Origin of the sequence: Tepidamorphus gemmatus, assembly GCF_004346195.1 — a bacterium.
In the GTDB taxonomy this organism is placed as follows: Bacteria; Pseudomonadota; Alphaproteobacteria; order Rhizobiales; family Tepidamorphaceae; genus Tepidamorphus; species Tepidamorphus gemmatus.
This window is the reverse complement of sequence record NZ_SMAK01000004.1, coordinates 247,760-361,241: the sequence shown is the minus strand read 5'-3', so window position 1 is coordinate 361,241 and position 113,482 is coordinate 247,760. Positions and strand designations below refer to the sequence as shown.

Genomic DNA, 113,482 nt, shown 5'->3' with positions numbered 1-113,482 from the left:
CGATCATTCCGCCCTCGATCCTGTTCATCCTGCTCGCCTCGATCGCCAACCTGTCGGTCGGCGACCTGTTCATCGCAGGCATCCTGCCCGGGCTTCTGATGTATGTCGGCCTGATCGCGATGAGCGGCTATCTCGCCCGCCGCAATGGTATCCCGATGGAACCGAAGGCCAGCCCCGACGCCCGGCGGATGGCGATACGCGCCGGCATCCTGCCGCTCGGAGCGCCCTTGATCATCATCGCAAGCAAGGTGTTCGGGATCGCCACGCCGACGGAGTCGGCGGCGATCGTCGTGCTTTACACGATCGTCATCGGCACGCTCGTCTACCGCGACCTGACCCTCAGGGGCTTCCTGGACGCCGCCATTGCCGCCGCGATGACGACCGCTGTCATCATGATGACGGTCGCGTTCAGCCAGATCTTCGGTCAGATCGCCGTCCTCGCCGGGCTGGGCCGGATGGTGCAGGCGACGCTGCTCGGCATCAGCGACAATCCGTATGTCCTGTTCTTCGTCATCAACCTGATGCTGCTGGTGCTCGGCACGTTTCTCGACGCGCTGCCGCTGATGCTGATCCTGTCGCCGATCCTCTTCCCGTTGATGACCGGCTTGGGTGTCGACCCCATCCATTTCGGGCTGGTGATGGTCTTCAATCTTGTTCTTGGCATGATCACGCCACCTGTTGGCCTGAATCTGTTTGTGATGTCGCGAATATCAGGTGTTGGAATATTGAGTGTGTTTCGGGGTGGATTGCCATTTTACATGGTGCTGTGGGTTACCCTGATCATATTGACGTACGTTCCTTGGTTTTCGACGTTCCTTCCTCACCTGCTCAGGAAATAACGACCAGACTGGACAACCGGAGGACTTGAGATGACGACTAGCATGACGCGACGCGGTGTTCTCGGTTCGGCTGCGGCCGTTGCGGCCCTGATGGCCGTTCCCGGCCCGGTGCGAGCCGCCACGGTGCTGCGCTACGGCAATGCCGGCGGTCCGCAGACCGTCTCGAACACCTTCAACAAGGCCCTGTCCGACAGGATCTCCGAACTGACCGGCGGTGAACTGTCCTTCGAGATATTCGCAGGCACGCTCGGCGGCGAGAAGGATCTGATCGAGTCGATGGCGCTCGGCAGCCTTGATGTCTACAACGGCGCCTATACCGGCACCGTCGAGTTCGACGTGATGTACTCGCCCTATTTCTTCCGGGACGGCGCCCATGCGAAGGCGGTGCTGGCGACCGAGATCGGGCAGAAGGCATCCGCTGCGCTGGAGAGCCGCTACAATGCACGTCTGCTCGGCGTCGGTCGGCTCGGCAGCTACAATCTGATGCTGAAGGAGCCGATCGGCTCGCTCGCCGACCTGAAGGGCCGCAAGATCCGCGCACCGCAGATCAAGGGATGCATCGAGGCGCTCCAGCATTTCGGCGCCGCGCCAACCCCGATCCCGTTCAACGAGGTCTACCTCGCCCTCCAGTCCGGCATCGTCGACGGCGTGCTGACTGCTCTCAATCCGGGGGTGCAGTTCAAGTTCTACGAGGTCTGCAAGCATGTGGTGGTCCCCGATTTCGGGCTTGCCCTCGACAAGGAGGTGATCTCGCTTGCCGCCTGGAACGCGTTGAGCCCGGAGCACAAGGAAATCCTGCAGAAGTCCTTCGACGAACTCGAGGAGACCAACTACTACCTCGTCGGCCTCGCCTCGAAGCCGAAGGATCTGGAGGCATGGGCTGCGGCGAACGGACCGGATGCCCTGCTCGAGCTGGATGCGTCCGACCTCGCCGCGCAGATGGCGCCGGTCAACGAGCGGCTGGCTAACGAGGCGTTCGGCGATGGGGCCTGGAAGCTGATCCAGGACACGCAGGCCTGAACCGGATCGAGCGGAGCCGTTGACCGATGGTGATGACCTCGCATCCGACGGGTCTGCCGATGAAGGCCGAGCAGGTCTTCTTTGCCGACCCGGCGATCGACCGGCTGCTGGCGATGATCATGACGCTGGCCGCGGAAGTCCACGTCACGCGCGACCGGCTTGCCTGCCTCGAATTCCTGCTCGAGAGCGGTCAGCCGGTGACCCGCGAGGCTCTCGACCGCTTCCAGCCGACGCCGGAGCAGGCGGAACGGCTCGACGCGGCCCGCAGGGCACTGTCCTCGGAGCTGATGTTCTGCACGCTCGGGATAGAGGCATCGCTCGGCGCGCCTGAAGAGGGCGTCGACAGGTTCGACAAGAGCTGACCCCGATCGACCCGGATCGACGATCCGGGTCGCACCTCATCTGCGGAGTGCCACGATGTTGGAAGATATCCCTCCGGACCGGGCCTTCACCGCCTATCAGGCCTTCGTTCTCGACTGCAAGCTGTACTGGACCCGCTCGATGTTCCCCGAGCTGCGCAAGCGATACCACGCTGCGGTCGCGGCGGCCGGTTCTCCGCCGCGCACCAGCGCCGAGGTCGCCGAGCTGATGAAGGACGACACGACCGCGCAGTTCTTCGGCTGGTACGAGCGGCATCTGCAGAGGATGAAGTATTCCGGGCTGCGGGGCCTGGCCGTCCACTACGACCAGTATCGCGACCTGATTGGCCGGGCGCTGGCTGCCGAGGTGCCCGACCGTCTGCTCGAGCTCGATCCGGACTTCAAGCAGCCCGAATACTACACCTCGATCGACATCCATCAGCATCCCGGCGGCGTCTGGTCTGACGAGATCGCCGGCTACGTGTACGAGCGCGGCGCCCAGTCCACCGCGCCGATGCTCGACAAGGCGGCCAGCCTCTGGCATCGCATGAAGGAACAGGCGCTGTCGCGCGCCGGCGGCGAGGTGAAGCGTGTCGTCGATCTGGGCTGCGGATTCGGCGGCTCGACGCAGCCCTACTATGCCGACCATCCGGATATCGACGTGATCGGGATCGAGCTGTCGGAGCCCTGTCTGCGGCTTGCCGCGCAGCGCGCCGCCGAACTGCAGGCGCGAAACGTCAGGTTCAGGCAGGCCGATGCGATCGCCACCGGGCTGGACGAGGGATCGAGCGACATCGTCACCAGCACCATGATGCTGCACGAGATGCCGCCCTCGCATGTCAAGGGCGTGTTCAAGGAATCCTACCGGCTGCTGAAGCCGGGCGGCCTGTCGATCCACCTCGACTTCCTGGTGCGCGACGACCCGTTCAAGGAATACGTCCACTACGGCCATTCGCGGCGCAACAACGAGCCGTTCATGGTACCGCTGAACAAGATGGACATCGTTGCCGCGCACAGGGAGGCCGGCTTCGACGAGGTCGAGATCGTTCCCTTCGAGGAATTCGACGGATCGCTTTCGCCGGAGATGACCGCCTGGCGGTTCCCCTGGACGATGATCATCGCCCGCAAGGCCGCATGAGCGGCCTTGTCGACATTACCGGGCTGAAGCTCCTGGTCATGGGCGGCGGCGCCGGAATCGGCCTGTCGGCGGTTCGGATGGCGACCGCCGCAGGCGCCGAGGTCGCCGTCACCACCATGCCAGACGAGACCGCGGCAGAGCAGGTGGCATTCCACACCCCGTGCGATGTGACCGACGCGTCGGCCGTTTCCGCCGCCGTCGAGGCTGCCGTGGCGGCACTCGGCGGTATCGACGCGGCGATCGTGACGGCAGGAATCTTCGAGCATCGCGGCGTTGCGGAGACGAGCGATGCGGACTGGGCGCGCGTCATCGCCGTGAACCTGACCGGCCCGTTCCATGTCGCCCGCGCGCTCGAACCGCATTTTCGAGCCGCCGGAGCCGGTTCGCTGGTGCTGTTCTCGAGCCAGGTCGGGCTTGTCGGCCATCGCCGCGCCACTGCCTATGCGGCCTCGAAGGGCGGCATCAACGGTCTGACGCGCACCCTCGCGATCGAGTTCGCCGCCTTTGGCGCAAGGGTCAACGCGGTCGCGCCCGGCCCCGTCGAGACCGGCATGACCGCCGTCGCCCGCGCCGATCCGGTGCGTCGTCGTGCCCTGCTCGAAGCGGTGCCGCTCGGGCGGTTCGGCCAGCCGGACGAGGTCGCCTGCGCCGCCCTCTACCTTGCTGCGCCGGCCTCGGCCTTCGTGACGGGCCATGTGCTGGTCATCGACGGCGGTGTGACGGCGATCTGACAAGGCATCGTCGATGCCGGCCGCAACCGGAGGAGAAGGAGGGATAACCCTGATGCGCGATCCCTATTACGTGCAGGAGGACGACAATCTCGACGACATGGCCGCGGTGCTGAAGCCGGCGCTGGGATTCACCGACGAGGACCTCAAGCGGCTCTCGCCGGAAGCCAAGACCCTGTTCTCGGCCAGGCGGCGTCTCGGGATCGACTGGCTCGACCGGTACGAGGTGGTGGTCACGGTGACGAAGAGTCCCGGCGGATGCCGTTGCGGAATCCGCGAAGGGCAGAAGATCGTCTTCGACATGCGCCACAAGGTGAAGCCGGACCTGTCCGATGCCCCGCTCTGCGTGCATCTGATGGCTCCGGTGCTGTCGATCTTCTACATGACCTTCGATCGCGCCGCCGAAGGCCTGAACCCGCTGACCTGCATCTGGCGATTCATCGAATGTCCGATGACGGGCGCCAACCACGGTGCCGACAAGGCGCTCGCCGAGGTGACGCTGCGCCGTGTCGATACGCACGAGCCGGTGACCAAGCGCATGCTGGCGGAGGATTTCGCGTGACCATCCCCAATCGACCACCGATTTCCGACTGCGAGATCCACGCCGTCGTGACCCGGTCATTCCACTGCGCCAATCACATCCGCGTCGGCGAGACCTTCGTCTTCGACATCGAGGGACGACTGCTGCCGCACAGGTCGTCGGCCAATCTCTGCCTCGGTATCGTGGCGAAGCTGCAGCCGGCGCTGCTGCTGGCGCAGGACAGGATCGCCGAAGGTCTGCACCCGATCAGCGCGAACTTCCATACGTTCGACTGCTTCGACACCGGCATCGACCATGGCGGCACCGGCAAGGTCTATGTCGAGATGGTGCTGGTCGATCCGCGTACCGGCGAACGCGTGGAGCCGTGGCCGCAATCGGAATGACCGAGACGCGCTATCCGCTGGCGATGCGTCCCTTCGACCTCGCGGGCGTCGAGGTCAGGAACCGGATCTTCCTGCCGGCGCACACGACCAATTTCGGGCGCGATTTCCTGCCGACTGACGCGCATGTCCACTATCTGGCCGAGCGTGCGCGGGCGGGCATCGGTCTCGTGATCGTCGAACCGCTGCGCGTCCACCGCACCTCGCTCGGCCGATCCGGTGGGCTGACGGGGTCCGACCGGCGGGCATTGCCGGGCCTCAGGCGGATCGTCGAGGCGGTAAGGGCCGCGGGCGCTCGCATCTTTGTTCAGATCACCCATGCCGGCCGCCATGGCCCCAACGAGACCGATCGGCTGCCGGCCTGGGGACCGTCGCCGGTGCCGTGGATCCCGGGCGCCGATGTGCCCCACGCGATGACGCGGTCCGAGATGGATGCCGTGCGCGAGGCCTATGTCGAGACGGCCGAACTGGCGATCGAGGCGGGCTTCGAAGGCATCGAGGTGCATGTCGGCCATGGCCACCTGTTGCACCAGTTCCTGTCGCCTGCGGCCAATCTACGTGACGACGATTGGGGCGGCAGTCCCGAGAAGCGGCTGCGCTATCCGCTCGAGGTGGTGGAGACGCTGGCGGCAGCCATCGGCGGCCGTGTGCCGCTCGGCATCCGCGCCAGCGTCACCGATCTGATGCCGGACGGGCTCGGCCCGGAGGAGCAGCGCGAGATCATCGCCCGCTTCGCCGCCATTCCGGGGATCTCGTTCGTCAATGCCTCGGTTGCCGCCTATCAGTGGCCCAGCATCGGGCATCATGTCGCCGACATGGCGCATCCCCCGCACCCGTTCCGCGATCTGACCGAGGCATTGCGGCCGGTGATCGGGAACCTGCCGCTGCTGACCGCCAATCGCTACCGCACGCTCGCCGAGGTCGAGGACACTCTGGCGCGCGGTGTCATCGACATGATCGGCATGAACCGCGCCCACATGGCCGACCCGGAACTCCTGCCCAAGAGTCTCGCCGGGCGCGAGGCCGAGGTCAGGCCCTGCATCGCGCACAATTTCTGCATCGGTCAGGTCGGTGCCCACCGGCCGATCTCCTGCATGATGAATCCGCGGGTCGGGCGTGAAGGCGACTGGGGGGAGATACCGGTCATTGCGCGTCGCAGGCGCGTGCTTGTACTCGGTGGTGGCCCGGCCGGGCTCGAGGCGGCCCGGATTGCCGCGCTGGCCGGCCATCAGGTGACGCTCTGGGAGAGGACCGAGGCGCTCGGCGGACGGCTCGTGCTGGCCGGCACCGGCGCCGGACGGGGCGACCTGCACCGGATGCGCGACTGGCTCACCGCCGCAGTCGGGCGCGCCGGCATTGCTGTCGCAACCGGTGTCACGGCGACGGCTGACGCTGTCGCCGATCACGGCGCCGATGTCGTGATCCTTGCCGTTGGCGCGACCCATGCGGCGCAACCGCTGCCCGTCGCCGGCGGCGACCCTGTTCCCTCGATGGATGTCCCTGCGGCTCTTGCCGCACCGCGTGAGGCTTGGCGTGGGCTGCGGATCGCCATTCTCGACGAGGCCGGCTCCTGGGCAACATTGTCGGCAGCCGAAACACTGGCCGCTGCCGGAGCCGCTGTCGAGATCGTGGCGACACCGGTGACCGCCCTCTGGAACGTGACGCTCTACAGCCGGATGACCGCGCTCGAGCGACTGGCGAAGGCGGGCGTCAGGCTTCGCACCGGTCTTGCCGACCCCTGCCTCGACGACCGTCGCCGTCTCGTCTGTCGCGTTGTGGCGACGGGGGAGATCGTTGACCTCGGCACCTTCGATGCATTCGTCCATTCCGATCCGGGCATCGCCGCCACCACCCTGCAGGAGGACCTCGAAAGACTTGGTCTGCACGTGCGTCCGATCGGGGATGCCGTCGTGCCGCGGACCCTGTTCGAAGCGATGCACGATGCCCATGCCGCAGTGCGCAGCCTTGGAGAGGCGTCATGAGCACACGTCACGAGGCCGACGTCGTCGTCATCGGGTCCGGCTCGGCGGGATCGGTTGTCGCGGGACGACTGGCATCGCGGTCCGACCTGAAGGTTCTGGTGCTCGAAGCGGGCGGGCGCGATACGAACCCGATGTTCCGGATTCCCCTGATGACCGGAATCCTGTTGCGCGGACGTTACGCCAACTGGTTCTACCACACCGAGCCGGAGCCTGGTCTGAACGACCGGCGCCTGTTCTGGCCGCGCGGGAAGGTGATCGGCGGATCGTCGTCGATCAATGGCATGGTCTGGACCCGTGGTTTTGCCGAGGACTACGACGCCTGGGCGCAAGCCGGCCTGCCCGACTGGACCTGGGACAGGGTGCTTGATGCCTATCGCTCGATCGAGGGGCACTGGGCTGGCACGACACCCTATCATGGCGGCGAGGGGGCGCAGCGACTGTCGCGAATCGCAACGCTCAACCCGCTGTCGGAAGCCTTCCTCGAGGCCGCGCAGCAGGCGGGCCTGCCACTCACCGACGACTTCAACGGACCGTCGCCATTCGGAGCCGGACGCTATGACTACACGATCTGGAAGGGCCGCCGGCTGAGTGCGGCGCGCGCATTCCTGACGCCGCAGGAGCATCGCCCCAACCTGACCGTCCTCACCGGCGCCCATGCGACGCGGATCCTTGTCGAGAACGACCGCGCCACCGGCGTCGAGATCCTGCGCGGCGGGCGACGCGAGGTGGTTCGCGCCGAAAGGGAGATCGTGCTGTCCTGCGGAACCGTGAACTCACCGCAGTTGCTGATGCTGTCGGGGATCGGGCCCGCCGACCATCTGACTCGGCACGGCATTCCGGTCGTCGCGGATCTGCCCGGTGTCGGGGCGAACCTGCAGGATCATCTGCTGGTGCGCGTCGAGTATGACTGCACCGAGCCGGTGACGCTGCACAGACTGCTGCGCGCCGACCGCGCCGCCCTGGCGCTGCTTCGGGCATGGGCGATGGGCACCGGGCCGGCTGCGCGCTTTCCGCTCGAGGTCGGTGCCTTCCTGAAGTCCGATCCCGCACTCGACCTGCCCGACCTGCAGGCGCATTTCCTTCCAGGGCGCTCGACGGCGGCCGTTCGGATGCCGTTCCGCGCCCGTCACGGCGATCCCGGGCACGGCTTCTTCGCCAACGTCTACCAGATGCGGCCCGACAGTCGCGGCGAGATCCGCCTCAAATCCGCCGACCCGCTGGCCGCACCGGCGATCCTCGGACGCTATCTGACGGCGCCGCGCGACATCGAGGTGCTGCGTGCGGGCGTGCGCGCGCTGCGCACGATCTTCTCGCAGCCCGCCTTCGATCGCTGGCGCGGCGCCGAGACGGCACCGCGTCGATCCCGGCAGAGCGACGCAGAACTCGATGCCTGGATTCGCGCGACGGCTGACACCGTGTTCCATCCGGTCGGCACCTGCCGCATGGGGCTGGACGCGTGGGCCGTCGTGGACGGCGCGCTCAGGGTGCACGGCATAGACGGGCTGCGCGTCGCGGACGCCTCGGTGATCCCGACCATGGCTAGCTGCAACACGCATGCGCCGACGATGATGATCGGCGCTCGGGCGGCCGACTTCATTCTCGGCGGCGCGGCATCGGACAGGCGGGAGGCGGCATGACGGATCACTCCTCCCGTCCCTGGCGTCATCCCGGAGGCTGCTACGCCAGCGATGCGGGATCGGGATTCGCCGGCGCCGATGGCGACGTTCCGATACCGACTTGTGCCGTGCTCGGCCGGGATGAAGGGCGATGGCGGGGGTGTCGGTCGGCTGGCAACAGGAGCAACGTCAAATGAACGGCGAGGATCTGGCGACGCGGCTCGCGGGCCTGAAGGCCAAGCGCGGCTATCTGCTCCCGCATCACGGGCTGCTGGCGATCACGGCTCCGGACCTGCTGGCGGCCTATGATGCGGCCTATACCGCGCTGGCGCTGGACGATCGGGTGCTCAGCCATCACGACCGCGAGTTCGTGTGGCTTGGAATCCTGATTGCGACCCGGGAAGAGATCGCGACGCACCACATCGAGAAGTTCCGCAATGCCGGCGGATCCGCCGACGAAGTGCGTGCCTGCCTGCGGCTTGCGGCAGCGGTGTGCGGCTTCCGCGCCTACGCCTTCGTGGCGGATCACTGGCGGGCGCATCTGCCGGGGATCGCCGTCGAGGCCGAATGGGCCGACACCGTGCTACGGGCAGGCGAGGGGGCTGCGCCGCGGCTCATCCACATGACCGCCTGCGCGATGCAGGCCGCGAATGGTGCCTGGGACGGCTTCCGCTGGCAGCTCCGTCAGGCCTATGCCGCGGCAATCGACGAACGGGAACTGGCCGAGGCCGTGTCGCTGACGATGTTTCCGGCAAGCGTGCCCAACTTCGTCACCGCCGCCCGACTCTGGATGGAAATGATCCGCGCTGGCGAACTCGATGCCTCGCCAGACTTCCGCGACTGGGCCACGTTCTCGGGGCAGGGCGGGCATGGACGCGGCAATGACTGAGCTTCCGACACCTGAGGAGCTTCGCGCGCGGCTGGAGGCGCTGGCCGCCCGCCGCGGCTTTCTGCTGCCCCATCATGGCGCGCTGGCGGCCGGCGCCCCAGATCTCCACGTCGCCTATCTTGCCATGTACGAGGCATTGACCGTGATGCCTCGGCAGCTTTCGCCTCTCGAGCGCGAATGCGTCTGGCTCTGCCTGCTCGTCGCCGCCGAGGAGGCAATCGGCACGCATCACCTCGAGCTGTTTCGCGCCGCCGGTGGAACCGACTCGATCGCCCAGAGCCTGATCGCGCTGGCGGGAGCTGCGCCGGCCTGCGATGCATTCGCATTCGCGCATCGCCATTGGGAGGGCCAGCTCCCCGCGCTCGATCCGGCATCCGCATGGGCCAGCACGGTCGCTGCCCTGCGCGGTGCGCTCGCCCCGGACCTCGCCGATCTCGCCCTGCTGGCTGTCCAGGCGGCACGCGGCAGTCGTGTCGGCATCGCTCGGCAGATCGAGCGGCTCTATGCGCAGAAGGTCGACGAGGCGAGGATCGTCGAGGCCCTGAGCTACATCATCTGGCCGAAGGGTGTGAATGCCTTCGTCGAGGCGTGCGATGTCTGGCACCGGCTGATGGTGACAGGAGCCATCACGCCATCGGCGCGTTTCGCCGCCTGGCGGGATATGCCGGGACTCGGTGCCTTCGACCCGGCAAGCGGACGTGTTGTCTCGGGGTTTGGAGGGGAGGGAAACGATGGATCAGCTCGCGACCGAGCCGCCGACTGACGGGGCCGCCGGGACACTCGTTCGGTTTCTGCGGCTGATCGAGGCGCGCGACCTCGTCGCGGCCTCGAAGCTGCTTGCCGAAGATTTCCGGATGGTGTTTCCGGGCGGCGTCGAAATGCGTCGGCTGGAGGAGCTCGTGGAATGGTCGCGCGGACGATACCGCTTCGTGTGCAAGCGGTTCGAGCGCATCGAATCGACCGGAACGGCCGTCTGGGTGTCGGGTACGCTTTCCGGCGAATGGCTCGACGGCCGCCCCTTCGAGCGTATCCGCTTCGTCGACCGGTTCGAGCTTGCGAACGGCCTGATCGTCCGCCAGGACGTGTGGAACGATATCGCCGAAACCCTGCTGGCCGAGATCCGATCTGCAGACCTGGGCGCTCGCTCAGCGTGAGGCGCGACGCAACGACTCTGCCCAGCCGAGAGGCCCGCCACCGAGCCAGCCGGTCAGAGTCTCCGCCGACGGTGGGCGGCCCCTTGCGCTCTCGGACATCCGCCAGGCGAGACAAAGGTTGCTCGACATCACGGGCGCCGCGCCGCGGGCGCCGACTGTCCGGAGCGCGCGCAGCGTCGGCAGCCCCGTCCCGAGCAGCACAACCGCGTCCGCGTCCGTGGTGCGGAGCGAGTCCAGTGCGTGAACGGCGGCATCGCTCTCCAGGCTGTAGATCGGATGGAACGCGCGGGTCTCCCGCCCTACGCTCGTGACGCCAGCGACGGCGAATCCGCGGTCCGCCCAGTAGCCCATGCAGCTTGCGGTGAGCCTTTCATCATAAGGCGAAATGAGCGCGATGCGCCGGGCACCTAGGGCGCCGAGCGCGTCGGCGATGGCCGTCGCCGCGGTATGCACCGGATGTCGTCGTGCGGCGGCGAGGTCGGCCAGCAGCTCGTCCTCGCGCTGGCAGCCGAGCAGATAGCTTGCGCCGGTGCAGGCAAAGCCGGCCGCCGACACGGGAGCGTTGGCGAACTGGGTCATTGCCGTCGCGTAGGACTCCAGATAGTCGCACAGCCGCTCCTCGATCGTGGCCTTGCCGCTGGTCAGGCGTCCGGCGATCCAGGCCTGGTCCGGCGGCACCAGATGGCGGAGCTCCGCCTCGACGGTGGTGTTGGCCTGCGGCACGAGAACCGCGAGCAGCCCGCCGGGCGCATATTCGAGGCTCATCGCACGATCCTAGCTGGCCTGCGACCAGACCCAGGGCGCCTCGGCGCGGCGCCGTTCGGCGAAGGTCGCGATCGCATCCGCGCAGGAACGGGTGAGGTCGATGTCGTCCCAGCCGCAGATGAGCTTCTGCGTCCAGACCGGATCGAGCGCGAAGCGCTCCGAGACTCCATCGCCCGCAATCGACCCGGTCGCCAGATCGACGAGGAGTCGGACCGGTCCGCGGGCAAGGAGCGGAGCGATCCGTTCGGCGGAAAGCGGCGCCGGCAGAAGTCCGTTATTGACGGCATTGGCGGCGAAGATATCGCCGAAGCTCGGCGCGATGACGACACGGAACCCGGCGTCGACCAGCGCGTAGACGGCCGCCTCTCGCGACGACCCGGCCCCGAAATTGCGGCCGGCGATCAGGATCGACGCCCCGGCAGCCTCCGGGCGATTGAGCGGGAAGTCGGGATCGAGCCTGCCGTCGCGATCGCGTCTGAGGTCGTGCAGCAGGAAGCCCCCGTAACCGGCCGAGCGCGGCGTCGACATGAAGCGCGCCGGGATCAGCTGATCGGTGTCGATGTTCTCCAGCGGCAGCGCCACCGCGAGCCCGTCATGGCGGGTCCAGCCGGCCATCAGCAACGCCCCCGCAGCAGCTTGCGCACGTCGGTCAGCGTGCCGGTGACGGCAGCGGCAGCCGCCATTGCCGGACTGACCAGGTGCGTGCGGGCGCCCTGTCCCTGCCGGCCGCGAAAGTTGCGATTGGTGGTCGAGGCGCACCGCTTGCCCGGCGCTACCAGGTCGCCATTCATGCCCACGCACATGGAACATCCGGACCCGACCCATTCGAGCCCGGCATCCATGAAGATGCGGTCGAGCCCTTCCTGCTCGGCCTGACTCTTGACCAGCGTCGAGCCGGGCGAGACCAGGCCGGGCACCTTCGACCGGCGGCCGGCGAGGACCGCCGCGGCGGATCGGAGATCCTCAATGCGGGCGTTGGTGCAGGATCCGATGAAGATCTGGTCGATCTCGATGCCCTCGAGGCTGCGACCGGGTGTCAGCCCCATGTAGTCGAGCGATGCGGCGATACGGCTGGCCTTCGCCGGATCCGGTTCGCGCGCTGGATCGGGCAGGGTCGCGGTGATCGGGAGCGCCTCTTCCGGGCTCGTTCCCCAGGTGACGATCGGTGCGATCTCGTCTGCCGTCAGCCGGACTTCCCGATCGAAACCGGCGTCATCGTCGCCAGCGAGGGCAAGGAACCCCTCCGCGGCACGCTCCCAGTCGCTACCGGTCGGGGCAAAGGGTCTTCCCTTGATCCAGTTCAGAGTCGTCTCGTCGGGGGCGATCAGACCCGACCGGGCACCGCCCTCGATCGACAGGTTGCACAGCGTCAGCCGACCCTCGACCGTCAAACCGCGGATCGCCGTACCGTCATATTCGACGACGTGACCCCGCGCCCCGTCGGCGCCGAGGCGGGAGATCCAGTTGAGCGCCACGTCCTTGGCTCCGATGCCCGGCATCAGCCGGCCGTCGACGACAAGGCGCATCTGCTTCGGCTTCTTCTGCCAGATCGTCTGAGTCGCCAGGACATGGGCGACTTCGGTCGCCCCGATCCCGAAGGCATAGGCCCCCAGCGCCCCATGCGTGGCGGTGTGACTGTCGCCGCACACCACCAGCAGGCCGGGCAGTGTCAGCCCCTGCTCGGGACCGACGACATGCACGATGCCCTGCCGGGGGTCTCCCCTGCCGAACAGCGTGATGCCGTACCGCGCGGTATTCTCAGACAGCGTCAGGATCATCCGTGCGATGGAATCGGTTGGAACCGCGTCGGGACGGGTCGGCACGTAGTGATCGGCCACCCCGAATGTGAGTTCGGGATGGGCGACCGGCAGGTTGCGGGCGGCAAGATTGGCAAACGCATGATGCGATCCTTCATGGATGAAATGGCGATCCACCCACAGCAGGGTGGCACCATCGTCCCGCGTCAGGATGCGGTGGAGATCCCAGAGCTTGTCGAAGAAGGTGCGCTTGTCGGCTGGTCTTCGGGAAACGGTCATCTGCTGCAGCCAGCCTCGATGCCTGATCCAGTCACGTCGCCGCCGGTCGCTGTCACGCGGTCGCCTCAGGCTGCTTCGCTGCCACCGCCGGCGGCAACGGGCTGCCAGCGCGGGGTATCACCCCGATCGTCGCGGGTGAGAGTCAGCTCCAGTTGGTAGCGATCGGGCCGGTAGAGCGCGGAAAGGTATTCGATTCCCCGGCCATCGCGATCATAGACGACACGGGTCAGCGAGATCAGCGCCGCGCCGACCTCCGTCTCCAGAGCAGTCGCGATCTCCGGTGTTGCCAGCACGGCCGAGACGCTCTGGTGGGCATGATCGACCCTGACGCCACTCTCCTCCAGCAATCGGAACAAGGGCGTCGTCGCCAGATCGGCCTCGGAATAGCCCTGGGCGATCTCTTCCGGCACAAAAGTCGTCAGGTAGGAGAAGGGCAGCCCCTGGGCGAGCCGGAGGCGTACCGCGCGCTGCGCGCGCGCGCCCTCGGCAAGGCGCAGCGCCTCGGCGACATGGGCCGGCGGGACGCCGTAGGAGAACGACAGCAGCCGGGCGGTCGTCTCCTCGCCCATCTGCCGGATGTGCGGCATCAGCGTCGCGAAGTCGGCGCGGATCTGGACCGGCCGCGACTGCGGGCGCTTGACGATCGTACCGCTTCCCGGGCGACGCTCCACCAGCCCGTCCGAAACAAGCGCATCGAGCGCCCGCCGTATCGTCACCCTGGACACCCCATGCCGCTCGGCCAGCTTCAGTTCGCCGGGCAGCGGGGCACCCGGAACGAGTGTGCCGCCAAGGATCTCGTCCCGCAGGACCATATAGATTCGGCGCGTCTTGCCGCCATCTGGAGTGACCGCGCTCGCGATCTTCGTCATGAGGCGCTCCGGGTCGATGCCACGAGCCGTGATCCAATCAGTTAGTGTGCAATGTTGTATTCTATCCGGCAAGAATGCAAGTTTGTTGAAGTTCCGAAATCTGTATTCTAAAAGATACAGGAAAGCTGCCGCACATTGGCGGCCGCGTATGCGGGGGACGGTGGATGGGGCAGATCCGGCGCGAGGCAGGGCACGATGCGGTGCGACCGATTGATCCGATCCTGCTCGCCATCCTGGCCGGGCGGATGGAGCAGATCGCCGACGAAATGGACGCGACGCTGTTCCGGTCGGCCTTCAACCCGATAATTGCCGAGGCGCATGACGCCAGCCACGGCCTCTATCATCCCGACACCGGCGAAACGCTGGTGCAGGGCAAGAACGGACTGCCGATCTTCGTCGGCGTCATGGCCTTCGCGGTGAAGGCGGTGATCGACAAGGCGGCCGCTGAGGGTGGTCCGCAGGACGGCGATGTCTGGATATTTAACGATGCCCACCTTGGCGGCACCCACCTCTCCGACATGCGGCTCGTCCGCCCCTATTTCCGCGACGGCGAACTGTTCTGCTGGCTCGCCTCGGTCGGCCACTGGCACGACCTCGGCGGCGCGGTCCCAGGCAACTACAACCCGTCGGCTACCGAAGCCTACCAGGAGGCCGTCGTGATCCCGCCGGTGCGCCTCGTGCGCGGCGGCGATCTCCAGTCCGACATCCTCGACATTATCCTGCGCAACACGCGCCTGCCTCAGTCCGCCGAGGGCGACGTGAACGGTCAGCTTTCGGCGCTCGATCTCGGTGTTCGGCGCCTCGATGCATTGCTCGACGAATATGGTGCCGCGACCGTCAGGGCGGCGCTGGCCGCCCTCACGGACCGTGCGGAAACGCTGTTGCGCAACGAGGTCGCGGCGCTGCCCGACGGGCGTTGGGAGGCGGTCGACTATCTCGACAATGACGGCATCGTCGACGAGCCGCTGCCGATCCGCGTGGCGCTGGAGGTGTCCGGCGACCGGCTGACACTGGATTTCTCCGGCACCGCCGGCGGTGTGAGCGGCCCGATCAACATTGCGCGGCCAACCGCGATCGCCTGTGTCTATGTTGCGATCAAGCACATCTTCCCGACCCTGCCCGCCAATGCAGGGGTGATGCGGCCGATCGACATCCGCATTCCCGACGGTTCGCTGCTCGCGGCCGAGTTCCCGACGCCGACGGGTGGGTACACCGAGACGATCCTGCGGATGATCGACGTCATCTTCGCCGCCGCCGCGCAGGCGGCACCCGACCGGGTGGTGGCCAATGCCTATGGGACGATCAATGCCCTGTCGATCGCCGGCAGGCGCCGGGACGGATCGCGCTGGGTGATGTTCAGCTTCTATGGCGGCGGCCACGGCGGCACCCCCGAGAACGACGGCCTGAACCACGGCAGCGCCCCGATCTCGATGGCAACGATTCCGCCCGTCGAGATTCTTGAAGCCGCCTATCCGGTGGCCTTTCGGCAATGGGCGCTGCGCCCGGACAGTGCCGGCGCCGGCCTGCATCGCGGCGGTCTCGGCGCGGTGTACGAAATCGAGCTTCTGGAGGAGAAGGCCGAGGCCTTCTTCTTCGGCGAACGTGGCAAGTTTCCGCCGAGGGGCGTTGCCGGCGGCGGGGACGCCGCGGTCAACCGGTTCCGCTTCCAGCAGGATGACGGCTGGCACACCCCGCCGATGATCTCGAAGATGCTAGGCATACGGCTGAAGCGGGGTCAGAGAGTCCGGCTCGAATCGCCGGGCGGGGGCGGGTACGGACCGCCGTCTGCGCGGCCGGCATCCGCCATCGCTCGCGATGTGGAACTCGGCTATCTCAGCCCGTCCGTCGCCGACGCCTGCTACGGGACTGCCTGGCGCGAGGTGGCGCCGTGAGGGGGGCCGTTGTCGGCGTCGATGTCGGCGGCACCTTCACCGACGTCTTCGCGCTCGATCTTGCGACTGGCCGTGCCCGGATCGCCAAGGTGCCGACGACGCGGCCCGACCAGTCGGGCGGCTTCCTGAACGGCATCCGCGAGGTCGTGCCTTATCTTGCCAGCGTCGTCTCGCTGGTACACGGGACCACCGCCGGCACCAATGCATTGCTCGAGCGCAAGGGGGCGAGACTCGGGGTGATCACCACCGAGGGATTCCGCGACGTGCTCGAGATGCGCCGCCGCGATCGACCGCGCACCTGGGGCCTGCGTGGCGACTTCGTGCCGGTGGTTCCGCGCAACCTGAGGCTGGAGGTGCCCGAACGGGTGCTGGCAGACGGGACGATCGAGCGACCTGTCGATCTTGATGCGGTGCGGGCGGCGGGGCGCACGCTGATCGAGGCCGGGTGCCGGGCCGTCGTGGTGCTGTTTGTCAATGCCTATGCGAACCCTGTCAACGAACGCGCCGCCGTTGAGGTGCTGCGCGCGATCTGGCCGACCCCGCATGTCGCCGCCTCGTCCGAGGTGCTGCCGGAAATCCGTGAGTTCGAACGTTTCTCGACGGCCGCGCTGAACGGCTATCTGCAGCCTGAGGTCGCCGGTTATCTCGCCCGACTGGAAACCGCGCTGAAGGGCGGTGGCTTTGCCGGGGAATTCATGATCGTCCAGTCGAACGGCGGCGTGATGTCGGTAGAGACGGCATGCGCGCGGCCGGTGCGCACGGCGTTGTCGGGTCCGTCGGCCGGGGTGATCGCGGCAAGCCACATTGCCCGCAGCGCCGGATTCGACAATGTCATCACCGGCGACATGGGCGGCACCAGTTTCGACGTGTCGATGATCGTCGACGGCCGTACCGTCGTCGCGCCGCAGGCCGCGATCGACTTCGGCATGGTGATCCGCACCCCGATGATCGAGATCACCACGATCGGAGCCGGAGGCGGGTCGATTGCTTCGGTTGATGCCGGCGGGCTGCTTCAGGTCGGTCCGGAAAGCGCGGGCTCCGACCCTGGCCCGGTCGCCTATGGCCGCGGCAACGACCGGCCGACCGTGACCGATGCCAATATCGTGCTCGGCCGCATCGACCCGCGCCGCCCGCTTGGTAGCGGTCTCGGCGACCTCGATGTCGAGGCGGCCCGGGCGGCGATCGCGACCCATGTCGGCAAGCCGCTCGGTCTGTCGGTGATGGATGCCGCCGAAGCCATCGTGCGCGTTGCCAATTCTCGCATGGCCGGGGCCTTGCGACTGGTGTCGATCGAGCGAGGTTTCGATCCGGAGCGATTCACCTACATGCCCTTTGGCGGGGGCGGTGCACTGCATGCCGGCGCCATGGTCGAGGAAGTCGGAATCGGCCGTGTCCTCGTGCCGCGGTTTCCGGGCGTGACCTCCGCGATGGGGTGTGTCATCGCCGACATGCGGCAGGATTTCGTCCAGACGGTCAATTCGGTGGTCGAATCGATCGACATCGAGCGCCTGACCGCGACGATGCAGGCCCAGCACGATGCCGGGAACGCGGTGCTGGATGCGTCTGGCTCGCAGGTCGAATCCCGCCAGACGCGCTTCGAGCTGGACATGGCCTATGTCGGCCAGACGCACACCATTCAGGTGCCGCTTGCTGTCGCAATCGAGGGCGGGCGGGTTCGGGCACCGACGGCGGAGGCGATCCACGAGGCCTTCCGGCAGACCTATCGCGGCCTCTATGGCCGGCTGCTGCGCAATCCCGTCAGGGTGCTCAATCTGAGGACGACGGTCATCGGCACGCGGCCGAAGTTCGAGCTGTCGACGCTTGCGCCCGCAGCCGATGCCTCCATGGAAAGGGCGCTGATCGGGTCGAGGCCGGTCTATCTGCGCGGACGATGGTATGACGCGCGGGTCTATGCGCGGCTCGATCTGCCGGTCGGTGCTGAGGTGGTCGGTCCGGCCGTGCTCGAACAGCCGGATGCGACGATCTTTGTCGAACCCTGGCTCGTCGCCCGCGTCGATGCTTTTGGCAACGTGGTTATGGAGCGCCGCAGCGAGGGAGAGGGCCTTTGAGCGATCTTGGTGCCGTTGACCTGCGGCGCACCGCGGTGGTCACGATTGATCTGACGAACGACTTCCTGCATCCCGAGGGTGCGTACGGGCGCGCCGGACAGGGCACGGCAGAGATGGCCGCGCTCCCGACGCGCGTCCGGCCGGTGATAGATGCTGTGCGCGCCGGGGGTGGGATCTTCGTTTCGGTCCAGTTCACGCTGGTGCCCCGCCCGGGCGGCGGCCATATCATCGCGCCGCATCTGGCGAAACTCAGGTCATTCCTGAAACCGGGCGACTTTGCACCCGGAAGCTGGGGCAACAAGGCGGTTGACCTGCTGCAGCCAGCGGATGTGGAGATCGAGAAGATTGCCTATTCGGCCTTCTACCAGACGCGGATGGATCATGTGCTGACGGCGCTCGGCATCGACACTCTGGTCGTGGCGGGCATTGTCACCAATGGCGGGGTGGCCTCGACGGTGCGCGATGCGCATATGCGTGGCCATCGCATCATCCTGCTGTCGGATGGCTGTGCCGCCTTCCGGGAGGAGGTTCACCAAGCCACCCTCGTTTCGCTCGGCTCGATCGTCGAGACCGTGACCGCAGCCGATTTCCTCGCGCGACCGGAAATTGCCTCATGACAGCGCCGGCATCGCTCAGGGACCGCCTGGCCCGGTCCGAGATCCTTGTCGCTCCTGGCGTCTTCGATGCGCTCACAGCCTTGCTTGCCGAGGCTGCCGGCTTCGAGGCCGTCTACATGTCAGGTGCGTCCGTGGCCTATACGCGGCTCGGTCTGCCCGATATCGGCCTGACGACGATGAGCGAGATGGCCAACACGTTGTGCCTGATCCGCGACCGCATCGCCCTGCCGATCATCGTCGACGGGGATACGGGCTTCGGCAACGCCCTGAATGCCCAGCGCATGACACGGCTCTACGAGCGGGCAGGTGCCAATGCGATCCAGCTCGAGGATCAGACCTTTCCCAAGCGCTGCGGGCATCTAGCCGACAAGTCGCTGATCTCCGTCGCCGAAATGTGCGGCAAGATCCGCGCCGTGGCCGATGCGCGCGCCAGCGACGAGACGCTGATCATCGCGCGCACCGATGCCATTGCCGTCGAGGGGTTCGAGGCCGCCCTCGATCGCGGCGCGGCCTATCTTGATGCCGGGGCGGACGCGCTGTTCGTCGAGGCGCCCCGCTCGCGCGAGGAGCTCGCGCGGATCGCGACGAGTCTTGGCGGCCGGGCGCCACTGATGGCCAACATGGTCGAGGGCGGCGCGACGCCGGATCTGCGCGCCGACGAACTTGAGGCGCTCGGCTTCTCGCTGGTGATATTCCCCGGTGGCATCGTCCGCGCTGTGGCACGAACCGCCGAGGAATACTATGCCAGCCTGCGCAGACACGGGTCGAACCAGCCGTTCGGCGACCGGATGCTCGATTTCCGCGGTCTGAACGATCGACTCGGCACCGATGCGATGATCGCGCTGGGCAGAGGCTACGAGCCCGGCGGGGGGTAGGGCGGGGGATAGCAGTGGCAAGCGGCGAACGTGGAAGACCGGGGCTCGACGGCGGACACAGGGCTTCCGCCAGGGACCGTGCGTGGGCGCGATCCCGCGACACCGCCGCCTGACGATTCGAGCTCGCGATCGCGGTCAGCACAAGGTCGGGGAGGTTGTCTGGAAACCTCCTGTTCGCGCCGTCGGCGTTCCGGTCCGGCTGACCGGTCGGACCGTCGCGCCCGGCCTCCCTCAGCGCGACCCGATGAACCGCTCGAGCTTGCCGAGGGTCTGATGCCCCAGTTCGATCGCGCCGAAACCCTTTGCATCCTCGAACGCGGCGGCTGTGCTGAAGATCATCCCCAGGGTCACTTTCGTCGCCCCGCCGAGATCCTCGAACGCGGCCCAGGCGTCGGCGTGCTTCGGCCCGTCCTCGCCCCACAGCAGCTCATAGCCGATCCGCCGTTCGGGCTGCACCTCCTGATAGCGATGGTGGTTCGGGAACACCGTGCCGTCCGGCGCGATCATGTCGAACACCCATTCGCCGCCGGCGCGCAGATCGATCCGCCTGGTGCGGCAGGAGAAACCGTCGGGGCCCCACCACTGCGGCAGCGTCTCGGGGTTCATCCAAGCGCCCCAGACGGCCGGTCGCGGCGCCCGTATCACCCGTTCGAGCACCATGGTGCGCGCGGCCGTCTCGGCGAGATTGTCGAGCCCGGCGCCGAAGCCCTGCCGGTAGCCTGACTCAATGTCGGCGGTGAACGCGGCGAGCTGCACGGTGACAACCAGCCGGCTGCGCGCGCCGCTTCCGGCGATGTCCGCAGTCACCAGCGCCGCCGACCGCGTGACGTCAGCCGAGGCGATCACCTCGTAGTTCACGCTGCGCTCCGGCGGCTGCAGTGCAAGCCAGCCGCATTCGCAGCGGATGTCGGGCGCTCCCTCGACCTTGCACAGCGAGATCTCGCGGCCACCTGCCCGGGTGTCGGCCTCCACGATATCGACGATGACCGCCGGCGACGGCGCCGCCCAGATCGCCCGTGCGGCGGGGTCGGTCCACGCATGCCACAGCGTCGCCGCCGGTGCGGCGATGTCGCGCGTGAAGGTCAGCGTGGCGAAGCGGCATCCTGCGCCGTCATCGGCAGCGGAGGGGGCGCCGCTGATCGCCGGATCAATCGTCATGTCCGGGGTCCTTCATCACTGTCATCACGAACGCGTCGAGACGGTCGAGACGCGCTTCCCAGATGGCCCGTTGCTCGTCGAGCCAGGTGCGCACCGGTTGCAGCGCCTCGGGCACGACGGCGCAGGTGCGCACCCGGCCGTCCTTCGCGCTGCGGATCAGCCCCGCCTGTTCCAGCACGGAGAGGTGCCGCATCACCGTTGGCAGGCTGAGGCCCGTCGGGCCGGCAAGATCCGTCACCCGGGCAGGCCCTTGCCCGAGCCGGGCGAGGATCGACCGGCGGGTCGGATCGGCCAGCGCGTGGAACAGCAGCGATAGGTCGTGATCATGCTTAGCCATAATGCTAACTATCTCGATTTCGGTCGGTCAGGCAAGCATGAACTTCGACAGGCAGCTAAGTGTCGCATGATGTGGGGCTCGGGGCGGCACCGTCTTGGACCGTTGGCCGCCCGAGCGGTCTTGCGCCGCGCGGCAGCTCCTTCAGCAACGCCAGCCGCGGCGCGTGCGGGTCACGATGTCGCAAACCTGCGCAGGGCATTGCCGGACGAGGATCAGGCTGCTAGGCCGAGCGGCGCGGCGGCAGGTGACGGGGAGAACGACGGGTGGGGGCTTCCGAGGACACGAGACCGGGGGAAATCGCCGTTGCGGCCGGCACGATCGAGGCCGCGGCGGGCGAACGCGTGGTCTTCATCGGCCGGATTCGCTCTGCCTGGCCGGATCGCGACTCCGCACCGCGAAATCTCCGGCAGGCCCGCGAGCTTGGTGAACGGGGACGTGTCGAGATCGATCCGCCGTTCCGGCCGGGTCTCGACGGAATCGGCCGCTTCAGCCATCTGGTGCTGCTGTACTGGCTCGACCGCTCCCGCCGCGACCTCGTGATCCAGACGCCGCGTCATGCCGACGCGCCGCGCGGCGTATTCGCCCTGCGCTCGCCCGTGCGTCCCAACCCGATCGGCATGGGGATCGTCCGCCTTCTGTCGCTCGACATCGGCGCGGGGCTCCTGGAGATCGACGCCATAGACTGCATCGACGGCACCCCGCTGCTCGACATCAAGCCCTATTTGCCGTCGACGGATGCCTTTCCGGATGCGGTGACCTGACCGGCGTCCGCTCGCGCTGCGGCGCCGGCCGGCTCACGCTTCGCTCGGGGCGGCAATCAGCGTGCCGAGCCTGGAGAAGAACTCGCGGGCGAGCTTCTTCGCCGTGGAGTCGATCAGTCGCGCACCGAGCTGAGCGATCTTGCCGCCCACATCGGCCTTGACCGTGTAGGCGAGGATCGTGGCGTTTTCACCATCGGGGGTGAGGGTGACGTCAGCGCCGCCCTTGGCGAAGCCGGCAACGCCGCCCTTTCCCTCACCGGTGATGGTGTAGGAGTGCGGCGGGTTGAGGTTCGACAGTTCGACCGAGCCGTTGAAGCGCGCCTTCACCGGCCCGATCTTCAGCACCACGGTTGCGGTCATGCTGGTGTCCGACGTCTTCTCGAGCGTCTCGCAGCCCGGGATCGCCGCCTTGAGCACCTCCGGATCATTGAGCGCACGCCACACCGTCTCCACGGGGGCTGCGATCCGTTCCTCGCCGGTCATCTCCATTGGCACGTCTCCTGAGAAAGTCTAGGTCTGAGCGGGACCGCCGCGCTGGCCGCGACGGCGGTTGAGGGTAATCTCGGCAAGGATCGACAGGGCGATCTCCTGCGGGGTGATCGCGCCGATGTCGAGGCCGGCCGGGGCGTGCACCGTATCGATCAGCGCGGCCGCGATGCCCTGGGCGACGAGCCGCTCGCGCAGCGTCGCCATCTTCGCGCGGCTTCCGACGAAGGCGCGGTAGTCGGCATCGGCCGACAGCGCCGCCTTCAGCGCCGCCTCGTCGCCGCGCCCCTGGGTGGCGACCACGACGAAGTGCCGCGTTCCAGGCCGGGAGGAAAGCGCATAGGTCTCAATCCGCCGCTCGGCGGCGGTGAAGGCCGCCTGATCCTCCGCCGGTGCGCAGACGGCGACTTCGTAACCGAAGCGGCTGGCCAGTTCGGCCAGGGCCACTGCCACGGGGCTCGATCCCATCACCGACAGCAGCGGGCGCGGCAGCACGGGTTCGATGAAGATGTCCATCGTGCCGCGGCTCGGGCACATCGAGCGCGCATAGGCGACTCCCTCGCGGGTTTCGCCGGGTTTCACGCCGTGCGCGGCCAGCAGATCCTCGGGCTGCACCGAGATCAGCCGGGGCGCCCCGTCGGCGAGCGCTTCGCGGGCGGCCTTCAGCACGGCGCCACGCGCGCAGCCACCGCCGATCCAGCCGCCGGTGATCCTGCCAGTCTCGTCGATCACTGCCTTGGCGCCGGCCTTCGCCGCCGTCGCCGCCACCGTGCGCACGACCGTCGCCAGCGCGAAGGGCCGTCCCTCGGCCTTCAGCCGCGCCGCAGTTTCCAGGATGTCCGTTGCGCCGGTTGCCACGTCGACCATTGCCGGCATCCTCTACAGTCGCGCCAGGTAGGGTTCGAGGGCAGCAAGGCTCTTCAGGTCGTGTGCCGGCGCGAACAGATCGACATGCGGCAGCGCCGCCTGCATGCCTGCCGCCTCCGGCGCATAGTCCGTCCAGCCGATCATCGGGTTCAGCCAGACGATCCGCCGGCAGCGGCGCGCCAGTCGGCGCATCTCCATGCCGAGCCGGCCGGCATCGCCGGTCTCGTAGCCGTCGGAGACGATCATCACGCAGGTGCGGGAATGGATGACGCGGGCGGCATGGTGCGTGTTGAAGGTGGCGAGGCTTTCGCCGATGCGGGTGCCGCCGCCGACGCCGGCTGCCATCATCGACAGCCGGTCGAGCGCGCGGGCCGGATCGCGTTCGTGCATTGCCGCCGAGACATGGACAAGCCGGGTATGGAACAGGAAGGCCTCCGCCTCGCGGAATTCATCCAGTACGCCGTGGACGAAGCGCACGAAGACGCTCGTATACGGGCTCATCGAGCCGGACGCGTCGAGCAGGATAACCAGTCGGAGTGGCTTCGGCTTGCGGCGGCGCATGGCGAGCGATACCGGCACGCCGCCATGCGAGATGTTCCGGTGGATGGTGCGGCGCAGATCGAGATGGCGGCCGCACCGCCGGATGCGCTCGCGCCGAGTGAGCCTGGCCCGCATCCGCGCGGCGAGCCGGCCGGCGATCGCGTGCGCCTCGGCGATTGCATCGGGGTCGGCGAGCTTGCGGAAGTCGGTGGTCTCGAGGCTTTCGGCTCGCGAGGCGCCCTCCATCCTGCCGGCCGGTCCGGCATCGCTGTCGCCGGGAGGGCTGCCATCGGTCGAAACCGCCTCCGCCACACCCGCCGCCGCGCGGCCGGACCTGTCGATTAGCGTCTGCAGCGACGGGCTGGCGAGGCCGGGGGCGCTGCCGGCAACCCTCGCCACCCGTTTCACCCGTCGATTGAGCCAGTAGGCGTCGAAGATCGCGTCAAAGGCTGTCCAGTCTTCGCGGCGGGCGCAGAACAGATGCTTGAAGGCCGAGCGCAACCGGCCCGGCCGACGGGCGATGTCGCTCTGAAGCAGGGTGGCCGCATCGCGGCCTTCGGCGAGCCCGACCGCAAAGGCATTGTCGCGCAGCGTCCGCAGGAAGCCGGCGAGCCGGCTGCCGAGCATCGCCGACACCTCGGCGAGGTCCTCGGGTGCAGGTGGCGAACCGCAGCAGCTCATGCGACCTTCCCCAACAGACGGGCGGTGCGCTCCGGGGCAAAGCGTGCACGGTCTTCATGCGTCTTGAGCAGGCAGGCCAGCGTTGCATGAACCGTCGCCGGATCGTCATGCAGGTTGGTTACATCGAGCCCGATCAAGGCGGCTGCCCAATCGAGCGTCTCGGCGACGCCGGGTACTTTCGTCAAGTCCTCCCGGCGGATCATGGCAACCATGTTCGCCACCTGCAGGGCCAGCCCGGCGCCGGCGTCGGGCAGCCGGGCGAGGATGATGCGCGCCTCGCGGTCGACATCCGGGTAGTCGAGATAGTGGTAGAGGCAGCGCCGCCGCAGCGCGTCTGAGAGTTCGCGCGTGCCGTTCGAGGTTAGAACCACCATCGGGATGGTCGTCGCCTGAACGGTGCCGAGTTCCGGGATCGAGACCTGAAAATCCGACAGGAGCTCCAGCAGGAATGCCTCGAACTCCTCGTCGGCCCGATCAATCTCGTCGATCAGCAGTACCGCCGGCTCGGTCTGACGGATCGCCGCCAGCAATGGCCGCTCCAGCAGGTAATCCTCCGAGAAGATCGCCGCCTCGATCTCCTGCGCTGCCGTCCCCTGCCGCGCCTGGATGGCCAGCAGCTGGCGCTGGTAGTTCCACTCGTAGAGCGCCGCCGATTGGTCGAGCCCCTCGTAGCACTGCAGCCGGATCAGCTTCGTTGCGTGGATCGCGGCGAGCGCCTTGGCGACCTCGGTCTTGCCGACGCCGGCCTCGCCCTCGATGAGCAGCGGCCGCTTCAGCATCTCCATCAGGGCGAGCGCCATGGCGAGTTCGTCGTCGGCGATGTAGCCGGCGTCGGCGAGGCGTCGCGCGATGTGGTCGCGACGCGCCGTCATCGGTCGGCTCCGGAATGGCGAAGCGGACGGTTCCTAGGCGCCTCGCGGCGGGCCGAGCCTCGCACCCGAGCGGAGAGGCAGTGCGCGAAACCCTCCGCCCCCTGGCATCGCCCGAACTGATGGCGGGTCGCCATGCGGGTGTTGCGCGGGCGAGAGTTCCCCCTCGTTCCCCTCGCGGGGTGGGAGGGCCCGCGCCCCGGGCGCGGGCCGGGTGAGGAGCCGTTGAGCGACACCTCGAGCGTCCTCATCACCCGTGCAGGCCGAGCCGCTTCGCCGCCGCCCAGTTTCGCCAGAAGTCGTGCGGCATCTGGATGTGCGTCGAGCCGAGGAACGCGAAGGCGTCGTTGACGGCATTCGAGAAGGCCGGCACACCGCCGACATTCGGGCTCTCGCCAACGCCCTTGGCGCCGATCGGATGATGTGGGGAGGGGGTGACCGTGTGGTCGGTCTCCCAGTGCGGGGTTTCGACCGCGGTCGGCAGGAAGAAGTCCATGAACGAGCCGGTCACCACATTGCCGATCTCGTCGTAGCGGATCTCCTGGCCCATCGCGATGGCGAAGGCTTCGGTCAGCCCACCGTGCACCTGACCCTCGATGATCATCGGGTTGATGCGCGTGCCGCAGTCGTCGAGCGCGTAGAAGCGCCTGACCTTGTACTCGCCGGTATCGACGTTGATGTCCATCACGCAGATGTAGGCGCCGAACGGATAGGTCATGTTCGGCGGGTCGTAGTAGCTGACCGCCTCCAGCCCCGGCTCCATGCCCGGCGGCACCGAATTGTAGGCCGCCCAGGCTATCTCCTTCATCGACTTGAACTTCTCCGGCAGACCCTTGACCCGGAAACCGTCGATGTCCCATTCGAGGTCGTCTTCGTGTACCTCGAGCAGATGGGCCGCGATCATCTGCGCCTTGGCGCGGATCTTCCGGGCGGCAAGCGCGATCGCCGCGCCTGCGACCGGTGTCGAACGTGAGCCATAGGTGCCGAGACCGTAAGGCGCCGTGTCGGTGTTGCCCTCCTCCACCATGATGTTGTCGGCGGGAATGCCGATCTCGGTCGCGATGATCTGCGCCCAGGTCGTCTCGTGACCCTGGCCCTGGCTCTTGGTGCCCATCCGCGCGAGCACCGCTCCGGTCGGATGGATGCGGATCTCGCAGGAATCGAACATCGCTATGCCGAGGATGTCGCAGTTCTTCGACGGGCCGGCGCCGACGATCTCGGTGAAGAACGATACGCCGATGCCCATGATCTCGCGAGTCTCTCCGCGCTTGAACGCCTCGCGCCTTTCGGCCTGCTCGCGGCGCAGACCCGCATAGTCCACCGCCTCCATCGCCTTGCGCATCGCGGTGTGGTAGTCGCCGGAGTCGTATTCCCAGCCGAGCGCGGAGTGATAGGGAAACTGTTCGGCCCGGATGAAGTTCTTCAGCCTCAGTTCCACAGGATCCATGCCGAGCTTCTGGGCGAGGATGTCCATCGCCCGCTCGATGCAATAGGCCGCCTCCGTGACCCGGAACGAGCACCGGTAGGCGACACCGCCGGGAGCCTTGTTGGTATAGATCCCGTCGACGGTGACGTGCGCCGTGGGGAAATCATAGGATCCGGTGACGATGTTGAAGAAGCCAGCCGGCCACTTCGACGGATCGGCGCAGGCGTCGAACGCGCCGTGATCGGCGAGCACGTGGACGCGCAGGCCAGTCACCTTGCCTTCCTTCGTCGCGGCGATCTCGGTCGTCATGTGGTAGTCGCGGGCGAACGATGTTGCGGTCAGGTTCTCGATCCGGTCCTCGACCCACTTCACCGGCTTGCCGATGACGATCGATGCCACTGCCGCGCAGACGTAGCCCGGATAGGCGCCGACCTTGTTGCCGAAGCCGCCGCCGATGTCCGGGGCGATGACGTGGATCTTCTGCTCCGGCAGGTTGGCGATCAGCGCCACCACGGTGCGGATCACGTGCGGGGCCTGGAACGTGCCCCAGATGGTCAGTTCGCCCTTGACCTTGTCGAACGAGCATACCGCCTGGCAGGTCTCGAGCGGCGAGGGATGGGTGCGATGGTAGGAGATCATCTCCTTGATCGTCACCTCGGCGCGGTTGAACGCCTCGTCGGTCGCCGATCTGTCGCCGACGGTCCACTCGAAGATGTGGTTCGGATGCTTGCGGGGGCCGTGCGCACCCTCGGTCTTGTCCTTGATGTCCTCGCGCAATACCGGCGCGTCTGCGTCCATGGCCCGGAACGGATCGACGAGGACGGGAAGCTCCTCGTACTCGACCACGACCTTCTCGACGCCATCGGCCGCCGCATAGCGGTCGGTCGCCAGCACGAAGGCGACCTCCTGGCCCTGGAACAGCACCTTGCCGTCGGCCAGCACCATCTGGACGTCGCCGGCCAGCGTCGGCATCCAGGCGAGGTTGACGGGCTTCAGATCCTCCGCCGTCAGGACCGCGACGACACCGGGTACCTTGAGCGCCTCAGAGGTGTCGATCCGGATGATGCGGGCATGGGCGTGGGGCGAGCGGACGAAATCGCCGTGCAGCATGCCCGCGAGCTTGATGTCGTCGACATAGTTGCCCTTGCCCTGAGTGAAGCGGATGTCCTCGACCCGCTTGCGCCGGCATCCCATGCCTTCGAGACGGGCCTCGCGCTGTTCGCGCGTCGGGGTCATGTCGTTCATTCCGCGGCCTCCACCAATTCGACGCCATTTGCCTTGGCGGCAGCGTACTGGATCGCCTTGACGATGTTCTGGTAGCCGGTGCAGCGGCAGAGATTGCCGGCAATTCCGGCGCGGATCTCGGCTTCGCTCGGCGAGGGGTTCTCCTGCAGCAGCCGGTGCGCACGCATGATCATCCCCGGCGTGCAGAAACCGCATTGCAGGCCGTGCATCATGCGGAAGCCTTCCTGCAGTGCCGACAGCGTGCCGTCCGGATTGGCCATGCCTTCGATGGTGCGGATCTCGGAGCCCTGCGCCTGAACGGCGAACATGGTGCAGGATTTCACCGAACGGCCGTCGAGATCGACCGTGCAGGCGCCGCAGTGACTGGTCTCGCAGCCGATATGGGCGCCGGTAAGGGACAGGTGCTCGCGCAGGAAGTGGATCAGCAGGGTGCGCGGCTCGACGAGGGCTTCGACCGCCTCGCCGTTCACCGTCATCTTCACGTGAACCTTGGACATGTGGGGGCTCCTGTCATTTCGCCGCGGCGGCGGCCCGCTCGAGGGCGCGCACGACCATGATGCCGCCGACATGGATGCGATACTCGGCCGGCCCCCGCGCATCGGAAGCGGGTTCCATGATCGCCCGCGCGGCATCGGCGGCCTTCGCCAGCGTCGCCTTGTCGAGCCGCGAGCCGATGACGATGGCCGCCGCCTCCTCCGCGAGCAGCGGCGTCTCGGCGAGATTGGTCAGACCGATGGCACAGGTCGCAACCGTGCCGCCCTGCATCGTCAGCACCACTGCGGCCGCCGCCGTGGCATAATCTCCGACCTTGCGCTTCAGCTTCTCGTAGGCCGAGCCATGGCCGTCCGGCGGAACCGGGATCGAGATCGCGGTCACAATCTCGCCGGGCTCCAGAGCGGTGAAGTAGGCTCCCTGATAGAAGTCCCGTGCCGCCACCGTCCGCACGCCGTCCGGACCGGTCAGCGTGTAGCTCGCCCCCAGCGTCATCATCACGGCGGGCATGTCGTTGCCGGGATCGCCATTGGCGACGTTGCCGCCGATGGTGCCGCAGTAGCGCACCTGCGGGTCGGCGATCATCAGCGCCGTCTCGCGCAGGATCGGCACGGTGTCGGCGAGAAGATCGGAAGCGATGACGTCGTGCTGGGTGGTCATCGCGCCGATGACGATGACGTTGCCATCGCGGCGGATGCCGCGCAGCTGGGCGATGCCGCCGAGGTCGACCAGATGCTCGGGCTCGGCAAGCCGCAACTTCATCATCGGGATCAGACTGTGGCCGCCGGCGATCGCGCGGGCGTCCTCTCCGAGATCGGCGAGAAGCCGCACGGCGGCCTCCACCGCATCCGGCCGGTGATAGCCGAACTGTCCGGGTATCATCGTTTCCTCCTCCATGCGGCCGCGTCAGGCGCGACCTTGGCAGTGAGGATGATCCGGCGACCGGACAGGGCAACGGGCAGCCGGCGCGGGATGCACGAGCCGTGCGGATTTTCACGAACGGCGTCGTTCGCTGCACGAAGTGCGACAGGCTTGCTGACCTATTGGCTCACGCGATGCGCGCGGTGCGTCGGGGAATGCCGAGCCGGGCCCGGAGTTCGGCGACGCGCGCGCGGGCCACGGGTACCCGCTTGGTCGTGTCCGCCTTGATATCGACGATGGCGCCGTCGCCTTCGCGGTGAACGGCGGCCACATGCTCGATCGAGACGATGTGGCTGCGGTGAATGCGCAGGAAGGTCCCGGGATCGAGCCGGGCTTCCATTTCCGATATCGACCAGGGACTCATCCGCTCGCGTTCGCCGTCAAAGACCAGGGTGTAGTGGCCGTCTGCCTGGATCGAGCGGATGTCGGCGACATCGACGAACTGGATGCCGTCCAGTCCTTCCACGGGAACGCGGCGGACATAGGAAGGCCTCGGCTGCCCGGCACCCCGCAGCGGCAGGGCTCCCGGCGCAAGGGGGCGGTGGAAGCCGTCATGGGCCGAGACGGACTCCCGCGTCGCGAATTCCGCAAGCATGCCGGGGAGCGGATCGGCCGGCGGCGGCGGTTCGGGGGCGGCAACAACGCCCCGTCGTGGTTCCGGCACGAGGAACAACAGCCATCCCGCCGTGACGATGAAGCACAGGATGGCAACCAGGACTGCCAATACCTGGGAGTCGATTGCAAGCCCCGTCATCGCATGGTGCGGTGTCCTGCTCGGCACGTAGATCATGCCGGCCATGGCCGTGTAGTGCATTCCCGAAACCGCGATGCCGAAGGCTGTGGCGCTGGCGGCGAGCCTGAGGCCGTCTTGGCGCTGCACATAGATGGACAGGCCACCGAAGGCGGCGGTGATCGCGATGATCGCCGCAAGTGCAATGAGGGCGGGACGATGGTGGATCTCGAAACTGCCGGTCACGCCATGGATGCCGACATAGTGCATGCTGATGATGCCGAGACCCATGAACAGGGCCGCGAAGGCCCGGCGTCGGATCGTCGGCGGACCGATGCTGACGAAATACAGCGAAATGCCGACCACGAGCGCGCAGATCAGGAAGGACACAAGGGTCGGCAACACCAGATAGGCCGCATCCGGCGGGGTCGGAGCAGCCAGCATCCCGACGAAATGCATGGTCCAGATGCCGACGGCGAGGAACCAGGCGCCGGCTGCCAGCAAGGCACGCCGCTGCACGCCGGGCGTGCCGCGCACACGCGCCGCGAGCCCGAAGCCCGTATAGCCGCCGAGAATGGCGACGGCGATCGACAGCGCGACCAGCCAGGGATCGTGATTCTCGAACATTGCGTATGGATGCCGCGATCCGGTGCGCGGCAGCTCCTCCCGACCGGAGGGTACCGCCGGTTGTCGCATGCTGGCAACGGTTGCGACGTCAGGCTCGGGGCGCCTCGGCGAGACGGGCGGCGACGAGGCGGGCGGCCTCCAGCATTCGGGGCAGGTGGACCGGCTCGCCGTCGCGCGACATCTGCGGCGTGAGCCCGCCCATGCTGAGCGCGCAGATCAGCCTGCCGGCCGCGTCAAGGACAGGCACGGCCAGCGCGGCGAGGCCGAGCGCAACGTCATCGACGGCGAACACCCAGCCGCGCGCCCGGATCGCCGCCAACTCGGCGCGCAGGATGGCCGGATCGGTGATGCTGGCCGGCGTCATCTTTTCGAGCGGTCCGGCCAGCATTGCCTCGATCTCCTCCTCGGACTGATAGGCGAGCAGCAATTTCGGCGCGCCGCCGCAGTTGATCGGCAGCGTGCCGCCGACGGCCCACCAGCGCACCTCCATGCCCTTCATGTCGTGCAGCCGTTCGAGGCACAGGGCCGACCTGTCCCGATAGACCGACAGGAACGTCGTGACATGCAGGTCCGCGGCGATGTCGGCGAGGATCGGCACTGCGACCGAGCGCAGGTCGAAATCCTCGACGACGCTCGCCGCCAGTGTACGGATGACGCGGCCGAGGCCATAGCGCTGGGTGACCGGATCCTGCGCGACGAACCCCTGGTTCATCAGCGTGACCAGCAGGCGACGTGTCGTGCCCTTGTCGAGGCCGGTTGCCCCGGCCACTTCGGCGAGCGACTGCAACGGGCGCTCGGCAAACGATTGCAGGATGTCCGTCGCCCGCACGACAGCGCGGACGTTCATGCTCGACAGATCTGTGGTTGTCGACCGCGCCATTCCCGATGCTTCGGCCCTGCGAATCTCTGCCCGCCGCGTGTCCCTTCGATCAAAGATAGGCAGATGCCCGGCCGCAGGTGCAAGCAGCAAGATAGCAGGGTATTTCATTACATGAAATGCATTTTATAGATTGACACGCTTCGGAACGCTTGTTTAGTTAGCTGCAACAAGACGCAGCATGGTCGGGGAGACGTTCGGGTGGGCGCGTGGCGCATCGGCGATGTCGTTGTGGAGCGGGTCGAGGAGTTCTCCTCGCCGGGCTTCCCGCCGTCGATGCAGTTCCCCGCCTACGACCCGTCGATCTTCGAGGAATTTCCCGAGCTTAAGGGGATCGACAGGATCGATCCGGCGACCGGCAACACGTTCGCGAGCATCCATACCTGGCTTGTGCGAGCCGGCGGCGAGGTGATCCTGGTCGACACCGCGTCGGGCAATCACAAGGTCCGTACTGATCCGAAATATGCCCGCTTCCACATGCTCGCCACCGACTATCTCGGTCGCCTGGCGGAGAAGGGTGTCCGGCCCGACGACGTGACGCTCGTCGTCAACACCCACATGCATGTCGATCATTCCGGCTGGAACACCCGGCTCGAGGACGGACGCTGGGTGCCGACCTTTCCCCGGGCGCGCTATGTGTTCGGCGCCGAGGAGTACCGCAACTGGCAGCCGGGCGGCCCGACCGCGACAGCGCAGCCAGAGGGTATCCCCGTCGTCGAGGACAGCGTGGTGCCGGTCGTCGAGGCCGGCTTGGTCGACTGGATCGGCGACGGCGACGAGCTGCGGCCCGGGATTACCTTCCACGCTGCGCCGGGCCATACGAGCGGGCAGCTGATCATGCGCGTGGAGTCGGGCGGTGAGGTGGGCGTCTTTACCGCCGACACGATGCACCGCGCCATGCAGGTCTTCAAGCCGGATCTCAACTGCTTCCTGTGCGAGGACAACACGCTCGCGCCCGTCACCCGCAGGCGCATCCTCGACGCCTGTGCCGAGGCAGAGGCGCTGATCTTCCCGGCGCATTTCGACCGACCGCACGCCGGTCGCGTGAAGCGCCGCGAGGACGGCGGCTACCGCTTCGAGCCCGTTCCTCCGAGCTGAGTAGAGACCGCCCCGACGATGAGCGCATCCCCCGAACGCCTCGCCAGCACCCATCCCGTCGTCGAAGCCCTGATCGCCGAACTCGGCGACAGCGTGTTGGCGGACTCGGCGAGCCGCGACTACTACGCCAACGACATATTCTGGCAGCCAGGCATCCGGCCACTGGCGATCGTCATGCCCGAGACCCGCGAGGCGGCGGCCTCTGCCGTCAGGATCGCGACCGGCGGCGGCGTGGCGGTGGTGCCGCGCGGTGGTGGCATGTCCTATACCAAGGGCTACCTTCCGTCGGTCGCCGAGGCGATCGTCATGGACTCGCGCAGGCTCGACCGGGTGATCGAGGTCAATGCCGCCGACATGTACGTGTCGGTCGAGGCCGGCTGTACCTGGGCGAAGGTCAACGAAGCGCTCGAGGGTACGGGGCTGAGGACCGGGTACTGGGGGCCGCTGTCGGGCGTGAACGCCACGGTCGGCGGCGCGCTCTCGCAGAACAGTGCCTTCTTCGGCTCCGCGTTGAACGGTACCGTCGCGGAATCGGTGCTCGGGGTCACGGTGGTGCTCGCCGACGGCAGCGTCGTGACCACCGGCTCCGGCGGGCGAAAGGGGGCCAAGCCCTTCACCCGCGAGGGCGGCCCCGATCTGACCGGCCTGTTCCTCGGCGACAACGGTGCCATGGGCTTCAAGGTCGCCGCGACGCTGAGGCTGTGGCCCAGGCCCGCCGAGACCGGCTACCTGTCGTTCGGTTTCAGGAGCATGACCGACATTGCCGCCGCCCAGGTCGAGATGGCGCGCGAAAGGCTTGTGTCGGAAGGTTTCGGCATCGACCGCACGAAGGCCTCGCATTCTGCAAGTGTCAACCGCATCTCCGACGGCCTCAGGACGCTCGGTAATGTTGCCAGGGCTGGCAAGACGCTGCTCGGCGGTCTCAAGGACGCCGCCACCGTCGCGGCCGGCGGTGCGAGTTTCCTGCAGGCGCACGAATTCACGCTGCATCTCGTCGTCGAAGCGCGCAATGCGGCCGAACTCAAGACGTCGATGGACCGGTGCCGGACGATCGCCGGCAAATATGGCGTCGAGATCGAGAACACCGTGCCCAAGGTGATGCGGGCCAAGCCGTTCAGCCCGGTGCGCGGCATGCTCGGTCGCGACGGCGAGCGCTGGGTTCCGATTCACGCCGTGTTCCCGCTCGGCGACTGGAAGCGGGTCGTCGAGGCAAACGATGCCTTCTACGCTGCCCGGCGCGAATTCATGGAGAAGCACGGCATCGTCTATTCGGTGATGACGATGACGGTCGGCACCGAGTTCTTCCTGGAACCGGCGTACTACTGGCTCGACGAGATCACGCCGCTGCACGCGAAGAGCCTCGGCGAGGATGTGGTGAAGCCGTGGCGCAGCCGGCCGGCCAATGTCGAGGCGCGCCAGGCCGTCGCCGAACTGAGGGCCGCCACGCAACACCTCTATGCCAGCCTCGGTGGCGTCAACTGGCAGGTTGCCCGCGACTATCCCTTCCGGTCGGTGCTCGCCCCCGAGACCTGGGCATTGCTCGAGGGGGTGAAGCAGGCGGTCGATCCGAAGGGTCTGATGAATCCGGGCGCGCTCGGGCTCGCGGTTCGCCACTGAGAAGACCGGCGGGCGTTTGCGGCGAACGCCGCCGGAGGAGGAGAGGATGGGCTACACGATCACCGAGAAGATCCTCGCGCGTGCCGCGGGCCTGCCGTCGGTCAGGGCCGGCGACGAGATCATGGCGAAGCCGGACTTCGTCCTCGCCTACGATTTCCCCGGCTATACCGATGTCTATTTCAGGCAGATGAAGGAGGAGTTCGGCATCGACAAGGTGGCCGAACCCGAGCGCTACGCGATCTTCATCGACCACATGGTGCCGGCGGCGACCCCGAAGGAGGAGGAGCTGCACATCGGCACCCGCAAGTGGTGCGCCGAGAACGGGGTTCCACTTTACGAGCGCAAGGGCATTGGCCACCAGGTCGCCGCCGAGGTCGGCTATGCGACGCCGGGCGCCTTCGTCGTCCATTTCGACGGTCACATCAGCCAGCTCGGCACCTTCGGCACGCTGGCGATCGGCATGCGCCGCAACGTGCTGGAGGCCTTCGTCCGCGAGAAGGTGTCGATCCGCGTGCCGCAGACGGTGCGCGTCAACCTGCACGGCGAATTGCAGCCCGGCGTCATGGCCCGCGACGTGTTCCACCACATGGTGCGTGTGCTGGGTCCCGCCTCGTGCCGCTTCCAGGTGCTCGAACTCGGCGGCCCCGGTATCGACACGCTGACAACCGAGGGTATTCAGTCGATCACATGCCTCGCGATGTTCACCGGCGCGATCACCGCCATCGTGAACCCGGACGAGAAGCGTCTTGCCTACGCCCTGCCGCGCGCTCGCAAGCAGCTCGACCCTGTGTTCAGCGACGCGGATGCCGAGTATGCGGCGGTGCATGACATCGACCTGTCGGGGCTCGAGCCCATCGTTGTCATCCCGCCGACGCCCGCCAATACCCGCAACCTGTCCGATTATGTGGGCCTGGAGGTGCAGGCCGGCTATCTCGGCTCCTGCGCATCGGGCCGCCTCGAGGACATCGAGATCGCTGCCCGCATCCTCGCGGGCCGGCAGGTCGCGACCGGCTTCATGCTGCATGTCATCCCGACCAGCCAGGAGATCATGGCGGAGGCGGCGCGCAGGGGCTATGTGTCGACCATCGTCGAGGCCGGCGGCTTCGTATCTTCCCCCAGCTGCGACTACTGCTTCGGTCGCATTGCGACAATGACCGACAACCAGCGTGCCGTGTCGACCGGCACGCTGAACGTCAAGGGCCGCATGGGCAGCCCGGACTCCGAAATCTATCTGTGCAACGCCGCCGCCGTCGCCGCCTCGGCGATCGAGGGGCGGATCGCCGATCCCCGCAAGTATCTGTGAGGCCGGCGATGCCGCTCGAGAATCTAAGGGGCAGGGTTGCCTTCATCTTCGAGGAGGACGACTTCGACGTCGATCAGATCGTCGGGGTCAAGAACATCAAGATCCAGGACGTCGAGGAACTCGCCGCTCTGGCGATGCGGTCTTACGATCCCGACTTCGCGAAGGTGGTGAAGCCCGGCGACGTGATCGTTGGCGGCCACAACTTCGGCTACGGACATCCGCACTATCCGCCGATGCGGGCGCTGCGCCATCTCGGCATTGCCGGGGTAATCGCCGAATCCTTCTCACCCGGCTACTGGCGCGGCGAGATCTCGATGGGTTTTCCGCAGTGCAGCTGTCCCGGCATCCGCGCACTGGTCAGCCGCTGGGATGAGGTCGAGGTCGACTGGGATGCCGGCGTCGTCCGCAACCTCACGCGGGGCCGTGAACTGCCCTTCGAGCCGTTGGCCAAGGCCGACCGGCTGATGCTCGAGGCCGGCGGCCTGGTTCCCTACCTCAAGCAGTATCCGGCGAACTGACCCGCCCCAGGAGACCACGACCGATGGCAAGATCCGCTGATTTCAAGTCCCGCGTGCTCGCCCAGAAAACCGTCTGGGCGGCCGGCGCCTATGATGCCCTCTCGGCCAGGCTGATCGAGGAGGCCGGTTTCGACGCGCTGTTGACCTCGGGCTTCGGCATTTCGGCCTCCTATCTCGGCCAGCCGGACGCCGAGCTCTACACGATGTCGGAGAACCTCGCCGTCACCCACAATGTCGTCAACGCGGTGTCGATCCCCGTCATCGCCGACATCGACACCGGCTACGGCAACGCCATCAACGTCATGCGCACCGTGCGCGAGTTCGAGGCCGCCGGTGTCGCCGCGGTGATCCTCGAGGATCAGGTGGCGCCGAAGCGCTGCCCGATCTGCGTCGCCGGCGTCGAGGTCATCCCGCTCGAAGAGGGCGTCGCCAAGATCGAGGCGGCCGCTGCTGCCCGCCGCGATCCGAACATGCTGATCATCGCCCGCACCGACGTGGTGAGCGAGGCCGAGGCGATCGAGCGCGGCAAGGCCTACGTGAAGGCAGGGGCCGATGTCATCCAGCCGATCTCGAAGTGCTTCCGGTCCATCGAGGGGCTGCGCGCGATGCGCCAGGGTTGCGGCGTACCGCTGTCGCTGCAGGTGCTCGGCTGGCTCGAGCGCGATCTATCGCCGAAGGAGATCGAGGAGATCGCCGGCATCGCCACCTTCCCGCTGGTGCCGCTGATGACGGCCACCCACGCGCTCCGCGAGAACCTGAAGGTGCTGGCCGAGAAGCACAGCTCCAAGGAGCTGCCGCGACCCGTCGTCGACCACAACGACTTCATCGAGTTCATCGGCTTCAAGGAGGTCGAGGAACTTCAGCTCAAATATCTCAGGGCCGGCTGAGCCCGGGGATGGACTGGCAGGATCAAAGCTTCAACACGGGAGGACACCCATGAGACTGAGACACCTACTGGCCGCCGCTGCCGTCGCGGCGCTCGCGATCGGTGCCACCGGCGCTGACGCACAGGAGCCGATCCGCATCGGCACCATTGCCCCGCTGTCCGGCCCCGGCGCATTCGATGGTCAGCTTGCCGTCGAGGGCATGGAAGCCATGGTCGCCATCGTCAACGACAAGGGCGGCATTCTCGGCGGCCGCAAGCTCGAGCTCGTCAAGTACGACGACAAGGGCAACCCGGAGGAGGGCGTCTCCGCCGCCAAGCGGGCAATGGAGCAGGACGATGTCGACGTGATCGTCGGCGGTTGGTTCTCCTCGGTCGCGCTCACCATGAAGGAGGTGACCCGCGACAAGATCCTCAACATCATGACGAGCACCCAGCATCCGAACACGACCAAGGAAGGTCACAAGTATCTGTTCCGGCTGAATGCCACATCGAACATGATGTCGGACACCTACTCGAAGTTCATCTGCGACAAGATGGGGGTGAAGACGATCGCCTTCATCACCATCAATGACGACTACGGCCGCCTCGAGGTGGACAACTACCGCAGGTTGCTGGGCGAATGCGGCATCGAGGTGCTCGGCAATGAATTCTACAACAAGGAGGATACCGACTTCACCACCGCGCTGACCAAGCTCCGGGCGCTCAATCCCGACGCGATCTACGTGTCGGCGATCAACACGGCCCAGGGGGCGACGATCTACCGGCAGATCCGCCAGATCGGCTACAAGGGCACGACGATCGCATCGGCCGGAAACATGAACCCCAAGCTGGTCGAACTGTCCGGTCCGGCGCTGGAAGGCGTGTACTCGGTGTCACTGTTCGCGCCCGACAGCGACAATCCCAAGCTCAAGGCATGGGTCGAGCAGTACAAGAAGATGTTTACCAACGAGCCGTCGTTCATCGGCTCGCTGGGAGCCCAGGCGGTGGAACTGATCGCCGGCGCCATGGAGGAAGCGGGTGATCCGCGCGATTATGACAAGATCGCCGCCGCCCTGCGTGCGCATCCCTGGGATACGCTGCTCGGCACCATCACCTTCGACGAGATCGGCCAGGCCATGCAGAACATCTATCTGGTCCAGGTGAAGGACGGAAAGATCACCTCCGTCAGCAACTGACTGCCTCCCGTCGACTCCCAGGACCCGCGGCGCCTGCCGCGGGTCGCTTCTTACCGGCACAGGGACCTGTGATGGACTACGTGGTTCTGATGCAGCAGATCACGAACGGCCTGGTGAATGGCATGACCTACGTGCTGATCGCCACCGGCCTGACCCTCGTGTTCGGCGTGCTGCACATCATCAACTTCGCGCACGGCGAGTTCTACATGCTCGGCGCGTTCTTCACCTTTTTCGCCGCGCAGCTGCTCGGGCTGGACTACATCTCGGCCGCCATCGTGGCGACGATCGGCGTGGCCGTCCTCGGCATCCTTGCCAACCGGCTGTTCTTCTGGCCGCTCAGACGCGAACACGAATTCACCGTCCTGCTGTCGAGCCTCGGCCTTGCCCTGCTGCTGACCAATGGCGGCGAACTGATCTTCGGCGCCGACCCGAAATACATCCCAAGTCCGTTCGCCGACGAGGTCGTCGAGATCGGGCAGGTCGTCATGACCCAGCAGCGCGCCCTGATCTTCGCGGTCGGTGCGGTCGTGCTGGTCCTGCTCTACCTGTTCATCCGCCACACCTCGATGGGCCGGATGATGCGCGCCACCGCGCAGAATCCGGAGGGCGCCGCGCTGACCGGCGTCAACATCCGCAACGTCTACACCGTCACCTTCATCCTTGCCTGCGGCTTGGCGGCGCTGGCAGGCGCGCTGGTCGGTCCGACCTCGATGATCTTCCCGACGGTGGGCAGCTGGGCGGTGCTCAAGGGCTTCATCGTCGTCATCCTCGGCGGGCTTGGCAGCATCCCCGGAGCCCTGATCGGGGGGCTGGCGCTCGGCGTGGTGGAGTCGCTGGCCGGCGGCTACATCTCGCTCGGTTTCGCCCAGGCGATCGGCTACGCGATCATCATCGTCGTCCTGCTGTGGCGGCCGCAGGGCCTGTTCGGCCACGCCAGGAGGGTCTGACCGTGCCACGCACCCTGCTTCCTTTCGCGCTGATCGCCGCGGCGATCGCCCTGCCGGTGGTAACGGGCAACACCTATTACCACCATCTGCTGGTGCTCTGGATGCTGTTCTCGCTGCTGGCGCTCAGCCTCAACATCATCGTCGGCTACATCGGCGAGCTCAGCTTCGGGCATGCGGCATTCTTCGGGATCGGCGCCTACGTGGCGGCGATCATGGGCATGGATCTCGGAGTTCCGGGCGTCCTCGGCCTGGTTCTGGCGGGCCTGATCGCCGGACTGTTCGGCTTCGTGATCGGCTACGTGTCGCTGAGGATCGTCGGACCGCAATTCGCAATCCTGACGCTTGGCTTCGGGTCGATCATCCACACCATCACCAACTACTGGGTCGATCTGACCCGCGGTCCGATGGGCATCTCCAACATTCCCAGACTGGCGTTCGGCGACGTGTACGTCTTCACCAGCGCCCGCGAGTACTATTACCTGGCGCTGGCCTTCGTCATCGCCTTCGCCTATGCGTGTCACGCGCTGATGGCGAGCCGGACCGGCAGGGCCTTCATCGCCACGCGCGAGAATGCGCCGCTGGCGGCATCACTGGGCGTCGACGTGTTCCGGATGAAGCTGCTCGGCTTCGTCGTGGCGACCGCCGTCGCCGGCGTCGGCGGTGCGGTCTATGCACACTACATGACCGTCATCACGCCCGACGTGATGAGCCTCCACTACATGGCCGCGCTCATCATCATGGTCATTGTCGGCGGCAGGGGAACGATCGCGGGGCCGATCATCGGCGCCCTCATCTATGTCGGTCTCCTCGAGCTCCTGCGCGCCGTCGGGCCGCTGCGTCTCGTCATCTTCGCCGCGCTGCTCACCCTGTCGGTGATCTTCCTGCCCGGCGGGATCGTCAGCCTCTGGCGGCGGGTGTTCGGCGACCCCGAAACGACCGCGGCCGCGCCGGGCGAGGGAGTCGGCCGATGAGCGAGCGTCCGATCCTCGAGGTCAACGGCCTCACCAAGACCTTCGGCGGTCTGACCGCGGTCTCCGACGTCAGCCTGACGGTCCGGCGAGGCGAGATCCTCGGCGTCATCGGCCCCAACGGCGCCGGCAAGACGACGTTCTTCAACGTCATCGCCGGCTCCATGCCTCCGACCTCGGGCACGGTGATCTATGACGGCAACGACTGCACCGGCATGCGGGCAGACCGGATGGCGCGGCTCGGCATGACGCGCACCTTCCAGATCACCAGTCTGTTCCCGTCGCTGTCGGCCTTCGACAATGTCCGGGCCGCGACCTATCGCACCGGGACGGCCGGCTGGCCTGCGGCGCTCTTCCGAACTGCAAGGTGGCGGCGCGAGGAGCAGGCAGTGCGCGAGTCGGCGATGAAGGCGTTGCGTTTCGTCGAACTCGACCGGCGCGCCGACGTGCTTGCCGACGCGCTCTCCTACGGCGAGCAGCGTCGGCTGGAGATCGCCATTGCGCTGGCCGCCGAGCCGCGTCTGCTGCTGCTCGACGAGCCGGCCGCCGGCATGAACCCGGAGGAGGGGCAGCGCCTCGTCGGCATGATCCGGCGCATCCGCGACGAGGGAGTGTCGATCCTGCTGGTCGAGCATCACATGCGCGTCGTCATGGGCGTCTGCGACCGCGTCGTCGTCATCGACCACGGCGTCAAGATCGCCGAGGGCACGCCGCGCGAGGTCGTCGACAATCCGGACGTCATCCGGGTCTATCTGGGACGGGAGGCGGTCGGTGCTTGAGTTGAACGACATTGTTGTCCGCTACGGCCGGCGCGAGGTCATTCACGGCCTGTCGATGAAGGTCGGCGCCGGCGAGGTGGTCACCCTGGTCGGCTCCAACGGTGCAGGCAAGACGACCACTCTAAAGACCATCTCGGGCCTGCTGCGCCCGGTCTCGGGGACGATCACCTTTGCGGGCGAGCGCATCGACACCGCCCAACCACACGAGATCATCGCCCGCGGCGTGGTGCATGTGCCGGAAGGGCGTCTGCTGTTTCCCGACATGACGGTGCGCGAGCACATCGAGCTCGGCGGCATTCGTGCTCATGTCGGCGGGCGCAGCCATGCCGAACGGGTCGACTGGGTGCATGAGCTGTTCCCGATCCTGCAGGAGCGACGCGACCAGAAGGCCGGCACGCTGTCGGGCGGCCAGCAGCAGATGCTGGCGATCGCCCGCGGGCTGATGGCCAATCCGCGCTGCCTGATGCTCGACGAGCCGTCGCTCGGCCTGGCCCCGATCATGGTCGATCTGCTTGCCGACACGATCCGCAACCTGCACGAGGCCGGGATCACCATCCTGCTGGTCGAGCAGCGCGTCGATCTGGCGTTGCGTCTGGCGCATCGCGGCTATGTGCTCGAGACCGGCAGGATCGTCATCGAGGACAGCGCCGACGTCCTCCTGCAGGACCCGCGGGTGAAGGCGGCCTATCTCGGCGCCTGAACGATCGGCGACAGTGAAGGAAATGCCATGTCCGAGCCACGTCCGCACTATGTCACGACCGGGCGCGGGCAGATCCGGCTTTGGCAGGCGGGCGCCGGTCCGAACCTCGTCGCGCTGGCCGGGCTGACGGCCGCCGCGTCGCTGAAGGCGCGCGAACTGACCGGCTTGATGCCCGGCTGGCGGGTGACCGTTGTCGAGCTGCCGGGTGTCGGCGGTTCCTCGGGCATCTCCTTCGCCAGTGCAGACGAGGCGGCCTGGGCGGTCGCCGAGGCGCTCGCCTGGCTCGATCGAGAGCCCTGTGCGCTCGTCGGGTTCGATCTCGCCTGTCCACTGGCCGCGCTCGTTGCCGACCGGCTGGCCACCGCTCCGGCAACGTTGCTCATGGTAGGCGTGGATACCGGCTGCGCCTGGGCGGCCGGATATATCGACCCCGGCGAGCTCGCCCCGCGCCAGGATGGCACCCATCTGAGTACGCTGTGGGCGTTCCTGCGCGATCGACACCTGCTCGACCCGGCAGATCGTGGCCAGCCGGCAACCGTCGGTGAGCCGTTGCCGGACGCTGCGGCGCTGTCTGAGACCTTCGTCGCGGCCGCCGTCAGACCGCAAGGCTTCGCGGCGATCTGGCGATGCTGCGCCGGGGCGATGCGGGCGACCGCGCCGCGGACCGGGCAGGCCATAGCGCTGACCGCCGACCTGCCTCGGGCGCTTGCCGGCTTGACGCTGCCGGATGCGACGCGCGAACCGCCTGTCACGACGCCGATGGCCGACCGATCCATCTGGCACCAGTATGTCGAGACCGCGAATGGCCGCATCCATCTGCGCCGTGCTGGCGGAGAGGGCCGTCCCACGCTGGTCATCCCGACCGGCGGTGGTTCATGCGCCCAGTTCGCGCCGGTGATCTCCGGCCTTGCCGACGGTCGCAGCGTCTTCGCCGTCGACTATCCGGGCAACGGGCTGTCGGACAAGCCGCGGCGCAAGGTGACGATCGAGACGCTTGCTGACGACATGATCGCACTCCTCGATGCCCTCGGGATCGAGGAGGTCGATGTCTGGGGGTCGCATACCGGTGCGCTGGTCGCCCTCGAACTCGCCATCATCGCTCCCGACCGCGTTGGCCGGATGGTCATGGAAGGCCCGGTATTCATCTCGAGGGATTTCCAGCAGGATCTGCTGGCCAACTACTTCCCGGTGATCCGACCGGACAAGTGGGGCCTGCACCTGCCGCTGGTGTGGAACTGGCGCCGCGACCTGTTCATGTTCTGGCCATGGTACCGCGTCGATCGCGCTGCGGCCCGCCGGCTCGGAGTCCCCGGCGCGGAGGATCTGCACACTTACGCGGTCGGGATCCTCGAGAGCGGCGAGACGTATGACGGCGCCTATCGCTCGGCCTTCTCCTACGACACGCGCTCGCGGTTGCCGCTGTTGACCCGCCCGGCGCTGATCTGCGCCGGTCCCGAGGACATGCTGAAGGATGGGCTCGCCGAAGCGGCGCGGCTCGGCCGTCCCGACGTCGTCACTGTCGAGGAGACGCCGACGACCGTCTGGTGGCCTGATCCCGAGCCGGCCGCCGCGGCACAGACCATGCGTCGCTACCGCGCGTTTCTCGCCGGTTGAGCTCGCCCCAATCTGACGGTCCCCGGCCCCGACCGCCGGATCGGCGCGCTGGGGTACGGTCGCGTGCGGCCGTGCGCGCGACCTGTCGGGATGTGTGGCCCTGATCCGCCGGCGGACGTGGGCAAATGCTTGACCAGTGCATGTGTTCCATTTTATCATTATCATCGTTCCACGATACGGAACATTGTCGGCCGAGCTCGACCCGAATACGAGCCGGCAGGGAGGACGCACGAACCGTCTGCAACGGGGTTGCCAGAGCCAAGCCGCTTCGGCCATCGCCACCCCGAGCCCCTCTCGTCGGCCCGATCGATCTCCGTCGCAGCGACCGTCTGAGGACGGGTATCGCTGTCGGAGCGCGCCCGGTCCTGATGCAGGGAGATCGCAGCGTGCCCTCGGGCGAGTCCTCACCAGCCACCAATCTGGACGTGAACCGTCATCTCGCGCAGTTCCGGCAGATGTGCCGGATCCGAGAATTCGAGAAGGCGGCGATCAAGGCGGCCAATGAAAGGCTCGTTCTCGGCGCGATCCATCCCTCGATCGGCCAGGAAGCGATCGCCGTCGGCGTCTGTTCCAATCTCAGGCGCGACGACATCATCCTGTCCACCCATCGCGGTCACGGCCACACCATGGCCAAGGGCGCCGATGCGCTTGCCATGATGCGCGAACTGTTCGGTCGAGCCGGCGGTTACAGCCAGGGCAAGGGTGGCTCGATGCATATCGCCGACTTCTCGGTCGGCATGCTGGGAGCAAATGGCGTGGTGGCGGCCAACATCAACATTGCCGCCGGTGCCGCCCATGCGATCCGGCTGAAGGGCGAGGACAGGGTTGTCGTCTGCTTCTTCGGCGACGGCGCGATCAATCGCGGTCCGTTTCTCGAAGGTCTGAACTGGGCCGGCGTGTTCCGATTGCCGATCCTGTTCGTCTGCGAGGACAACGGCTTCGCTGCCACCACGCGCACCCACGCGATGACAGCCGGCGACGGGCCGGCGGCACGCGCCGAGGCGCTCGGCATCAAGGCCGAGATCGTTGACGGCAATGACCTGTTCGCCGTGGATGCGGCCGCCCGCGAGCTGATCGGCATCGTCCGCAAGGGCACCCCCCGCTTTCTCCTGGCCCGAACCTACCGGCTGACCGGTCACACCAGCGCAGACACGGCGCCCTACCGTCCGCAGGAGGAGGTGGCGGAGCGCTGGCTCAACGATCCGATCGACAATTGCCGCGGCGTTCTGGAGCGGGCGGGCGTCGCCGCCGCCGAGCTTGCCGCGATCGCCAGGGGCGCGGAAGACGAGATGAGACAAGCCTACGAGATGGCCAGGGACAGCGCGTGGCCGGCACGCGAACTCGCCTATGCCGACGTTCAGGATGTCGGCGATCCGCGCGAGGTGGCGTTCTGATGCCGGTGATGACCTACATGGAGGCCTCGCGTCAGGCGCTGGCCGAGGAGATGCGCCGCGATCCGATGGTCTGGGCGGTCGGCGAGGATCTCGGCCGCGGCGGCGTGTTCGGCCAGTACCGGGGGCTGATCGACGAATTCGGAGCCGACCGCATCTCGGACGCGCCGATCTCGGAATCCTGCATTCTCGGAGCCGCCGTCGGTGCCGCGATGATGGGCACCCGCCCCGTCGTCGAGATGCGCTTCTCCGATTTCGCGCTCTGCGCGGTAGACGAACTGGTCAACCAGGCCGCCAAGGCGCGCTACATGTTCGGTGGACAGACCCGCGTGCCGCTCGTGGTGCGCGAACCGATCGGAATGTGGCGTTCGTCGGCCGCCCAGCATTCCCAGTCGCTCGAGGCCTGGTACGCGCACATTCCCGGCCTCGTTGTCGCCGTTCCCGCGACTCCGGCCGACAACAAGGCGCTGCTGAAAGCCGCGATCCGCTGCGACGATCCGGTCGTGTACATGGAGCACAAGGGGCTGTGGCCGCTTGAAGGCGAGGTGCCTGCCGGCGACGTCGTCGGCGAATTCGGCAAGGCCCGACTGGTACGCGAGGGCGGCGACGTCACTATCGTCTCCTGGTCGGCTGCGGTCCACACCGTCGCCGAAGCGGCTGTCCGATTGGCGGAAGAGGGGATCGACGCCGAGGTGATCGACCTGCGCACGCTGTGGCCCTGGGACCAGGGCGCGGTTCTGGGCAGCGTCGGGCGGACCGGCCGCCTGCTGGTGGTGCAGGAGGCAGTCGCGGTCGCCGGGTTCGGTGCCGAGGTTGCCGCCTTCGTCGCCGAACGCCTGCACAAGGCGCTGAAGGCCCCCGTGAAGCGCCTCGGAGCCCCGCGCATCCCGATCAGCTACGCCCCCGTCCTCGAGGACGAGGTGCGTGTCCGCACCGAGGCTGTCGTCGCCGCCGCGCGGGGCCTCGTCGAATATTGAAGCCGTCGAAGAGCGAAGAAGGGGAGATTGCCCGATGCGTATCCTGAAACTGGCCCTCATCGCGGGCATTGCGGCGGTCGCCGCGCTGCCGGCGGCAGCCCAATACAAGGAAGAGTACAAGATCTCGACCGTCGTGCCGGCCCCGTTCCCGTGGGGCATAGCCGCCGAGAAGTGGGCGGAGCTGGTCGCCGAGCGCACCGACGGGCGCATCAACATGAAGGTCTATCCCGGCGCCTCGCTGGTGTCGGGCGACCAGACCAAGGAATTTACCGCGATGCGTCGCGGCATCATCGACATGGCGGTCGGCTCGACCATCAACTGGTCGCCGCAGATCCAGGAGCTGAACATCTTCGCCCTGCCGTTCCTGATGCCGGACTACAAGGCGATCGATGCGCTCACCCAGGGGCCGGTTGGCAAGAGGATCTTCGAGATCATCGAACAGAACGGCGTCGTGCCGCTCGCCTGGGGCGAGAACGGCTTCCGCGAGGTGTCGAACTCGAAGCATCCGATCCGCACGCCCGACGACCTGAAGGGGCTGAAGATCCGCGTCGTCGGCTCGCCACTGTTCAATGACACCTTCACTGCGCTGGGCGCCAACCCGACCCAGATGAGCTGGGCCGACGCCAAGCCGGCGCTGACCACCGGTGCCGTCGACGGCCAGGAGAATCCGCTCAGCGTGTTCACCGTTGCCAAGGTCTACGAGGTCGGCCAGAAGTATCTCACCCTCTGGCACTACGTCGCAGACCCGCTGATCTTCGCCGTCAACCAGGACGTTTGGAACTCATTCTCCCCGGAGGATCAGGAGATCGTCCGCCAGGCGGCGCTCGAGGCGGGCGCGCTGTGCATCGAGATCGCCCGCAAGGGGCTCATCGGCGACGACAAGTCGGCGATCAGGGATGTCGAGGCGCTGGGTGTCGAGGTCGTCGAACTGACGCCCGAGCAGCACCAGGAATTCGTCGATGCCACCCGCGGTGTCTACGAGACCTGGAAGGCGAAGATCGGCGCCGAACTCGTCGACATGGCCGAGCAGTCGATCGCCAATCGCTGATTGATCCTGCCGGGGTGGATGCTCAGCCGCCGCCCCGGCTCTCCCAAGGAGGCCGGAGCGATGGCCGACAGCGGCATCAACCTCGATGAGACGACCGGCTCGCCGCGCGGCGTCGCCGAGCACGCGCGCGTGCCGGTTTCCGTCGAGCGGGCATTGGGTGCCGTGGCGATGGGGCTGATCTGCCTGATCTCGCTTGCAAATGTCATCGTCCGGTACGCCACCAACGTCTCGTATGCCTTCACCGAGGAATTCTCGGTGTTCCTGCTGGTGTTCATGACCTTCGTCGGGGCCTCGCTCGCCTTCGCCACCAACGAGAACATCCGCATCACCTTCCTGGCCGACAAGCTTCCGCGGCGCGGGCGGCTGGCCTGCGAGGTGATCGCCGCGCTCGCGTCCTGCCTCATGTTCGCGCTGATCGTCTGGTATGGCGGCGAGCTGACCTGGGACGAGTACCGCTTCGGAGAGACCTCGCCGAGCCTCGGCTATCCGACCTGGATCTATACGATCTGGCTGCCGATTCTCGGCACCGTCATCCTCATGCGCATTCTCGGTCGGCTGATCGCGACGCTCAGGGGCCGCGCATGATCCTTGCCAATTTCGTCCTGCTCGGCGTCTTCCTGGTCCTGCTGCTGATCGGCACTCCGGTCGGGGTCGCGCTCGGGCTGGCCGGCGCCGCTGCCGTCGCCATCGGACTCGACCTCGACACCGTGGCGATGGTCGGCACCAACGCCTACACCTCTGTTGCCAAGTACCCGCTGATCACCATCCCGCTGTTCGTTTTGACCGGCGTGATCTTCGAGCGATCGGGGGTCGCCGCACGGCTCGTCACCTTCGCCCAGGCAATCGTCGGTCCCCGCCGCGGCGGGCTGGCGCTGGTCGCGACGTTGGTCTGCATGATCATGGGCGGCATGTCCGGCTCCGGTCCGGCGGATGCCGCTGCCGTCGCCACCATCATGATCCCCTCGATGCTGAAGGCCGGCTATCCGCGCGCCTTCTCGGCCAGCGTCATCGCCGCCTCGGCCTCCACCGCAATCCTGATTCCGCCCTCGATCGCGCTGATCGTCTATTCGATCCTGGTGCCGGGCGTCGATCTGCGCGCCCTGTTCGCCGCCGGCCTAATTCCCGGCGTGCTGGCCGGGGTCGCGATCATGCTGCCGACCGTCCTGCTCAGCCGCCGCCACGACTTCGGCACCGCCGAGCGCGCCGACCGTCCTCCGTTCTGGCCGAGCTTCCGGGCAGCCGTGCCCGGGCTGCTGGCGCCGGTCATCATCCTCGGCGGCCTGCGCTCCGGCCTGTTCACCCCGACCGAGGCGGCCGTGGTCGCGGTCGCCTACGGCTTCCTTGTCGGCGTGGTCTTCTACCGCAACATGGGCCTTGCCGAGATCTACCGGGTGCTGGCCGATGCGGCGGAGACCTCGGCGATCATCATGATCATCATCTCGCTGTCGGGCCTGTTCGCCTGGGCGGGCTCGACGCTCGGCGCCTTCGACTTCATGGCGCGCGAGATCCTCGCCGTCAGCGACAGCGGCATCCTCGTGCTGCTCATGGTCATGGCGGTGCTGCTGTTCGCCGGGATGATCCTCGACGGCGTATCGATCTACCTGATCACGCTGCCGATCCTGGTGCCGATCGCGATGGCCTTCGGGTGGAACCTGACATGGTTCGGCGTGCTGATGGCGATGAACATCGCCATCGGCCAGTTCACCCCGCCCGTTGCCGTCAACCTGATGGTCACGGCGCGCATCGCCCGCATTCCGATCGAGACGACGATCCCCTGGATCGCGTGGTTCATGCTGAGCATGGGCCTGGCGATGCTGCTCGTCATTCTGGTGCCCGAGATCGCCCTGTGGCTTCCGCAGGTGCTCGGCTACCGCATCTGAACAACGACCCGATTGCCGGGAGGAGAGACGACTTGAGTACCAACGAGATGACCGGCGGCGAGGCGATCGCCCGGATGCTGAAGGCGTTCGGGATCGGGCCGATGTTCGGAATGGGGGGCTTCCAGCTGCTGCCCTTCTACGACGCCGCCCGCCGCATCGGCCTCGATCATAACCTGATCAACGACGAGCGCTGCGCCGTCTTCATTGCCGATGCCTACGCCAAGGTGTCGGGTCGCGTCGGAGTCTGCGACGCCACACTCGGCCCCGGCGCCACCAACCTCGTCACCGGCCTCGTCGAGGCGCTCAACGCTGGCTCGCCGTTGGTGGTGTTCGTCGGCGACAGCCACCGCCTGCACTCCTGGAAGAACATGACCCAGGAGTCGCGGCAGACCGAGATCCTCAGGCCAGCCTGCAAGGAGCTTATCCGCATCGAGATGGTCGAGCGCATTCCCGAGCTGGTGCGGCGCGCCTTCCAGGTGGCGACCTCCGGCCGTCCCGGCCCCGTGGTGGTCGACGTTCCCGAGGATGTCTGCCACGCCACCCACCCGTTCGACGATGCCGACTTCGAGGCGGACGAGGCGTGCATGTCGGCCCCCTCACTGCGCTGCCGCCCGGCCTCGGCCGATCTCGAGGCGGCCGCGAGGATGCTGGGCGACGCTGCGCGGCCGCTGATGCTGTGCGGCGGCGGCGTGCACATTTCCGGCGCCACCGCGGAGGTCGAGGCCCTCGCCCACGCGCTGAACCTGCCGGTTGCCCACACCATGACCGGCAAGGGTGCGATTGCCTGCACCGATCCGTTGAGCGCCGGACTGTTCGGCCGCTACGACCGGATAGCCAACAGGCTGATCGAGGAGTCCGACTGCCTGCTGGTGGTCGGCTGCAAGCTCGGCGAGATCGCCACCAAGCGCTACACTGTGCCGGCCGCCGGAAAGCGGGTGATCCACCTCGACAATGTCGCCGAGGAGTTCGGCCGTACCTTCCGCCCGATGCTGAGGCTTTGGGGCGATGCCCGCGAGGGCCTGCGCGATCTCCATGCCGCGCTGGCTCCGGAGGCCGATACGATCCGAGCCCGGCAGCAGCCTTACGCCGAGGACGTGGCCGCCCGCATGGTTGCTTGGCGGAAGTCGGTGGAGGCACGGCTGACCTCGGCCGAGCGCCCGATCAACATGGCGCGGCTGCTGAACGAACTGAACAAGGCCATGCCGGCCGACGGCATTCTCGTCGCCGATGGCGGCTTCGCCGCGCACTGGGGCGGACTGCTCTACGATACCAAGCGGCCCGGCCGCGGCTTCGTGCCGGATCGCGGCTTCGCCTCGATCGGCTATGGCCTGCCCGGCGCGATGGGCTGTGCGTTGGCCGCGCCAGGGCGCCCGGTGGTTGGCCTCACCGGCGATGGCGGCTTCAACATGGTCATGGGCGAACTCGAGACGGCGCGCCGGCTCGACCTGCCGCTCACCGTCATCGTGGTCAACAATGCCGCGTCGGGCTATGTCAAGGCATTGCAGCACCTGATGTACGGCGCCGGCGCCTACCAGTCGAGCGACCTCGTCGAGGTGAACTACGCCAAGGTTGCCGGCGCGCTCGGCTGCACGGGTATCCGCGTCGAGGATCCCAACGAGATCGCCGAAGCCCTGCGTATCGGAATCGGCAGCGAGAACGGGCCGACCGTCATCGACGTCGTTGTCACCCGCGATCCCGCCCTCATGCTGCCCGGCGTCGACAACCGCACGGTCCAGGTGAGGAAGGGCGACCGCGTTGCCTGACCGAGCCTGACGAACGATCGAGACTGAACCATAACCGGAGGAAACGACATGACGCTCCACCGCACCCTGACAGCGACGGCCGCAGCGGCCTTCGCTATGGCGATGGCGCTGCCAGCATCCGCCGAGATTCCCGACATGACGCTGCAGATGGCGCACGTCTACAATCCCGGCAACATCTGGCACGACACCGCCGAACGCTACGCCGCGGCGATCAAGGAGCGCACCGGCGGCAAGGTCACGGTCAACATCGCCCCAGGCGGCACCACTGGCAACTGGCAGGAATCGATCGAGGCGCTGCAGATCGGTACCAACGACATCGTGCTGGAATCGATCGGCACGCTCGACCGTTATGACCCGCTGCCGGGCATCGAGGCCTTTCCTTACCTCGTTCGTGACCTCGACCATTTCAAGAAGGTCTACTACGGCCCGATTGGTGGCGAACTCTTCGACGCCATCGAAGCGGCGACCGGCTTCAAGATCATCGGCGCAGGCTATCGCGGCGGCCGCAAGCTGTCGGCCAACAGGAAGGTCGTCTCGCTCGACGATCTGAAGGGCCTGAAGCTCCGGGTGCCGCCGCTGAAGATGTACCGCCGCACCTGGGAGCTTCTGGGGGCGAGTCCCGTGCCGATGCCCTCGACCGAGATCTATACCGGACTGCAGCAGGGCGTCATCGACGGCCAGGAGAACCCCTTCGAGGTGATCTGGACCTTCAAGTTCTACGAACATCAGCCCTACGTGATGGAAACCAATCACGTCGTCGGCGCCATGACCTTCATCTTCGACGCCAACCGCTTCAATTCTCTCCCGTCCGAACTCCAGCAGATCCTGATCGAGGAGGGCGAGAAGGCGATGCTGTGGGGCACCGAGCAGATGCTCGCCAGGGAAGACCAGTACCGCGCCGACCTGAGGGGCGCCGGCATCGAGATCGTCGAACCCGATGTGGAGGCCTTCCGCGCCGCCGTCGCGCCGATCAAGGAGGATTTCCCGGAACTCGCCGACTGGGTCGAGAAGATCAATTCGGTCGAGTAGCCCGACATCCGCTCCGGGCGGGCGGCAAGCCGTCGCAGAGCGGCGCCCGTCGGGTGCGTCAACACCCCCGCCGGCTGGCTCGGCCGACGGGGGCACGGGGCCGTACCGGTCCCGAATGAAGGCAGGGGGAGGAGGTTGCCGTGTTCCGAACGACCGCGCGCCTGATCGAGGGTATCATCGACATGATGCTGCTGGTCACGCTCACCGTGATGGTGGTGAGCATCTGCTGGCAGGTGTTCGGCCGCTATGTGCTCAATCATGCGCCCGGCTGGACCGAGGAGACCGCGCGCTTCCTGATGGCATGGATCACCATGCTCGGCAGCGCGATGGTGATCCGCCGCGACGGCCACGTCGCAGTGACCTTCGTCGCGGATGCGCTGCCGCCCGCACCGCGGGCCGTCATCGCATGGGTTCGCGACGCGCTGATCCTCACCATGTCGGGGGCGCTGGTCTGGTACGGCTGGCAGTTCGCCCGGATCGGAGCTCGGCGCGAGTCGGCCGCACTCGAGATCTCGATGTTCTGGCCGCATCTCGCCATTCCGGTCGGCGGGGCGCTGATCGCGTTGCTGCTGGCACTCAGGCGCGCCGGTCTCGCCGCCGGGGAGGGCGATGCTCCATGACGATCATCGTCCTCGCCATCCTGATCGTCCTGCTCATCCTCGTCGGACTTCCGCTCGGCTTTGCGATCATCACGGCCTGTCTCGGCGTGATCTGGTTCACCGGCACCAACCCGATCATTGTCGCGCAGCGGCTGTTCTCGGGCATGGACAGCTTCACGCTGCTGGCCATTCCGTTCTTCCTGCTCGCCGGGTCGCTGATGTCGCGCGGCGGCATGACGACCCGGCTTGTCGACTTCGCCAACGCCCTCGTCGGCCGCTTCCACGGCGGGCTCGCCATGAGCAATGTCGTGTCGTCGGTGTTCTTCTCGGGCATTTCCGGCTCGGCGGTCGCCGACACCAGCATGATGGGCCGCATCTTCATCCCGGCGATGGTCCGGGAAGGCTATTCCCGAGGCTTCGCCGTAGGCGTCACCGCCGCGACCTCCGTGGTCGCGCCGATCATCCCGCCCTCGATCGGCTTCATCGTCTACGGGGTGATCTCCGGCCAGTCGATCGTCGCACTGTTCGTTGCAGGCGTCATACCCGGCGCCCTGTTCTCCATTGCCGCGCTCGGCTACGTCTACTGGAGCTCGCGGCGTCGCAACTATCCGGTTCACGAGCCGGTTCCGGTATCCGAGGTGGTGCGCGCCTTCTGGCGAGCCGCTGCGGCGATCTTCATGCCGATCCTGATCCTGTTCGGCATCGTCACCGGCGTCTTCACCGTGACCGAATGCTCGGCCGTGGCGGTGGTCTATGCCCTCGTCGTCGGCATGCTCGTCTATCGCGAGCTGACGCCGGCCGGCCTCGTCGATGCGCTGAGGGAGGCAGCACAGACGACGGCCGTCATCATGATCATCGTCGGCGCCGCGCAGCTGTTCGCCTGGCAGCTCGCCTATGCCCAGATCCCCCAGCAGGCGGTCGCGCTGATCACCGCGATCTCACGGGATCCGCTGCTGTTCCTCCTGCTGGTCAACCTGCTTCTGCTGTTTGTCGGCACCTTCATGGAAGCGAACGCGGCGATGGTGATGCTGGTGCCAATCCTCTACCCCGTCGGCATGGCACTCGGCGTCGATCCGATCCAGCTCGGCGTGATCACGGTGGTGAACCTGTGTCTCGGTCTGATCACGCCGCCGATCGGGCTTTGCCTGGCGGTCGCCTGCAAGATTGCGGACCTGCCGCTCGAGCGCGGCGTCCGCGACGTCCTGCCCTTCGTGGCGATCGGCGTCGTGCTGCTCGCCGCGCTATCATTGCTGCCAGGCTTGTCGGTGTGGCTGCCTGGCCTTGTTCTCAACTGACCCGCGCAGGAGTCGGAACAACCCATGGTCGATCGTCTGAAAGGCAAGGTGGCGCTGGTGTTCGGCGCCGGATCGGTGGGCGAGGGCTGGGGCAACGGCAAGGCTGCCGCCGTCGCCTATGCGCGCGAGGGCGCCAGGGTCGCCTGTGTCGACATCGACCTCGCCGCCGCCGAGGCGACCGCCCGCCATATCGAGGGCGAGGGCAACCGCGCGATCGCCTGCGCTGCCGATGTCACCAGCTACCCCGACATCGAGGCCGCCGTCGCCCGCACGATGGACGCCTTCGGTCGTATCGATATCCTCCACAACAATGTCGGCATCAACATTCCCGGCGGTCCGGTCGAGGCGACCGTGGAGAGCTGGGACAAGGTGATGGACGTCAACGTCAAGAGCGTTTTCCTGGCATGCAAGGCGGTGCTGCCGATCATGGAGGAGCAGGGCGGGGGGGCGATCGTCAACATCTCCTCGCTCGCTGCCATCCGCTACACCGGCTATCCCTACATCTCCTACTATGCGTCCAAGGCGGCGGTGAACAATTTCACCCGGGCAATCGCGGTGCAGTATGCGGCTAAGAACATCCGGGCGAACTGCATCCTGCCGGGCGTCATGGACACGCCGCACATCTACAAGCAGATCAGCGGATATTACGGCAGCGTCGAGGAAATGACCGCCGCACGCAATGCCATTCCGCCGATGAAGCGGCAGGGTACCGGCTGGGATATCGCCATGGCTTCGGTGTTCCTTGCCTCCGACGAGGCGCAGTACATCACCGGCATCGAGCTGTGCGTCGACGGCGGCCTGCACTGCAAGGCGGGCTGAGGCGGGGCAAACGCATGAGCGGATTCGCGTTCCACGAGGCCTTCAGCCGGGTCGGGCCGGACCCCGTCGCACGCTTTTCCGGTCTGCCGCGCTACAACTTCGTGTTCGGACACAACGACCCGGCCGAGGTCCCGGCCGACGAACTGGCCGGGATCGCCGCCAAGGTCATCCGCGAGCAAGGGCCGACGCTCGCCATGTACCATCTCGGCCAGGGCCCGCAGGGCCATCGCGGATTGCGCGACGTCGTCGCCGCCAAGCTCCGCCGCAGTCGCGGCATGGCCTGCACCGCCGACGACATCGTGCTCACGTCCGGCTCGCTGCAGGCCATGGACTTGGTCAACGCGACCTTCATCGAGTCCGGCGATACGGTGATCATCGAGGAATTCACCTATGGCGGGGCGATCGGCAAGGTGCAGCGGCTGGGTGCGAACATTGTTGCTGCCCCACTCGACGAGAACGGCATTCGCATGGATGCGCTCGAGGCGATCCTCGAGGACCTGCAGCGCCGCGGAATCCGCCCGAAGTTCATCTACACGATCCCGACCGTGCAGAACCCGACCGGCTCGATCATGCCGCTCGATCGTCGTCACCGACTGCTCGATCTGTCGGCCCGATACCGTGTGCCGATCTTCGAGGACGAATGCTATGCCGACCTCGCCTGGGACGACAGCACGCCGCCGGCGCTCTACGCGCTTGACCCGTCGCGCGTCGTCCATGTCGGCTCATTCTCGAAGTCGCTCGCTCCCGCACTCCGGGTCGGCTATGTCGTCGCCGCGTGGGACGTGCTCTCACGGGTGCTCGCGCGCAAGACCGACGCGGGATCGCCGGCGATCGAGCAGATGGTCATCGCCGAATATTCCGGCCGCGCGTTTGACGATCATCTGAAGACGCTGAAGGCGGCGCTACGCCGCAAGCTTGACGTCATGATCGAGGCGGTCGAGCGCGAGTTCGGGACATCAGTCGAGCTGTTCGTGCCTCAAGGAGGCATCTTCCTGTGGCTGAAGCTGCCCGACCACGTCGACGTCCGCACCTTCGTCCAGCCGGCGCTCGAGCAGGGGGTCGCGTTCAATCCCGGACCGGAATGGGCATGCGTGCCCGATTCCGCGAGGAGCCACATCCGCCTGTGCTTCGCGCTGCCGGACGAGGACACGATCCGCGAGGGCGTCGCGGAGCTCGCCCGCATCTGCTTCGAGCACACCGGGGTACCAGCCCGGCGCGCCAACATTCCCTCGGATCGCTGAGGCTGGATCGATGCCGGTTCCCGCGACCCCCGCTGCGACCGTCCTGCCGGAGGGCATCGTCGTCGCCGACACGATCACCAAGCTTCCCGTCGGCGCGTGGGGCGGGGTCGTGGTGTCCGGATCGCATGGCGGCCGATATCCCGGCTATCTGGCGGCCGCCGGCGGCGTGCGCGCGGTGATCCTGTGCGATGCCGGCATCGGCCGGGACGAGGCGGGCATCGGCGCGCTGCCCTATCTGCAGGCGTTCGGCATCGCGGCGGCGGCGGTCTCGCATCTCACCTGCCGCATCGGTGACACTGCCGACATGCTGGCACGCGGCCGCATCAGCCGCGTCAACGCGGCGGCTGCGGCCGCGGGCGTGCGTGCGGGAGACCCGACGCTCGAGGCGGCACGAAAACTGTGCGCGGCGCCGCATCTGCCGGTCAGGCCAGAGCCGCTGGGCGAGGCACGCGCGATCATCGACCGCCCCGGCCGGCGCAGGATCGTGCTGCTCGATTCCGCTGCTCTGGTCGGGCCGGAGGATGTCGGCCAGATCGTCGTCACCGGCTCCCATGGCGGGCTCGTTGGCGGCGACCCGGCGCTGGCGCTCCGGGTGGACGGCTTCGCCGGGGTCTACAACGATGCCGGAATCGGTATTGACGATGCCGGCATCGCCCGGTTGCCGGCGCTCGACGCGCGCGGCATTCCCGGCTTCACCGTCTCAGCGTCCTCGGCGCGCATCGGCGAGGCGCGGTCCACCTTCGAGGACGGAATCATCTCGGCCGTCAACCGCGCCGCCGCGGCGATGGGCGCCGAGGTCGGCCTGCGCGCCCGCGACGTGCTGCTCGCCTGGGCCGAGCGGCTGGGGGATTCGCCATGATCGGCGACGGAACGGTCAAGTCGGTCCAGCGTGCGGCGGCAATCATCCGGCTGCTGGCCAGCGAGGCCACGACCGGCTGGCGCCTGTCCGATCTCGCCCGCGCCTCGGGACTCGGCAAGGCCACGACCCATAGGCTCCTGAACGCGCTGGCGGACGCCGGGATCGCCTATCAGGACAGCGAGACACGCCGCTATTTCCTCGGCTACGAGATCATCCGGCTGGGACGGCTGGCGACGCGCTACGACATCGCCGAGCTGGCACGGCCGGCCATGCTGAGGCTTGCGAGGGAAACCGGTGACACGATCTTCATCTCCGTGCGCGAGGGGCTCGATGCGCTCTGCCTGGAACGCCAGGTAGGTGACTTCCCGATCAAGACGCTGACGCTGGATGCGGGTGACCGGCGGCCGCTTGGGGTTGGCGCCGGCAGTCTGGCGTTGCTCGCCTTCCTGCCGCTCGAGGAAGTGGCGGAGATCGTCGCCAGCAACACGCCCCGGCTCGCGAGGTATCCGGGCTTCGGGCCAAGGGAACTCGACAAGCTTGTCGCCGAGACCAGGCAGCAGGGCTATTCCTTCAACGACGGGCGGATCGTCAGCGCGATGTGCGCGGTCGGCGTTCCGGTGGTCGATGCGCGCGGCCGGGTGGTGGCGGCGATCAGCGTGGCGGCGATCCGCGAGCGGATGCAGGACGAACGCCTGGCCTGGATCGTCGGGCTGCTGAAGGGGGAGGCCGAGCGGTTGACCCGGCGGCTGGGAGAGATGTCGAACGCCGGTGCTGCTACCGAGACGCCAGGCATCGCGAAGGCCTGAACTCAGGGCGTGGTGCGGAAATCCCCGTCGCGGATGTCGCGTACCAGGGCGAAGGCGCGCTCGAGGTGACGTCGCATCTCCAGATCTGCCGCGCTGCCATCGCCGGCGAGGATCGCGGCGGCAATCTGCCGATGCTCGGCGACGGAATGGGCCAGCACGGCGGCATCGAGCGCACCGCTGACATGGACCATGATCAGCGGCAGCTGCAGCTGCCGGTGGATCCCGACCAGCTGGCAGTTGCCGCTGGCGCCGATCACCGCATCGTGGAAGCGCTTGTTCTCTTCCAGATAGGCTATCTGTGACAGGCGCGGCGCCTCGGACCAGATCGGTCCGATGGCTGCCTCGAATGCCGAGCGGATGTCCCTCTCGGCCATGTTGGTCGCAGCGAGGCGCGCCCCAAGCGCCTCCAGCTCGATGCGGATCTGGAAAAGCTCGAGCGCCTCGCGGCGCGTCAGCCGCCTCACCAGCGCCCCGCGATTGGGTACCGTCTCGATCAGCCCCTCCGCCGAGAGGCGGCGGAACGCCTCGCGCAGCGGGCCGCGGCTGACGCCCAGATCGCGGGTCAGATCAGCCTCGATCAGCCGCTGCCCCGGCGCATAGCGGCTGTTGAGGATGCCCTCGCGCAGATGCTTGACGATACGCTCGACGGTGGTGCCGCGCACGCCGGGGAGCGCAGGGGGCAGGCTGCCGGAGCCCGGTTCGCCGACATCGAGGAGCGTTTCGTTCATGGCCGTCTGGTTAGCCGACCGGCCATCGCTTGACAAGAGAAAGGGATGCAATATTGTCCTACAATAGAAGCAAGCAAAGAGGCCGAGAGGCCGTCGGGGAGGCACATGCTGATCGGACAGCCGGGGCCCGCCATTACCTCCATCTGCACGGCCGCCATCTGCACGGCCGCTGTCGATCGCATCGAGGTGCGCAGCCGCGACCGGTGCAGCGATCTGATGGGGGCGGCTGAGCTTCACCGAATACTCCCCTCAGCTGATGACGGAACGCGAGCCCCAGCCGGACGAGACCCGATCTCTCAATCTCGTGCTGGTCCCCATCACCGCGGGGTACCGGGCCGCGCGCAAGCCGATCCCCGGCTGCTGGATACCGCGGTCGCGTCCGCCTGGAGCAGGCCCTTGCCGATCAACGTTTCGATGCCGATCGTCGCGGTCCTGCTTGACCTCGATCTGCCATCGGAGATGGGGCGGGCCGTCCCGCTCCTTGCGCGTACCGCCGGGCTGCTCGCCCATCTCGCCGCGGAATCGCTGCGGCCGGTCGGTTTGCCGATGGCTTCGGCGGGCGAGGCGGCTGTCGCCCACCAGAACCGGGGCGAGGCGCCATGATGGTTGATCCGCAGATCGAGACGCTGCCGCTCGCGGCACAGGCCGCCGCCGACGATCTGCTCTATCGCCAGCAGGTCGCCTACCTGTTTCGTCAGTCCCGCTTCTATCGTGCCAAGCTGGCCGCGGCCGGCTTCCCGGACGCTCAGGCTGTCGGAGGCCTCGACGCCATTGCCGCGCTGCCCTTCACGGAGAAGGACGAGCTGCGCGCGACCCGCGGCGAGAACGATCCGATCGGCACGCACCTGGCCGTCCCGATGAACGAGATCGTCCGGATCTATTCTACCAGCGGCACGACGGGTACGCCGAGCTACATTCCGCTCACCGCCTCCGATCTCGACAACTGGGTTCGAACCTCGGCGCGCAGCTACGCCGCCTGCGGCCTCGAGCGTGGCCAGCGCATTGTCTCCACCTACAATGCCGGGCCCTTCGTCGCCGGGGCGGCGCTGGAGGCGTTCAACATGCTTGGCCTGTGCCACATCCCGGTGGGGACCGGCAACACCGAGCGGTTGATGATGGCCGTCAGCCTCCTGAAGCCTCAGGCGATGGTTCTGACGCCCTCCTACGCCCTGCATCTCGTCGAATGGGCGGCGCAGCGCGGCATCGATATCCGCAACTCTTCGGTCGAGCGGATCATCGTCGCTGGCGAGCCGGGGGGCGGCGAACCGGCGATCCGCACCCGGTTGGAGGAATCCTGGGGCGCCCAGGTGACCGAGGCGATGGGTATCGGCGACATTGGCGTCTCGTTGTGGGGCGAATGTCCCGAGCGCAGTGGCATGCACTTTTGTGCGCGCGGTTTCGTTCATGTCGAGCTGATAGACCCCGACACCGGAGCGCCGTTGCCGCTGGAGGACGGCGCGCGTGGCGAACTGGTGTACACCCATCTGCGTCATCGCGCGGCGCCGCTGCTGCGGTTCCGCAGCCGCGATCACGTCGAGCTGCGCACCCGCGCCTGCCCCTGCGGGCGGACGTCGCACCGGGTCAAATGCATCGGCCGCACCGACGACATGCTGATCGTGCGCGGCGTCAACGTGTTTCCAAGCGCGGTGCAGGAGGTGGTCAACCGGTTCGCCCCGGACGTGAGCGGCAGGATCGTCATCCGGCCGTCCGCGCCGGGGATCAAGCAGGATCCGCCCCTGCCGGTAGTGGTCGAACTCGGCGAGGGGCGGCAGCCCGCGCCGGCGCTGGCGGATGCGATCCGCAGGCAGCTGCGCGATTCGCTGGTCTTCACTGCAAAGGTATCGCTCGTACCCTGGGGCACGCTGCCGCGCAGCGACTACAAGTCCAAACTGGTGGATCGCAACGCCGCGACGATGTCCCGCGATCACCTCGTCCGCCAATGAATCGCGACCCTTCGAGACAAGAGGATCTGGTCATGGAGAACCGGCAGTTTCGCAAGCTGCAGAGCCAGGGCGTGCATCACATCACCCTGGTCGGCGCCGATCGACAGACCTCGATCGATTTCTGGGAGGGCGTGCTCGGCATGCCATTCGTCTTCGAGCAGCCCAATCTCGATGTGCCCAGCGAGAGTCATCTCTACTTCGATCCGGGCGATGGTCGGCTGATCACGATCTTCACCAACGAGGACCGCAAGCCGGACCCGCGTCGCACGCCGACCGAGCCCGGCTGTGTCCACCACATCGCCTTCTCGGTCTCGAAGGCGACGTTCAGCCAGGCGGTTGCACGTCTCGACGAACGCGGTATCCGCCATTCCGGCGTCAAGGACCGCGGCTTCATGGATTCGATCTACTTCAATGATCCGCTGGGGCTGACGATCGAACTGGCCAGCTACCGCTTCGAGCCGCCGTTCGGCTTCACCCATGCCGACGTCCTTCTCGAGGCGCACCGAATCCGGGTGGGGCGCGGCGATTACAACATCGCCGAGATTCACCTCGCCGACGCCATCGAGGCACTCACCGAGCGCTCGCGCGGCAGCCTGTCGCACGATCGCTCGCCCAAGAACCCGTACTGACGGCGCGCCAACGCCCGGCAAGCCGCAGCATCACCGCGGAGAAAGCGACGATGAAGCTGTACATGCACCCCGTTTCGATGACCAGCCGGCCGGTCCGCCTGTTCATCGCCGAGAAGGGGCTCGACGTCGACGAGCAGGTCGTCGACCTGTTCGCCGGCGCCCACTACCAGGAGCCGTTCAACTCCATCAATCCGAACCGCATGGTGCCGGTGCTCGAGGACGGCGACTTCCGGCTCACCGAATCCTCGGCGATCCTCAAGTATCTGGCCGACAAGTTCGACCTGCCCGAATACCCGAAGGACCTACGGCAGCGCGCGCGGGTCAACGAGGTGATGGACTGGTTCAACTCCAACTTCTACCGGGACTACGCCTACGGATTCATCTATCCGCAGGTCTTCCCGCACCACAAGCGCCCAACCGACGAGATCCATGCCGCCACCATCCAGTGGGGCAAGGCGAACGCCGAAAAGTGGCTGCAGATCCTCAACGATTACTGGATCGGTCCCGACCGCCAGTATCTCGCCGGCGATTCCATCACCATCGCCGACTACTTCGGCGCCTGTCTGCTGACCCTCGGCGAGGTCGTCCGTTGCGACTTCTCCAGATACCCGAACGTCGCTCGCTGGCTCGCCAACGTGAAGAAGCTGAAGACCTGGCCAAAGGTCAACGAGGCATTCTACGGTCTGGTCGAGCAGGTGAAGGATCAGCCGTTCGAGGCGATCAGGTAGCGCGTGCCGACCGCGCTTCCTCGCCTCATCCCGGCCGACGCGGAGCGGACCACCGGGACCGGGGCGGCAGCGACCGTGACGGCGCAGGTTCGCCGTCCTGGATCGGCCGTCCGGCCGGTAGCGGTGCGGCGCGACGCGAGTTCGTTGCGCCGTTTGCCGTCGTCCGGATGACTGGCATGGTCGTCATCGGTGACGATCGCGCCGCTGCCCCCCGTCTGGTGAGCGTGCGGTCCGCCTTGCGCCCCTCAGCGCTCGCCATACCGATTCCGGCGTCGCCGGCATGTCGATCGCGGTCACGCCATACGCCGACAATGCGTCGATGATGGCGTTGGTCACCGCCGACAGCGAGCCGGCACAGCCGGCCTCGCCACAGCCCTTGATTCCCAGCGGATTGGTGGTGGCGGGGAAGGCCAGGCATTCGGACGAGAAGTCCGGCGCGTCGTCGGCGCGCGGCAGGGCATAGTCGGTGAGAGAGCCTGTCACGAGCTGTCCGGCCATGTCGTAGATCGTCCTCTCCATCAGCGCCTGGCCGATCCCCTGCACGACGCCGCCGTGCAGCTGGCCCTCGACCAGCAGCGGATTGAGGATCGTTCCGAAGTCGTTGACCATCGTGTAGCGGACGACGCGCGTCGCACCCGTCTCCGGGTCGATTTCGACCTCGGCGACATGGGTGCCGTTCGGGAACGACGAGGGAATGAGCCCGGTGAGATGGGTGACGTCGAGACCGTCGGCCATCTCAACGGCCATGTCGTCGGGAACGGCGAGCCCCTGTCGCTGCTGCTCGGCGAGGTCGAGGAGCGAGATCGACAGGTCGGTCCCTGCCACGGTGAAGCGACCGGCTGCGAACTCGATGTCAGCGACGGCAGCCTCGAGAACGAGGCCGGCGAGACGCTTGCCCTTCTCGATCACCAGATCGCTCGCTTCGACGATCGCCGCCCCGCTCATCATCGCCGACCGTGAGCCGCCCGTGCCGGCACCGAATATCAGCAGGTCGCTGTCGCCCTGCACGAGCCGGATGCGTTCGAACGGAATGCCGAGCCGTTCCGACAGGATCTGGGCGAACGGCGTGGCGTGGCCCTGTCCGTAGTCCAGCGTGCCGGTGATGATGCTCACCATGCCGTCGGGCTCGAAGCGGATGCCGCCCATCTCCCGGTTCGGTGGCGCCGTCACCTCCAGGTAGCTGCCGATGCCGCGCCCGCGCAGGAGGCCGCGGGCGGCACTCGCCTTGGCCCGCACCGGGAATCCCGCCCAGTCGGCCGCCTCCAGCGCCCGCTCGAACACCGCCGGGAAGTCGCCGCTGTCATAGGTGAGCCCGTTGGGCGCCGGATACGGAATCTGGCCGGGACGGATGTGGTTCAGCCGCCGCAGATCGGCCGGGTCGCGTCCCGTCTCGCGCGCCGCAGCGTCGATCAGCCGCTCCATCACGTAATTGGCGTCCGGCCGTCCGGCGCCACGATACGGGCCGAGGAACGTGGTGTTGGTGAAGGCGCAGCGCATCGCAACCGCGATCGCGGGCGTTCGATAGACGCTGACCAGGTTCTTGACCAGGTTGGCGGTGGAGAACACGGGCGAGACGTGGCCGAGATAGGCGCCGAGATTGGCGAGTCCGCGCAGCCTGACCGCGAGGAAGGTGCCATCGCCGTCCAGCGCCAGCTCCGCGGTGATCTGCAGGTCGCGGCCATGGCTGTCGGACAGGAACGAGGCTGAACGGTCGTTGAGCCAGCGCACCGGCCGCCCGAGATCGCGCGCCGCATGGCAGGCGCAGACATATTCCGGATAGACTGCGGCCTTCATGCCGAACGAGCCGCCGACATTGCCGGTGAGGATCCGCACCTGCTCCGGCGCAACCTTCAGGACGCCGGCCAGCATGGCGCGCATGCCGAACGTGCCCTGGCTCTGGACATGGACCTCCCATCGGCCCGCGTCAGCCAGGTAGGTGGCCACCACGGCACGCGGCTCCAGCGCAGTCACCACAACCCGATTGCTGACGACGGAGACACGGGTCACATGCGCGGCCCGTGCCATCGCGGCCTCGACCGCATCCGGATCGCCGCCCTCGAAGTCGAGGGCGAGGTTGCCGGGAACCTCGTCGTGGATCGGTGGTGCGCCGGGCGCGAGGGCGGCCGCCGCGTCGATCACGGCCGGCAGAGGGTCGATGTCGATCTCCACGGCCTCCGCCGCGTCGCGGGCCTGTGCGGCGGTTTCCGCCACGACGAAGGCCACCGCCTCGCCGACATGCCGCACCTTGCCGTCCGCCAGCACGGGCCAGTGCGGCTTGCGCATCGTCGCGCCGTCGCGGCCGGCGATCTCGACGATGCAGGGCAGGCTGCCGTAGTTGGCCATGTCGGCGGCGGTATAGACGGCGAGAACACCGGGCATCGCCCGCGCGGTGCTGATGCCGACGCCCCGCAGATGACCGTGCGCATGCAGGCTGCGGACCACGACGCCATGCACTTCGCCCGGAAGCGACACGTCGTCGGTGTAGCGCCCGCCACCGGCGACGAGGCGGCGGTCCTCCTTGCGGGGAACGGGGCGTCCGATTGCGTGGCGGTCGCTGGCCTGGTCGGTCATCGGCTGGTCCGTCGGTTCTGTCCGGCTGGCGGGCGATGCCCGCAGGAGGATGGGGGTGCGGCCACCGCGTCATCGGCGACCGGGCAGGGAAGATGTCGCAGCGCAGCTCGCCTGGCCAGAGCCCGGGCGTGCGAATCCGTGCGACCGGTGGCTTGCCGGCCGGTATCGCCGGCAACGGTCGGCCAATCCGTCATGCCCCATCAGATGGCCGATGAGGTCAGTTTCAAGGCAACAATTGCCCAATGTCTGGGCCGGCTTGCGGTCGATCACCCGCTCACTGTGTCTTTCCGGTGACAGGTCGGCGGAATGGCGGTCAAGCGGCCGGATTCCGTCTCGATTCCCGTTGCAGCACGACGGTAGCGGCATAAACATCGCTGCACGTCACGCACGACGCTGCGTCGCGGCCAGCCGGCACCCGGCCGCATGCAGGGGGACAGGGAGAGGTGGAGGCGCCCCGGGGTGGATCTGCCATGCCTCTTCCGAGAGTGCCGCTCGGAGAAGACGATGAAGATGATCAGAGCTTTCCTGCTCGGTTCGACCGCCGTCGTGGCGGCAACTGCGTCGGCATCTGCGGCCGACATGATGATGGACGTCAAGGCCCCGCGAGAGCCCGTCTATCGCTGCGACATCACCGGCTTCATCGAGCTGCCGGGGACCGACATCTGCTTCAAGATCGGCGGTCTGGCCTCGCTGGTGGTGGCCGGCGCCGAGGACCAGTGGGACCTGCTCAATGTCGCCGCGGCCTACGGCATCGTGCCGGACGGGCATACATTGGACGACACCTTCTTCATGTATGGCTACGGTCGCGTGAACTTCGACGCGCGCACCTCGACCGAGTACGGCACCGTCAGGGCCTTCGTCGAGCTGCAGGCCTATGACAACGACACCCGCTCGGGCGGCCCCTTCGAGCTTCGGCACGCCTTCGTGCAGTTCGGCAACTGGACCTTCGGCAAGACCTGGTCGACGTTCCTGCACCTCGACTCGAGCCCGGTCTACTCGGACGCCTTCACGGTCACCGGCGACAACTACATTCGCCGCAACCAGATCCGCTATACCCAGTCGTTCGGGTCGGGCTGGTCGATCTCGGTCGCCCTCGAAGACCAGAACTACGACGCCCCGTCCGACATCACCGCGACGGGCGTGTGGGCGCCGTTCTTCTATCCCGGCCTTGCGCTGCCGGCCGCCGTCAACGACCGCAACGAGTTCCCGGATGTCGTCGGTGCGCTCCACGTCGAGGGCGAATGGGGCAGTGCCCAGCTGTCCGGTGCCTGGCACAACAACCAGTTCACGGATTTCGGCTGGAATGACAGCGAGTCGGGCTGGGCGGTGCTGTTCGGTACGCTGATCAACACCCCGACGATCGGGGAAGGCGACTACCTGACCTTCAAGGCGATCTACACCGACGGTGCGACCCAGTACAACGAGGACAACTTCCTCGGCGCCACCAATGTCGTGTGGGGCGACTGCACGCCGTTCCTGGTCACCTTCACCGACTGCATCGTCGATTCGGTGACGACTTGGTCGGTGCTCGGCTCGTTCACCCACAACTGGTCGCCGACGGTCGCCACGACCTTCGGTGCCGGCTACCAGAACGTCAAGGCGCCGCTGACCCGGCTCAACGTCTTTGCGCCGGGGCTCGCCTCCGATTTCGAGATGGATACCTACGAGATCTTCGGCAACATCTCCTGGACGCCGGTGCCCAACACCACGTTCCTGCTCGACGTCCATTACGGCCATGTCGACTTCAACGGCGCTGGCACGGCCTTCGGCGCGTTCAACCCGTTCGTCACGAACCCCTTCGCCAAGGACGACGAGGGCGCCTTCGCGATAGCCCTGGACGTCACGCGGACCTTCTGACCGACTGTCACGGCGACGGCTTCGAGGCCCCGGCGCACACCGCCGGGGCCTTTTCGATTCGGGCGGGCCGATGCGAGGCCGCGACGCCAGGGTCGACGGACGCGCCACTCTGCCCGCGGCGCAATCCGGCCGGACCGTCATTCAGACGGGAAACGGACAGGACTGGCTGCCCTTGAAGCCGGATATGGCCTGCCGGCGGCCCGCGCCGGTCAACACATCTGGCAGACCAGATGCGCGCAGCGGCGAATCGCAGACAGGCCGGTACGGCAATGCCCGGCTGGCAGGCCTCGATGGACCTCCGAATCGGTCCCCCAACCGGCTGCCGAGCGTCCGATGCGCGCGGTTGCAGATGCCTGCAACGCCGCGAAGGGGCCGCGGAGGCGGGTGGACTGCCAGTCCGGATTGCGGCGCGCGGGACACAACGTGGACTTTGTGCAACACCGCCTTGAAAAGGTGCAGCTGCGGCCCATTCCGTGACCCTTGTTTGTTGATCGCACATGGGCCTTCGGTAAGTTGGCGATGCGACGCCGGAACTCCGGGGAGTCGCACCACCTGCGTTCGGGGTCGCCTCGGGTCGCAGGTATCGCGGGGAGTAGGGCAAGCGGAACCGGTTTCGACCGGGCCGAGGCACATGGTCCCCAAGGTGGAGATTGGATGTCAGGATGAACAAGATGAGAAACATCTTCCTCGGCTCCGCTGCAGCGTTCCTCGCTGCCGCGACGGGGGCCCAGGCCGCCGACATGATGACGGACGTCAAGGCTCCCCGGGAGCCGGTGTACCGGTGTGACATCACCGGCTTCATCGAGCTGCCGGGTACCGACATCTGCTTCAAGGTCGGCGGTTATGCACGACTGGTTGTTGCTGGTGCTGAGGACCAGTGGCAGAACCTCGATCCGTCCAGCGGATTCTATCTCGTTCGCGCCATCGTGCCGGACGGACACTCCACTGATGACTCGTTCATCATGTACGGCCAGGGCCGCGTGAACTTCGACGCGCGCACCTCGACCGAGTATGGCACCGTCCGCGCCTTCGTCGAACTGCAGGCGACCGACAATGACACCCGTTCGGGTGGCAGTGCGATTCTGCGTCATGCCTTCGTCCAGTTCGGCAACTGGACCTTCGGCAAGACCTGGTCGACCTTCCTGCACCTCGACTCGTCGGCCACCACGACCGACCCGTACGTGATCGTCGGCGACAACTTCATGCGCCGCAACCAGATCCGCTACACCCAGTCGTTCGGCTCGGGCTGGTCGGTCTCGGTCGCCATCGAAGACCAGAACTACAACTTCCCGACCGCGACGACCGCCGCTGGCGTGTGGCTGCCGTTCTTCGCTCCGGCCGCCAACGATCGCAACGAGGGGCCGGATGTCGTCGCCAACATCCGCGTCCAGGGCGACTGGGGTAATGCCCAGCTGTCCGGTGCGATCCACAACAACCAGTTCCGTGATGCGGGCTGGACCGATTCGGAGATCGGCTGGGCGGCCCTGTTCGGCCTCGTCATCAACACTCCGACGATCGGCGAGGGCGACTTCTTCTCGTTCAAGGCGATCTACACGGATGGCGCGAGCCAGTACAACCAGGATCTGATCGGCACCAACAACGTCGTGTGGGGTGACTGCACGCCGTTCCTGGTGGGATTCACCGATTGCATCCTCGACACCGTGCAGAGCTGGTCGCTGCTGGCCAACTTCACGCACAACTGGACGCCGACCTTCGCCTCGACGATCGGTGGTGGCTATGGCCGCGTCGAGTTCCCGAAGACGGCCTTCGCTCCGTTCCAGCCCCTGTCGGGCTTCGCGGTCGATACCAAGGTCGATCTGTGGCAGGTGTACCTCGACTTCGCGTGGACCCCGGTTCCCCGGACCACGTTCCAGTTCGACATCACCTACGGCAACATCGACTTCAACGGCAGCCGCCTGGGTGTCAACCTGACCCCGTTCCCGGCGGTGATCGCGCAGGACGACGGCGCCTTCTCGGCCGCCTTCCAGGTCACCCGCTCCTTCTGATCGAAGGACGGCGACGGCCCGGCGTTGCCGGGCCGTCCGATCCGATCGGCCCCGGTGGCAACGGCCATCGGGGCCTTTCGTTTGCGCCCGTGCAACGGCGCGGTCGCCGCACAGGGGCACGGTCGCCGCGCAGGCCGGCCGCATCGACCGCATGTCCGTCCGGTCGACAAGGATTCAGACCCCCCCGCGCCCCGGCAGCCGGATCGGGCGTGGGCCGCCGTCGGTGTGGTCACCCTCTGCCCCGAATCTCGTACACTCGCACCGGCCCGGACGTCGCGGGCAGGTGGCAGAGAGGCGGGCAGGCGGCAGCGAGGAATTGTGGCAACGGCGGCTCGATACGGGGCGGTTCGATCCGGACGTGGTGTGGGTGCAGGATCCCGGCACCCCGCGCGTCTTGCCCTGTTCGCATGCGTCATCGCCCTGACCGACCATTCCGGTGCCGTCGCCCAGTCAACGGATGCAGGTTCGACGGGTATCGTCCGGTCGCCAGATGGCTTCCGGGACGAGAGCGCCGACGCCGCGCCGCGCATCGTCATCAGGCGTATGCCCGCGGCGATCGAGATTCGCGGCGGCCTTGCTGACGAGGCGCTGCGGATCGAGCTGATGTCCGCGGTACGCGCCGTTTTCCCCGACCTTTCGGTGACCACGGTCGCCGAGGCAGCAGCAGCTCCTGCCGACCGTGCCTTGCTGCGCGACGCTGTGACGGCGATTCGGCTGATGCGGTTCCTCGCCGTCGGCGAAGCCGCCATCCACACGGACGAGATCAGAATGCGTGGCGCTGCCTTCCACGCCGCAGCCCGGACGGCCCTTGCCGAGGCGGCGGCCGCCGCCGGCGTCCCGGTGTCTGCCGAGGATGTCGGCGTCGGCCATGCCGGAGCGTCACGTCCGGCCGCCGCCTGCGAGGCGGAGGTTGCGGCGCTCGTCCGGCAAAGGCCGATCGAATTCGAGCCGGGACGCGCCACATTGTCGGGTAAGGCGCGCGACGTCGTCGATCAGGTCGTCTATGCGTTGTCGGCCTGCCCGGATGCTCCGGTCGCGGTTGCGGGGCACACCGATTCGGATGGAACTGACGAGGCCAATCATCGGCTCAGCCTCGCCAGGGCGCAGACGGTCATCGACATGATGGTGGCGAATGGTCTCCCCGCCGAACGGTTCACCGCGCTCGGTTATGGTGAGAGCCGGCCGCTTGCCTCGAACGCGACGGAGCGCGGCAAGGCGATCAACCGCCGCATCGAGTTCATGCTGCGCGATTGAAAGCGGGCCGAGGCTGGCGGCGGCAGCCGTAACGTCAGGTCTTGCGGCCGTCGGCTGCGGCGACGAAGGCGGCGATGCGGGACAGGATGTGCGGCTCGACGAGCATTGGCGCATGGCCAGCATCCGCCACCTCGAGCACGTCCAGATCGGCCCGCCGCTCCTGCATGCGCGTCACCGTTTCGCGCGAGAGGATATCCGAGTTTGCGCCGCGCACCACCATGACCGGCACGTGGGCAAGGCTGTCGAACTGCGGCCACATGGTCGGCAGCGGCTGGCTGTAGTCGATCGCCTCGAGCGTCCTGGTCAGCTTGGGGTCGAACGCCCGGACCGGGCGTCCGTTGCGATCATCATAGGTCTTGCGGGCGAACGCCTCCCAACCTTCCGCGTCGATGCCGGGAAAATGCGCTGCATGGGCCGCGCGCAACCCGACGACCGCGTCCTCCCAGCTGCGGGGCGCGCCCGTCGCCGCCAGCATGTTCTTGATCCGCAACAGGCCGCGCCCATCGATCTCCGGCCCCACATCGTTCAGAACGACGGCTGCGATCGCGGTCGGCCGCGCCGCGCCGAGCAGCATCGCGACGATGCCGCCGCGGGATGTGCCGACGAAGCAGGCGCGATCGATCCGGGCCGCGACGAGCAGGTCGAGCACATCCTCCATTTCGACGAGCGGGGCGTAGCGGCGCCAGTCGCGGTCCCAGCCCGAGGCGCCGCGGCCGCGGAAGTCCATCGTCACGACGCGGCGCGGTCGCCCCGTGGCGCTGGACAGATGGACGGCGAGTTCGTGGAAATCGCGGCAGGTGCGGGTGAGACCGGGGAGGCAGACGACCGGCAGGCGATCGCTCCCGGTCGGGCCGTAATCGCGGGCGTGCAGTAGCAATCCGTCGCGCGCGCTGACCGTGATGTCGCGCCAGGCCACCACGTCCGCGACGGGGGCATCCGGTTCGGCTGCGGCCATGCTAGCGCGCCCCGCCGAAGCCGAGGGCGGATGCCGGCACCGTGGACGATCCCGTCGTCAGCTCCGGTCCGCCGAAGCTGCTGAATACCCCCGGCACGCCACTGTCGGCGCTGCCCGGGCCGTCGGTCGCTGTAGCGATCGAAGTCTGCATGTCGATCGGAATCCGCAGATCCTGGGCGATCAGCAGCTGGTTGGTGCCGCCGAGGCGCGCCCGGTAGACCTGAACCCCTTCCAGCACCCGCTGGACGTAGTTCCGTGTCTCGCTGAAGGGAATCAGTTCGACCCAGTCAACGGGATCGATGTCGCCCTTGCGTGGATCGCCGAAGCGCTTGATCCAGTCGACAACCCGTGCCGCGCCGGCGTTGTAGGCGGCGAAGACGAGCGCGTAGGCCGTTCCGAAATCGCTGGTCAGGTCGCCGAGATGGGCGGCGCCGACCGCGGCGTTGTAGGTGGGATCCGATGTCAGCCACTTCACGTCGTAGGGCTGGCCGTAGCGCCGTGCGGTTGTCTGGGCGGTGGCCGGCATCAGCTGCATCAGGCCACGCGCACCCGCCGGGCTTATGGCTGCCGGATTGAAGACGCTCTCCTGCCTGGCGATCGCGTTGACGACGGCCGTCTCGACACCTGGCCCAAGGTCCGCATAGGCAGGGATGCCCCCCGTCGCGAAAGCGTAGATCTCGGTCGGATACCCCGCTTGGTGGGCCGCCTTGCCGATCCAGACCGTCGCCGAGGTCAGGCCCATCCGGTAGGCCGTCTCTGCCACACCGATTGCGGTCACTGCGTCCTGTGCCTCCTGCGCCATGGAGATCATGAAGCGGGCGGCGTCGTCCTCCATCCCGATCTGCGCGAGCAACCGCATGGCACGCATGCTGTCGCGCCGCGCGACGATCCGGTGGGCGGTATCCGCGATTAGTGGCTTGCGGAGCTCGGGGATCGAGGCATGGCCGATCCGGGCGAGCGCGAGCTGTCCGTAATAGGTGGTCGAGTGGCGCCCGGCCTCCAGATAATGCCTGAGCGCCGCGTCGCTTGCGCCGCGCGCCTCCGCGGAGCGGCCGAGCCAGTACTGCGCACGGGCGAGGCTGATCGGCGTCGTTGCGATTTCGGTGAGCGCGCTGAAATGCTTGTCGGCTCTGTCCGGGTCGTGAAGGAAGCGCAACGCGATCCAGCCGGCGAGCCATTCGGAGTCGAGCCGGTCGACGGCGGATTCCGCACCATGCTGGCTGACAATGGCGTAGGCGCCAGCCGGATCGCCGAGCTCGATCAGTTCGCGGGCGATGATCCTGCGCTCGAGCGACCATTCGTCGCGACCCGCCACCTTCTGCGGGTCGATCCGGGCAGTCGCGATGATCCTTGCGGCTTCGCTGTATCGGCCGAGCCGCCGGTACCATTGCGCCTTCGACAGGATGTAGCCGGGATCCTGACGCAGAGCCTGTGGCACCTGGTCGAGCAGGGTGCCGGCCGACCTGGAGCGCCGGATGACGGCGATGCGCGCCTCGGCGAGCTTCAGCTCGTCGCCGCCGAGCCTTCGGGCGGCACGCAGCGCGCCGCTCGTCTCGCCCTTGTCGAGCAGACGGTCCATGCGCGCCTTGTGATCGTCGCGTGTCAGGGCATCGCCGAAACGCTCGGCGACGAGGCGCTCCTCGCCCTCTGTCATCTGCTCCCGGCGCCAGAGCGTGCGGGCAAGCTCGTTGGCGCGCGCCGTCTCGCCGACCGATGCCAGCGCGCTTGCAAGAGCGATGCTGCCGGCAGTCGTCGTCGGGGAATGATCGGCGAAGACCGCGAGGATGGCCTCGGTCGGCGCGCGCTGGGCGAGAAGCGCGACCTCGAAGCGTCGCTGGATCAGATCCCGGTTCGGCCAGTCGTGATTTTCGGCGAGGAAGGCGGCGATCCTTGGGTAGGGCGCGTGCAGGGCCGCGTCGCGGACATAATAGAACTCGACGAGCTTGACCGCCGCCGGGTCCGGCAGGCGCTTTTGGATCTCCAGCGCCTGGTCGAAGCGCTTGGCGGCGATGTGGTTGAGAGCCTCCTTGGTCGCGGCCGCCGTCGGCTGGTCCACCACCTTGATTGGACCCGCGCCGACGACCCGATTCGGCGATGGGGCATCCGCCGGCCGAGGCCGCGGCAACGGCAAGCCCTCGGCGAGGGCGGCAGCCTGTGCTGTATCAGCCTGTTCGATGCCCCGACCGGCCGCCCCGGTCCCGGCATCGGCCACTGTCTCGCCATCGGCGGACACCGCATTGGCGGCGGCCAGCTCGGCCGGCCGGTGCGGAGGAAGCGGTACGGGCCGCTGTGCCGACGACTTGCGCGCCGCGGCGGTCGTCGCGAGCGCCTCGCCCTCGGGCTTGGCAAGGACAAAGGCTGCTGCCGGCAATGACAGGCTCAGCAGAAGGGGCGCAATGGCCGTGCTGAGGGCGAGGAGGCGAATGATCGGCATCGGCAAACTTTCGATGGAAATGCTTAAATTACTATGCTCGTTGCCATATGGGGCGATATCGTGTCATCCGTCGCAAGACGGGTGCTTGCTGCAGCAATGCGCCCGCCATATTGTCGGCCCGCCGTTTCGACAAGGCGGCCGTGGCGACCACGCTCAGGCTTCACGTCACTGCTTCGGGAAACACGCACCATGTTCAAGGGCTCGATCACCGCTTTGATTACGCCGTTCTCGAACGGGGCGGTGGACGAGAAAGCCTATCAGGACTTCGTCGACTGGCAGATCCGCGAGGGCACCGACGGGCTCGTGCCGGTCGGCACCACCGGCGAATCCCCGACCCTGACCCATGATGAGCACAAGCGCGTCGTCGAGCTGTGCGTCGAGGCGGCGGCCGGTCGCGTCCCGGTCATTGCCGGTGCAGGGTCCAACAATACCGCCGAGGCGATCGATTTCAGTCGCCACGCCAAGGCTGTGGGCGCCGATGCCGTGCTGATCGTGATGCCCTATTACAACAAGCCGACACAGGAAGGGCTATACCAGCATTTCAAGGCGATCCACGACGCCGCTGACCTGCCGATCATCATCTACAACATCCCCGGCCGCAGCGTCGTCGACATGAGCGTCGAGACGATGGCGCGTCTCGCCCGCGATCTGCCCAATATCGTCGGCGTGAAGGATGCGACCGCGAATCTCGCCCGGGTCAGCCTGCAGCGCGCTGCCTGCGGCAAGGATTTCATCCAGCTGTCCGGCGAGGATCCGACCGCTCTGGCTTTCAACGCGCATGGCGGCGTCGGTTGCATCTCGGTCACATCCAACGTGGCACCGCGCCTGTGCGCGGAGTTCCAGAAGGCCTGCGCCGACGGTGATTTCCGGCTGGCGCTTGACTACCAGGACCGGCTGATGCCGCTCCACCGGGCGCTGTTTCTCGAGACCAGCCCGTCGCCGGTGAAGTATGCCGTTTCGCTGCTCGGCCGGTGCGAACCGAAGGTCAGATTGCCGCTGGTCGAGTGCAGCGAGCCGGTTAAGCGGGAGGTCCGCGCGGCGATGATTCACGCCGGCCTGCTCAACGCCTGACGGAATCCCGGAGAACAGCGATGGCGCCGCCTCGCGGATCGCCGGGCGACCGGCTCATCGCCGAGAACCGGCGCGCACGCTTCGATTACGAACTGCTCGACACGTTCGAGGCCGGAATCCAGCTGACCGGCACCGAGGTCAAATCCCTGCGCGAGGGCCGGGCAAGTCTCGGCGAGTCCTATGCCGGCGAGATGGGCGGCGACCTGTGGCTGTTCAATGTCCACATTCCTGAATACGGCCCCGCCAACCGGTTCAATCATGAACCGAAGCGGCCGCGCCGCCTGCTGCTGCACCGAAAGGAGATCAACCGTCTGATCGGAGCGGTGCAGCGCGAGGGGATGACCATCGTGCCCCTGCGGCTCTACTTCAATGCCCGCGGACTGGCTAAGCTGCAGATCGCGCTCGCGCGCGGCAAGAAGACCTACGACAAGCGGGAAGCGGAGAAGAAGCGGGACTGGGAGCGCGACAAGGCGCGCCTAATGCGCGAGAAGGGCTGATGCACCTCAAGCGAGGCCGGAGGCTCCGCCCGCCTCACCCTGCGGCCAACCGTGCGTGCAGTCGCGGGGTGTGGCCGTATCAGACCACGCGCATCATGATTTAATCATCGCCCCGCTCGCTCAGCCATGCCGACACGTCTGCAAACACCGCGCGGAACATCTCTGGCGTCAACCGCCCGGTGTTCGTGTTGTAGCGTGAACAGTGGTAGCTGTCGTAGAGTCGCAGATCGCTGATTGCATGATGAGCCCCGTGGGCGAACGGCACGTTAGCACGGCTGCCACCGAGCGCGGCCACCACGCTGTCATGTGCGATTCGGCCGAGCGCGACGATGGCCCGCAGCCGTGGCATGGCCGCCAGCGTGGCGGCGAGGAACCTGCGGCACGAGCGCGTCTCCGTACCGGTTGGCTTGTTCTCCGGCGGTACGCAACGCACGGCGTTGGTGATCCGGCAGTCGACAAGGGTCAGCCCGTCATGCGGATCGGCCGCATAGTCGCCGCGCGCGAAGCCGTACGCGGCCAGGGTGGCGAATAGCAGGTCGCCCGCATAGTCGCCGGTGAACGGCCGTCCGGTTCGGTTGGCTCCGTTCAGCCCTGGCGCGAGGCCGACGATCAGCAGACGCGCATCGGCAGGGCCAAAGGACGGCACGGGAGCATTGAAATAGCCCGGAAAAGTCAGCCTGTTCCGATCACGAAAGGCGACGAGACGGGGACAGATGCCGCAATCGGATGGTGGCTCGCTGCCACCCCGAGCCGTAGGAGCACAAGGCTGTCCCGATGTCCGCACCGCTGCGATCAGTTCTCGACGTAGTCGTCGTCGAGCTCCTCGTATTCTTCTGCCGCCACGGGCCCGGGACGGTGGTTGCGCTGCGCAGCCATCTGCTCGCGGCGTGCTGCGCGCTCCGCGCGTTCGCTCGGATCGCGCCCAATCCGTGATCCCAGGCTCTGCAGGTCGATGAACACATCCGCCTGCCGGCGCAGTTCGTCGGCGATCATCGGCGGCTGCGAGGTGATCGTCGAGACCACGCTCACCCGCTTGCCCTTGCGCTGCAGGGCCTCGACCAGCGATCGAAAGTCGCCGTCGCCCGAGAACAGCACGAAATGGTCGATCCGCTCGGCCATCTCCATGGCGTCGATGGCAAGCTCGATATCCATGTTGCCCTTCATTTTCCGACGCCCGGTGGCGTCGAAGAATTCCTTCATCGGCTTCGTAACGACCGTGTAGCCGTTGTAGTCGAGCCAATCGATGAGCGGGCGGATAGATGAATATTCCTGATCCTCTGCCAGAGCTGTATAGTAATACGCGCGCAGAAGATAACCTTCCGCCTCGAAAACTTCAAGAAGTCGCTTATAGTCTATATCAAATCCGAGGGCTCGCGCTGTCGCATATAGATTGGCGCCGTCAATGAACAGAGCGATTCGCTCGTGAGAATAGAACTTCATTATAGTTCCTTTCGAACCCGGAAGAGTTAACGCATACTGCAACCGGATTTACTGAGGCTGCTCATGGCGCGAGCCGTCCGTACATTCTCAACACTATAGGAAAGGCCGGCCGAGCGACACGGAACTAGGTCTATAACCGAACATGGTCCTTTTCAAGCGGCTCGCCCTTGCGCTTGTCAAGGCGGCGGCGAGCGCGTATATCCCCGGAAACTCTCCCCCTCAACTGCCCGGAGTACGCTGTCATGGCGCGCGTGACGGTAGAAGATTGCATCGACAAGGTCGAGAACCGGTTCGAGCTGGTGCTGCTGTCGGCACACCGCTCCCGGATGATCTCAAATGGCGCTCCGTTGACCGTCGATCGGGACAACGACAAGAATCCGGTGGTTGCGCTGCGCGAGATCGCTGAGGAGACCATTTCGCCGGAAGACCTGAAGGAAGAACTCATACATTCGCTCCAGAAGTTCGTCGAGGTCGACGAGCCCGAAGCTGATACCGTGCCGATGATCGCGGTCAGCGGCGACAGCGAGGACGATTCCGATGTGCAGTTCGACCGCATGTCGGAGGAGGATCTGCTGAAGGGGCTCGAAGGGCTGACCCCCCCCGACGATCGGGAGTGAGCCGGAGGGCGCAGTGCGCGGCGGTCGGCGTCACGTGGTATCACGGGCAATGGGACCGCGCGGCGGGACGAATGGGTGCGGGAGCGGTCGTTCAGGCTGCGCGGTGAGCGCCGATGATGCGCCAATACGAGCTGGTCGAGCGTGTCACCAGCTATGACCCGGATGCCGACGAGGCGCTCCTCAACCGCGCCTACGTCTATGCCATGCGTGCCCATGGTAGCCAGAAGCGCGCTTCGGGTGACCCGTATTTCTCCCATCCCCTCGAAGTCGCGGCGATCCTCACCGAGCTGAAGCTCGACGATGCGACGATCGCCTCGGCGCTGCTGCACGACACGATCGAGGACACCGATACCACCAAGGCAGAGATCGAGCGACTGTTCGGCCCCGAGATCGCCGAACTGGTGGACGGGCTGACCAAGATCAAGAGGCTCGACCTGGTCTCCAAGAAGGCGGAGCAGGCGGAGAACCTCCGCAAGTTCATGCTCGCCATCTCGCGCGACGTCCGGGTGCTGCTGGTCAAGCTCGCCGACCGGCTGCACAACATGCGCACCCTCGAATACATGCCGGAGGACAAGCGTCGCCGCATCGCCGAGGAGACGATGGACATCTATGCGCCGCTTGCTGGGCGCATGGGCATCCAGTGGATGCGCGACGAGCTGGAGGAGCTGGCATTCCGTCAGCTCAACCGTCAGGCCTACGACATGATCTCCGCCCGGCTCGCGATGATGCGGGAGGCGAACCGGGAACTGATCGCCGAGATCGAGGCGGAGCTCAAGGCCAAGCTTGCCGCCAACGACATTGCCGCCAGCGTGTTCGGCCGCGAGAAACGGGCCTACTCGATCTGGCGCAAGATGGAGCGCAAGTCGGTCTCCTTCGAGCAGCTCTCGGACATCATCGGCTTCCGCATCATCGTCGACAGCGTCGAGGACTGCTATCGGGCGCTGGGCATCGTCCATACGACGTGGCGCATGGTACCGGGCCGATACAAGGATTACATCTCGACGCCGAAGCAGAACGACTACCGGTCGATCCACACCACCGTGATCGGACCGCGCCATCGTCGCGTCGAACTTCAGATTCGTACCCGCGAGATGCACGACGTCGCCGAGTACGGCATTGCCGCCCATGCGCTCTACAAGGACGGCACTCCGGCCGCCACCGGCGAGGGGCGCCATCAAGTCGAGAGCGGCGCCTATCGCTGGCTCCGCCGTCTCATCGAGATGGTCTCCGAGGGCAATACGCCCGAAGAGTTCCTCGAGCACACCAAGCTGGAGCTGTTTCAGGACCAGGTGTTCTGCTTCACCCCGAAGGGGCGGCTGATCGCGCTGCCGCGTGGCGCCAACGCCATCGACTTTGCCTATGCAGTCCACACCGACGTCGGCAACACCGCGATCGGCTGCAAGATCAACGGGCGGCTGGAGCCGTTGATCAGCGAGCTGCACAACGGCGACGAGGTCGAGATCATCACGTCGAAGGCACAGTCGCCGTCGCCGGCCTGGGAAACGATCGCCGTCACCGGCAAGGCGCGCTCGGCGATCCGCCGCGCGACCCGCGAGGCGTCCCGCCGTCAGTACGCGGGGCTCGGCCGGCAGATCGTCCAGCGCGCCTTCGCCCGTGCCGACAAACCCTATTCGGATGAGCGGCTCGCCGGCATCCTCGGCCGACTCGCCCAGCCGAGTGTCGAGGATGCGCTGGCTGCTGTCGGGCGCGGCGAGCTCAGCTCGCTCGATATCCTCAAGTCGATGTATCCCGATTACCAGGAACAGCGGCTGCAGCGGATGTCCAGGGCGCGCAAGGAGGACGGCTGGTTCGGCCTCAAGCGTGCCATCGGCCTGAAGTTCCGTGCCCCCGACGGCAGGGCGCGGAAGAATGCCATCCCGATCCGCGGCATCAAGGGCGATCTTCCGGTCAAGTTTGCCGAGAATGGCGGCGCCGTTCCAGGCGATCGCATCGTCGGCATCCTCACGCCGGGCGAGGGGATCACCATCTATCCGATCCATTCGCCCGACCTGAAGACCTTCGATGACTATCCCGAGCGCTGGCTCGACGTGCGTTGGGACATCGACGAAGAGAACCCCGAGCGGTTCCCCACCCAGATTCAGGTGCGTGCCATCAACGAGCCGGGCACGCTGGCCAGGATCACGCAGGCGATCGCCGAAAGTGACGGCAACATCGACAACATCAAGATGATCCGGCGCTCACCCGACTTTCACGAGATGATCATTGATCTCGAGGTATGGGACCTCAAGCACCTCACCTCGATCATCTCGGTGCTGAAGAACGTCGATGCGGTCAACTCGGTCAGTCGGGTCAACGGCTAGGGAGCGATGGCGTTGGAGCAGGCTGCGGTACTCGAAGAATTCCGGCAGGCAGGCGCGCTGCTCGAGGGGCATTTCGTCCTCTCCTCCGGCCGCCACAGCGCGGCCTACCTGCAATGCGCCCGGGTGATGATGGATCCCCGGCGCGGCGAGCGTCTGTGCGCGGCGTTGGCGGGCGACATCCGGGCACGGTTCGAAGACCCCTTCGATCTCGTCGTGTCGCCGGCCATGGGAGGTGTGATCGTCGGCTACGAGGTCGCGCGGCAGCTCGGTCTGCCGGCGATCTTCGTCGAGCGGGTTGACGGTCGCTTCACACTGCGCCGCGGCTTCACCATCCCGGCCGGTGCCCGCTGCCTGATGGTCGAGGATGTCGTGACCACCGGATTGTCATCGCGCGAATGCATCGCGGCCATCCGTGAGGCGGGCGGTGATTGCGCAGGTGCCGCCTGTCTCGTCGACCGGTCGGGCGGCACCGCCGATGTCGGCGTCCCGCTCGTCGCGCTGACCGTCATCGACATCCCGACCTATGCCGAAGGCGACGTGCCGGCATCTTTGGCGGCCGTTCCGGTGAGCAAGCCGGGCAGCCGGTTCCTGACGACGTGATGCGGCGCGGCGGCCCCCTCGCGGATGCCTGCGGTGACGCCGCCACCGGACGTGGGGGCCGCTGAGCCATGCTGTTCAGGCGCCGCATACGGCCCAACCTGCGCGAACGTCTGCGGGTGGCGCTCTGGCCGCGGCGCTCCTGGGGCCGCTCGCTACGCTACATCGGCAAGCGGGTGCTGCGCCTGTCGGCGTCGCCGCATTCGATCGCGGCGGGGTTTGCCGCCGGGGCATTGGTGTCGCTTACCCCATTCGTCGGCCTGCACTTCATCCTCGCGGCCGCGATCGCCTTCGTGACCGGCGGCAATCTGCTCGCCTCCGCCTTCGGCACGGCGGTCGGCAATCCGCTGACCTTTCCGTTTCTGTGGGCCGCAAGCTACCGGGTCGGCCGCTGGATCCTGGGGATGCGCGACGAGGCAGAACCGCCGATCGACATGAGTGAAGGGGTGTTCGCGCACAGTTTCGACGCCATATGGCCGGTTCTGAAACCGATGCTGGTCGGCGCGGTACCTCTTGGAATCCTGACCTGGTTCATCTTCTATGTACTCGTCAGGACCACGGTGCGTTCGTTTCAGGAGGCCCGCCGCCGGCAGTTTGCCGAGCGCGCGGCGCGCATCGCGCAGCCGACGCGCAACGACAACGGGAGGAGCGGATGAGCAGTTCGCGCACGGGCATTGGCCGTTACCTCAGACTTGGCGTCAACATCGATCATGTCGCCACCATCCGTAACGCGCGCGGCGGCCGTCATCCTGATCCTGTCCGCGCCGCGCATCTGGCGGCCGATGCCGGGGCCGACGGCATAACCGCCCATCTGCGCGAGGATCGGCGGCACATTTCCGACGAGGATATCGCCCGTCTCAGCGTCGAGATCGACCGGCCGCTCAACTTCGAGATGGCGGCGACCGACGAGATGCGCGCAATTGCCTTGCGCCATCGCCCGCACGCCTGCTGCATCGTTCCCGAAAGGCGCGAGGAGCGCACCACCGAAGGCGGTCTCGACGTGATCGGCGGGCGCCGGACGCTACGACCGCTCGTCCAGGCGCTGCGCGATGCCGGTATCCGTGTCTCGCTGTTCATCGAGCCGGACACGTCGCAGATGCGGGCGGCGCAGGACATCGGCGCGGATGTCGTCGAGATCCACACCGGCCGCTACTGCGATCTCGCGCTGGCCGGGGATGGTCCGGGACGCGAGGCCGAGCTTGCCCGGATCCGTGAGGCTGCGGCCTTCGCCCATGGGCTTGGCCTAGAGGTCCACGCCGGTCACGGCCTCACCTTCGAGACGGTGAGCGGCGTGGCGGCGATTCCCGAGATCGTCGAACTGAACATCGGGCATTTCCTGATCGGCGAGGCGATCTTCAGCGGTCTCGACTCCGCCGTGCGACGGATGCGCGCATTGATGGACGCTGCCCGTCGCGCACAGCACGCGGCCGGAGCCTGAGGTCGGCCGTTGATCCTCGGCATCGGCAACGACATCATCGACATCCGCCGCATCGAACGCGCGATCGAGCGATGGGGCGACCGGTTCCTCGACCGCATCTTCACCGAGGTCGAGCGGGCGAAGTCGGATCGCCGCAAGATGCGGGCGGCCTCCTACGCCAAGCGGTTCGCGGCCAAGGAGGCCTGCTCGAAGGCGCTTGGAACCGGCTTCCGCCGCGGTGTCTACTGGCGCGATCTCGGTGTGGTGAACCTGCCCTCGGGCCGCCCGACGATGCATCTGACCGGGGGAGCCAGTCTGATCCTGCAGGAACTGACGCCCGACGGCTTCGAGCCGCGGGTCGATGTTTCCATCACCGACGACGGACCGCTCGCCCAGGCCGTCGTGATCATCTCGGCCGTGCCGCGCCGCGACCTGCCCTGAGGCGGCGCCGGCCGGACCGCCGCTGCACGCCGCGCTTTCGCCACGTGCCGGGGATTGATTGCGACCCGGCACCGAACCCGATATACGGGGCCGGCCCGTCCGGGGATATCAGTCGATGAGCGTCATGAGCGAGAAGAAGCCCAGGCAGCAGGGCGGGTTCGGCGAAACCGTCCGTGTCGTGATCCACGCGCTGCTGCTGGCGCTGGTGGTGCGGACATTCCTGTTCCAGCCGTTCAATATCCCGTCCGGCTCGATGATGCCGACGCTGCTGATCGGCGACTATTTGTTCGTCTCCAAGTTCAGCTACGGCTACAGCCGCTTCTCGTTCCCGTTCGGGCCGAACATCTTCGCCGGACGCATCTGGGCGAGTGAACCACAGCGTGGGGACGTCGCGGTGTTCAAGCTGCCGCGCGACAACTCCACCGATTACATCAAGCGCGTGATCGGTCTGCCCGGCGACGAGATCCAGGTGCGCGGCGGGATCCTGTACATCAACGGGGAACCGGTGCGGCGCGAGCGGGTGGCGGATTTCGTCAGCACCGACCGTGGCAGCTCCGCCGCGCCGGTCGCGCAGTTCGTGGAGACACTGCCGAACGGCGTGAGCTATCACGTGCTGGAACTCGGCGACAACGGCTTCGGTGACAACACGCCGGTCTACCAGGTGCCCGAGGGGCACTACTTCATGATGGGCGACAACCGCGACAATTCGACCGACAGCCGCTTCCTGAGCGCGGTCGGCTACGTACCGTTCGAGAACTTTGTCGGGCGTGCGGACCTGATCTTCTTCTCCCTCGATGAGCAGACCCGAGTCTGGGAGCTCTGGCGATGGCCGACGGATGTGCGCTGGGGTCGGCTGTTCGACGTCGTGAGATGACTGGCGCGGCGGCCTTCGCCGAACTCGAGGCGAAGCTCGGCTACACCTTTTCCGACGGTTCGCTGCTGGCCACCGCGCTGACCCACGCCAGCGCGGTGGCCGGCACCAGCCGACCCTCCTATCAGCGCCTTGAATTCCTCGGCGATCACGTGCTGGGGCTGGTGATGGCGCATATGCTTTACGAGCGTTTTCCCGATGCCGACGAGGGCGAGATGTCGCGTCGGCTGGCGGCGCTGGTGCGGCGCGAGACCTGTGCCGCGGTCGCGCGCGAGATTGATCTCGGCGCCTTTCTGCGGCTGGGTAGCGGTGAGGTCCAGAGCGGCGGTCGCGCCAAGGAGGCGATCCTCGGCGACGTCTGCGAGGCGGTCATCGGGGCGATCTATCTCGATGGCGGCCTCGATCCTGCAGCCACATTCATCCGCGACCACTGGGACGGTCGGATCGACCGCGATTCACGGTTGCTGAAGGACGCCAAGACCTCGCTGCAGGAATGGGCACATGCCAGGGGTCTCGCGGCGCCGGTCTACCGGGAGGTATCCCGGTCCGGCCCCGACCATGCGCCGCAGTTCGAGATAGAGGTTTCGCTACCGGGGATCGACAGCATTCGCGCCGTCGGTGGCAGCAAGCGGGCGGCCGAGCAGAATGCCGCCGAGGCACTTCTGGTGCGCGAGGGCGTCTGGCAGGAGGTGCGCCGATGAGCGACCGCGACGAATCGCAGTCCGACGCTCTCGAGGCCGCTCATCGGTGCGGCTTCGTTGCGCTGATCGGAGCGCCGAACGCCGGCAAGTCGACGCTGCTCAATCGGTTGGTGGGCGCGAAGGTGTCCATCGTGACCCACAAGGTTCAGACGACCCGCAGCCTGGTGCGCGGCATCGCCGTGCGCGGGCCGGCGCAGATCGTGTTTGTCGATACACCGGGCATCTTCCGTCCGAAGCGCCGACTGGACACGGCGATGGTGCGCTCCGCCTGGGCCGGCGCCACAGATGCCGATGCGGTGGTGATGATCGCCGATGCCCGGAAGGGGCTTGACGAGGAGGCCGAGGCGATCCTTGCCAGGCTGCGCGACATCCCCCACCGCCGGTTCCTTGCCCTCAACAAGATCGACGTCATGCGCCGCGACAAGCTGCTCGAGGTCACGGCAGCATTCAACGCGGCGTTACCGTTCGAGCGGACCTTCATGATTTCTGCGCTCACCGGCGACGGCGTCGATGATCTGATGGCCGCTCTCGCCGAGGTCATGCCGGCCGGTCCCTGGCTCTATCCCGAAGACCAGATCTCCGACTTCCCGTTGCGTCAGCTCGCCGCCGAGATTACGCGCGAGAAGCTCTATCTGCGCCTTCATCAGGAGCTCCCCTACGAATCGCACGTGGAGACAGAGACCTGGACCGAACACCGGGATGGCTCGGTGCGCATCGAGCAGACGATCTATGTGGCCCGCGAGAGCCAGCGCGCCATCGTGCTTGGCAAGAATGGCCGTACGATCAAGGAGATCGGCGCCGCATCGCGCGAGGAGCTGGCGGCCATTCTCGAGGTTCCCGTTCATCTTTCCCTGTTCGTCAAGGTGCGGGAGAGCTGGGCCGACGATCCGGAACGGTACCGGGAGATGGGGCTCGACTTCCCCCGCGATTGATCCCTCGGCGGCAGGCTGCTCCGCGCGATTGACCGGCGATGGAATGGCGTGACGAAGGCATCATCCTGGGAGTGCGCCGCCACGGCGAGACGAGCACCATCGTCGAGCTGTTCACGGCCGGACGCGGGCGGCACCTCGGGCTGGTACGCGGCGGACGGTCGCGGCGGATGCAGGTTGCGCTGCAGCCCGGCAACACGGTGGATGCCGTATGGCGCGCGCGCCTGGAGGAACATCTCGGCTACTTCGCCATCGAAGTCCGCGAGGCCCGCGCGGCGGCTCTGATGGAAAGCCGCAGCGCGCTCTATGGCTTCGCAACGCTGGCGGCATTGTTGCGGCTGTTGCCGGAGCGCGATCCGCATCCGCAGCTGTATGAACGCGTCGGCGAGGTGCTGGCCCGGCTCGAGACGCCCCACGCCGGTCCGGCAGCGCTGGTGCGTTTCGAGCTGGCGTTGCTCGCAGATCTCGGCTTCGGCCTCGATCTGCGCGAATGCGCCGCGACAGGCAGCCTGCAGGATCTCGTCTATGTGTCGCCGAAATCCGGGCGCGCGATCAGCCGGCAGGCCGGCGCCGCGTTCAGCGACCGGCTGCTCCGGTTACCGCCGTTCCTGACGCTGCCAGATGTCGAACCGTCGGCCGACGACCTCGCCGCAGGATTCGCGCTGACCGGATACTTCCTGCAGCGTCACATCCTGGAGCCGCGCCGCGTCGCCATGCCGGCCGAGCGGGAACGGCTGATCCGGCTGGTCGCAGGGGGATGAGGCTGCAATGGACCCACACTGTGTCGCGGATGCCACGCTGCCCCGCGCGGGCACCCACCTCGCGGTGTTGTCATTTTGCCACCACGAACTGGACATGATTGAAGGCCAAGCCCACTCGACCCGCGCGCACAGGATGTCGAAACCATTTCCGGGAGAAGATCATTTGATTCGCGCGAACACACGCTGTTGGGAGCATTGACCGAATGACCGAGCTTACCCGCCGCAGCTTCCTTGTCGGCGCGGCTGCGACCGCGTCCGTCGGATTGGCTGCCTGCCAGTCGAATCCGCCGCCCGGTCCGGCGGCAGAAGCTGTCGACCCGCAGCTGTCGCAATATGCTGCGATGTACGCGCCGGTCTACGACGAGCCGTTCCCGATCCCGGGCGTGGATCTGTCGCAGATCAATCCGGTCTTCCTGCGCCGCAACGTCGCCTACGCGACGACGGAACAGCCCGGAACGATCGTCGTCGATCCGTATGCCCGGTACCTCTACCATGTCGAGCCGGGCGGTCGGGCCATGCGCTACGGCGTCGGCGTCGGCCGCGAGGGCTTCGGCTGGTCCGGCGAGGCGACGATCAATGCCAAGCGCGAATGGCCGGACTGGTATCCGCCGAAGGAGATGATCGAGCGTCAGCCCGAGATCGTGCCGCTGCTCTCGCAGCTTCAGAGCGGACTGGGCGTTCCGGGCGGACCGAACAATCCGCTGGGTTGCCGCGCGCTCTACCTGTGGCAGGGCAACCGCGACACGCTCTACCGGATCCACGGCACGTTCGAGCCGTGGACGATTGGCTCGAATGTCTCGTCCGGCTGCATCCGGATGATCAACCAGGACATCCTCCACCTCTATCGACGCGTTCCGATCGGCACGAAGGTGGTCGTCCTGGGTGGTCCCGGAGGCATCGCCTGACCCCATCCGCGCCGCGCCCAGAGATGGTGTCCGGCGAGCGCGGGGATCGGCGTGACACCAGTCGGATGGCCGGCGCGGGGCAGACATTCCCCCGCCGTGTCGTATCCGCGTAGCAACTGCATCAGACCGCAGGCTCCGCACGATGCGCCGATCATGCCGACCGCCGGGCGTCAGGGCTCGTTGCGGCCATGGCAGCGCGTCCGGACGGCTTCCCAGACTCGCCGCATTCGGGTAACCCTCGGCCATGTCGGCCCGCACCTCCTCACCGCCGCCAGAGGGCGGCATAGAACCGATCGACCTGCGCCAGGCGCTCGAAGAGCGCTATCTGTCCTATGCACTGTCGACGATAATGCATCGTGCACTGCCCGATGTGCGCGACGGGCTGAAGCCCGTGCACCGTCGGGTTCTCTACGCGATGCGGTTGCTGCGGCTTGATCCGGACGCGGGCTTCAAGAAATGTGCGCGCGTGGTCGGCGACGTGATCGGCAAGTACCATCCGCACGGCGATCAGTCCGTCTACGACGCGCTGGTGCGCCTCGCCCAGGATTTCGCCGTTCGCTATCCGCTGGTCGACGGGCAGGGCAATTTCGGCAACATCGACGGCGATAACGCCGCGGCGATGCGCTACACCGAGGCGCGGCTGACCGAGACGGCGCGGCTGCTGCTCGATGGCCTCGACGAGGACGCGGTCGATTTCCGCGAGACCTATGACGGCGAGGAGCGCGAGCCAGTCGTCCTGCCGGGCGCCTTTCCGAACCTGCTCGCCAACGGCAGCGCGGGCATTGCGGTCGGCATGGCCACGTCGATCCCGCCGCACAACGTCGCGGAAATTTGCGATGCCGCGCTTCACCTCATCAAGCACCCCGACGCGCCGGTCGAAACCCTCGTCAGATATGTAGAAGGGCCGGATTTTCCGACCGGCGGCGTGTTGGTCGAGCCGCACGGATCAATCGTCGAGGCCTATCGCACCGGGCGCGGCTCGTTCCGTCTGCGGGCGCGCTGGCACGTGGAGGATCAGGGGCGCGGCACCTGGATCGCGGTTGTCACGCAGATTCCCTACCAGGTGCAGAAGGGCCGGCTGATCGAGAAGATCGCCGAACTGCTGACTGCCCGCCGCCTGCCGTTGCTGGCCGATGTGCGCGACGAATCCGCTGACGATGTGAGGATCGTGCTTGAGCCGAAGAGCCGCACGGTCGATCCCGCGATCCTGATGGAGTCGCTGTTCAAACTGACCGATCTGGAGACCCGCATCCCGCTCAACATGAACGTGCTGAGTGGCGGCAGGGTGCCGATGGTGCTCGGTCTGGCCGATGTCCTGCGGCAATGGCTCGACCATCGCCGCGAGGTGCTGGTCCGCCGCTCCAACCACCGGCTCGACAAGATCGCCCACCGTCTCGAGGTGCTCGGCGGCTATCTGATCGCCTATCTCAACCTCGACGAGGTGATCCGCATCATCCGCGAGGAAGACGAGCCGAAGGCCGAGCTGATCCGGCGATACGAACTCACCGAGCTGCAGGCGGACTCGATTCTCAACATGCGGCTGCGGTCGCTGCGCAAACTCGAGGAACTGGAGATCCGCCGCGAGCATGAGGCCCTGTCCGCCGAACAGGCGGAGCTGCGCGGGCTGGTCGGCTCCGAGGAACGCCAGTGGGAAAGGATCGCAGGCGAGATCCGCGACATCCGCAAGGCCTATGGCCCGATGACCGAACTGGGCCGCCGCCGCACCGAGATCGCCGACGCCGCCGCGCTTCCCTCTGCCGAGGCGCTGGAGGATCTAAAGGAGGCCCTGATCGAGAAGGAGCCGGTGACGGTCATCCTCTCCGAAAAGGGCTGGATCCGCGCTATGAAGGGGCACCAGACCGATGTCTCGAACCTTCCCTTCAAGAGCGGCGACCGACTCAAGTTCGCGTTCCACGCGCAGACCACTGACAGGATCCTGCTGTTCGCCACCGATGGCCGCTTCTTCACGCTAGGCGCCGACAGGCTGCCGGGTGGGCGCGGCCACGGGGAGCCGGTGCGGCTGATGGTCGATATCGCCGAGACGCACGACATCGTGTCGGCTTTCGTCCACGATCCCTCCCGCAAGCTGCTGGTGGCTGGCACCGACGGACGAGGCTTTGTGGTTCCGGAGGCCGAGGTCGTGGCCAACACCCGCAAGGGCAAGCAGGTGCTCAACGTATCGCCGCCCGTCGAGGCGGCGATCTGCGTGCCGGCCGCCGGCGACACCGTGGCGACCATCGGAGAGAACCGCAAGCTGCTCGTCTTTCCGCTTTCGGAAGTTCCGGAGATGACCCGCGGAAAGGGTGTCCGTCTGCAGCGCTTCAAGGATGGCGGGCTGGCCGATGCCAAGGTGTTCGCGCTTGCCGATGGACTGAGCTGGATCGATACCGCCGGCCGGACCTGGACCGTCAAGGATCTCCACGAATGGCGCGGCAACCGCGGCCAGGCCGGCCGCCTTCCACCCAAGGGCTTCCCGAGGACGAACAGGTTCGGTGCGGGGATTGGTTCGGGCTGACATTGCCGTCAGCACCTTCAGCCCGACGGCCGCAGCAAGTGTGCTCCGACCGTCGACCCCGCCATCCGTAATGCCAACGCCCCGTCCGTCGTTGCGAACGGTCTTCCGGGGCGAACAGTCCTCTGATCGATTCCGGCTCCTTGACCGGGATGCCGGCAGGATAATGAGCGGCATCAGCGCGGCTACGCGGCCGCCTCCGCCGCACTGACGCGTGTCCAGCCGATGCCGGTGAGATGTTCCTGCGGCTGGAAGCGGATCTTGTAGCCCATCTTGCGTGAGCCGTTCACCCAGTAACCCAGATAGACATAGGGAAGCCCGGCCCGGCGGGCGCGCTCGATGTGGTCGAGGATCATGTAGGTGCCGAGGCTGCGGTCCTCCTGGGTGGGATCGTAGAACGAGTAGACCATCGACAGCCCGTCGCTGAGGATGTCGGTCAGCGCGACCGCGAGCAGCGGGCCGCGTCCGCGTCCGGTCATCGCGGTGTCCGGGCCGCGCCGCCGGTATTCGACAAGCCGCGTCTCGACATGCGTGTCCTCGACCATCATCGCGTAGTCGAGCACGGACATCTCGGCCATCCCGCCGTGGGCGTGTCGGGCATCGAGATAGTCGCGGAACAGGGCGTACTGGTCGGCCGAGGGCTGGGGCGGCACCTCGTTGCCAATGAGGTCGGCGTTGCGTCTCAGGATGCGGCGGAAGCTCCGGCTGGGTCGGAAGGCATCGACGACAACCCGCACGGAGACGCAGGCCCGGCACCCCTCGCAGGCGGGGCGGTAGGCGATGTTCTGGCTTCGGCGGAAGCCACCCTGGGTCAGGATGTCGTTGAGGGCTGCGGCCTTCTCGCCCACCAGATGCGTGAACACCTTCCGCTCGTACTTGCCGGGCAGGTAGGGACATGCCGTCGGCGCGGTCAGGTAGAACTGCGGATTGTCTCTTCCGAGCTCGCTCAAGGCAGAGGTCCGGGGCGATCGATCCCTAACTCAGAATGCATAATACCATGGCGCCACGATAGTGTGGGTGAGCCAGATCAACAATGCCAGGGGGGCGCCAACCTTGACGAAATCGGCGAAGCGGTAGTGTCCCGGCGTCATGACCAGCAGGTTGGTCTGGTAGCCGATCGGCGTCGCGAACGAGCAGTTTGCCGCCATGATCACCATCACCACGAAGGGGAAGGGATCGACGCCGAGCTGGTTGGCCGTCGAGACCGCAATCGGCGTGAACAGAACGGCGGTCGCATTGTTCGACAGGAAGTTCGTCATGAAGGCGATCAGCAGGAACATCGCCGAGAGGACGACCGTGGGCTGCTGACCTTCCAGCAGGCTGACGACGCCCTCGGCGATGAAGCGCGCGCCGCCAGTCGCCTCGAGCGGTATCGCCATCGCGAGCGATGAGCCGATCAGCAGATAGATCCGACGGTCGAAGGCGCGCGCGGCCTGGCGGATGTTGAGACAGCCGGCAGGCACCATGGCCAGGGCGCCGGCGATGGCGGCAATGGTGATCGGCAGCGTGCCCGAGGCCGAAATTGCGACGACACTCAGAAAGATGGCAAGCGCGCGTCCCGCGCGCTCGGTCAGCGGCACCTCGGAGGCGGACCATTCAAGCAGGATGACGTCGCGGGAAAGACGCAGCCCCTCCACCTGCGAGCGCGAGCCGGAGACCAGCAGCACGTCGCCGGCCTCGAGGCGGATGTCGCTCATGCGCATGCGGATCATGCGGCTGTGGCGCTGGATGCCGAGCACGATGCAGCCGGTCATCGCCCGCAGCGCCGACTGTTCGATGGTGCGGCCGATCAGCCGCGAGCCCGGTGCCACCACGGCCTCGGCAAGCATGATCGGTCCGTCCGCCGGCGGTGTATTCTCGTCCTCGCCATTGCCGTCCAGCGCGCCGATCGCCTCCGCCGAGATCAGCGCCCGGGTACCCTTCAGCGCGTCGGTGAGAACGGTTCGCGTGGCCGCCACGACCACCACGTCACCGGGCTGCAGCGTCGTATCCTCGAACGGCGCATGGATCGGGTGCTCGCCGCGCTGGACCATCACCACCGTCATTCCCTTCAGCGCCGGGAACATGCCGGCGACCGCGCGCGCGCCCACCAGCGGATGGCCATAGGTGATGGGAATCTGGGCGATGAACTGCTTGCCCTGGCCGCCGCCGACTTCCTGCACCATCGTCGCTCGCGCCGGCAGGATGCGCGGCGCGACGAACAGCACGTAGAGGCCGCCAACAACCGCCAGGATGACCGCGATCCCCGTGAAATCGAAGAAGCCGAGATTGCGCACGCCGAGGTCGCGGGCAACGCCGGCGACGAGAAGGTTGGTCGAAGAGCCGATCAGCGTGGTCATGCCCCCCAGGATGGACACGAAGCTGAGGGGGATCATGACCTTGCTCGGCGACATCCGCGCTCTCAGCGCAACCGCACCCAGCACCGGGAGCATGAGAACGACGACGGGCGTGTTGTTCATGAAGGCGCTGAGCACGCCGGTCGCGGTGAGGACCGCCGCGGTGGTCATCGTGGTGCGGCCCCCGGCCCATTGGCCGACCCGCTGCGCGAACCCGTCGAGTGCTCCGGTCTGGAACAGGCCCTGGCCGATGACCAGCAACGCCAGCACGGTGAACAGCGCCGGATTGGCAAAGCCTGCCAGCAGCTGGTCGGTCGTGACGATCCGCTCTCCGTCGGCGCCGACGAAGGGGAATATCTCGAACAGGAGCAGGAATGCCACAAGGACGCTGACCGCGGTCAGTTCGAGCGGCACCTTCTCGGTCACGTAGGCGACGACCGCGGCTGCGATGACCGCGAAGGTCGTCCACATGTGGAAGTCTTCCATTCCGGCGTCGCTCCCCCGCTCGCCGCTCCGGCCGCGCATAATGACGACCGGCGCCCCGCTTTCCAAGCTGCGCCTTAACACGATCTAATCTGTCGAGTATAGACGGATCAGCTCTCGGGCCGCTGCCTGGGGACAAGCCGCGAGACGGTCATTCCCGCCGCCTCCAGCGCCTGCCTGATCCGCTCGGCGTGGTCCCGGTCCCGCGTTTCGACGGTGATGTCGGCCGTTGCCCTCATGGCCGGCACGTCGAGGAGCAGGCGCTGGTGCGAGACCTCGAGGATGTTGGCACCCTCGCGCCCGAGGATCGAGGTGACGTGGCCCAGTTCGCCGGGCCGGTCCCTGACGGTGATGCGGAAGCTGACCACGCGGTCCTCGCGTTCGAGCGCGCGCACCGCAATCGCCGACAGCAGCCGGGGGTCGATATTGCCACCCGTCAGGACGAGACCGACCGAGCGTCCGGCGAAGCGTTCCGGTTCGGCCAGAACGGCGGCCAGCCCCGCCGCACCCGCGCCTTCGGCGAGCGTCTTCTGCAGGGTCAGATACGCGTAGATCGCCCGCTCGATGGCCGATTCGTCGACCTCGAGCACCTCGATCCGGTACTTCTTGAGGATCTCGACCGCGGCTGGTGAGACCGACTTCACTGCGATGCCCTCGGCGAGGGTATCGCCGCCGCAGCAGGCCGGCCTTCCGGCCAGCGCCGCTGCCATGGAGGCATAGAGCGAGGTCTGGACCCCATAGATCGCGATGTCGGGCTTCAGCGCCCGCGCGGCAACGGCGATGCCGGAGATCAGCCCGCCGCCGCCGACCGGCACCACCAGACAGTCGAGATCAGGCATCTCTTCCAGCATTTCCAGCGCGATCGTGCCCTGGCCGGCCATCACGAGCGGATCGTCATACGGGTGGACGAGCGTCAGGCCGTCGCGTTCGATGAATTGATCGACCGCATCGCGGCATTCGGCGACGGTCTCGCCATCCAGCACGACCGTCGCTCCGAATGCCTCGGTGCTCGCTACCTTGGTGAACGGCGTCGTGCGCGGCATGACGATGGTCGCTGGGATGCCAAGGCGCCGGGCATGGCAGGCCACCGCCTGGGCATGGTTGCCGGCCGAAAGCGTCACGACGCCGCGCCGCCGCTCGTCCGGACCGAGTGCTGCAAGTCGGTTGAGCGCGCCGCGCTCCTTGAATGCGTTGGTGACCTGGAGGTTCTCGTATTTGACCGCCACCCGCGTTCCGGCCAGCGTGGCAAGGCGCGGCGCCGGCACCAGCGGCGTGCGTAGCACGTGGCCGCGGATGACCTCCGCGGCCGCGCGCACGTCGTCCAGGGAAATCGCCAGCCTTGCGCTCATGCGGATCGTCGTACAGACCGTCCGCCGACCCGTCCAGCGGCAAACCCGCCGAATCCTTCCCCCGCCACCGATACAGGAGACGGACGTGATCGGATCGCCAGCGACACGATGTTGGCCGGCCCCGCGCCGATCGGCGCGCTCCGCCGACGCAACGGGAGGCTTCGGTGCGGATCAGGCGTCGTTCAGCATCCGCGCCGCATCGATCGCGAAGTAGGTGAGGACGCCGTCCGCCCCCGCCCGCTTGAAGGCGGCCAGCGTCTCCATCATGCAGCGGTCGCGGTCCATCCAGCCGCGTTCACCCGCCGCGCAGATCATCGCGTACTCCCCCGACACCTGGTAGGCGAAGGTCGGCATCGCGAACCGGTCCTTGAGTCGGCGCAGGATGTCCAGATAGGGCAATCCCGGTTTCACCATGATCATGTCGGCCCCTTCGGCGATGTCGAGCTCGGCCTCGCGCAGCGCCTCGTCGGAATTGGCGAAATCCATCTGGTAGGTGCGCTTGTCGCCCACCAGCGTCGCCGACGAGCCGATCGCATCGCGGAACGGCCCGTAGAACGAGGAGGCGTACTTGGCCGAATAGGCCATGATCTGGGTGTCGATCATCCCCTCGGCTTCCAGCGCGGCGCGGATCGCCCCGACGCGTCCGTCCATCATGTCTGACGGGGCGATGACGTCGGCGCCGGCGCGCGCCTGCACCAGCGACTGCTGAACAAGTACCTCGACCGTTGCGTCGTTGAGGATCCGGCCGTCCTCGAGCAATCCGTCATGGCCGTGGCTGGTATAGGGGTCGAGGGCGACGTCGGTGATGATCCCGATCTCCGGCACGCTGTCCTTGATCGCCTTGCAGGCCCGGCAGACGAGGTTGTCGGAATTGAGCGCCTGCGAACCTTTCGCATCGCGCAGCGCCGGGTCGGTATAGGGAAACAGCGCGATCGCCGGAATGCCGAGACCGGCTGCCTCCGCCGCGGCCCGCACCGCTTCGTCGACGGAATGGCGCACGACTCCCGGCATCGTGGCGACGGGCTCGCGTACGCCCTTTCCGGCGACGAGGAAGATCGGCCAGATCAGATCATCGGGTGTCACCACCGTCTCGCGGACCAGCCGGCGCGCCCAGTCGGCCCGGCGGTTCCTGCGGGGGCGGATCGGCCGCACCATGCCCGCCGAGCGCGGCCTGGCGAAGGTGCCGCCTCCGCTTGCCGGCGATTCCTCGCGTCTAGCCATGCCGTTGCCGCTCCTGCCCGGTTGTCTGGAACCATTCTCAACACGAACTCTAGCACGCCCCCTGCGGCTGCTCAAAACCGCCGTCGGTTGACGCCTGATGCCGCCCCCGCTATCCGGTCGTCACGCCCGGTGCGCCGGCGCCGGCAGATTGCAACCGCTTGCAACCGCGAGGACGCCGATCGATGGCTGAGGATGCCGAGATCCTGTTCGAGGTGCGCGGACGTGCCGGCATCGTCACGCTCAACCGGCCCAAGGCACTCAACGCCCTGACCCTAGGCATGGTGCGCCAGCTGCATCCGCAGCTCGTGGCCTGGGCCAATGATGCGGCGATCGACCGTGTGGTGATCCGTGCTGCCGGCGAGAAGGCGTTCTGTGCGGGCGGCGACATCCGTCAACTGCACGACTGGGGCCGCGCCGGTGACAGCCGTGCCCTGGACTTCTATCGCGAGGAATACCGTCTCAACGCCTACATCAAGCGCTATCCCAAGCCCTATGTCGCGCTGATTGACGGCATCGTCATGGGTGGCGGGGTCGGCGTCTCTGTCCATGGCAGCCACCGGGTCGTCGGCGGGCGCACCATCTTCGCCATGCCGGAGACCGGCATCGGGCTGTTCCCGGACGTTGGCGGTACATGGTTCCTGCCGCGGTTGCCGGGAAGCCTCGGGACATATCTGGCCCTCACTGGCGCGCGCCTCGGCCGCGCCGAGGCGGCATGGGCGGGCATTGCCACCTTGGCGGCCGACAGCGACGCCTTCCCCGACATTCTCGCCGCACTTTGCGGTCCCGGCGACACCCACACGCTGCTGGCGCCGTTCGCCGTGCCGTCCGAAGCGGCCCCGGTGCGCACGCTGATGCCTGTTATCGACCGGTGCTTCTCGGCGGACTCGGTGGAAGAGGTACTGGAGCGGCTGGACCGGGAGCAGGGGGACCACGCCGACTGGGCCCGGAAGACCATCGCCACGATGCGGACCAAATCCCCCGTCAGCCAGAAGATCGCGTTGCGCCAGATGCGGCTCGGAGCCCGATCTTCGTTCGAGGAATGCATGCGGATCGAATTCCGGATCGTGTCCCGCATCCTGACCGGACATGAGTTCTTTGAGGGCGTGAGAGCCCTGATCATCGACAAGGACAACCAGCCGCGTTGGCAGCCCGACCGTCTCGAGGACGTGTCGGACGCCGAGGTCGATGCCTATTTCGCGCCGCTCGACGAGGAACTTGATCTCGGGCGGCTGGATGTCGTCGGGACGGACGGATAACGCGATGCCGCTGCAGTTCGCCAAGGCCGCGCCCGTCGCTCCGGCGATCCTGCTGTGGTATCTGCGCGCGCTGGCGCTGTTCTACTTCCTCAGCGGCCTTGTCAACTGGGCCAGGATCCTCGGCGCGATCGGCCCGGGTTTTGCCGGCCAGCCAGCGCACGTGCAGATCGCGACGGTCTATTTTGCCCTGCTGCAGGTGGTTGCGGCCGTCGGTCTGTGGTGCGGCGCGGCATGGGGCGTTGCGGCCTGGCTGTTCTCCTCGGTCGCTGAACTCGTCATGCATGTCGGTTTTTCCGACCTGTTCGGGTCGGCTTGGCTGACGGTCACCTTTCATGTCACGACAATCCTGATCTACGTCGGACTGGCGTGGTGGACCGGGACCCCGGAGAATACCGGACAGATACTTAGGCTTCCGTCCGAATGAAGGCGAGAGAGGGAAGTAATATAGAAGTATATCATGAGTCTATATCTGATGGGGTATAGATGTGACATACGGCGCGCGCTGGGCGTCCACATATTCATAGGGTAAATGGATCGGAAATATGGATTTTTGAACAAAATTAATCCTGCCTTTTAAGCCGATCTTAGGCCACACCGGCTAGGCTTCCTCTCAACCTGGGGAACACCGCAGGACAAACGGAGAGGCAGTCAGATGAATGTAGCCGTCGCGAAGCACGCGAGTCCGGGGCCGGAGAACGGCTCCGATGAGCTGAAGTCCCGATATCTCGAGGCATTGACCCTGGTCGAACGCCTGCATCGGCGCCTGCTCGACGTCATCAAGGACGAGTTCGACCGGCAGGGGCGGGCGGACGTCAACAGCGTTCAGGCGCTGCTGTTGTTCAACATTGGCGATTCCGAATTGACGGCGGGGGAACTGCGTACGCGCGGCTATTACCTCGGATCGAATGTCTCCTACAACCTCAAGAAGTTGGTCGAGGGCGGCTACGTGCATCACCAGCGCTCGACGGTGGACCGCCGGTCGGTACGCATCAGCCTCACCAAGAAGGGCCAGGAGGTGCACGACGTGGTCAAGCATCTCTACGAGCGTCATCTCAAGTCGATTGAGAAGGTGGGTGGTCTGGGCAGCGACGATTTCGAGCGCCTCAACCGCTCGCTGCAGAAGCTTGAGCGATTCTGGACCGATCAGATCCTCTATCGGCTCTGAACCGCGCATCCTTTCCGGCTCTCCGGCGGACAAAGTTGCGTGACTGCCTTATTGCGGTCACGAAGCGTTGTTGTTCGTTAACCGTCGCGGTGTTAGAGACCACGACCGATGCGGCGCACCGGCGAGTGCGCCGCGCGCCCGTTGGACTGGGTGAACGATTGGGTTGGTTGAACGATCGCGGGCAGATCATGACGATCAGGAGCGTCTCGGGAATTGCTCTCTGCGCGGTGCTCTTTGCCGCGCCGGCGATGGCGCAGTCTTCGGGCAGCGGGTCGTGGTTCGGGTTGCTGCGTGCCTCGGCATCTGGCCAGGTAGCCCAATCCGTATCGGCGCGCGATCAGGATCCCTCCATCATCACCTTCGACGCCCGCAGCGCGGAATGGAGCGACCGCTTCGATCCGTCCTCGCAGACGCTGAGCTTCACCTTTGATACCCGCCAGCCGACGCTGAGCGCGCTGACCGCCGACAACATCCAGCGTGCGATCGACGTCTACATGGGCATCGCCGCACGGGGCGGATGGGGCACGGTGCCCGACGGGCCTGTGCTGCGCGTCGGACTGTCGCACAAGAACGTCGCGGCGCTTCGCCAGCGCCTGATTGCCAGTGGCGATCTGTCGGCCAATGCCGGCGTGTCGAACACCTTCGACACCTATGTCGAGGCCGCCGTTCGCCGTTTCCAGATGCGGCATGGCCTGGTTCCCGATGGCCTGGTCCATGACCAGACCCTGGTCGAGCTCAACGTGCCGGTCGAGGTACGCATCGAGCAACTGCGCACCAACCTGGTGCGGGTCCGCTCGATGTCGGGCGATCTCGGTGAGCGCTACGTGATGGTCAACATCCCCGCGGCCGAGGTCGAGGCGGTCGAGAACGGCGTGGTCGCGTCGCGCCACACCGCCGTCGTCGGCCGCGAGGACCGGCAGTCGCCGCTGCTGGCCAAGAAGATCCAGTATATCAGCTTCAATCCATTCTGGACGGTGCCGAAGAGCATCATCCAGAAGGATATCATACCGAAGATGCGCGAGGATCCGACCTATCTCCAGCGTTACAAGATCCGCATCTTCACCTGGCGTGGAGAGGAGATCGATCCGGCGAATGTGGACTGGAACTCCAATGAGGCGGTCGACTACATGCTGAAGCAGGATCCGGGCGATCAGAACTCGCTCGGTTCGATCCGGATCAATTTCCCCAACGAGCATGCGGTTTATCTGCACGACACGCCGCAGCAGACCCTGTTCGGACAGAACGCCCGGTTCCATTCCTCCGGCTGCGTGCGCGTGCAGAATGTGCGCCAGCTCGTCGACTGGCTGTTGCAGCCGAACGGCGACTGGTCGCGCGCCAAGATCGACACGGTTGTGCGCAGTGGCGAGACGCTCGACGTGACCCTCAAGCGTCAGACGCCGATCTACTTTGCCTACATCACCGCCTGGGCGACCTCCGACGGCGTTGTCCACTTCCGCCCGGACGTCTACAACCGGGACGGCTTGGGCGTTCCGCTGGCGGCATCCAGCATCTGAGGCGGTACGGGCGCCGGATGGGCGAGGCGTTCGGAACCCGCGGCGGCGTGGAACCTCGACCCGGCGAGATCTACATCGAGTTCAGCCACCACGGAACGCAGCTCCGCGCCGTGGCGGTGGATGCCGGGACGGGCGTCGAGGTGACCGTCTTCGGACCGGCCAGTGTCTCCCGCCATGATCTCGCCCGGATTGCCGTGCGCAAGCTCGAGCGGCGGCTGGCCGGCATGTCGGCCGATTGACCTCGGGTCGGACGCCCGCATCCCCGGCGGTTGGCCAGGTCGGACAGCTGTGCTATGGCGTCGCCGCTGCCGGACGTCGACTGGCTGGTGTCCGGCAGGCTACGATCCTAGCCCTTACCACCTGGAAGTCCGCGCCAATGTCGGTGACCGAACCGTCCACTTTCGAGTCCGCGAGCGCATTCTTCGAATCGCCGCTGTCCGCCGCCGATCCCGAGGTCATGCAGGCCGTTACGGGCGAACTCGGCCGTCAGCGCGACGAGATCGAGCTGATCGCCTCGGAAAACATCGTCTCGCGCGCGGTGCTCGAGGCGCAGGGCACGGTCCTGACCAACAAGTACGCCGAGGGTTATCCGGGGCGCCGTTACTATGGCGGTTGCCAATTCGTCGACGTCGTCGAAACGCTCGCCATCGACCGCGCCAAGCGGCTGTTCGGCTGCGCCTTCGCGAATGTCCAGCCGCATTCGGGTTCGCAGGCCAACCAGGCCGTGTTCATGGCACTGGCCGCGCCGGGCGACACCATTCTCGGCCTCAGCCTGTCGGCCGGGGGTCACCTCACCCATGGCTCTCCGGTGAACATGTCGGGCAAATGGTTCGAGGCGGTCCATTACACCGTCCGCCGCGACGATCACCGGATAGACATGGATGAGGTCGCCGCGCTCGCCCGCGAGCACAAGCCGAAGATCATCATTGCCGGCGGCTCGGCCTATCCGCGCATCATCGACTTCGCCGCCTTCCGACGGATCGCGGACGAAGTCGGCGCCAAGCTGATGGTCGACATGGCGCATTTCGCCGGCCTCGTCGCCGCGGGTGTGCATCCGAGCCCGTTCCCGCATGCCCATGTGGTCACCACGACCACGCACAAGACGCTGCGCGGCCCGCGCGGTGGCATGGTTCTGACCAACGACGAGGAGATTGCGAAGAAGGTCAATTCGGCCGTGTTCCCCGGCCTGCAGGGCGGTCCGCTGATGCATGTGATTGCCGCCAAGGCGGTCGCCTTCGGCGAAGCGCTTCGCCCGGAATTCAAGCTCTACGCCCAGCAGGTCGTCGCCAATGCCAAGGTGCTGGCTGACCGGCTGAAGCAGGCCGGGTTCGATATCGTTTCGGGTGGTACCGACACCCACCTGATGCTTGTCGACCTGCGCCCCAAGAACCTCAACGGCAAGCAGAGCGAGGCTGCGCTGGGACGCGCGCACATCACCTGCAACAAGAACGGGGTCCCGTTCGATCCGGAGAGGCCGACGATCACGTCCGGCATTCGTCTCGGCAGCCCGGCCGGCACGACGCGCGGCTTCGGCGTTGCCGAGTTCCAGGAGATCGGCGACATGATCGTCGAGGTGCTGGAGGGGCTGCGCGCTGCCAACAGCGACGAGGGCAATGCCGCGGTGGAGGCCGCCGTCCGCGACCGGGCGCTGGCGCTCTGCCGTCGATTCCCGATCTACGGCCGCTGATGCCGGCCATGCGGCCGGGAGCGGGGGAGGGGGGCGATGCGCTGTCCCTACTGCGGTAGTCTCGCGACCCAGGTGAAGGATTCCCGACCGACCGAGGACAGCGCCGCGATCCGACGCCGCCGCGTCTGTCCCGATTGCGGCGGCCGGTTCACCACCTTCGAGCGTGTCCAGCTGCGCGAACTGGTGGTGGTCAAGCGCACCGGCAGACGCGTGCCATTCGACCGCGACAAGCTGATGCGCTCGGTGCAGATCGCCCTGCGCAAGCGGCCCGTCGATACCGACCGGGTCGAACGGCTGGTTTCGGGCATTGTCCGGCGGCTTGAAAGCATGGGCGAGAGCGAGATCCCGTCCGAGACGATCGGCCGGTTGGTGATGGAGGGGCTGCGGTCGCTGGATGACGTCGCCTATGTCCGCTTCGCCTCCGTCTACCGTAATTTCACCGAGGCCAAGGATTTCGAGGAGTTCCTCGACGCGCTGTCCGGCCCGCGCGAAGCCTCCGAGGACACCGCCTCCGACTGAAGGCGCTGGAGCTTCATGCACGTTACGCCGACCGCGCGCCCGGACATCGACGCCGCCTTCATGGCCGCGGCGATTCGCCTGGGCACCCGCGAACTCGGCCGCACCTGGCCCAATCCAGCCGTCGGCGCGCTGATCGTGGCTGATCGCGGTGCGGGACCGGTGGTCGTCGGCCGCGGCTGGACGAGGCCGGGGGGGCGGCCGCATGCCGAGGTCCTGGCGCTGGCCGAAGCAGGCGACCTGGCGCGCGGCGCCACCTGCTACGTGTCGCTGGAGCCGTGCTCGCATCATGGCCGGACCCCGCCCTGTGCCGAGGCGCTGGTGGCGGCGGGCATTGCCCGCGTCGTCTCGCCGCTCGACGACCCCGATCCGCGCGTGGCCGGACGGGGCCATGCGCGGCTGCGCGAGGCGGGTATCGCCGTCGAGGTGGGGCCGATGGCGGCCGAGGCTCGCCGGGTTCATGACGGCCACATCATGCGCATCCTGCGCGACCGCCCCCGGGTGACGCTGAAGCTCGCCGTCAGCGCCGATGGAATGATCGCGGGCGCCGGTGGGGCACCGGTCGCTATCACCGGCGCGCCGGCGCGGGCCGTCGCGCACATGCTGCGGGCACGTCACGACGCCATCCTGGTCGGCATCGGCACGGTGCTCGCTGATGATCCTGCATTGACATGCCGGCTGCCGGGGATGGAGGATCGCAGTCCGGTCCGTGTCGTTCTCGACGGCGGTTTGAGGCTGCCCCGATCCGCCGCGCTGCTGCGCCGTCCCGCCCCCGCACCGGTATGGGTGGTCGCGGCGGCCGACGCCGATCCGCACCGGCGGGTGGAACTGGAATCGCTCGGCGCGAACGTCCTGTCCGCGCCGCGTGGATCGGATGGGCATCTCGATCCCGCGGCTGTACTTGAACTGCTCGCCGCCCAGGGCATCACGAGGGTGCTCGTCGAGGGCGGCGCAACGGTCGCGGCAAGCCTCGTTGCGGCCGATCTCGTTGACGAGGCGATGCTGTTCCACGGCCCCGGTGTGATCGGATCGCATGGGCTCCCTGCCGGATCGGCCCTTGCCGCCATTGCCGGCAGCGGGGCATACAGGCGCGAGGATCGCCGCAGGCTCGGCGAGGACGTTCTGGACAGCTTTGCGCGGCTGGGGTGAGGCAGTGTTCACCGGACTGATCAGCGATATCGGCGAGGTGGTCTCGGTAACGCCAGGTTCGGCCGGCACTCGCGCGGTGATTGCTTGCCGCTATCCCCTCGAAAGCATCGCCATTGGCGCGTCGATCGCCTGTGGTGGGCCGTGTCTGACGGTCGTCGCGGTACATCCGCTCGAGGATGGTCGTACCGCCATGTCGTTCGACGTGTCCCGCGAAACGCTGCAGCGGACGACGCTCGGCGCATGGCAGCCGGGAACGCGCGTCAATCTCGAGCGTTCGCTGCGCCAGGGCGATGAACTGGGCGGGCACATGGTGACCGGCCATGTCGACGGCGTTGCCGAGATCGTCACGCGCCACAACCACGGAGATTGCGCCGCCTTTGCGCTCGAGGCGCCCGAGCCGCTGCATCGCTTCATCGCCGAGAAGGGGTCGGTCGCGCTCGACGGCACGTCGCTGACGGTCAACCGCGTGCACGGCCGCCGGTTCGAGGTGATGCTGATCCCGCACAGTCTTGCTGCGACAACCTGGGGCGAGCGCCGCGCCGGCGACCGCGTGAACCTCGAAGTCGATCTGATGGCGCGCTACGTCGCCCGTCTGAAGGAGACCGAACCGCAATGACCACGGCGCGGCCGAAGATCCTGATCATCGAAGCGGCGTTCTATCCGGACATCGCCGAGGAGCTCCGCGAGGGCGCGATGGCCGCGCTCGATGCCGCCGGGGCTGCGGTGGCCCGTGTCACCGTTCCTGGCGTCCTGGAAATACCGGCGGCGCTCGCCATGGCGATCGACGTCGGCGAGCGCAATCCCTCCCGAGCTTTCGACGGCTACGTGCTGCTCGGCTGCGTGATCCGCGGCGAGACCAGCCACTATGACATCGTCGCCGGGGAATCCGCGCGCGCCGTGATGGATCTGTCGGTCAGACACCTGCTGGCGCTCGGTAATGGCATTCTCACCGTGGAGAACGGAGAGCAGGCGCATGTGCGTGCGCGGCTCGACCGGAAAGACAAGGGCGGGGCGGCGGCGCGCGCCGCGCTCGCGATGATTGCGACGAAACGGCAGCTTTCCGGAGAAGCGAATTGACCGCCGCCCGCAAGCCCGACGCTCCCCGACGGGATGCGCGCAGTTCCGGTGCCGGAAAGGCCAACCGCCGCGGTGCCTCGCGCCTGGCCGCTGTCCAGGCGCTGTACCAGATGGACGTCGCCGGCACCGACCTGCTGGCGACCATCGCCGAGTTCGAGCAGCACCGTCTCGGCTCGGAGATCGAGGGTGACCGGCTGATCGACGCCGACGTCGGCTTCTTCCGCGATCTGCTCGGGGGCGTGGTCAGGTTGCAGCGCCGGATCGACACCGAAGTCGATCAGAGCCTCGAAGGCGGCTGGCCGTTGAGACGGCTGGACATGACGCTCAGGGCGATCCTGCGGGCAGGCGTTTACGAACTGATCGAGCGGCGCGACGTGCCCGCCCGTGTGATCATCAGCGAGTACGTCGACATTGCCCGTGCCTTCTTCGATGAAGGCGACGAACCCGGCCTCGTGAATGCGCTGCTCGACCGCCTGGCCCGGCGCATCCGCCAGGCCGAATTCTCACCTGACGCTGCGCGATGAGCTCCCTCGACGAGCATGGGCTGATCGCGCGCCATTTCCGTCCGCTCGCGACCGCTGCGGGCGCGCACAGGCTGCTCGATGACGCCGCCTCGTATGCGCCGCCTCGGGATCTCGACCTCGTCCTGACCAAGGACGGTATCGCCGAAGGCGTGCACTTCCCCGCTGGCGAGGCGGCCGATCTCGTGGCGCGCAAGGCCCTTCGGGTCAACCTCTCCGATCTCGCCGCCAAGGGCGCCCGACCCGTCGGCTATCTTGTGCTGCTCGGCCTGCCCGACGACTGGAGCGAGGCCTGGATTGCCGGATTCGCCGCGGGTCTAGCCGCCGACCAGCACGAATACGCGGTCGAGCTTTATGGCGGCGACACCATCCGCAGCGGCAGGCTGGTCATTTCGATCACCGCCTTCGGCACCGTGCCGCCCGGCGGCATGGTCCGCCGGTCGGGGGCGCAGCCTGGCGACCGCCTCTACGTGTCGGGCACCATCGGCGACGGCGCGCTGGGGCTGCGCGCCGCAACTGGCGATCCGCACCTGCACGGTCTCGTCGGGGAGGCGGATCGCATCTTCCTGGCGGATCGCTACCGCCTGCCGCGCCCCCGCATGGCGCTCGCCGAGGCGGTTCGCCGCTTCGCGTCGGCGGCGCTCGATGTGTCGGACGGCCTCGCCGGAGACCTCGACAAGCTCTGCACGGCCTCCGGCGTCACGGCCGAGGTTGCGGCCGACCGGGTGCCGCTTTCGGCTGCCGCCGCTGCCTGTGTTGCGGCGGACCGCTCAATGCTCGACCTCTGCCTTACCGGAGGTGACGACTACGAGATCCTGGCGGCGGTGCCGTCGCGGTCGGCCCCGGACTTCGAGTCGGCCGCAATGGCTGCCGGCGTTCCGGTCAGCTGCATCGGAGACGTTCGCGCGGGAGCCGGGCCGGCACGCTTCGTTGACGTGGCCGGGCAGGAGCTGCGGCTTGTCAGCCGATCGTTCAGCCATGTGCGAACCGACGATCCGCTGCGTTGAATTGATGTTGACGCGCTACCGCCGGCGTGGCGTGTTGGCCGCTCGCCGGCGTTTCCCCCCGGGGGCCCGGGACCTGCGGAGACCGCCACCATGATCGCCGGAGCGTCTGCGTTCGACCATTCGGACGATCGCATGGCCCGGCGCAATGCGCTGGTGCTTGCGGCTGCCCAGGCGATCGGCGGCGCCTCCGCGCCGATCGTCATCTCGATGGGGGGGCTCGTCGGCTACTATCTGCTCGGTGACGACAAGTCGCTGGCAACGCTGCCGGTGACGGCATTCGTTCTCGGCGTCGCGTCGGGGACGATTCCGGCGGCAATGCTGATGCGCCGCATCGGCCGTAGGCCGGGCTTTCAGCTCGGCGCGCTGACCACGATGGTCGCCGGGGGGCTTGCGGGCTACGCGGTGATCATCGGCAGCTTCTGGCTCGTCTGCCTCGGCACGGCCTTCGCCGGGCTCGGAAATGCGTTCGTCCAGCAGTACCGCTTCGCGGCTGCCGACACGGCGACACCGGCATTTCGGCCCAAGGCGATCTCCTGGGTCCTCGCCGGCGGCGTGGTGACGGGTGTGCTCGGGCCCCAGATCGTGATCCTCACAAAGGACGCACTCGACCCGATCCCGTTCGCCGGTGCCTTCCTGACGCAGATCGTGCTTGGCCTTGCCGCGATCCTCGTGCTCGCCTTCCTGCGCATCCCGAAGCTTCCGCCCGCGCCAAAGGGAATGGGGGGGCGGCCGCTGCTGGAGATCGCACGGCAGGGCCGGTTCATCGTGGCGGTGGTCTGCGCCATCGGCAGCTACGGGCTGATGAGCCTGGTGATGACAGCCGCGCCGCTTGCCATGGTCGCCTGCGATCACACGCAGACCGAGGCGACGCTCGGCATCCAGTGGCATGTGATCGCGATGTTCGCGCCAAGTTTCTTTACTGGCGCACTGATCGTCCGCTTCGGAACGCTCAGCGTCATCGCCGCCGGGCTGGTGCTGCTGGCGGCCAGTGCCGCCATCGCGCTGAGTGGCATCACGGTGTGGCATTTCTGGATTGCGCTGGTGCTCCTCGGCATCGGCTGGAACTTCGGCTTCATAGGCGCGACCGCATTGCTGACCGAGACCTACGAGCCCGCCGAGCGGTCCAGGGTGCAGGCGATGAACGATTTCCTGGTGTTCGGTTTCCAGGCATTGGCCTCGCTGATGTCCGGCGCGATCCTGGTGACCGGCGGCTGGGAGATCATCAACGTCGCGGTGTTTCCGGTCGCGGGCGTCTGCCTGCTGTTGCTCGGCTGGCTGAAGGTGTCGCCGGATCGCGGTCCGGCGGTCTGACGCGGCGGCCGTCTTCGGTAGCGATTTGTTGCTTGCCGAAGGTTTTTCTGGCAAAGGTCGCGCCGACCACCGGTCACATTGGGGGGCGGGGGCTCCCATGGACGATATTTCGGCCGCGGCCGGGCCTCCGCTCGCGAAACGAACGACAATCAGACAAGCAGGATAGGACCCATGTCTATGGCAATTTGGGCGATTATCGCCTGCGGCGCCTTGTCCATCGTCTATGGCGTCTGGGCGATCCAGTCCGTCATGGCGGCGGATGCGGGCAATCAGCGCATGCAGGAGATCGCCGGCGCCATTCAGGAAGGCGCGCAGGCGTATCTGAGCCGGCAGTACACCACGATCGGCATCGTGGGCATCGTCATATTCGTCATCGTCGCCTGGCTGCTGTCGATCACCGTCGCCATCGGCTTCGCGATCGGCGCGATCCTGTCAGCGGCCGCCGGGTTCATCGGCATGCTGGTTTCGGTGCGTGCCAATGTCCGCACGACGCAGGCCTCCAGCCTGAGCCTGTCCGCCGGCCTTGCCATCGCCTTCCGCGCCGGCGCGGTGACCGGTCTGCTGGTTGCTGGTCTCGCGCTGCTTGGTGTCGCGGTCTACTACCTCGTGCTGACCGGCATGATGGGCTATGCACCGGGCGATCGTACGGTCGTCGACGCCCTCGTCGCTCTCGGCTTCGGCGCCTCGCTGATCTCGATCTTCGCCCGTCTGGGTGGGGGCATCTTCACCAAGGGCGCCGACGTCGGCGGCGACCTGGTCGGCAAGGTCGAGGCCGGCATCCCGGAGGACGATCCGCGCAATCCTGCCACCATCGCCGATAATGTCGGCGACAATGTAGGCGACTGCGCCGGCATGGCGGCCGACCTGTTCGAGACCTACGTAGTGACCGTCGTCGCGACAATGGTGCTGGGGGCGATCTTCTTCGCTGGCCAGGACGTGCTGCAGTCCGCACTGCTCTATCCGCTGGCGATCGGCGCAGTCTGCGTCGCCACCTCCATCATCGGTACCTTCTTCGTGCGCCTCGGCGCCAACCAGTCGATCATGGGCGCCCTCTACAAGGGGTTCATCGCCACTGGCGTCCTGTCGGCGATTGCGCTGTATCCGGTCACCGCGATGCTGCTCGGCACCGATACCGTGCTGACCGCGAGCAACGGCGTTTCGTTCACCGGACTGGATCTCTTCCTGTGCGGCCTCATCGGCCTGGTGGTCACCGCGCTCATCATCGTGGTGACCGAATACTACACCGGCACCGGCTATCGTCCGGTGAAGTCGATTGCCTCGGCCTCCGTGACCGGTCACGGCACCAACGTGATCCAGGGTCTGGCGGTGTCGATGGAAGCGACGGCGGTGCCCGCCATCATCATCATCGCAGGCATCATCATCACCTATTCGCTGGCCGGCCTGTTCGGGATCGCCATCGCGGTGACGACGATGCTGGCACTCGCGGGCATGGTGGTCGCGCTCGATGCGTTCGGACCGGTTACCGACAATGCCGGTGGCATCGCCGAGATGTCTGACCTTCCGGCCGACGTGCGCAAGACGACCGACGCGCTTGACGCGGTCGGGAACACCACCAAGGCGGTCACCAAGGGCTACGCGATCGGCTCGGCCGGTCTCGGCGCGCTGGTGCTGTTCGCGGCCTATACCGAGGATCTGAAGTACTTCATCGCCAACGCTGCCCAGTATCCCTACTTCAACGGGGTGAACCTCGACTTCTCGCTGTCCAACCCCTACGTGGTCGTCGGCCTGTTCTTTGGCGGCCTGCTGCCGTACCTGTTCGGCTCGATGGGCATGATGGCCGTCGGTCGCGCCGGCGGCGCCATCGTCGAGGAGGTCCGGCGCCAGTTCCGCGACAAGCCGGGCATCATGCAGGGCACCGAGCGGCCGGACTATGGGGCGGCGGTCGACCTGCTGACCAAGGCCGCCATCAAGGAGATGGTCATTCCCTCGCTCCTGCCGGTGCTCTCGCCGATCGTCATGTTCGTGGTGATCAATGCGATCGCCGGCAAGTCGGCCGCCTTCTCGGCCGTCGGCGCGATGCTGCTCGGCGTTATCGTCACCGGACTGTTCGTCGCCATCTCGATGACGGCAGGCGGCGGCGCCTGGGACAATGCCAAGAAGTACATCGAGGACGGCCACTACGGCGGCAAGGGCTCCGAGGCCCACAAGGCCGCGGTGACCGGTGACACGGTGGGCGACCCCTACAAGGACACTGCCGGCCCGGCCGTGAACCCGATGATCAAGATCACCAACATCGTGGCGCTGCTTCTTCTGGCGGTCCTCGCCCACTGAGGCCCGTCCAAGACGAGGATACCCCGCGGTTGCCAGCGCTGCCGCGGGGTTTTTCCTGCCCGGATGTCCGCCAGAGCGGGCGCCTTGCCCGGAGAGGAGACCGCGCCCGCCGGGACGGGCATGTGCCCTGGCGAGGATCGGTCCGGTGCCGACGGATCTTCCGGCGCGGGACCGATCAGACGTTCTCGCCGACGGCCGATGAGAAGATCTGCCGCAGGAATGTCACTTCCTCGCCCGATGTCGGCGTCTTGCGGCTGATGAAATCGACGACGCGCCCGTCTTCCAGCCCATAATTGGCGATCCGTTCGACGCGGCGGTCACGGTCGAAATACACGGCGAGAATGCGCTGCTCCGTCACCTTGGGAGCCAGAAACGCCGTCGTCTTGGTCGTCTGCGAGATGTAATAGTAGACCTCATTGCCAAAGGTCGCCGTCGTCGAGGGCGTGCCGAGCACGTAGTCGACCTGTTCCTGGCTCGATCCGACCGGGATCTGGTCGAGCTGGTCCTGGCTCAGCAGATAGCCGTGGTGCCGCTCGATGGTGAAGGTGTTACATCCGGCCAGCAGCAAACCGGCACCGATCAGCCCGATCAGCGCCCGGCGCCGCGCCAATCGCGACGGTAGATTGCACATCGCTCGATCAGGTCCCATCTCGTCCTTGTTCTGATCCGCCGCGGCGGGCACAATTACCGCCAGGGCGATTGACCTAGCTTGCGGCATCGGCAAAAGCAACCGTATCAGCACCCCGGACCGTTATCCGCGCCGGATTCCGCCTGGAAAGGAGGCCATGGATGCTCCGCAGACTGCTGGCGCGACTTCGGCCCGGCGACGACTGTGATGCGCTGTACCGATCAATCGTGGCGCAGGCGCGGCAACCGGCCTTTTACGGTGGGGACGGCGTTCCCGATACGCCGGAGGGGCGGTTCGAGCTGCTCGTTCTGCACGCCGCGCTCATCATGCGCCGATTGCGCCGCGATGGCGCCGCCGGGCGCGACCTGGCCCAGGCGCTGTTCGATCTGATGTTCCGCAACCTCGATGGCAACCTGCGGGAGATGGGCGTCTACGACCTGGTGGTGCCCAGGCGCATCCGCAGGATGGGCGAAGCATTCTATGGCCGCGCCGGCGCCTATGATGCGGGACTCGACGCCGCGGACGACGCCCTCCTTGCCGACGCGCTCGCCCGCAACCTGTATGACGGGCGCGCCGGAGCGGAACGACTGCGCGCCATGGTCGGCTATGTCCGCGACTGCGACCGGGCCCTTGCCGCCACCGGATTGGCGTCGCTGGCGGCGGGCGAGCCGGGCTGGCCGCCTGTCCCTGGAGGGTACGCATGATCATCCGCGATTATCCCGTCTCAATTCCGGTGATCCGCGACCAGGTTCCCGACAGCGGCTTGGACATCGCCTTCCGCGCCGACGCGGCCCAGTGCGCCGCCTTCGCGCGCTATCTCGGCGTGCCGAGCGTCGAGCGTGTCGAGGCCGCGCTCAAGATCGAGCCGCGAGCGAGGCGATCCCTTGCCGTGAATGGCCACGTCGCCTGCGATCTCGTGCAGACCTGCGTCGTCACCCTCGAGCCCGTCGCTGCGACGATCGACGAGGTCGTCGCGATCCGCTATGTGCCCGAGCTTGGACGGCCATCCGAAGCCGATGGGGAGGGTGCGGCAGTGGACGACGTCGAAACCGAGCCGCTCGAGGGCGGTGCGATCGATGTCGGCGCCCTGATCGCCCAGACTCTGTCGCTCGGTCTGGACCCCTATCCGCGCAGACCCGGTGTCGTGTTCGAGGCCGGTACCGGCGGGAGCGACGGGTCTGTGCCGTCCGGCGCCTTCGCCGGGCTGGCACGACTGCGTCGCGGGGATGGCGGTTCCTGAACGCTTGGCCGGTCCGAACGCGGCTGCCCGATCGTCCGGCAAGAAAGCGGTTGTATGCGATTTGCAAATCGCTATTGTCCGGGAACTTCGCGAACCTGGACCGGGCGGACGTTCCGCCGCAGGCCAACGGGTCTCAGCCGCCTTTCAGCCCGATGTCATCACCGGTGAGGATATCCATTGACGCCATGGGCGGGGATTTCGGCCCGTCCGTCGTCGTGCCGGGGTGCGCGATCGCGCGCGAGCGCTATCCGGACTGCCGGTTCGTGTTCTTCGGCGACGCCTCGGAGGTCCGCCCCCTGCTCGCGCGTCACCCAGCGCTCGAGGCGGTCGCGGAGGTGGAGCACACCGACGTCGCGGTCAGGATGGAGGACAAGCCCAGCCAGGCCCTGCGTCAGGGACGGCGACGGTCCAGCATGTGGATGGCGCTGGAGGCAGTGAAGACCGGCCGGGCGGACATGGCCGTGTCGGCCGGCAATACCGGCGCACTGATGGCGATGTCCAAGCTCTGCCTGCGGATGATGCCGGGTATCGAGCGGCCGGCGCTGGCCGCGATCTGGCCGACCCTGAGGGGCGAATCCATCGTGCTGGACGTCGGGGCGACCATCGGCGCCGATGCCGAGCAGCTGGTCAGCTTCGCGCTGATGGGCGAGGCGATGGCGCGAGCGCTCTTCTCGCTGAAGCGACCGACGGTCGGGCTGCTCAACATCGGTGTCGAGGAGGTCAAGGGCCTCGAATATGTTCGCGCCGCCGGGCAGATGCTGCGCGAGGGCGGGCTTCCGATTGCCTATGCCGGCTTCATCGAGGGCGACGACATCGGCAAGGGCACGGTGGACGTGGTCGTCACCGAAGGTTTCAGCGGAAACATTGCGCTGAAGACCGCCGAGGGCACTGCCAAGCAGATCGCGCAGTATCTGCGCGATGCCATGGGCCGCAGCCTGTTCTCGAAGATCGGCTTCCTGTTCGCAAAGGGCGCCTTCGACACGCTCAAGGAGAAGATGGATCCGCGCAAGTCCAATGGCGGCGTCTTCCTCGGCCTCAACGGGCTGGTCGTGAAGAGCCACGGCGGAACGGATGCGGAAGGTTATGCGGCGGCGGTCGCACTCGGCCATCACCTCGCCCGCAATGGACTTATGAAGAAGGTCGCCGACAGCGTCGATCACTACCAGAAGGATCGCGCGTCCGCGCAAGAACAGCACCCTGAGGTTGCCCACTCGTGAAGAAGATGCGCTCCGTGGTCCGCGGCACCGGTTCCCACCTTCCGGACCGCGTACTGACCAATGCCGAACTGTCAGGGATGGTCGACACAACCGACGAGTGGATCGTTCAGCGCACCGGGATCCGCGAGCGCCGCATCGCCGCCGAGGGCGAACGCACCTCGGATCTGGCATTCGCTGCCGCAACTGCGGCGCTTGCCGATGCCGGCCTGGAGGCGCGCGACATCGACGTGATCCTCGTGGCAACCGCCACCCCCGACTACACCTTTCCCGCTACCGCCGTCATCGTTCAGGACCGCCTCGGGCTGCATTCGGGAGCTGCGTTCGATCTGCAGGCAGTGTGCTCCGGGTTCGTCTTCGGCATCGCCAATGCCGACGCGCTGATCCGGTCCGGCCAGGCGCATCGGGTGCTGGTCATCGGCGCCGAGACGTTCTCCCGCATCCTCGACTGGGAGGACCGCACGACCTGCGTCCTGTTCGGCGACGGTGCCGGAGCCATCGTGCTCGAAGGCCAGGAGCAAGACGGTGCCAAGACCGACCGCGGCGTGCTTGCGACCCGGCTCAGGTCCGACGGTGGTCATCTGCACAAGCTCTATGTGGACGGCGGTCCATCCTCGACGCAGACGGTCGGCCATCTGAGGATGGAGGGACGCGAGGTGTTCCGCCATGCGGTGGGCCTCGTCTCCGACGTCATCGACGGGGCTCTCGCCGATGCCGGCGCGGCCGCCGTCGAGATCGACTGGTTCGTTCCGCACCAGGCCAACAAGCGGATCATCGACGCGACGGCGCGGAAGTTCGGCTGGCCGGACGAGAAGGTGGTGATCACGGTCGACCGTCACGGCAATACCTCGGCGGCGTCGATACCACTGGCGCTTGACACCGCGCGGCGTGACGGTCGCATCCGCGAGGGCGACCTGGTGATGCTGGAAGCCATGGGCGGGGGCTTCACCTGGGGGGCTGCGCTGGTGCGTTGGTAGTCGGGCGTCGAGCCGACACACCGACGGTTGACCAGGCCAGATCAACCGACTAGCGTTTTCCTATGGGCACGGCCGAGCGTGCGGCGGGTAGGCGGAGTGTGGTCCAGATGGGGGGGAAGACTGTCACGCGCGCAGATCTCTGCGAAGCGGTCTACCAGAAGGTGGGCCTGTCGCGAACCGAATCGGCCGAACTGGTCGAGCTTGTTCTTGCCGAGATCGGCGAGTGCCTGGAACGGGGCGAGACGGTGAAGCTGTCGTCGTTCGGCTCTTTCGTCGTGCGCGAGAAGGGCCAGCGGATCGGAAGGAACCCCAAGACCGGCGAAGAAGTGCCGATTGCGCCACGGCGGGTGCTGGTCTTCAAGCCGAGCGCGGTACTGAAGCAGCGCATCAACGAAGGTGCCGCCTCCTGAAGACCGCATGACTGCCGCTGCCTGAGTGCCGATGTCCGAGAAATCACCCGAAGCGTTCCGGACGATCAGCGAAGTCGCCGAGGAACTCGACCTGCCGCAGCACGTGCTGCGCTTCTGGGAAACCCGCTTCAGCCAGATCAAGCCGATGAAGCGCGGCGGCGGCCGCCGTTACTATCGGCCCGAGGATGTCAATCTGCTGCGCGGCATCCGCCATCTGCTCTATGGCGAAGGATATACCATCAAGGGTGTGCAGCGCATCCTCAAGGAACAGGGGGTGCGATATGTGATGGGCGTCTGGCTCGAGGGCGAGGCGCCCGAGGCGCACGCCGCGCCCGCAGCTAGGCTGGAGCCGGATCCCGGCGATGTCGAGGAGGCGGATCGCGCGCCGTCGGCAACCGAGCCGCAGGCTGATCCGCCCGGATTGCTTTCCGAGGCCGAATCCGTCGCTTCCGCGAGGTCGGCGCGGCCTCCTACCGAAGCTCCGTTTTCGGTCGCGAAACCCGCCGAGGCCGACATCTATGCTCCGAAGCCGCGCACGCAGCGCGTCGGCGAACCGGTGTCGATCGAGGTGGCGCCGGGAGGAGGGCTTTCGGCCGAACAGACGAGGCAGCTGAAGGCGGCCCTGTTCGAGCTTATGGAATGCAAGCGGCTCCTCGATGATGTGCGGCGTTAGGATTGGGCGGCCAGGCGGCCAAACGGGGCTTGAGGCTGCAGGAGGGACGGGATAGAAGTCGCCTGTGAATGGCGACGGAGCGTAGCGCAGCCCGGTTAGCGCACTAGTCTGGGGGACTAGGGGTCGGGAGTTCAAATCTCCCCGCTCCGACCATTCGGCCGGCTTCGCGCCAGGAACAATGCTCGAAACCGGATCGACCGAACACCTCGATGTCAATCAAGACGGCGATCATCGTCACCGGTCTGACCGTAGACACGCCTGCCGTTTGGGCGGACCGTGTCGCGGCCCTGACCGGGGCCGCCGCACCCGACGCCGTCGCATCCGCAGCGCTCGATGAGATCGCCGACCGCGCACTCGGCAGCGTCGGGCTCGCGCTTGACCGGCCGGGTCCACTCCTGGTCCAGGGATTGACGCCCGGGCAGGCGGCGCGGCTGCTCGACGAGACCGTCCGTCTGCGCTTCGCCTCTGAACTGTGTGCCCGGCTGCAATCGGCGGTCGCGCCGGCCGACAGCATCGTCGTCGGCGCCCCGGCTGCCGCGGTCCTGCCCGGGCTCTATCGCGATGCGCTGCAGCGGCTGGGCTACCGGCCGCATGTCATTCTGGTCGCTGACCCGCCGCCGGTCGTCGCTGCAGCCGTGCACAGATCATCGGGCAGGCCGGTTGCGCGGACTCTGCGGCTGTGGGCACAGCATGCCTGCAGCGTGCTCGCCGAGGCCGGCTGCTCCGCCGTGCTCGATCCGGCCGCCGACGAAATCGAACAGCGGCGCGTGCTGTCCGCCCTGATCTCCGGGGATTCTGCCGTTGTGGACGCGCCAAGCGGTTCGCTTGCGGCCGATCTGCCTGGATCACCGCGCATTGCCCCCTTGGTCAGGGATCTGTGGCATCTCATCCGACGCTGGAACGGGCTGGCGGAGGATGCCCGGGCCACCGAGGCACGGGCCCTGACACTGCGGCTCTTCGACGCGATGGTGCTCGGCGAGCATGCCGTCATCAAGCCGCCGGCCGTGTTCGCGGTGCCGGCGGCGAAGCCGGTGTGCCAGGCAGGTCCGCGGACAGTGGTCCTGCACTATCATCTGTTCAAGAATGCCGGAACATCCGTCGACGCCATGTTGCGGCATAACTTCGGCGAGGCGTGGGCCGAGCAGGAGTTCCCGGCCGCTGGCGGACGGGCTGTCGGCCGCAGCAACGCCGCAGAGGTGGCTGCCTATATCGCAGCCAATCCGCAGCTCAGGGCCCTGTCCTCCCACACCGCCCTGCTGCCGGAGCCCACCATCGAGGGAGTCGACATCTTCCCGGTCCTGTTCATCCGCCACCCGATCGACCGGCTGGCCTCGGCATATCGGTTCGAGCGTCGGCAGAACGCCGACACCTTCGGCGCGCGTCTTGCGCGGCAGACGGATTTCGCCGGCTATGTGCGCTGCCTTCTCGATCGTCCCGGTAGCGGCGTTGCCCGCAACTTCCAGGTCATGCGCCTGGCCTATGGAACGCCAGGCCCGGACGGCTCCGAATTCGAACGGGCGATCAGGACCCTCGACCGACTGCCTTTCATTGGCCTCGTCGAGGCGTTCGAGCAGTCGCTCGATGAACTCGAGCGACTCCTGGCCCCCATCCATCCCGGCTTCCGTGCCGTCGCCTACACGAAGAACGTCAGTCGCGACGGCGGAGACTCGCTGGCCGACAGGCTTGCAGCAATCGAAGCCGAGCTCGGGACCGAGCTCTATGCCCGGTTGATCGACGCCAATGCGCACGACCTCGACCTGTTCCGAATTGTAGCCGAACGCTATAAGAGGATCGCGGCGTAGCCAGCCATGGTGTTCCGCTCCTGAGGGTGGTGGTCCCGCACCGGCAACTCAATCGGCACGGAACTCCGGAAGATGTTGAGACGAATCCTACCGAAGGTCAGGCGGCTGCGACGTCCATCCAAACTTGAGGAACCGATTGCCGCGCAGCTGTTCGACACGGATTTCTACCTGGCCGCCTATCCCGACGTTGCGGCATCGGGCGAGAATCCGCTCCGCGATTATCTCGACCGCGGCTGGCAGGAAGGGCGCCAGCCCCATGCCCTGTTCGACGGCGCCTGGTATCTTGAGCGCTATCCGGACGTTCGCGCGTCCGGCATCAACCCGCTTGTGCATTACCTGACCACCGGCCACGCCGAAGCCCGTTCGCCGCA

General features: G+C 67.0%; 109 protein-coding genes, 1 tRNA gene and 1 pseudogene (2 of these 111 cut by a window edge). 85 read left to right on the top strand and 26 right to left on the bottom strand.

Annotated features, from left to right (window positions below; genetic code table 11):
* The 12 genes from EDC22_RS09160 to EDC22_RS09105 form a co-directional block, all read left to right on the top strand.
* Positions 1–839, top strand: the 3' portion of a protein-coding gene (locus tag EDC22_RS09160) for a TRAP transporter large permease (protein ID WP_165926842.1). The gene continues 454 nt to the left of window position 1, outside the view; 839 of the gene's 1,293 nt are visible here — the last part of the coding sequence; the start codon falls outside the window, past its left edge; its stop codon occupies positions 837–839.
* A 30-nt stretch (positions 840–869) separates the two neighbouring features.
* Positions 870–1,859, top strand: a complete 990-nt coding sequence (locus EDC22_RS09155) for a TRAP transporter substrate-binding protein (protein ID WP_132806324.1) — start codon at positions 870–872, stop codon at positions 1,857–1,859.
* 26 nt (positions 1,860–1,885) lie between these two features.
* Positions 1,886–2,221: a hypothetical protein gene (locus EDC22_RS09150; RefSeq protein ID WP_132806323.1), complete on the top strand. Its 336-nt coding sequence runs from the start codon at positions 1,886–1,888 to the stop codon at positions 2,219–2,221.
* A 55-nt stretch (positions 2,222–2,276) separates the two neighbouring features.
* Positions 2,277–3,356: a class I SAM-dependent methyltransferase gene (locus EDC22_RS09145; protein ID WP_132806322.1), complete on the top strand. Its 1,080-nt coding sequence runs from the start codon at positions 2,277–2,279 to the stop codon at positions 3,354–3,356.
* Positions 3,353–4,087, top strand: a complete 735-nt coding sequence (locus EDC22_RS09140) for an SDR family NAD(P)-dependent oxidoreductase (RefSeq protein WP_132806321.1) — start codon at positions 3,353–3,355, stop codon at positions 4,085–4,087. Before EDC22_RS09145 ends, EDC22_RS09140 begins: the two co-directional genes overlap by 4 nt.
* Positions 4,088–4,139: 52 nt before the next feature.
* Positions 4,140–4,646, top strand: coding sequence for a hypothetical protein (locus EDC22_RS09135; protein WP_132806320.1), 507 nt, complete (start codon positions 4,140–4,142; stop codon positions 4,644–4,646).
* Positions 4,643–5,008, top strand: coding sequence for a hypothetical protein (locus EDC22_RS09130; protein WP_132806319.1), 366 nt, complete (start codon positions 4,643–4,645; stop codon positions 5,006–5,008). Before EDC22_RS09135 ends, EDC22_RS09130 begins: the two co-directional genes overlap by 4 nt.
* Entirely contained in the window at positions 5,005–6,987 is a 1,983-nt protein-coding gene (locus EDC22_RS09125; protein WP_132806318.1) for an oxidoreductase, read from the top strand. The genes EDC22_RS09130 and EDC22_RS09125 overlap by 4 nt, the downstream gene beginning before the upstream one ends.
* Positions 6,984–8,624: a GMC family oxidoreductase gene (locus EDC22_RS09120; protein ID WP_132806317.1), complete on the top strand. Its 1,641-nt coding sequence runs from the start codon at positions 6,984–6,986 to the stop codon at positions 8,622–8,624. Before EDC22_RS09125 ends, EDC22_RS09120 begins: the two co-directional genes overlap by 4 nt.
* Before the next feature lie 172 nt (positions 8,625–8,796).
* Positions 8,797–9,492, top strand: a complete 696-nt coding sequence (locus EDC22_RS09115; RefSeq protein ID WP_165926841.1) for a carboxymuconolactone decarboxylase family protein — start codon at positions 8,797–8,799, stop codon at positions 9,490–9,492.
* The gene (locus tag EDC22_RS09110; protein WP_132806315.1) at positions 9,485–10,255 is read left to right on the top strand and encodes a hypothetical protein; all 771 of its coding nucleotides are present in this window, start codon (positions 9,485–9,487) and stop codon (positions 10,253–10,255) included. The genes EDC22_RS09115 and EDC22_RS09110 overlap by 8 nt, the downstream gene beginning before the upstream one ends.
* Positions 10,224–10,646: a nuclear transport factor 2 family protein gene (locus EDC22_RS09105; protein ID WP_132806314.1), complete on the top strand. Its 423-nt coding sequence runs from the start codon at positions 10,224–10,226 to the stop codon at positions 10,644–10,646. The genes EDC22_RS09110 and EDC22_RS09105 overlap by 32 nt, the downstream gene beginning before the upstream one ends.
* On the opposite strand, the gene EDC22_RS09100 is transcribed toward EDC22_RS09105, so the two are convergent.
* The 4 genes from EDC22_RS09100 to EDC22_RS09085 all read right to left on the bottom strand — a co-directional run bounded on the left by EDC22_RS09100 (position 10,638) and on the right by EDC22_RS09085 (position 14,316).
* Positions 10,638–11,411: a maleate cis-trans isomerase family protein gene (locus EDC22_RS09100; protein ID WP_132806313.1), complete on the bottom strand. Its 774-nt coding sequence runs from the start codon at positions 11,409–11,411 to the stop codon at positions 10,638–10,640. The two genes, EDC22_RS09105 and EDC22_RS09100, sit on opposite strands and share 9 nt — an antisense overlap.
* Positions 11,412–11,420: 9 nt before the next feature.
* Positions 11,421–12,026, bottom strand: a complete 606-nt coding sequence (leuD, locus tag EDC22_RS09095) for a 3-isopropylmalate dehydratase small subunit (protein ID WP_132806312.1) — start codon at positions 12,024–12,026, stop codon at positions 11,421–11,423.
* On the bottom strand, positions 12,026–13,447 hold the full coding sequence (gene leuC / locus EDC22_RS09090) for a 3-isopropylmalate dehydratase large subunit (protein ID WP_132806311.1): 1,422 nt from the start codon (positions 13,445–13,447) through the stop codon (positions 12,026–12,028). The genes leuD and leuC overlap by 1 nt, the downstream gene beginning before the upstream one ends.
* A gap of 65 nt (positions 13,448–13,512) precedes the next feature.
* Entirely contained in the window at positions 13,513–14,316 is an 804-nt protein-coding gene (locus EDC22_RS09085) for a GntR family transcriptional regulator (RefSeq protein WP_132806310.1), read from the bottom strand.
* Positions 14,317–14,480: 164 nt separating this feature from the next.
* Between EDC22_RS09085 and EDC22_RS09080 the strand changes: the two genes are divergently transcribed.
* The 4 genes from EDC22_RS09080 to EDC22_RS09065 are packed head-to-tail and all read left to right on the top strand — an operon-like array spanning position 14,481 to position 19,769.
* Positions 14,481–16,208 carry a hydantoinase B/oxoprolinase family protein gene (locus EDC22_RS09080; RefSeq protein WP_132806309.1) on the top strand — a complete coding sequence of 576 codons (1,728 nt, stop codon included), beginning with the start codon at positions 14,481–14,483 and terminating at the stop codon, positions 16,206–16,208.
* The gene (locus EDC22_RS09075; protein WP_132806308.1) at positions 16,205–18,277 is read left to right on the top strand and encodes a hydantoinase/oxoprolinase family protein; all 2,073 of its coding nucleotides are present in this window, start codon (positions 16,205–16,207) and stop codon (positions 18,275–18,277) included. The genes EDC22_RS09080 and EDC22_RS09075 overlap by 4 nt, the downstream gene beginning before the upstream one ends.
* Positions 18,274–18,894: a cysteine hydrolase family protein gene (locus EDC22_RS09070; protein ID WP_132806307.1), complete on the top strand. Its 621-nt coding sequence runs from the start codon at positions 18,274–18,276 to the stop codon at positions 18,892–18,894. Before EDC22_RS09075 ends, EDC22_RS09070 begins: the two co-directional genes overlap by 4 nt.
* The gene (locus EDC22_RS09065) at positions 18,891–19,769 is read left to right on the top strand and encodes an isocitrate lyase/PEP mutase family protein (protein ID WP_132806306.1); all 879 of its coding nucleotides are present in this window, start codon (positions 18,891–18,893) and stop codon (positions 19,767–19,769) included. Before EDC22_RS09070 ends, EDC22_RS09065 begins: the two co-directional genes overlap by 4 nt.
* A 231-nt stretch (positions 19,770–20,000) precedes the next feature.
* On the opposite strand, the gene EDC22_RS09060 is transcribed toward EDC22_RS09065, so the two are convergent.
* Together EDC22_RS09060 and EDC22_RS09055 are read right to left on the bottom strand one after the other, a co-directional pair.
* Complete coding sequence (locus tag EDC22_RS09060; RefSeq protein ID WP_132806305.1) at positions 20,001–20,927, bottom strand: SRPBCC family protein; 927 nt, start codon at positions 20,925–20,927, stop codon at positions 20,001–20,003.
* Positions 20,917–21,264, bottom strand: coding sequence for an ArsR/SmtB family transcription factor (locus EDC22_RS09055; protein WP_132806304.1), 348 nt, complete (start codon positions 21,262–21,264; stop codon positions 20,917–20,919). Before EDC22_RS09055 ends, EDC22_RS09060 begins: the two co-directional genes overlap by 11 nt.
* 263 nt (positions 21,265–21,527) lie before the next feature.
* Here EDC22_RS09055 and tsaA point away from each other — a divergent pair, with 263 nt between their 5' ends.
* On the top strand, positions 21,528–22,025 hold the full coding sequence (gene tsaA / locus EDC22_RS09050) for a tRNA (N6-threonylcarbamoyladenosine(37)-N6)-methyltransferase TrmO (protein WP_132806303.1): 498 nt from the start codon (positions 21,528–21,530) through the stop codon (positions 22,023–22,025).
* A gap of 33 nt (positions 22,026–22,058) precedes the next feature.
* Here tsaA and EDC22_RS09045 read toward each other — a convergent pair whose 3' ends face one another.
* From EDC22_RS09045 to EDC22_RS09005, 9 genes are all read right to left on the bottom strand, one after another.
* Positions 22,059–22,514 carry an SRPBCC family protein gene (locus EDC22_RS09045; protein WP_425385521.1) on the bottom strand — a complete coding sequence of 152 codons (456 nt, stop codon included), beginning with the start codon at positions 22,512–22,514 and terminating at the stop codon, positions 22,059–22,061.
* Positions 22,515–22,535: 21 nt separating this feature from the next.
* Entirely contained in the window at positions 22,536–23,378 is an 843-nt protein-coding gene (locus EDC22_RS09040; RefSeq protein WP_132806301.1) for an XdhC family protein, read from the bottom strand.
* 12 nt (positions 23,379–23,390) lie between these two features.
* A complete protein-coding gene (locus EDC22_RS09035; RefSeq protein ID WP_132806300.1) occupies positions 23,391–24,599 on the bottom strand; it encodes a vWA domain-containing protein in 1,209 nt (402 codons plus the stop codon).
* On the bottom strand, positions 24,596–25,471 hold the full coding sequence (locus EDC22_RS09030; protein WP_132806299.1) for an AAA family ATPase: 876 nt from the start codon (positions 25,469–25,471) through the stop codon (positions 24,596–24,598). Before EDC22_RS09030 ends, EDC22_RS09035 begins: the two co-directional genes overlap by 4 nt.
* Positions 25,472–25,718: 247 nt before the next feature.
* Positions 25,719–28,139: an aerobic carbon-monoxide dehydrogenase large subunit gene (locus EDC22_RS09025; RefSeq protein ID WP_132806298.1), complete on the bottom strand. Its 2,421-nt coding sequence runs from the start codon at positions 28,137–28,139 to the stop codon at positions 25,719–25,721.
* On the bottom strand, positions 28,136–28,636 hold the full coding sequence (locus EDC22_RS09020; protein WP_132806297.1) for a (2Fe-2S)-binding protein: 501 nt from the start codon (positions 28,634–28,636) through the stop codon (positions 28,136–28,138). The genes EDC22_RS09025 and EDC22_RS09020 overlap by 4 nt, the downstream gene beginning before the upstream one ends.
* Positions 28,637–28,649: 13 nt before the next feature.
* Positions 28,650–29,513 (bottom strand): FAD binding domain-containing protein, encoded by an 864-nt coding sequence (locus EDC22_RS09015; protein WP_132806296.1) that lies wholly within the window; start codon positions 29,511–29,513, stop codon positions 28,650–28,652.
* A gap of 166 nt (positions 29,514–29,679) precedes the next feature.
* Entirely contained in the window at positions 29,680–30,909 is a 1,230-nt protein-coding gene (locus tag EDC22_RS09010; protein ID WP_132806295.1) for an MHYT domain-containing protein, read from the bottom strand.
* 88 nt (positions 30,910–30,997) lie between these two features.
* Complete coding sequence (locus tag EDC22_RS09005; protein ID WP_165926840.1) at positions 30,998–31,756, bottom strand: IclR family transcriptional regulator; 759 nt, start codon at positions 31,754–31,756, stop codon at positions 30,998–31,000.
* 231 nt (positions 31,757–31,987) lie between these two features.
* Between EDC22_RS09005 and EDC22_RS09000 the strand changes: the two genes are divergently transcribed.
* The 24 genes from EDC22_RS09000 to EDC22_RS08885 all read left to right on the top strand — a co-directional run bounded on the left by EDC22_RS09000 (position 31,988) and on the right by EDC22_RS08885 (position 57,098).
* Positions 31,988–32,884, top strand: a complete 897-nt coding sequence (locus EDC22_RS09000) for an MBL fold metallo-hydrolase (RefSeq protein ID WP_207903737.1) — start codon at positions 31,988–31,990, stop codon at positions 32,882–32,884.
* Positions 32,885–32,902: 18 nt separating this feature from the next.
* A complete protein-coding gene (locus EDC22_RS08995) occupies positions 32,903–34,501 on the top strand; it encodes an FAD-binding oxidoreductase (protein WP_132806293.1) in 1,599 nt (532 codons plus the stop codon).
* 46 nt (positions 34,502–34,547) lie between these two features.
* Positions 34,548–35,804 (top strand): 3-isopropylmalate dehydratase large subunit, encoded by a 1,257-nt coding sequence (locus tag EDC22_RS08990; protein ID WP_132806292.1) that lies wholly within the window; start codon positions 34,548–34,550, stop codon positions 35,802–35,804.
* Positions 35,805–35,812: 8 nt separating this feature from the next.
* Positions 35,813–36,322 carry a LeuD/DmdB family oxidoreductase small subunit gene (locus EDC22_RS08985; RefSeq protein ID WP_132806291.1) on the top strand — a complete coding sequence of 170 codons (510 nt, stop codon included), beginning with the start codon at positions 35,813–35,815 and terminating at the stop codon, positions 36,320–36,322.
* Positions 36,323–36,345: 23 nt separating this feature from the next.
* Complete coding sequence (locus tag EDC22_RS08980; RefSeq protein ID WP_132806290.1) at positions 36,346–37,209, top strand: isocitrate lyase/PEP mutase family protein; 864 nt, start codon at positions 36,346–36,348, stop codon at positions 37,207–37,209.
* Between the two features lie 49 nt (positions 37,210–37,258).
* On the top strand, positions 37,259–38,383 hold the full coding sequence (locus tag EDC22_RS08975; protein ID WP_132806289.1) for an ABC transporter substrate-binding protein: 1,125 nt from the start codon (positions 37,259–37,261) through the stop codon (positions 38,381–38,383).
* Positions 38,384–38,454: 71 nt separating this feature from the next.
* Complete coding sequence (locus EDC22_RS08970) at positions 38,455–39,330, top strand: branched-chain amino acid ABC transporter permease (protein ID WP_132806288.1); 876 nt, start codon at positions 38,455–38,457, stop codon at positions 39,328–39,330.
* 2 nt (positions 39,331–39,332) lie between these two features.
* Complete coding sequence (locus EDC22_RS08965; RefSeq protein ID WP_207903736.1) at positions 39,333–40,301, top strand: branched-chain amino acid ABC transporter permease; 969 nt, start codon at positions 39,333–39,335, stop codon at positions 40,299–40,301.
* A complete protein-coding gene (locus EDC22_RS08960) occupies positions 40,298–41,077 on the top strand; it encodes an ABC transporter ATP-binding protein (protein ID WP_132806287.1) in 780 nt (259 codons plus the stop codon). The genes EDC22_RS08965 and EDC22_RS08960 overlap by 4 nt, the downstream gene beginning before the upstream one ends.
* Positions 41,070–41,777: an ABC transporter ATP-binding protein gene (locus EDC22_RS08955; protein WP_245499694.1), complete on the top strand. Its 708-nt coding sequence runs from the start codon at positions 41,070–41,072 to the stop codon at positions 41,775–41,777. Before EDC22_RS08960 ends, EDC22_RS08955 begins: the two co-directional genes overlap by 8 nt.
* Before the next feature lie 27 nt (positions 41,778–41,804).
* Positions 41,805–43,391: an alpha/beta fold hydrolase gene (locus EDC22_RS08950; protein WP_132806286.1), complete on the top strand. Its 1,587-nt coding sequence runs from the start codon at positions 41,805–41,807 to the stop codon at positions 43,389–43,391.
* Between the two features lie 386 nt (positions 43,392–43,777).
* Positions 43,778–44,785 (top strand): thiamine pyrophosphate-dependent dehydrogenase E1 component subunit alpha, encoded by a 1,008-nt coding sequence (locus tag EDC22_RS08945; protein ID WP_207903735.1) that lies wholly within the window; start codon positions 43,778–43,780, stop codon positions 44,783–44,785.
* A complete protein-coding gene (locus EDC22_RS08940; protein ID WP_132806284.1) occupies positions 44,785–45,759 on the top strand; it encodes an alpha-ketoacid dehydrogenase subunit beta in 975 nt (324 codons plus the stop codon). Before EDC22_RS08945 ends, EDC22_RS08940 begins: the two co-directional genes overlap by 1 nt.
* 34 nt (positions 45,760–45,793) lie before the next feature.
* Positions 45,794–46,807 carry a DctP family TRAP transporter solute-binding subunit gene (locus EDC22_RS08935; protein WP_132806283.1) on the top strand — a complete coding sequence of 338 codons (1,014 nt, stop codon included), beginning with the start codon at positions 45,794–45,796 and terminating at the stop codon, positions 46,805–46,807.
* A gap of 60 nt (positions 46,808–46,867) precedes the next feature.
* Positions 46,868–47,392, top strand: coding sequence for a TRAP transporter small permease (locus EDC22_RS08930; RefSeq protein ID WP_132806282.1), 525 nt, complete (start codon positions 46,868–46,870; stop codon positions 47,390–47,392).
* Positions 47,389–48,687, top strand: a complete 1,299-nt coding sequence (locus EDC22_RS08925) for a TRAP transporter large permease (RefSeq protein WP_207903734.1) — start codon at positions 47,389–47,391, stop codon at positions 48,685–48,687. The genes EDC22_RS08930 and EDC22_RS08925 overlap by 4 nt, the downstream gene beginning before the upstream one ends.
* Positions 48,688–48,719: 32 nt before the next feature.
* The gene (locus EDC22_RS08920; RefSeq protein WP_207903733.1) at positions 48,720–50,450 is read left to right on the top strand and encodes a thiamine pyrophosphate-binding protein; all 1,731 of its coding nucleotides are present in this window, start codon (positions 48,720–48,722) and stop codon (positions 50,448–50,450) included.
* A 48-nt stretch (positions 50,451–50,498) separates the two neighbouring features.
* Positions 50,499–51,479, top strand: coding sequence for a TRAP transporter substrate-binding protein (locus tag EDC22_RS08915; protein WP_132806281.1), 981 nt, complete (start codon positions 50,499–50,501; stop codon positions 51,477–51,479).
* 140 nt (positions 51,480–51,619) lie between these two features.
* Positions 51,620–52,099, top strand: coding sequence for a TRAP transporter small permease (locus EDC22_RS08910; RefSeq protein ID WP_132806280.1), 480 nt, complete (start codon positions 51,620–51,622; stop codon positions 52,097–52,099).
* Positions 52,096–53,373, top strand: coding sequence for a TRAP transporter large permease (locus EDC22_RS08905; protein WP_132806279.1), 1,278 nt, complete (start codon positions 52,096–52,098; stop codon positions 53,371–53,373). Before EDC22_RS08910 ends, EDC22_RS08905 begins: the two co-directional genes overlap by 4 nt.
* Positions 53,374–53,397: 24 nt before the next feature.
* Positions 53,398–54,192, top strand: coding sequence for an SDR family NAD(P)-dependent oxidoreductase (locus tag EDC22_RS08900; protein WP_132806278.1), 795 nt, complete (start codon positions 53,398–53,400; stop codon positions 54,190–54,192).
* Positions 54,193–54,206: 14 nt separating this feature from the next.
* The gene (locus EDC22_RS08895; protein WP_132806277.1) at positions 54,207–55,433 is read left to right on the top strand and encodes an aminotransferase-like domain-containing protein; all 1,227 of its coding nucleotides are present in this window, start codon (positions 54,207–54,209) and stop codon (positions 55,431–55,433) included.
* Between the two features lie 10 nt (positions 55,434–55,443).
* Positions 55,444–56,292 (top strand): hypothetical protein, encoded by an 849-nt coding sequence (locus EDC22_RS08890; protein WP_132806276.1) that lies wholly within the window; start codon positions 55,444–55,446, stop codon positions 56,290–56,292.
* Positions 56,289–57,098, top strand: a complete 810-nt coding sequence (locus EDC22_RS08885; RefSeq protein WP_132806275.1) for an IclR family transcriptional regulator — start codon at positions 56,289–56,291, stop codon at positions 57,096–57,098. The genes EDC22_RS08890 and EDC22_RS08885 overlap by 4 nt, the downstream gene beginning before the upstream one ends.
* A 2-nt stretch (positions 57,099–57,100) precedes the next feature.
* Here the strand turns inward: EDC22_RS08885 and EDC22_RS08880 are convergent, their stop codons facing one another.
* A complete protein-coding gene (locus tag EDC22_RS08880; RefSeq protein ID WP_132806274.1) occupies positions 57,101–57,826 on the bottom strand; it encodes a GntR family transcriptional regulator in 726 nt (241 codons plus the stop codon).
* A gap of 396 nt (positions 57,827–58,222) precedes the next feature.
* Here EDC22_RS08880 and EDC22_RS18085 point away from each other — a divergent pair, with 396 nt between their 5' ends.
* From EDC22_RS18085 to EDC22_RS08860, 4 genes are read left to right on the top strand one after another with little or no spacing between them, the layout of a single operon-like run.
* Positions 58,223–58,429: a hypothetical protein gene (locus tag EDC22_RS18085; RefSeq protein ID WP_245499693.1), complete on the top strand. Its 207-nt coding sequence runs from the start codon at positions 58,223–58,225 to the stop codon at positions 58,427–58,429.
* Positions 58,426–59,769, top strand: a complete 1,344-nt coding sequence (locus tag EDC22_RS08870; protein WP_245499692.1) for a phenylacetate--CoA ligase family protein — start codon at positions 58,426–58,428, stop codon at positions 59,767–59,769. Before EDC22_RS18085 ends, EDC22_RS08870 begins: the two co-directional genes overlap by 4 nt.
* Before the next feature lie 32 nt (positions 59,770–59,801).
* Positions 59,802–60,398, top strand: coding sequence for a VOC family protein (locus EDC22_RS08865; protein ID WP_132806273.1), 597 nt, complete (start codon positions 59,802–59,804; stop codon positions 60,396–60,398).
* 50 nt (positions 60,399–60,448) lie between these two features.
* Positions 60,449–61,126 carry a glutathione S-transferase family protein gene (locus EDC22_RS08860; protein ID WP_132806272.1) on the top strand — a complete coding sequence of 226 codons (678 nt, stop codon included), beginning with the start codon at positions 60,449–60,451 and terminating at the stop codon, positions 61,124–61,126.
* A 183-nt stretch (positions 61,127–61,309) separates the two neighbouring features.
* Here EDC22_RS08860 and EDC22_RS08855 read toward each other — a convergent pair whose 3' ends face one another.
* Complete coding sequence (locus tag EDC22_RS08855) at positions 61,310–63,697, bottom strand: xanthine dehydrogenase family protein molybdopterin-binding subunit (protein ID WP_132806271.1); 2,388 nt, start codon at positions 63,695–63,697, stop codon at positions 61,310–61,312.
* A gap of 504 nt (positions 63,698–64,201) precedes the next feature.
* Between EDC22_RS08855 and EDC22_RS08850 the strand changes: the two genes are divergently transcribed.
* The 3 genes from EDC22_RS08850 (at position 64,202) to EDC22_RS08840 (ending at position 68,814) form a co-directional block, all read left to right on the top strand.
* Complete coding sequence (locus tag EDC22_RS08850; RefSeq protein WP_165926839.1) at positions 64,202–65,554, top strand: porin; 1,353 nt, start codon at positions 64,202–64,204, stop codon at positions 65,552–65,554.
* 662 nt (positions 65,555–66,216) lie between these two features.
* Positions 66,217–67,560 carry a porin gene (locus EDC22_RS08845; RefSeq protein WP_132806269.1) on the top strand — a complete coding sequence of 448 codons (1,344 nt, stop codon included), beginning with the start codon at positions 66,217–66,219 and terminating at the stop codon, positions 67,558–67,560.
* Between the two features lie 363 nt (positions 67,561–67,923).
* Positions 67,924–68,814, top strand: coding sequence for an OmpA family protein (locus tag EDC22_RS08840; protein WP_132806268.1), 891 nt, complete (start codon positions 67,924–67,926; stop codon positions 68,812–68,814).
* A gap of 34 nt (positions 68,815–68,848) precedes the next feature.
* Here EDC22_RS08840 and EDC22_RS08835 read toward each other — a convergent pair whose 3' ends face one another.
* Both EDC22_RS08835 and EDC22_RS08830 read right to left on the bottom strand, forming a co-directional pair.
* A complete protein-coding gene (locus EDC22_RS08835; protein WP_132806267.1) occupies positions 68,849–69,769 on the bottom strand; it encodes an alpha/beta fold hydrolase in 921 nt (306 codons plus the stop codon).
* A gap of 1 nt (position 69,770) precedes the next feature.
* Positions 69,771–72,203, bottom strand: coding sequence for a lytic transglycosylase domain-containing protein (locus EDC22_RS08830; protein ID WP_132806266.1), 2,433 nt, complete (start codon positions 72,201–72,203; stop codon positions 69,771–69,773).
* Between the two features lie 189 nt (positions 72,204–72,392).
* Between EDC22_RS08830 and dapA the strand changes: the two genes are divergently transcribed.
* Positions 72,393–73,274, top strand: coding sequence for a 4-hydroxy-tetrahydrodipicolinate synthase (dapA, locus tag EDC22_RS08825; RefSeq protein ID WP_132806265.1), 882 nt, complete (start codon positions 72,393–72,395; stop codon positions 73,272–73,274).
* A 20-nt stretch (positions 73,275–73,294) separates the two neighbouring features.
* A complete protein-coding gene (smpB, locus tag EDC22_RS08820) occupies positions 73,295–73,771 on the top strand; it encodes an SsrA-binding protein SmpB (RefSeq protein ID WP_132806264.1) in 477 nt (158 codons plus the stop codon).
* Positions 73,772–73,871: 100 nt separating this feature from the next.
* Here smpB and EDC22_RS08815 read toward each other — a convergent pair whose 3' ends face one another.
* A complete protein-coding gene (locus tag EDC22_RS08815; RefSeq protein WP_132806361.1) occupies positions 73,872–74,567 on the bottom strand; it encodes a uracil-DNA glycosylase in 696 nt (231 codons plus the stop codon).
* Positions 74,564–75,211: a LabA-like NYN domain-containing protein gene (locus EDC22_RS08810; RefSeq protein WP_132806263.1), complete on the bottom strand. Its 648-nt coding sequence runs from the start codon at positions 75,209–75,211 to the stop codon at positions 74,564–74,566. The genes EDC22_RS08815 and EDC22_RS08810 overlap by 4 nt, the downstream gene beginning before the upstream one ends.
* Before the next feature lie 242 nt (positions 75,212–75,453).
* Between EDC22_RS08810 and rpoZ the strand changes: the two genes are divergently transcribed.
* The 12 genes from rpoZ to parC all read left to right on the top strand — a co-directional run bounded on the left by rpoZ (position 75,454) and on the right by parC (position 87,286).
* The gene (gene rpoZ / locus EDC22_RS08805; protein ID WP_132806262.1) at positions 75,454–75,828 is read left to right on the top strand and encodes a DNA-directed RNA polymerase subunit omega; all 375 of its coding nucleotides are present in this window, start codon (positions 75,454–75,456) and stop codon (positions 75,826–75,828) included.
* A gap of 113 nt (positions 75,829–75,941) precedes the next feature.
* A complete protein-coding gene (locus EDC22_RS08800; RefSeq protein ID WP_132806261.1) occupies positions 75,942–78,149 on the top strand; it encodes a RelA/SpoT family protein in 2,208 nt (735 codons plus the stop codon).
* Between the two features lie 12 nt (positions 78,150–78,161).
* Positions 78,162–78,749: an orotate phosphoribosyltransferase gene (gene pyrE / locus EDC22_RS08795; RefSeq protein WP_425385524.1), complete on the top strand. Its 588-nt coding sequence runs from the start codon at positions 78,162–78,164 to the stop codon at positions 78,747–78,749.
* 68 nt (positions 78,750–78,817) lie between these two features.
* On the top strand, positions 78,818–79,402 hold the full coding sequence (locus EDC22_RS08790) for a DUF2062 domain-containing protein (RefSeq protein WP_132806259.1): 585 nt from the start codon (positions 78,818–78,820) through the stop codon (positions 79,400–79,402).
* Positions 79,399–80,184, top strand: a complete 786-nt coding sequence (locus EDC22_RS08785) for a pyridoxine 5'-phosphate synthase (RefSeq protein WP_132806258.1) — start codon at positions 79,399–79,401, stop codon at positions 80,182–80,184. Before EDC22_RS08790 ends, EDC22_RS08785 begins: the two co-directional genes overlap by 4 nt.
* 9 nt (positions 80,185–80,193) lie before the next feature.
* Positions 80,194–80,604, top strand: a complete 411-nt coding sequence (acpS, locus tag EDC22_RS08780; RefSeq protein WP_132806257.1) for a holo-ACP synthase — start codon at positions 80,194–80,196, stop codon at positions 80,602–80,604.
* Positions 80,605–80,719: 115 nt separating this feature from the next.
* Entirely contained in the window at positions 80,720–81,478 is a 759-nt protein-coding gene (lepB, locus tag EDC22_RS08775) for a signal peptidase I (protein ID WP_132806256.1), read from the top strand.
* Positions 81,475–82,176: a ribonuclease III gene (rnc, locus tag EDC22_RS08770; RefSeq protein ID WP_132806255.1), complete on the top strand. Its 702-nt coding sequence runs from the start codon at positions 81,475–81,477 to the stop codon at positions 82,174–82,176. Before lepB ends, rnc begins: the two co-directional genes overlap by 4 nt.
* Complete coding sequence (gene era / locus EDC22_RS08765) at positions 82,173–83,108, top strand: GTPase Era (RefSeq protein ID WP_132806254.1); 936 nt, start codon at positions 82,173–82,175, stop codon at positions 83,106–83,108. Before rnc ends, era begins: the two co-directional genes overlap by 4 nt.
* Positions 83,109–83,146: 38 nt before the next feature.
* Positions 83,147–83,866 (top strand): DNA repair protein RecO, encoded by a 720-nt coding sequence (recO, locus tag EDC22_RS08760; protein WP_132806253.1) that lies wholly within the window; start codon positions 83,147–83,149, stop codon positions 83,864–83,866.
* 203 nt (positions 83,867–84,069) lie between these two features.
* Positions 84,070–84,771, top strand: coding sequence for a L,D-transpeptidase (locus EDC22_RS08755; RefSeq protein WP_132806252.1), 702 nt, complete (start codon positions 84,070–84,072; stop codon positions 84,769–84,771).
* Between the two features lie 244 nt (positions 84,772–85,015).
* A complete protein-coding gene (gene parC, locus EDC22_RS08750; protein WP_132806251.1) occupies positions 85,016–87,286 on the top strand; it encodes a DNA topoisomerase IV subunit A in 2,271 nt (756 codons plus the stop codon).
* Between the two features lie 182 nt (positions 87,287–87,468).
* Here parC and EDC22_RS08745 read toward each other — a convergent pair whose 3' ends face one another.
* The 4 genes from EDC22_RS08745 to hemB form a co-directional block, all read right to left on the bottom strand.
* Complete coding sequence (locus tag EDC22_RS08745; RefSeq protein WP_132806250.1) at positions 87,469–88,233, bottom strand: arginyltransferase; 765 nt, start codon at positions 88,231–88,233, stop codon at positions 87,469–87,471.
* Between the two features lie 30 nt (positions 88,234–88,263).
* A complete protein-coding gene (locus EDC22_RS08740; protein WP_132806249.1) occupies positions 88,264–90,105 on the bottom strand; it encodes an SLC13 family permease in 1,842 nt (613 codons plus the stop codon).
* A 107-nt stretch (positions 90,106–90,212) separates the two neighbouring features.
* Positions 90,213–91,451, bottom strand: a complete 1,239-nt coding sequence (locus EDC22_RS08735; protein ID WP_132806248.1) for a threonine ammonia-lyase — start codon at positions 91,449–91,451, stop codon at positions 90,213–90,215.
* 171 nt (positions 91,452–91,622) lie between these two features.
* Positions 91,623–92,672: a porphobilinogen synthase gene (gene hemB / locus EDC22_RS08730; protein WP_132806247.1), complete on the bottom strand. Its 1,050-nt coding sequence runs from the start codon at positions 92,670–92,672 to the stop codon at positions 91,623–91,625.
* A 182-nt stretch (positions 92,673–92,854) separates the two neighbouring features.
* Here hemB and EDC22_RS08725 point away from each other — a divergent pair, with 182 nt between their 5' ends.
* The 14 genes and pseudogenes from EDC22_RS08725 (at position 92,855) to EDC22_RS08660 (ending at position 106,167) form a co-directional block, all read left to right on the top strand.
* Positions 92,855–93,928: an enoyl-CoA hydratase/isomerase family protein gene (locus EDC22_RS08725; protein ID WP_132806246.1), complete on the top strand. Its 1,074-nt coding sequence runs from the start codon at positions 92,855–92,857 to the stop codon at positions 93,926–93,928.
* 4 nt (positions 93,929–93,932) lie between these two features.
* Entirely contained in the window at positions 93,933–94,352 is a 420-nt protein-coding gene (locus tag EDC22_RS08720; RefSeq protein WP_132806245.1) for a DUF6163 family protein, read from the top strand.
* Between the two features lie 228 nt (positions 94,353–94,580).
* Entirely contained in the window at positions 94,581–95,093 is a 513-nt protein-coding gene (ldtR, locus tag EDC22_RS08715; RefSeq protein WP_132806244.1) for a transcriptional regulator LdtR, read from the top strand.
* A gap of 188 nt (positions 95,094–95,281) precedes the next feature.
* Positions 95,282–96,607 (top strand): L,D-transpeptidase family protein, encoded by a 1,326-nt coding sequence (locus EDC22_RS08710; protein WP_245499690.1) that lies wholly within the window; start codon positions 95,282–95,284, stop codon positions 96,605–96,607.
* A gap of 47 nt (positions 96,608–96,654) precedes the next feature.
* On the top strand, positions 96,655–96,846 hold the full coding sequence (locus EDC22_RS08705; RefSeq protein WP_207903732.1) for a DUF6898 family protein: 192 nt from the start codon (positions 96,655–96,657) through the stop codon (positions 96,844–96,846).
* A 137-nt stretch (positions 96,847–96,983) separates the two neighbouring features.
* On the top strand, positions 96,984–98,294 hold the full coding sequence (gene glyA, locus EDC22_RS08700) for a serine hydroxymethyltransferase (protein ID WP_132806242.1): 1,311 nt from the start codon (positions 96,984–96,986) through the stop codon (positions 98,292–98,294).
* 36 nt (positions 98,295–98,330) lie between these two features.
* Positions 98,331–98,946 (top strand): annotated as a pseudogene (nrdR, locus tag EDC22_RS08695) (transcriptional regulator NrdR).
* Complete coding sequence (ribD, locus tag EDC22_RS08690) at positions 98,829–99,959, top strand: bifunctional diaminohydroxyphosphoribosylaminopyrimidine deaminase/5-amino-6-(5-phosphoribosylamino)uracil reductase RibD (RefSeq protein ID WP_132806240.1); 1,131 nt, start codon at positions 98,829–98,831, stop codon at positions 99,957–99,959. Before nrdR ends, ribD begins: the two are co-directional and overlap by 118 nt.
* A gap of 4 nt (positions 99,960–99,963) precedes the next feature.
* A complete protein-coding gene (locus tag EDC22_RS08685) occupies positions 99,964–100,575 on the top strand; it encodes a riboflavin synthase (RefSeq protein WP_132806359.1) in 612 nt (203 codons plus the stop codon).
* Positions 100,572–101,036: a 6,7-dimethyl-8-ribityllumazine synthase gene (ribH, locus tag EDC22_RS08680; protein WP_132806239.1), complete on the top strand. Its 465-nt coding sequence runs from the start codon at positions 100,572–100,574 to the stop codon at positions 101,034–101,036. Before EDC22_RS08685 ends, ribH begins: the two co-directional genes overlap by 4 nt.
* Positions 101,033–101,560 (top strand): transcription antitermination factor NusB, encoded by a 528-nt coding sequence (gene nusB / locus EDC22_RS08675; protein ID WP_132806238.1) that lies wholly within the window; start codon positions 101,033–101,035, stop codon positions 101,558–101,560. Before ribH ends, nusB begins: the two co-directional genes overlap by 4 nt.
* Positions 101,557–102,564 carry a thiamine-phosphate kinase gene (gene thiL / locus EDC22_RS08670; RefSeq protein WP_132806237.1) on the top strand — a complete coding sequence of 336 codons (1,008 nt, stop codon included), beginning with the start codon at positions 101,557–101,559 and terminating at the stop codon, positions 102,562–102,564. The genes nusB and thiL overlap by 4 nt, the downstream gene beginning before the upstream one ends.
* Before the next feature lie 132 nt (positions 102,565–102,696).
* Positions 102,697–103,875, top strand: a complete 1,179-nt coding sequence (locus EDC22_RS08665) for an MFS transporter (protein WP_245499689.1) — start codon at positions 102,697–102,699, stop codon at positions 103,873–103,875.
* 171 nt (positions 103,876–104,046) lie between these two features.
* Positions 104,047–106,167 carry a sodium-translocating pyrophosphatase gene (locus EDC22_RS08660; RefSeq protein WP_207903731.1) on the top strand — a complete coding sequence of 707 codons (2,121 nt, stop codon included), beginning with the start codon at positions 104,047–104,049 and terminating at the stop codon, positions 106,165–106,167.
* 175 nt (positions 106,168–106,342) lie between these two features.
* Here EDC22_RS08660 and EDC22_RS08655 read toward each other — a convergent pair whose 3' ends face one another.
* Positions 106,343–106,816 carry an outer membrane protein assembly factor BamE gene (locus EDC22_RS08655; protein WP_245499688.1) on the bottom strand — a complete coding sequence of 158 codons (474 nt, stop codon included), beginning with the start codon at positions 106,814–106,816 and terminating at the stop codon, positions 106,343–106,345.
* A 140-nt stretch (positions 106,817–106,956) separates the two neighbouring features.
* On the opposite strand from EDC22_RS08655, the gene EDC22_RS08650 reads away from it, so the two are divergent.
* The 9 genes from EDC22_RS08650 to EDC22_RS08610 all read left to right on the top strand — a co-directional run.
* Positions 106,957–107,499 (top strand): ubiquinol-cytochrome C chaperone family protein, encoded by a 543-nt coding sequence (locus EDC22_RS08650; protein ID WP_132806235.1) that lies wholly within the window; start codon positions 106,957–106,959, stop codon positions 107,497–107,499.
* On the top strand, positions 107,496–108,035 hold the full coding sequence (locus EDC22_RS08645) for a YceD family protein (protein ID WP_132806234.1): 540 nt from the start codon (positions 107,496–107,498) through the stop codon (positions 108,033–108,035). The genes EDC22_RS08650 and EDC22_RS08645 overlap by 4 nt, the downstream gene beginning before the upstream one ends.
* Before the next feature lie 152 nt (positions 108,036–108,187).
* The gene (plsX, locus tag EDC22_RS08640) at positions 108,188–109,252 is read left to right on the top strand and encodes a phosphate acyltransferase PlsX (protein ID WP_132806233.1); all 1,065 of its coding nucleotides are present in this window, start codon (positions 108,188–108,190) and stop codon (positions 109,250–109,252) included.
* On the top strand, positions 109,249–110,226 hold the full coding sequence (locus EDC22_RS08635; protein ID WP_132806232.1) for a beta-ketoacyl-ACP synthase III: 978 nt from the start codon (positions 109,249–109,251) through the stop codon (positions 110,224–110,226). The genes plsX and EDC22_RS08635 overlap by 4 nt, the downstream gene beginning before the upstream one ends.
* Positions 110,227–110,333: 107 nt before the next feature.
* Positions 110,334–110,636 carry an integration host factor subunit alpha gene (locus tag EDC22_RS08630; protein ID WP_132806231.1) on the top strand — a complete coding sequence of 101 codons (303 nt, stop codon included), beginning with the start codon at positions 110,334–110,336 and terminating at the stop codon, positions 110,634–110,636.
* Between the two features lie 31 nt (positions 110,637–110,667).
* Positions 110,668–111,309, top strand: coding sequence for a MerR family transcriptional regulator (locus EDC22_RS08625; protein WP_132806230.1), 642 nt, complete (start codon positions 110,668–110,670; stop codon positions 111,307–111,309).
* Between the two features lie 75 nt (positions 111,310–111,384).
* Positions 111,385–111,462, top strand: a tRNA-Pro gene (locus EDC22_RS08620).
* Between the two features lie 56 nt (positions 111,463–111,518).
* Entirely contained in the window at positions 111,519–113,111 is a 1,593-nt protein-coding gene (locus tag EDC22_RS08615; RefSeq protein ID WP_132806229.1) for a sulfotransferase family 2 domain-containing protein, read from the top strand.
* 72 nt (positions 113,112–113,183) lie between these two features.
* On the top strand, positions 113,184–113,482 hold the beginning of the coding sequence (locus EDC22_RS08610; protein WP_132806228.1) for a glycosyltransferase. The gene runs 2,827 nt beyond the window's last position; only the first 299 of its 3,126 coding nucleotides appear in the window; it begins with the start codon at positions 113,184–113,186; its stop codon lies off the right edge, out of view.

Coding starts and splice junctions, on each gene's coding strand:
- EDC22_RS09155 (WP_132806324.1), top strand. CDS start 870: ATGACGACTAGCATGACGCGACGCGGTGTTCTCGGTTCGGCTGCGGCC.
- EDC22_RS09150 (WP_132806323.1), top strand. CDS start 1,886: ATGGTGATGACCTCGCATCCGACGGGTCTGCCGATGAAGGCCGAGCAG.
- EDC22_RS09145 (WP_132806322.1), top strand. CDS start 2,277: ATGTTGGAAGATATCCCTCCGGACCGGGCCTTCACCGCCTATCAGGCC.
- EDC22_RS09140 (WP_132806321.1), top strand. CDS start 3,353: ATGAGCGGCCTTGTCGACATTACCGGGCTGAAGCTCCTGGTCATGGGC.
- EDC22_RS09135 (WP_132806320.1), top strand. CDS start 4,140: ATGCGCGATCCCTATTACGTGCAGGAGGACGACAATCTCGACGACATG.
- EDC22_RS09125 (WP_132806318.1), top strand. CDS start 5,005: ATGACCGAGACGCGCTATCCGCTGGCGATGCGTCCCTTCGACCTCGCG.
- EDC22_RS09120 (WP_132806317.1), top strand. CDS start 6,984: ATGAGCACACGTCACGAGGCCGACGTCGTCGTCATCGGGTCCGGCTCG.
- EDC22_RS09115 (WP_165926841.1), top strand. CDS start 8,797: ATGAACGGCGAGGATCTGGCGACGCGGCTCGCGGGCCTGAAGGCCAAG.
- EDC22_RS09110 (WP_132806315.1), top strand. CDS start 9,485: ATGACTGAGCTTCCGACACCTGAGGAGCTTCGCGCGCGGCTGGAGGCG.
- EDC22_RS09105 (WP_132806314.1), top strand. CDS start 10,224: ATGGATCAGCTCGCGACCGAGCCGCCGACTGACGGGGCCGCCGGGACA.
- EDC22_RS09100 (WP_132806313.1), bottom strand. CDS start 11,411: ATGAGCCTCGAATATGCGCCCGGCGGGCTGCTCGCGGTTCTCGTGCCG.
- leuD (WP_132806312.1), bottom strand. CDS start 12,026: ATGGCCGGCTGGACCCGCCATGACGGGCTCGCGGTGGCGCTGCCGCTG.
- leuC (WP_132806311.1), bottom strand. CDS start 13,447: ATGACCGTTTCCCGAAGACCAGCCGACAAGCGCACCTTCTTCGACAAG.
- EDC22_RS09085 (WP_132806310.1), bottom strand. CDS start 14,316: ATGACGAAGATCGCGAGCGCGGTCACTCCAGATGGCGGCAAGACGCGC.
- EDC22_RS09080 (WP_132806309.1), top strand. CDS start 14,481: ATGGGGCAGATCCGGCGCGAGGCAGGGCACGATGCGGTGCGACCGATT.
- EDC22_RS09065 (WP_132806306.1), top strand. CDS start 18,891: ATGACAGCGCCGGCATCGCTCAGGGACCGCCTGGCCCGGTCCGAGATC.
- EDC22_RS09060 (WP_132806305.1), bottom strand. CDS start 20,927: ATGACGATTGATCCGGCGATCAGCGGCGCCCCCTCCGCTGCCGATGAC.
- EDC22_RS09055 (WP_132806304.1), bottom strand. CDS start 21,264: ATGGCTAAGCATGATCACGACCTATCGCTGCTGTTCCACGCGCTGGCC.
- EDC22_RS09045 (WP_425385521.1), bottom strand. CDS start 22,514: ATGGAGATGACCGGCGAGGAACGGATCGCAGCCCCCGTGGAGACGGTG.
- EDC22_RS09040 (WP_132806301.1), bottom strand. CDS start 23,378: ATGGTCGACGTGGCAACCGGCGCAACGGACATCCTGGAAACTGCGGCG.
- EDC22_RS09035 (WP_132806300.1), bottom strand. CDS start 24,599: ATGAGCTGCTGCGGTTCGCCACCTGCACCCGAGGACCTCGCCGAGGTG.
- EDC22_RS09030 (WP_132806299.1), bottom strand. CDS start 25,471: ATGACGGCGCGTCGCGACCACATCGCGCGACGCCTCGCCGACGCCGGC.
- EDC22_RS09025 (WP_132806298.1), bottom strand. CDS start 28,139: ATGAACGACATGACCCCGACGCGCGAACAGCGCGAGGCCCGTCTCGAA.
- EDC22_RS09020 (WP_132806297.1), bottom strand. CDS start 28,636: ATGTCCAAGGTTCACGTGAAGATGACGGTGAACGGCGAGGCGGTCGAA.
- EDC22_RS09015 (WP_132806296.1), bottom strand. CDS start 29,513: ATGATACCCGGACAGTTCGGCTATCACCGGCCGGATGCGGTGGAGGCC.
- EDC22_RS09010 (WP_132806295.1), bottom strand. CDS start 30,909: ATGTTCGAGAATCACGATCCCTGGCTGGTCGCGCTGTCGATCGCCGTC.
- EDC22_RS09005 (WP_165926840.1), bottom strand. CDS start 31,756: ATGAACGTCCGCGCTGTCGTGCGGGCGACGGACATCCTGCAATCGTTT.
- EDC22_RS08995 (WP_132806293.1), top strand. CDS start 32,903: ATGAGCGCATCCCCCGAACGCCTCGCCAGCACCCATCCCGTCGTCGAA.
- EDC22_RS08990 (WP_132806292.1), top strand. CDS start 34,548: ATGGGCTACACGATCACCGAGAAGATCCTCGCGCGTGCCGCGGGCCTG.
- EDC22_RS08985 (WP_132806291.1), top strand. CDS start 35,813: ATGCCGCTCGAGAATCTAAGGGGCAGGGTTGCCTTCATCTTCGAGGAG.
- EDC22_RS08980 (WP_132806290.1), top strand. CDS start 36,346: ATGGCAAGATCCGCTGATTTCAAGTCCCGCGTGCTCGCCCAGAAAACC.
- EDC22_RS08975 (WP_132806289.1), top strand. CDS start 37,259: ATGAGACTGAGACACCTACTGGCCGCCGCTGCCGTCGCGGCGCTCGCG.
- EDC22_RS08970 (WP_132806288.1), top strand. CDS start 38,455: ATGGACTACGTGGTTCTGATGCAGCAGATCACGAACGGCCTGGTGAAT.
- EDC22_RS08960 (WP_132806287.1), top strand. CDS start 40,298: ATGAGCGAGCGTCCGATCCTCGAGGTCAACGGCCTCACCAAGACCTTC.
- EDC22_RS08950 (WP_132806286.1), top strand. CDS start 41,805: ATGTCCGAGCCACGTCCGCACTATGTCACGACCGGGCGCGGGCAGATC.
- EDC22_RS08940 (WP_132806284.1), top strand. CDS start 44,785: ATGCCGGTGATGACCTACATGGAGGCCTCGCGTCAGGCGCTGGCCGAG.
- EDC22_RS08935 (WP_132806283.1), top strand. CDS start 45,794: ATGCGTATCCTGAAACTGGCCCTCATCGCGGGCATTGCGGCGGTCGCC.
- EDC22_RS08930 (WP_132806282.1), top strand. CDS start 46,868: ATGGCCGACAGCGGCATCAACCTCGATGAGACGACCGGCTCGCCGCGC.
- EDC22_RS08925 (WP_207903734.1), top strand. CDS start 47,389: ATGATCCTTGCCAATTTCGTCCTGCTCGGCGTCTTCCTGGTCCTGCTG.
- EDC22_RS08915 (WP_132806281.1), top strand. CDS start 50,499: ATGACGCTCCACCGCACCCTGACAGCGACGGCCGCAGCGGCCTTCGCT.
- EDC22_RS08905 (WP_132806279.1), top strand. CDS start 52,096: ATGACGATCATCGTCCTCGCCATCCTGATCGTCCTGCTCATCCTCGTC.
- EDC22_RS08900 (WP_132806278.1), top strand. CDS start 53,398: ATGGTCGATCGTCTGAAAGGCAAGGTGGCGCTGGTGTTCGGCGCCGGA.
- EDC22_RS08895 (WP_132806277.1), top strand. CDS start 54,207: ATGAGCGGATTCGCGTTCCACGAGGCCTTCAGCCGGGTCGGGCCGGAC.
- EDC22_RS08890 (WP_132806276.1), top strand. CDS start 55,444: ATGCCGGTTCCCGCGACCCCCGCTGCGACCGTCCTGCCGGAGGGCATC.
- EDC22_RS08885 (WP_132806275.1), top strand. CDS start 56,289: ATGATCGGCGACGGAACGGTCAAGTCGGTCCAGCGTGCGGCGGCAATC.
- EDC22_RS08880 (WP_132806274.1), bottom strand. CDS start 57,826: ATGAACGAAACGCTCCTCGATGTCGGCGAACCGGGCTCCGGCAGCCTG.
- EDC22_RS08870 (WP_245499692.1), top strand. CDS start 58,426: ATGATGGTTGATCCGCAGATCGAGACGCTGCCGCTCGCGGCACAGGCC.
- EDC22_RS08865 (WP_132806273.1), top strand. CDS start 59,802: ATGGAGAACCGGCAGTTTCGCAAGCTGCAGAGCCAGGGCGTGCATCAC.
- EDC22_RS08860 (WP_132806272.1), top strand. CDS start 60,449: ATGAAGCTGTACATGCACCCCGTTTCGATGACCAGCCGGCCGGTCCGC.
- EDC22_RS08855 (WP_132806271.1), bottom strand. CDS start 63,697: ATGACCGACCAGGCCAGCGACCGCCACGCAATCGGACGCCCCGTTCCC.
- EDC22_RS08850 (WP_165926839.1), top strand. CDS start 64,202: ATGAAGATGATCAGAGCTTTCCTGCTCGGTTCGACCGCCGTCGTGGCG.
- EDC22_RS08845 (WP_132806269.1), top strand. CDS start 66,217: ATGAACAAGATGAGAAACATCTTCCTCGGCTCCGCTGCAGCGTTCCTC.
- EDC22_RS08835 (WP_132806267.1), bottom strand. CDS start 69,769: ATGGCCGCAGCCGAACCGGATGCCCCCGTCGCGGACGTGGTGGCCTGG.
- EDC22_RS08830 (WP_132806266.1), bottom strand. CDS start 72,203: ATGCCGATCATTCGCCTCCTCGCCCTCAGCACGGCCATTGCGCCCCTT.
- dapA (WP_132806265.1), top strand. CDS start 72,393: ATGTTCAAGGGCTCGATCACCGCTTTGATTACGCCGTTCTCGAACGGG.
- smpB (WP_132806264.1), top strand. CDS start 73,295: ATGGCGCCGCCTCGCGGATCGCCGGGCGACCGGCTCATCGCCGAGAAC.
- EDC22_RS08810 (WP_132806263.1), bottom strand. CDS start 75,211: ATGAAGTTCTATTCTCACGAGCGAATCGCTCTGTTCATTGACGGCGCC.
- rpoZ (WP_132806262.1), top strand. CDS start 75,454: ATGGCGCGCGTGACGGTAGAAGATTGCATCGACAAGGTCGAGAACCGG.
- EDC22_RS08800 (WP_132806261.1), top strand. CDS start 75,942: ATGATGCGCCAATACGAGCTGGTCGAGCGTGTCACCAGCTATGACCCG.
- EDC22_RS08790 (WP_132806259.1), top strand. CDS start 78,818: ATGCTGTTCAGGCGCCGCATACGGCCCAACCTGCGCGAACGTCTGCGG.
- EDC22_RS08785 (WP_132806258.1), top strand. CDS start 79,399: ATGAGCAGTTCGCGCACGGGCATTGGCCGTTACCTCAGACTTGGCGTC.
- lepB (WP_132806256.1), top strand. CDS start 80,720: ATGAGCGTCATGAGCGAGAAGAAGCCCAGGCAGCAGGGCGGGTTCGGC.
- rnc (WP_132806255.1), top strand. CDS start 81,475: ATGACTGGCGCGGCGGCCTTCGCCGAACTCGAGGCGAAGCTCGGCTAC.
- era (WP_132806254.1), top strand. CDS start 82,173: ATGAGCGACCGCGACGAATCGCAGTCCGACGCTCTCGAGGCCGCTCAT.
- recO (WP_132806253.1), top strand. CDS start 83,147: ATGGAATGGCGTGACGAAGGCATCATCCTGGGAGTGCGCCGCCACGGC.
- EDC22_RS08755 (WP_132806252.1), top strand. CDS start 84,070: ATGACCGAGCTTACCCGCCGCAGCTTCCTTGTCGGCGCGGCTGCGACC.
- parC (WP_132806251.1), top strand. CDS start 85,016: ATGTCGGCCCGCACCTCCTCACCGCCGCCAGAGGGCGGCATAGAACCG.
- EDC22_RS08740 (WP_132806249.1), bottom strand. CDS start 90,105: ATGGAAGACTTCCACATGTGGACGACCTTCGCGGTCATCGCAGCCGCG.
- EDC22_RS08735 (WP_132806248.1), bottom strand. CDS start 91,451: ATGAGCGCAAGGCTGGCGATTTCCCTGGACGACGTGCGCGCGGCCGCG.
- hemB (WP_132806247.1), bottom strand. CDS start 92,672: ATGGCTAGACGCGAGGAATCGCCGGCAAGCGGAGGCGGCACCTTCGCC.
- EDC22_RS08725 (WP_132806246.1), top strand. CDS start 92,855: ATGGCTGAGGATGCCGAGATCCTGTTCGAGGTGCGCGGACGTGCCGGC.
- EDC22_RS08720 (WP_132806245.1), top strand. CDS start 93,933: ATGCCGCTGCAGTTCGCCAAGGCCGCGCCCGTCGCTCCGGCGATCCTG.
- ldtR (WP_132806244.1), top strand. CDS start 94,581: ATGAATGTAGCCGTCGCGAAGCACGCGAGTCCGGGGCCGGAGAACGGC.
- EDC22_RS08710 (WP_245499690.1), top strand. CDS start 95,282: ATGACGATCAGGAGCGTCTCGGGAATTGCTCTCTGCGCGGTGCTCTTT.
- glyA (WP_132806242.1), top strand. CDS start 96,984: ATGTCGGTGACCGAACCGTCCACTTTCGAGTCCGCGAGCGCATTCTTC.
- ribD (WP_132806240.1), top strand. CDS start 98,829: ATGCACGTTACGCCGACCGCGCGCCCGGACATCGACGCCGCCTTCATG.
- ribH (WP_132806239.1), top strand. CDS start 100,572: ATGACCACGGCGCGGCCGAAGATCCTGATCATCGAAGCGGCGTTCTAT.
- thiL (WP_132806237.1), top strand. CDS start 101,557: ATGAGCTCCCTCGACGAGCATGGGCTGATCGCGCGCCATTTCCGTCCG.
- EDC22_RS08665 (WP_245499689.1), top strand. CDS start 102,697: ATGGCCCGGCGCAATGCGCTGGTGCTTGCGGCTGCCCAGGCGATCGGC.
- EDC22_RS08660 (WP_207903731.1), top strand. CDS start 104,047: ATGTCTATGGCAATTTGGGCGATTATCGCCTGCGGCGCCTTGTCCATC.
- EDC22_RS08655 (WP_245499688.1), bottom strand. CDS start 106,816: ATGGGACCTGATCGAGCGATGTGCAATCTACCGTCGCGATTGGCGCGG.
- EDC22_RS08650 (WP_132806235.1), top strand. CDS start 106,957: ATGCTCCGCAGACTGCTGGCGCGACTTCGGCCCGGCGACGACTGTGAT.
- EDC22_RS08645 (WP_132806234.1), top strand. CDS start 107,496: ATGATCATCCGCGATTATCCCGTCTCAATTCCGGTGATCCGCGACCAG.
- plsX (WP_132806233.1), top strand. CDS start 108,188: ATGTCATCACCGGTGAGGATATCCATTGACGCCATGGGCGGGGATTTC.
- EDC22_RS08630 (WP_132806231.1), top strand. CDS start 110,334: ATGGGGGGGAAGACTGTCACGCGCGCAGATCTCTGCGAAGCGGTCTAC.
- EDC22_RS08625 (WP_132806230.1), top strand. CDS start 110,668: ATGTCCGAGAAATCACCCGAAGCGTTCCGGACGATCAGCGAAGTCGCC.
- EDC22_RS08615 (WP_132806229.1), top strand. CDS start 111,519: ATGTCAATCAAGACGGCGATCATCGTCACCGGTCTGACCGTAGACACG.